This is a genomic window from Flavivirga sp. 57AJ16 (genome assembly GCF_028736925.1).
Taxonomy (GTDB): Bacteria; Bacteroidota; Bacteroidia; order Flavobacteriales; family Flavobacteriaceae; genus Flavivirga.
On record NZ_JAQZAT010000017.1, the window covers coordinates 1 to 100,707 of the forward strand.

Annotated in this window: 77 protein-coding genes; 35 read left to right on the forward strand and 42 right to left on the reverse strand. The window is 34.4% G+C overall.

The annotated features are described in order from the left end of the window. Nucleotides 1-139: 139 nt before the first annotated feature. The 3 genes from PQO00_RS16520 to PQO00_RS16530 all read right to left on the reverse strand — a co-directional run bounded on the left by PQO00_RS16520 (nucleotide 140) and on the right by PQO00_RS16530 (nucleotide 5,207). The gene (locus PQO00_RS16520; protein WP_274185964.1) at nucleotides 140-1,399 is read right to left on the reverse strand and encodes an aminotransferase class I/II-fold pyridoxal phosphate-dependent enzyme; all 1,260 of its coding nucleotides are present in this window, start codon (nucleotides 1,397-1,399) and stop codon (nucleotides 140-142) included. 619 nt (nucleotides 1,400-2,018) lie between these two features. Continuing rightward, complete coding sequence (locus tag PQO00_RS16525; protein ID WP_274185965.1) at nucleotides 2,019-3,059, reverse strand: PLP-dependent cysteine synthase family protein; 1,041 nt, start codon at nucleotides 3,057-3,059, stop codon at nucleotides 2,019-2,021. An 81-nt stretch (nucleotides 3,060-3,140) separates the two neighbouring features. Further along, the gene (locus PQO00_RS16530; RefSeq protein WP_274185966.1) at nucleotides 3,141-5,207 is read right to left on the reverse strand and encodes a S9 family peptidase; all 2,067 of its coding nucleotides are present in this window, start codon (nucleotides 5,205-5,207) and stop codon (nucleotides 3,141-3,143) included. A gap of 87 nt (nucleotides 5,208-5,294) precedes the next feature. On the opposite strand from PQO00_RS16530, the gene PQO00_RS16535 reads away from it, so the two are divergent. Next, a complete protein-coding gene (locus tag PQO00_RS16535; protein WP_274185967.1) occupies nucleotides 5,295-5,618 on the forward strand; it encodes a YbaB/EbfC family nucleoid-associated protein in 324 nt (107 codons plus the stop codon). Here the strand turns inward: PQO00_RS16535 and PQO00_RS16540 are convergent. From PQO00_RS16540 to PQO00_RS16560, 5 genes are all read right to left on the reverse strand, one after another. Beyond that, on the reverse strand, nucleotides 5,611-6,630 hold the full coding sequence (locus PQO00_RS16540; RefSeq protein WP_274185968.1) for a low specificity L-threonine aldolase: 1,020 nt from the start codon (nucleotides 6,628-6,630) through the stop codon (nucleotides 5,611-5,613). The genes PQO00_RS16535 and PQO00_RS16540 overlap by 8 nt on opposite strands. Nucleotides 6,631-6,633: 3 nt before the next feature. Continuing rightward, a complete protein-coding gene (locus tag PQO00_RS16545; protein ID WP_274185969.1) occupies nucleotides 6,634-7,305 on the reverse strand; it encodes an HAD family hydrolase in 672 nt (223 codons plus the stop codon). Next, nucleotides 7,289-8,257, reverse strand: coding sequence for an ATP-grasp domain-containing protein (locus PQO00_RS16550; RefSeq protein WP_274185970.1), 969 nt, complete (start codon nucleotides 8,255-8,257; stop codon nucleotides 7,289-7,291). The genes PQO00_RS16545 and PQO00_RS16550 overlap by 17 nt, the downstream gene beginning before the upstream one ends. A gap of 27 nt (nucleotides 8,258-8,284) precedes the next feature. Next, the gene (locus PQO00_RS16555; protein WP_274185971.1) at nucleotides 8,285-9,304 is read right to left on the reverse strand and encodes a glycosyltransferase; all 1,020 of its coding nucleotides are present in this window, start codon (nucleotides 9,302-9,304) and stop codon (nucleotides 8,285-8,287) included. 448 nt (nucleotides 9,305-9,752) lie between these two features. Further along, on the reverse strand, nucleotides 9,753-10,622 hold the full coding sequence (locus PQO00_RS16560; protein WP_274185972.1) for a trans-aconitate 2-methyltransferase: 870 nt from the start codon (nucleotides 10,620-10,622) through the stop codon (nucleotides 9,753-9,755). A gap of 537 nt (nucleotides 10,623-11,159) precedes the next feature. On the opposite strand from PQO00_RS16560, the gene PQO00_RS16565 reads away from it, so the two are divergent. The 8 genes from PQO00_RS16565 to PQO00_RS16600 all read left to right on the forward strand — a co-directional run bounded on the left by PQO00_RS16565 (nucleotide 11,160) and on the right by PQO00_RS16600 (nucleotide 21,119). Continuing rightward, nucleotides 11,160-12,974, forward strand: a complete 1,815-nt coding sequence (locus tag PQO00_RS16565; RefSeq protein ID WP_274185973.1) for an ABC transporter ATP-binding protein — start codon at nucleotides 11,160-11,162, stop codon at nucleotides 12,972-12,974. Then, entirely contained in the window at nucleotides 12,964-14,127 is a 1,164-nt protein-coding gene (locus tag PQO00_RS16570; protein ID WP_274185974.1) for a glycosyltransferase family 4 protein, read from the forward strand. The genes PQO00_RS16565 and PQO00_RS16570 overlap by 11 nt, the downstream gene beginning before the upstream one ends. 14 nt (nucleotides 14,128-14,141) lie before the next feature. Further along, on the forward strand, nucleotides 14,142-15,137 hold the full coding sequence (locus PQO00_RS16575; protein ID WP_274185975.1) for a UbiA family prenyltransferase: 996 nt from the start codon (nucleotides 14,142-14,144) through the stop codon (nucleotides 15,135-15,137). Between the two features lie 167 nt (nucleotides 15,138-15,304). Next, nucleotides 15,305-16,342: a glycosyltransferase gene (locus PQO00_RS16580; RefSeq protein ID WP_274185976.1), complete on the forward strand. Its 1,038-nt coding sequence runs from the start codon at nucleotides 15,305-15,307 to the stop codon at nucleotides 16,340-16,342. Nucleotides 16,343-16,428: 86 nt separating this feature from the next. Then, a protein-coding gene (prfB, locus tag PQO00_RS16585) for a peptide chain release factor 2 (RefSeq protein WP_274185977.1) occupies nucleotides 16,429-17,539 on the forward strand; the annotation gives its coding sequence in 2 pieces (ribosomal slippage) (nucleotides 16,429-16,491 and nucleotides 16,493-17,539; 1,110 coding nt in all). Further along, nucleotides 17,536-18,153: an HAD family hydrolase gene (locus PQO00_RS16590; RefSeq protein ID WP_274185978.1), complete on the forward strand. Its 618-nt coding sequence runs from the start codon at nucleotides 17,536-17,538 to the stop codon at nucleotides 18,151-18,153. The genes prfB and PQO00_RS16590 overlap by 4 nt, the downstream gene beginning before the upstream one ends. Continuing rightward, entirely contained in the window at nucleotides 18,153-18,494 is a 342-nt protein-coding gene (gene arsC, locus PQO00_RS16595; protein ID WP_274185979.1) for an arsenate reductase (glutaredoxin), read from the forward strand. The genes PQO00_RS16590 and arsC overlap by 1 nt, the downstream gene beginning before the upstream one ends. A gap of 84 nt (nucleotides 18,495-18,578) precedes the next feature. Then, the gene (locus tag PQO00_RS16600) at nucleotides 18,579-21,119 is read left to right on the forward strand and encodes an outer membrane beta-barrel protein (RefSeq protein WP_274185980.1); all 2,541 of its coding nucleotides are present in this window, start codon (nucleotides 18,579-18,581) and stop codon (nucleotides 21,117-21,119) included. Between the two features lie 85 nt (nucleotides 21,120-21,204). Here the strand turns inward: PQO00_RS16600 and PQO00_RS16605 are convergent, their stop codons facing one another. Then, nucleotides 21,205-21,381: a hypothetical protein gene (locus PQO00_RS16605; RefSeq protein WP_274185981.1), complete on the reverse strand. Its 177-nt coding sequence runs from the start codon at nucleotides 21,379-21,381 to the stop codon at nucleotides 21,205-21,207. A 91-nt stretch (nucleotides 21,382-21,472) separates the two neighbouring features. Next, nucleotides 21,473-22,114 (reverse strand): peroxiredoxin, encoded by a 642-nt coding sequence (locus PQO00_RS16610; protein ID WP_274185982.1) that lies wholly within the window; start codon nucleotides 22,112-22,114, stop codon nucleotides 21,473-21,475. Nucleotides 22,115-22,712: 598 nt separating this feature from the next. Here PQO00_RS16610 and fumC point away from each other — a divergent pair. Further along, the gene (gene fumC, locus PQO00_RS16615) at nucleotides 22,713-24,110 is read left to right on the forward strand and encodes a class II fumarate hydratase (RefSeq protein WP_274185983.1); all 1,398 of its coding nucleotides are present in this window, start codon (nucleotides 22,713-22,715) and stop codon (nucleotides 24,108-24,110) included. 349 nt (nucleotides 24,111-24,459) lie between these two features. On the opposite strand, the gene PQO00_RS16620 is transcribed toward fumC, so the two are convergent. Together PQO00_RS16620 and PQO00_RS16625 are read right to left on the reverse strand one after the other, a co-directional pair. Further along, nucleotides 24,460-25,035, reverse strand: a complete 576-nt coding sequence (locus PQO00_RS16620; RefSeq protein ID WP_274185984.1) for a Crp/Fnr family transcriptional regulator — start codon at nucleotides 25,033-25,035, stop codon at nucleotides 24,460-24,462. A 784-nt stretch (nucleotides 25,036-25,819) separates the two neighbouring features. Next, a complete protein-coding gene (locus tag PQO00_RS16625; RefSeq protein ID WP_274185985.1) occupies nucleotides 25,820-26,704 on the reverse strand; it encodes a chromosome partitioning protein ParA in 885 nt (294 codons plus the stop codon). A gap of 106 nt (nucleotides 26,705-26,810) precedes the next feature. On the opposite strand from PQO00_RS16625, the gene PQO00_RS16630 reads away from it, so the two are divergent. Next, nucleotides 26,811-27,821, forward strand: coding sequence for a formimidoylglutamase (locus PQO00_RS16630; RefSeq protein ID WP_274185986.1), 1,011 nt, complete (start codon nucleotides 26,811-26,813; stop codon nucleotides 27,819-27,821). Nucleotides 27,822-27,956: 135 nt separating this feature from the next. Here PQO00_RS16630 and PQO00_RS16635 read toward each other — a convergent pair whose 3' ends face one another. The 9 genes from PQO00_RS16635 to PQO00_RS16675 all read right to left on the reverse strand — a co-directional run bounded on the left by PQO00_RS16635 (nucleotide 27,957) and on the right by PQO00_RS16675 (nucleotide 38,557). Beyond that, the gene (locus tag PQO00_RS16635; RefSeq protein WP_274185987.1) at nucleotides 27,957-29,666 is read right to left on the reverse strand and encodes a hypothetical protein; all 1,710 of its coding nucleotides are present in this window, start codon (nucleotides 29,664-29,666) and stop codon (nucleotides 27,957-27,959) included. A 147-nt stretch (nucleotides 29,667-29,813) separates the two neighbouring features. Next, entirely contained in the window at nucleotides 29,814-30,335 is a 522-nt protein-coding gene (locus tag PQO00_RS16640) for a hypothetical protein (protein ID WP_274185988.1), read from the reverse strand. Between the two features lie 259 nt (nucleotides 30,336-30,594). Further along, the gene (locus PQO00_RS16645; protein ID WP_274185989.1) at nucleotides 30,595-30,897 is read right to left on the reverse strand and encodes a GIY-YIG nuclease family protein; all 303 of its coding nucleotides are present in this window, start codon (nucleotides 30,895-30,897) and stop codon (nucleotides 30,595-30,597) included. A 63-nt stretch (nucleotides 30,898-30,960) separates the two neighbouring features. Next, entirely contained in the window at nucleotides 30,961-32,196 is a 1,236-nt protein-coding gene (locus PQO00_RS16650) for a DUF6638 family protein (RefSeq protein WP_274185990.1), read from the reverse strand. Nucleotides 32,197-32,943: 747 nt separating this feature from the next. After that, the gene (gene nudK, locus PQO00_RS16655) at nucleotides 32,944-33,534 is read right to left on the reverse strand and encodes a GDP-mannose pyrophosphatase NudK (RefSeq protein WP_274185991.1); all 591 of its coding nucleotides are present in this window, start codon (nucleotides 33,532-33,534) and stop codon (nucleotides 32,944-32,946) included. Next, nucleotides 33,524-35,488 (reverse strand): AAA family ATPase, encoded by a 1,965-nt coding sequence (locus PQO00_RS16660; protein ID WP_274185992.1) that lies wholly within the window; start codon nucleotides 35,486-35,488, stop codon nucleotides 33,524-33,526. Before PQO00_RS16660 ends, nudK begins: the two co-directional genes overlap by 11 nt. A gap of 165 nt (nucleotides 35,489-35,653) precedes the next feature. Beyond that, nucleotides 35,654-35,776: a four helix bundle protein gene (locus PQO00_RS16665; RefSeq protein ID WP_274185993.1), complete on the reverse strand. Its 123-nt coding sequence runs from the start codon at nucleotides 35,774-35,776 to the stop codon at nucleotides 35,654-35,656. Nucleotides 35,777-35,913: 137 nt separating this feature from the next. Continuing rightward, nucleotides 35,914-36,963: a hypothetical protein gene (locus tag PQO00_RS16670; RefSeq protein ID WP_274185994.1), complete on the reverse strand. Its 1,050-nt coding sequence runs from the start codon at nucleotides 36,961-36,963 to the stop codon at nucleotides 35,914-35,916. A gap of 247 nt (nucleotides 36,964-37,210) precedes the next feature. Beyond that, nucleotides 37,211-38,557, reverse strand: coding sequence for a microtubule-binding protein (locus tag PQO00_RS16675; RefSeq protein WP_274185995.1), 1,347 nt, complete (start codon nucleotides 38,555-38,557; stop codon nucleotides 37,211-37,213). Between the two features lie 233 nt (nucleotides 38,558-38,790). On the opposite strand from PQO00_RS16675, the gene PQO00_RS16680 reads away from it, so the two are divergent. Next, complete coding sequence (locus tag PQO00_RS16680) at nucleotides 38,791-39,003, forward strand: hypothetical protein (protein WP_274185996.1); 213 nt, start codon at nucleotides 38,791-38,793, stop codon at nucleotides 39,001-39,003. Between the two features lie 741 nt (nucleotides 39,004-39,744). On the opposite strand, the gene ettA is transcribed toward PQO00_RS16680, so the two are convergent. The 6 genes from ettA to PQO00_RS16710 all read right to left on the reverse strand — a co-directional run bounded on the left by ettA (nucleotide 39,745) and on the right by PQO00_RS16710 (nucleotide 44,995). After that, a complete protein-coding gene (ettA, locus tag PQO00_RS16685; protein WP_274185997.1) occupies nucleotides 39,745-41,436 on the reverse strand; it encodes an energy-dependent translational throttle protein EttA in 1,692 nt (563 codons plus the stop codon). 92 nt (nucleotides 41,437-41,528) lie between these two features. After that, nucleotides 41,529-41,711, reverse strand: coding sequence for a CAL67264 family membrane protein (locus PQO00_RS16690; protein ID WP_274185998.1), 183 nt, complete (start codon nucleotides 41,709-41,711; stop codon nucleotides 41,529-41,531). 219 nt (nucleotides 41,712-41,930) lie between these two features. Then, nucleotides 41,931-42,647 (reverse strand): pirin family protein, encoded by a 717-nt coding sequence (locus PQO00_RS16695; protein WP_274185999.1) that lies wholly within the window; start codon nucleotides 42,645-42,647, stop codon nucleotides 41,931-41,933. 293 nt (nucleotides 42,648-42,940) lie between these two features. Continuing rightward, entirely contained in the window at nucleotides 42,941-43,813 is an 873-nt protein-coding gene (locus PQO00_RS16700; protein WP_274186000.1) for a pirin family protein, read from the reverse strand. Nucleotides 43,814-43,934: 121 nt separating this feature from the next. Continuing rightward, nucleotides 43,935-44,372, reverse strand: coding sequence for a MarR family winged helix-turn-helix transcriptional regulator (locus PQO00_RS16705; RefSeq protein WP_274186001.1), 438 nt, complete (start codon nucleotides 44,370-44,372; stop codon nucleotides 43,935-43,937). A 92-nt stretch (nucleotides 44,373-44,464) separates the two neighbouring features. Continuing rightward, a complete protein-coding gene (locus PQO00_RS16710) occupies nucleotides 44,465-44,995 on the reverse strand; it encodes an NADPH-dependent FMN reductase (protein ID WP_274186002.1) in 531 nt (176 codons plus the stop codon). Nucleotides 44,996-45,093: 98 nt separating this feature from the next. Here PQO00_RS16710 and PQO00_RS16715 point away from each other — a divergent pair, with 98 nt between their 5' ends. The 4 genes from PQO00_RS16715 (at nucleotide 45,094) to PQO00_RS16730 (ending at nucleotide 49,635) form a co-directional block, all read left to right on the forward strand. Then, the gene (locus PQO00_RS16715; RefSeq protein WP_274186003.1) at nucleotides 45,094-45,429 is read left to right on the forward strand and encodes a hypothetical protein; all 336 of its coding nucleotides are present in this window, start codon (nucleotides 45,094-45,096) and stop codon (nucleotides 45,427-45,429) included. Beyond that, nucleotides 45,419-47,047, forward strand: a complete 1,629-nt coding sequence (locus PQO00_RS16720) for an acyl-CoA carboxylase subunit beta (protein WP_274186004.1) — start codon at nucleotides 45,419-45,421, stop codon at nucleotides 47,045-47,047. The genes PQO00_RS16715 and PQO00_RS16720 overlap by 11 nt, the downstream gene beginning before the upstream one ends. Nucleotides 47,048-47,080: 33 nt before the next feature. Further along, nucleotides 47,081-49,075, forward strand: coding sequence for a DUF3352 domain-containing protein (locus PQO00_RS16725; protein WP_274186005.1), 1,995 nt, complete (start codon nucleotides 47,081-47,083; stop codon nucleotides 49,073-49,075). 137 nt (nucleotides 49,076-49,212) lie between these two features. Then, entirely contained in the window at nucleotides 49,213-49,635 is a 423-nt protein-coding gene (locus tag PQO00_RS16730) for a DoxX family protein (RefSeq protein WP_274186006.1), read from the forward strand. Nucleotides 49,636-50,010: 375 nt separating this feature from the next. Here the strand turns inward: PQO00_RS16730 and PQO00_RS16735 are convergent, their stop codons facing one another. From PQO00_RS16735 to PQO00_RS16770, 8 genes are all read right to left on the reverse strand, one after another. Further along, the gene (locus PQO00_RS16735) at nucleotides 50,011-52,332 is read right to left on the reverse strand and encodes a von Willebrand factor type A domain-containing protein (RefSeq protein ID WP_274186007.1); all 2,322 of its coding nucleotides are present in this window, start codon (nucleotides 52,330-52,332) and stop codon (nucleotides 50,011-50,013) included. Nucleotides 52,333-52,481: 149 nt separating this feature from the next. Then, nucleotides 52,482-54,245 carry a signal peptide peptidase SppA gene (gene sppA / locus PQO00_RS16740; RefSeq protein WP_274186008.1) on the reverse strand — a complete coding sequence of 588 codons (1,764 nt, stop codon included), beginning with the start codon at nucleotides 54,243-54,245 and terminating at the stop codon, nucleotides 52,482-52,484. A gap of 99 nt (nucleotides 54,246-54,344) precedes the next feature. Then, nucleotides 54,345-55,436: an AMP-binding protein gene (locus tag PQO00_RS16745; protein ID WP_274186009.1), complete on the reverse strand. Its 1,092-nt coding sequence runs from the start codon at nucleotides 55,434-55,436 to the stop codon at nucleotides 54,345-54,347. Then, on the reverse strand, nucleotides 55,417-56,403 hold the full coding sequence (locus tag PQO00_RS16750) for a CPBP family intramembrane glutamic endopeptidase (protein WP_274186010.1): 987 nt from the start codon (nucleotides 56,401-56,403) through the stop codon (nucleotides 55,417-55,419). The genes PQO00_RS16745 and PQO00_RS16750 overlap by 20 nt, the downstream gene beginning before the upstream one ends. 3 nt (nucleotides 56,404-56,406) lie before the next feature. Next, on the reverse strand, nucleotides 56,407-57,444 hold the full coding sequence (locus PQO00_RS16755) for an o-succinylbenzoate synthase (protein ID WP_274186011.1): 1,038 nt from the start codon (nucleotides 57,442-57,444) through the stop codon (nucleotides 56,407-56,409). After that, nucleotides 57,445-58,122 carry a metal-dependent hydrolase gene (locus tag PQO00_RS16760; RefSeq protein WP_274186012.1) on the reverse strand — a complete coding sequence of 226 codons (678 nt, stop codon included), beginning with the start codon at nucleotides 58,120-58,122 and terminating at the stop codon, nucleotides 57,445-57,447. A 43-nt stretch (nucleotides 58,123-58,165) separates the two neighbouring features. Continuing rightward, entirely contained in the window at nucleotides 58,166-59,068 is a 903-nt protein-coding gene (gene menA, locus PQO00_RS16765) for a 1,4-dihydroxy-2-naphthoate octaprenyltransferase (RefSeq protein WP_274186013.1), read from the reverse strand. After that, a complete protein-coding gene (locus PQO00_RS16770; RefSeq protein WP_274186014.1) occupies nucleotides 59,069-59,908 on the reverse strand; it encodes a 1,4-dihydroxy-2-naphthoyl-CoA synthase in 840 nt (279 codons plus the stop codon). It abuts the gene before it with no gap. Nucleotides 59,909-59,963: 55 nt separating this feature from the next. On the opposite strand from PQO00_RS16770, the gene PQO00_RS16775 reads away from it, so the two are divergent. Then, a complete protein-coding gene (locus PQO00_RS16775) occupies nucleotides 59,964-61,076 on the forward strand; it encodes a C1 family peptidase (protein WP_274186015.1) in 1,113 nt (370 codons plus the stop codon). A gap of 299 nt (nucleotides 61,077-61,375) precedes the next feature. On the opposite strand, the gene ung is transcribed toward PQO00_RS16775, so the two are convergent. Both ung and holA read right to left on the reverse strand, forming a co-directional pair. Beyond that, complete coding sequence (gene ung, locus PQO00_RS16780; protein ID WP_274186016.1) at nucleotides 61,376-62,041, reverse strand: uracil-DNA glycosylase; 666 nt, start codon at nucleotides 62,039-62,041, stop codon at nucleotides 61,376-61,378. A 1-nt stretch (nucleotide 62,042) separates the two neighbouring features. Continuing rightward, entirely contained in the window at nucleotides 62,043-63,050 is a 1,008-nt protein-coding gene (gene holA, locus PQO00_RS16785; RefSeq protein ID WP_274186017.1) for a DNA polymerase III subunit delta, read from the reverse strand. 128 nt (nucleotides 63,051-63,178) lie between these two features. Here holA and PQO00_RS16790 point away from each other — a divergent pair, with 128 nt between their 5' ends. From PQO00_RS16790 to PQO00_RS16810, 5 genes are all read left to right on the forward strand, one after another. Beyond that, nucleotides 63,179-63,628 (forward strand): type I restriction enzyme HsdR N-terminal domain-containing protein, encoded by a 450-nt coding sequence (locus PQO00_RS16790; protein ID WP_274186018.1) that lies wholly within the window; start codon nucleotides 63,179-63,181, stop codon nucleotides 63,626-63,628. A 209-nt stretch (nucleotides 63,629-63,837) separates the two neighbouring features. Then, on the forward strand, nucleotides 63,838-64,827 hold the full coding sequence (locus tag PQO00_RS16795; RefSeq protein WP_274186019.1) for a glycosyltransferase family 2 protein: 990 nt from the start codon (nucleotides 63,838-63,840) through the stop codon (nucleotides 64,825-64,827). Nucleotides 64,828-64,927: 100 nt separating this feature from the next. Further along, a complete protein-coding gene (locus PQO00_RS16800; RefSeq protein ID WP_274186020.1) occupies nucleotides 64,928-65,767 on the forward strand; it encodes an OmpA family protein in 840 nt (279 codons plus the stop codon). Between the two features lie 421 nt (nucleotides 65,768-66,188). After that, the gene (locus tag PQO00_RS16805) at nucleotides 66,189-66,629 is read left to right on the forward strand and encodes a hypothetical protein (RefSeq protein WP_274186021.1); all 441 of its coding nucleotides are present in this window, start codon (nucleotides 66,189-66,191) and stop codon (nucleotides 66,627-66,629) included. A gap of 320 nt (nucleotides 66,630-66,949) precedes the next feature. Then, the gene (locus PQO00_RS16810) at nucleotides 66,950-68,500 is read left to right on the forward strand and encodes a phospholipase D family protein (protein ID WP_274186022.1); all 1,551 of its coding nucleotides are present in this window, start codon (nucleotides 66,950-66,952) and stop codon (nucleotides 68,498-68,500) included. Nucleotides 68,501-68,848: 348 nt separating this feature from the next. Here the strand turns inward: PQO00_RS16810 and PQO00_RS16815 are convergent, their stop codons facing one another. Continuing rightward, nucleotides 68,849-69,469 (reverse strand): L-threonylcarbamoyladenylate synthase, encoded by a 621-nt coding sequence (locus PQO00_RS16815; RefSeq protein WP_274186023.1) that lies wholly within the window; start codon nucleotides 69,467-69,469, stop codon nucleotides 68,849-68,851. 47 nt (nucleotides 69,470-69,516) lie between these two features. Here PQO00_RS16815 and PQO00_RS16820 point away from each other — a divergent pair, with 47 nt between their 5' ends. Genes PQO00_RS16820 through PQO00_RS16830 form a run of 3 tightly spaced genes read left to right on the forward strand, consistent with a single transcriptional unit; the run spans nucleotide 69,517 to nucleotide 72,354 of the window. Then, complete coding sequence (locus PQO00_RS16820) at nucleotides 69,517-70,380, forward strand: alpha/beta hydrolase (RefSeq protein ID WP_274186024.1); 864 nt, start codon at nucleotides 69,517-69,519, stop codon at nucleotides 70,378-70,380. Between the two features lie 43 nt (nucleotides 70,381-70,423). Further along, nucleotides 70,424-71,389, forward strand: coding sequence for a hypothetical protein (locus tag PQO00_RS16825; RefSeq protein WP_274186025.1), 966 nt, complete (start codon nucleotides 70,424-70,426; stop codon nucleotides 71,387-71,389). After that, complete coding sequence (locus tag PQO00_RS16830) at nucleotides 71,386-72,354, forward strand: glycogen-binding domain-containing protein (protein ID WP_274186026.1); 969 nt, start codon at nucleotides 71,386-71,388, stop codon at nucleotides 72,352-72,354. Before PQO00_RS16825 ends, PQO00_RS16830 begins: the two co-directional genes overlap by 4 nt. Before the next feature lie 731 nt (nucleotides 72,355-73,085). Here the strand turns inward: PQO00_RS16830 and PQO00_RS16835 are convergent. Further along, the gene (locus PQO00_RS16835; protein WP_274186027.1) at nucleotides 73,086-75,425 is read right to left on the reverse strand and encodes an ATP-dependent helicase; all 2,340 of its coding nucleotides are present in this window, start codon (nucleotides 75,423-75,425) and stop codon (nucleotides 73,086-73,088) included. A 379-nt stretch (nucleotides 75,426-75,804) separates the two neighbouring features. Between PQO00_RS16835 and PQO00_RS16840 the strand changes: the two genes are divergently transcribed. Genes PQO00_RS16840 through PQO00_RS16850 form a run of 3 tightly spaced genes read left to right on the forward strand, consistent with a single transcriptional unit; the run spans nucleotide 75,805 to nucleotide 79,102 of the window. Continuing rightward, entirely contained in the window at nucleotides 75,805-76,998 is a 1,194-nt protein-coding gene (locus tag PQO00_RS16840; protein WP_274186040.1) for an amidohydrolase, read from the forward strand. A gap of 1 nt (nucleotide 76,999) precedes the next feature. Next, nucleotides 77,000-78,574: an FMN-binding glutamate synthase family protein gene (locus PQO00_RS16845; protein ID WP_274186028.1), complete on the forward strand. Its 1,575-nt coding sequence runs from the start codon at nucleotides 77,000-77,002 to the stop codon at nucleotides 78,572-78,574. A 6-nt stretch (nucleotides 78,575-78,580) separates the two neighbouring features. Beyond that, nucleotides 78,581-79,102, forward strand: a complete 522-nt coding sequence (locus PQO00_RS16850) for a hypothetical protein (protein WP_274186029.1) — start codon at nucleotides 78,581-78,583, stop codon at nucleotides 79,100-79,102. A gap of 107 nt (nucleotides 79,103-79,209) precedes the next feature. Here the strand turns inward: PQO00_RS16850 and PQO00_RS16855 are convergent, their stop codons facing one another. Beyond that, nucleotides 79,210-80,121, reverse strand: a complete 912-nt coding sequence (locus PQO00_RS16855; RefSeq protein ID WP_274186030.1) for a patatin family protein — start codon at nucleotides 80,119-80,121, stop codon at nucleotides 79,210-79,212. A gap of 278 nt (nucleotides 80,122-80,399) precedes the next feature. Between PQO00_RS16855 and PQO00_RS16860 the strand changes: the two genes are divergently transcribed. Both PQO00_RS16860 and PQO00_RS16865 read left to right on the forward strand, forming a co-directional pair. Further along, complete coding sequence (locus tag PQO00_RS16860; RefSeq protein WP_274186031.1) at nucleotides 80,400-86,486, forward strand: PKD domain-containing protein; 6,087 nt, start codon at nucleotides 80,400-80,402, stop codon at nucleotides 86,484-86,486. Nucleotides 86,487-86,504: 18 nt separating this feature from the next. Continuing rightward, a complete protein-coding gene (locus PQO00_RS16865; RefSeq protein WP_274186032.1) occupies nucleotides 86,505-87,500 on the forward strand; it encodes a PorP/SprF family type IX secretion system membrane protein in 996 nt (331 codons plus the stop codon). Nucleotides 87,501-88,266: 766 nt separating this feature from the next. Here PQO00_RS16865 and PQO00_RS16870 read toward each other — a convergent pair. Further along, complete coding sequence (locus PQO00_RS16870) at nucleotides 88,267-90,225, reverse strand: M1 family metallopeptidase (protein WP_274186033.1); 1,959 nt, start codon at nucleotides 90,223-90,225, stop codon at nucleotides 88,267-88,269. A 1,464-nt stretch (nucleotides 90,226-91,689) separates the two neighbouring features. Between PQO00_RS16870 and PQO00_RS16875 the strand changes: the two genes are divergently transcribed. Then, nucleotides 91,690-94,230, forward strand: coding sequence for a DUF559 domain-containing protein (locus PQO00_RS16875; protein WP_274186034.1), 2,541 nt, complete (start codon nucleotides 91,690-91,692; stop codon nucleotides 94,228-94,230). Between the two features lie 47 nt (nucleotides 94,231-94,277). Beyond that, nucleotides 94,278-94,859 (forward strand): tRNA-(ms[2]io[6]A)-hydroxylase, encoded by a 582-nt coding sequence (locus tag PQO00_RS16880; protein ID WP_274186035.1) that lies wholly within the window; start codon nucleotides 94,278-94,280, stop codon nucleotides 94,857-94,859. A gap of 71 nt (nucleotides 94,860-94,930) precedes the next feature. Here the strand turns inward: PQO00_RS16880 and PQO00_RS16885 are convergent, their stop codons facing one another. Continuing rightward, a complete protein-coding gene (locus PQO00_RS16885; protein ID WP_274186036.1) occupies nucleotides 94,931-96,022 on the reverse strand; it encodes a DUF2911 domain-containing protein in 1,092 nt (363 codons plus the stop codon). Nucleotides 96,023-96,224: 202 nt separating this feature from the next. Here PQO00_RS16885 and PQO00_RS16890 point away from each other — a divergent pair, with 202 nt between their 5' ends. The 3 genes from PQO00_RS16890 (at nucleotide 96,225) to PQO00_RS16900 (ending at nucleotide 100,191) form a co-directional block, all read left to right on the forward strand. Further along, nucleotides 96,225-98,390 (forward strand): DNA mismatch repair protein MutS, encoded by a 2,166-nt coding sequence (locus PQO00_RS16890; RefSeq protein WP_274186037.1) that lies wholly within the window; start codon nucleotides 96,225-96,227, stop codon nucleotides 98,388-98,390. A 107-nt stretch (nucleotides 98,391-98,497) separates the two neighbouring features. Continuing rightward, complete coding sequence (locus tag PQO00_RS16895; RefSeq protein ID WP_274186038.1) at nucleotides 98,498-98,914, forward strand: thiol-disulfide oxidoreductase DCC family protein; 417 nt, start codon at nucleotides 98,498-98,500, stop codon at nucleotides 98,912-98,914. Between the two features lie 164 nt (nucleotides 98,915-99,078). Continuing rightward, nucleotides 99,079-100,191, forward strand: a complete 1,113-nt coding sequence (locus PQO00_RS16900) for a TIGR02391 family protein (protein WP_274186039.1) — start codon at nucleotides 99,079-99,081, stop codon at nucleotides 100,189-100,191. Nucleotides 100,192-100,707 lie beyond the last annotated feature (516 nt).

Consider the following 100,707-nt stretch of genomic DNA (forward strand, 5'->3'; position numbering starts at 1 on the left):
ACGCATGTCTTTTGTGTTTTTAATTCTCTTTTTCCTCGCTAATCAAATGAAAATTATCAAATGGAAGAATTAAAAACAAAAAATAGCATCAAAATTTAATTAAGGATGCTATTTTCTGAATGCGCCTTTCGGAACTACACTACTCTCCCATTGCTGCCATTACAGAAGCAGATAAGCGTTTGTAGGTGCCGTTTTCCAATCGTGATCTAATAGCCTCAAAAGCGGCCAAAGTTTCAGAAACGTCTTCTAAAGTATGTGTTGCCGTTGGTATTAATCTTAACAGAATTAACCCTTTAGGTATCACGGGGTAAACAACTATAGAGCAGAAGATTCCGTAATTTTCGCGTAAATCCCTAACTAAGGCCATAGCTTCTGGAATACTTCCTTTTAAATATACAGGCGTGACACAGCTTTGAGTCGTTCCTATATCAAACCCGCGATCTTTTAATCCAGATTGCAGAGCATTTACATTTTCCCAAAGCTTATTTTTAAGTTCTGGCATGGTTTTAAGCATTTCCAAACGCTTTAAAGCACCAGCAACCAATTGCATTTGCAATGATTTTGCAAACATTTGAGAGCGCAAGTTGTATTTTAAGTAATCTATTATTTCTTGATCTCCTGCAATAAAGGCTCCTGTACTCGCTAATGATTTAGCAAATGTTGCAAAATAGACATCAATATCGTCTTGCACCCCTTGCTCTTCTCCTGTTCCTGCTCCTGTAGCGCCTAATGTACCAAAACCATGGGCATCATCAACAAATAATCTAAAATTATATTTCTGTTTTAGAGCCACAATCTCTTTTAATCGTCCTTGCTCTCCTCGCATTCCAAACACCCCTTCAGAAATAACCAAAATGCCTCCTCCGGTTTGCTCGGCCATTTTTGTAGCTCTGTCTAAGTTTTTTTCTAAACTTTCAACATCATTATGCTTATAAGTAAATCGTTTGCCCATGTGCAAACGAACCCCGTCAATAATACAGGCATGCGCATCTACATCATAAACAATAATATCGTCCTTAGATACTAAAGCATCTATAGTGGATACCATACCTTGATACCCGAAATTTAATAGATATGCTGCTTCTTTACTTACAAAGGATGCTAACTCATCTTGTAATTTTTCATGCAAATCCGTATGTCCAGACATCATTCTAGCTCCCATAGGGTAAGCAGAACCATATTGAGCAGCAGCTTCTGCATCTACTTTTCTTACCTCTGGATGATTAGCCAACCCTAAATAATCATTAATACTCCAAGTAATAACATCTTTTCCTCGAAATTTCATCCGGTTGGAAATTTCTCCTTCTAATTTAGGAAATACAAAGTAGCCTTCGGCTTGGGATGCCCATTTACCTAATGGCCCTTTGTCCTTATAAATCTTTTCAAATAAATCCTTCATTTATTATAATCTTATAGCTATTAAAATTAAGACATAACTACCTAGAAGTAGTTGCTTTTGAGGGAAAACAAAAACAAATTGTAATGTTTAAGCATATTTCATGAAAGCTTTCTGTCCTTAAAGTTAGTTATTGCAAAATTAAATATTTATATGGTTTGAGCATAATTTTTACAGCTCAATTATTAATAAAATAAAAGCCAGTAAACCCTTGGGTAAGCTCAATGTTATTAAGTTAAGGCCGTAATGTCAGTCTGAGCGCAGTCGAAGACCAATTGGAGTTCTAGTTTTTATTAGCATTTCGACTGCGCTCAATGTGACAAAAAAAGAACAAATTACCTTAACTTAATAACATTGGGGTAAGCCCTACCCCAAAAAATCGCCCCATAGGTCAAGGTATCAAACCTAGGATTCCGCTCTAGATATTGAAATACTAAAAACTTGTTCAGCACATGGAGCGGGGTTAACCTGCCATACCAAAGGCACGGGACGACTAATCTGTTTTAAACATATTGCTTCGCCGCTTTTACCACGCAATAGGCGTGGGACTAATAAAAAAAGAGATAATTCTTTGCCTTTATAACAAAACACCATCTCTTTTTTTTAAAAACAATATTTTAGACTATTTTATATATTCTATTTTCTGTACTGCAACTTCATTTTTACTATCAAAAAAGCCTTGCTCGTTCATCCATTTATCGCTGTACACCTTACTCATATATCGAGACCCATGATCTGGGAAAATAACCACAACGTTATCTCCTTTTTTAAATGTATCTAGCTCTCCTAATTGTAGAATAGCTTGTATAGCTGCTCCAGAGGTATAACCAACAAACAGCCCTTCGCTTTTGGCTATTAGCCTAGCTGTATGGGCACTTTCTTCATCTGTTACTTTCACGAACTCATCAATAACATCAAAATCTGTAGCCGTTGGAATTAAATTCTTTCCTAGTCCTTCAATTCTGTATGGATAAATCTCCTTTTCATCAAACTCCCTGGTTTCATGATATTTTTTAATAACAGAACCAAAAGCATCGACCCCTATAACTTTAATGTTAGGATTTTGCTCTTTTAAATACCTTGCTGTACCCGAAATTGTACCGCCAGTTCCACTACAAGCAACAAGATGTGTTATTTGGCCTTCTGTTTGATTCCAAATTTCCGGACCCGTAGATTTGTAATGCGCATCGATATTTAACTCATTGAAATATTGATTGATGTAAACGGAGCCTTTTATCTCTTCATGTAGGCGTTTTGCTACTTGATAGTATGATCTGGGATCGTCTGCACTTACATGTGCTGGGCACACATAAACTTTAGCTCCCATAGTCTTTAACATATCAATTTTATCTGCTGAAGATTTAGAACTTACAGCCAAAACACAATCGTATCCCTTTATAATACTAACCATAGCGATACTAAATCCCGTATTGCCCGATGTTGTTTCTATAATAGTATCTCCTGGTGACAAGATGCCTTTTCGCTCTGCTTGCTCTATAATGTAAAGTGCTATTCTATCTTTTGAAGATTGTCCTGGATTAAAAGATTCTACTTTTGCGTAAAAGTTCCCTTTAAACTTAGAGGCTATTTTATTAAGTTTAATAAGTGGGGTCTGACCTATTAAATCTAATACATTATCAAAAACCTGATTTTTGTGTTTCATAAATGCTTTTTATAAGCTTAGGTAATATTACTAAAAATATTTGTAACCTAAAACCTGACAAAAATAAAACATTTTTTTAGATTACCTATTAATTCCTTCTAAATCTAATAAAAAGGCATATTCCAACGCCACTTCTTTTAAGCTTTCAAAACGGCCGGAAGCACCTCCATGCCCAGAATCCATGTCTATATGAAACAATAACTTATTTGCATCTGTTTTCAGCTCTCTTAGCTTCGCAACCCATTTTGCCGGCTCCCAATATTGTACTTGCGAGTCGTGCAAACCTGTAGTAACCAATAGGTTTGGATATGATTTAGCCTCTACATTATCATATGGGGAATATGATTTCATGTAGTTGTAATAATTTACATCATTGGGATTCCCCCATTCATCGTACTCCCCCGTTGTTAGCGGAATACTATCATCGAGCATCGTCGTCACTACATCTACAAAAGGAACAGCTGCTAAAACCCCATTATAAAGTTCAGGATTCATATTAATGATAGCTCCCATTAATAAACCTCCGGCAGAGCCTCCATAGGCATATAAATGTTTGTTTGATGTATATTTTTGTTCTATTAAATATTTTGAACAATCAATAAAATCATGAAATGTATTTAATTTAGTGAGTAATTTTCCATTTTCGTACCAGGTCCTCCCTAAATACTCGCCACCACGAATATGGGCAATAGCATAAATAAACCCTCTATCCAATAAACTTAAACGAATACTGGAAAAGGAAGGATCTATAGTTGAACCATAAGAGCCGTAAGCATATTGTAATAACGGGTTTGTGCCATCTAACTTTATACCTTTTCTATAGACTAAAGAAATGGGCACTTTTGCACCATCCCTTACTGTTGCCCAAACGCGCTTGGATTCATAATTGTTTTCATCAAATTTGCCTCCTAAAACAGCTTGCACTTTCCTTACTTCTTTTTGCTTGGTTGTAAAATTATAATCGATCACAGAATTAGGAGAGGTCAATGAACTAAAACTATAACGCAAAACGTCACTATCAAAATCGGGGTTGTTGCCAATATTTACAGTGTAAGTTTCCGAATTAAAAGGCAGGTTATAATCTTCTGTTCCATCCCAATTTATTATTCGCAAATTGTTAAGCCCGTTTTCCCGTTCATTGACCACCAAATAATCTTTAAAAATCTCAATATCTTCCAATAAAACGGTTTCTCTATGCGGTATAACTTCTTGCCAGTATTGCTTATGGGTAGCTGTTTCCTCTGTTTTAAGCAACTTAAAGTTTGTTGCACCATCACTATTAGTCATGATATAAAAATGATCCTTAAAATGGGATATATTATACTCTAGTTCGTGAATCCGTTCTTGAAAAACCTTAAAATCACCATCTGGGTTATCCGTATTTAAAAATCTATATTCAGTAGTCAGCGTACTCGAAGACCCAATAATAATATATTTTTTTGATTTTGTTTTATATACAAATGTGTTAAAGGTTTCATCTGCTTCATAAAAAACTTCAATATCTTCTTTTACATCTGTATGTAATTTGTGCTTAAAAATTTTATGGGAACGCAACGTCACTTCATCCCTATTGGTATAAAACAAGGTTTTATTGTCATTTGCCCAAGTCGCACTCCCCGTTGTATTCAAAATTTTATCTGAATAAATCTCACCTGTGACCAAATTTTTTATCTGTATAGTGTATTGTCTTCTACTAACAATATCGGTAGAAAATGCCGCTAATGTATTATCTGGACTTATAGCGATCCCTCCCAGCATAAAATAGGCATGTTCTTTGGCCATTTCGTTACAATCAAACAAAATTTCTTCGGGGGCATCTAAACGTTCCTTTTTACGTACATAAATTGGATACCCTTTATCTTTTTCAAAACGTGTTATGTACCAGTAACCGTTTAATTTATATGGCACAGAAGCATTATCCTCCTTTATTCTACCCTTCATTTCTGCAAAAAGTTCTTTTTGAAAGGTTTCTGTATGCTGCATCATACTCTTGGTATAATCATTTTCAGCATTTAAGTGATCTATAACTTCGGGGTTTTCTTTATTATTCAACCAATAATAATTATCAATGCGTAAATCGCCGTGAATTGAGAGTTCTTTCTCTTTTTTGGTAGCTACTGGCGCCTGGATTTGAATGGTTTTTTCCAATGTAGGTGAATTTATTCTTAAAATTTAAGCTGTCAAAAATAGAAAAATTAAATAGCTTTGCAGTACAATAATCAATTTATAAAAATTATGCTTGGAGATATGATGAACATGATGGGCAAACTTAAAGAAGCCCAGAAAAAAGTGGAAGAAACCAAAAAACGTTTGGATACAGTTTTAGTCGATGAAAGCAGTAGTGACCATAAACTTAAAGTAACACTTACAGCAAACAGAACCATTAAGTCCATTGAAATTGATGACGAATTACTTGATGATAAAGAGCAACTGGAAGATTATCTCATCCTCACCTTGAACAAAGCTATTGAAAAGGCTACAAAAATTAACGAAACAGAGTTAGCTGCTACTGCTAAAGAAGGCATGCCCAATATTCCAGGAATGGACATGTTTAAATAATAGCCTGCAAAGTACTTAGCAAGGTATCGTGCATGGTATCGGTATAGTCTAAATGTGTGACCATTCGTAGTTTATTGCTTCCCATACTAATTATGTGAATGTCCTTATCTACCAGTTTTTGCACGAAAGCATTTTCATCTACACCTCTATCCAATTCAAAAATAACAATATTGGTCTCAATAGGCTCAACGGTTTTAATAATGGATAACCCAGAAAGAACCGCCCCTACCTCCTTAGCTTTTTTATGATCCCCAGCCAGTCTTTCAACATGATTATCTAAAGCATACAGCCCAGCTGCAGCTAAATAACCGGCTTGACGCATATTACCCCCAAAAATCTTTCTAATACGTATGGCATGCTTCATAATTTCAGGGCCGCCCACCAAAATAGATCCTATGGGACATCCCAGACCTTTACTTAAGCATACCGAAATAGTATCAAAAACACCCCCATATTGCTCGGTGGTTTCGTTTTTGGCTACGAGTGCATTCCATATACGTGCACCATCCAAATGTAGCCCAAGATTATTGTCGTTACAAATAGCTCTTATTTTTTTTATCTCATTAAAATCCCAACAGGCCCCTCCTCCTTTATTCGTGGTGTTTTCAATGGCCACCAAACTTGTTTGACTGTAATAATAGGCATCCGGATTGATAGCGTCTATCACTTGTTCTGCGTTAAACATGCCCCTGCCCCCATCTATTAGTTTACAAGAAATACCACTATTAAACGATGCACCTCCAGACTCATAATTATAAATATGGGCATACTTATCACAAATGACCTGGTCTCCTGGGTTTGTGTGTAATTTTAATGCTGTTTGGTTCGCCATGGTCCCACTGGGGAAAAACAAGGCATTACTTTTCCCAAACATATTTGCCACACGCTGTTCCAATGCATTAACTGTGGGATCTTCCCTAAACACATCGTCTCCAACTTTTGCCTGCATCATGGCATCTAGCATGTCTTTTGTTGGTTTTGTTACGGTATCGCTTCTTAAGTCTATAGTCATCAATTATACATCTACTAGTTTTAAAATTTGCGTTAAATCTTTAATTTTATACTTAGGCAGATACTCTCCAGGCAAGTCAAAATTTTGTTCATGGATATTTAAGCCTTTATTCAATAAGCAGATAGTTGTCCACCCTAACATATTTGGACTAATAAAATCCTTTTTTAAATTGTCTCCAATATAGTAATATTCCCCCTCACCAAAGGTTTTTTCAAAATACTCATAATTTTTGATGTTTGGTTTTTCACTACCAAATTCTTCAGACACCATAATTTCTGAAATAAAAGCATCAAGGTTTAGGGCTTTTATCTTATTTCTTTGCTGAATACTTCTCCCATCCGTTATAATACCCATATTCACACCTTTCAACTTTAAATATTTTAGAACATCCAGATTTTCTTGTTTTAGCACGATATTGGGTTGGTGGCTCCTATAGATATCCAATAATTCATGAAGCTGAAACGAACAATGGTATTTTTCAAGGATCACCTCAAAAACATTAAGCTTAGCATGATATAGTTGTAACATGTCATGATATACAACTGTTTTTTCTACATCAGAATTTGAGACTATTTGTGATGCAATTTCATTGAATGCGGATTTTAAAAAATCAATTTCATTATATAAAGTATCATCTAAGTCAAAAACTATAACTTTATTAGTCTTTATGGTCATGCACTAAAATTTCATTATCATGCCTAAGCATCAAGAGGTTTTTTTCCCAATCCTCAAAATAAGGTATTTCTTCGTTAAGAAAATATTCTTGAATTATCCATTTAGGGAAATTTCCTCCTGCCATATATGAAAGCGGAAATCCTCCTCCAAATCTTGGATTGATCTCAATACCCGTTACCTGCTCTGTTTCTTTGTGAAGAAAAAATTGGGTTGTTATACAACCTCTTACCCCTTCAATATTTGACATATTTTCAACTACACAATCTACAAGTTTATTTTTTTTTGTAACACTTTTACTTACCTCACCGCCTCTAATTTCAATACGTTTTCTTGGAATGACACATTTTAATACACCATTTTTGTTATAGTACAAATCACAAGTATATTCATCGTAAATATCAGGATCAAAAAACTCAAAAAACAAAAGTTCCTCATTATTAAAATGATACTTTGATAATTGATCCTGATCTTTTATTATATAATTTTCTTTGCTATTACTCCCGCTTTTAGGCTTGATAAATAATGGTAATTGAAAATTCTCTTTTGAATAGAGAGTTATAACATTAATTTCTAATTTTTCGAACAGTTTTTGAGATTTAGCCTTATCATTACAGATCTCAATAAATTTTTCATCGGATATTAGTATTTCGATTTGATGTGCTTTAAATTTATCTATATGCTTTGATAAGACTGTTAATTCTGTATCTAAAGTTGGAATAACAAGTTTAACACCCCTTTCTATACAGATTTCTAGTAAATTATCTATATATGATTTATGAGCTACCTTTACAATTTTAAAGGCTTCGTCTGCTACTTGTGCTGCTCCGCTTAACTCTATATCCGAATCTATAACAATTACTTTTGCTGATGGTATTATTTTTTTTAACTCACTTTTAAATGCTTTTACCAATGATACTCTTCTACCTACCGAGGTAATTAAAATATTATTCATTCAACTCTAATTATTTATAGTTAGCGGTTATTTTTTTAAACTTAAAATAGGATTAAATAATTTAAAACAAGTATAGTACATATATTTGTTATTAAACACTTTTGTTAAAACTTTATAACTAGTCATACTATAATCTTCTCCTACAAACGAAACTAATGGATAGGCACCAGCTTTCTCTACTCTTTCTATAATCTTCTTGATTTCAGTGATTTTTATAGTCGATTTTAGCATGCGTACCATCATAAAAAAAACAAAGGACTGCTGTCTGGTTTTTAATCGTTTTATGCAATTTTCTTTTTCTTTTTCATCACTTTTAACACTACGTATCAACGACTCATAAACAATAGCTGCATTTGCATTATCATAAATCACATTTAAATAATGTTTAGGCTTTTTACTGGTCATAGCAGAATTTGGAACTTCCACATGTCTATGTGCATCTACTGGAATATGCGACATTGAATTTGCTTTCAAGAATAATGATGCTGTAAAGATAGCATCTTCCATCCACCGTCCTTCTATAAATCTTATCTTTGATTTCAATAAAAATTCTCTATTTATTACATACCACCAGATTTCATTTTTAAAGGCATTATTTGCTATGTATGATATACCATCTACTTTTTTAATATTATAAAACTGTTTAATAACTGAACTTGGATTGTTATTTTTTGATGATGTTGTTGCCTTGGATTGAAATGTTAAAATATCCTGATTATACGTTTTAGTAACATTCAAAATAGTTTTTAATACATTATTAGCTAAATAGTCGTCTGGGTCTATAAAATAAATATAATCGCCTTTAGCTAAATCTATGCCTTTATTTCTTGCAGCTCCGACTCCTTGGTTTTCTTGATTGAAAATAATTATGTTTCTATACTTAGATTGATATTTTTTTGCTATTGCAATGCTAGAATCCGTAGAGCCATCATCTACAATTATGATCTCATAATCATCAGTATTTAAATTTTGATTTAAGAGACTATCAATACATCTGGATATGTAGTCTTCTACATTATATACGGGAATTACAATACTTAATTTCAAACAATTAGAGGTTTAATAAGAATTAAATAGGTTAATTATTGATATACAATAAATCAACACTCATTACTTCTATGTTTTGAGTAAATATACATTTTTGTAGATATCATTTCTCAAAAATACTGTGTCGTGCTAAAAAACTAGTTAAACATCATATGGAGATAAACAAAAAAATATCAGACACAAAAATTACAGAAAAAAAGCTAAATAATGTCATCCATCAAGGTATTGACTGTCTTATAAATCATCAGACTTCTCTAATAGTCTTTTTCTTTATCTGCCCGGAGAATATAATATACAAGGATTGAATTTTTCTATAAGAGTTATATTTAGAAGCTGCCATAATAATAATTTCGCAATCTAAAATACTATTATCTCGAACAAACTGCTTTGAAAAGTTTTATAGCAGTTGGCTTTCGTTTACTCATGCTCTACTTCAATATTTGGTTACTTACCATTGACTCACTTTATACTTAACAAAGTACTTTACCTTGGACAGAAATTTACGAAAAGAGAGACTTTTGTCAACTGATTCTGGCTTTGCCTCAGTCGTTTCTTTATTTAACTTTTTCATATCAGCAATTATTTGCTCGATCACTGCTGGGTCTTGTTTTTGCTTAAATCCAATTATTCCAAGAAAATCAGGAGGGTATTGCACAAGGTGCACTTCATCAAAATAACGGTCAAATAATTCTTTAAACTCTTTAGGATTTGGAACTCGCATCCGATGAAAGTATCCTCCGCCTTCTTTCCAAGTCCACTCAAATCCACTGATTCGAATTTGCCCTCCCCCAAAGTCTTGACCAACAAAATAAGGAAGTTTAGGCGCCTTCTTCCCTGCCCATCTATATACATTGTTCAAGGTAGCTAAAGTTATGAAACAAGAACCATTTTCATTTAACCAACCGTGAAAATTCTTTACCATTACATCCCATTGCTCAAATGAATCCACATATGTATGCCCCCAACCTGTCTCACTAATCACGTCGAACGAGCCTTTTTCAAATGCATTGGTATTAAGATAGTTACCTTCAATAATTGTAACTGTCGGGTTTTGTTTTCGTGCTTGCACAATCATACCTGGAGATAAATCAAGCCCCACACGTTCGGAATCTGGAAAACGAGAAAGCAGATATCCAGTTCCACAAGCGACATCCAACCAGCGTACAGGAGTGTCTTTAACAACATTTGCATGCAAGTTTTCTATGATTTTAGTGTGAGCATCAGTTCTAATTATCCACTCATCATAATCATGAAAACGGTTATTGTATTCTATCCCGTATTGGGCATCATATATAAGATGGATGTCTTTTGTATTCATTTATCTGATTTTGGTATTTTGAGACTAATACATTTTTATTTTATAAGAGATAAATATATAACATCTAGTCAATATTTATAACAAAAAAAAGATATATTGTAAGATACGTCGGTTATATGTCGTTCTACCTGCCCGTATAGAAATGAAAGAAGTGGTTGTTGTTTTTAAATTTAATTTAAAGAATTATAGAAGCCTAATATAGACTAACTTCTTTTTTAGTTCTAATTACACAACCTAAACATCTATCAATTTAATTTTTAAACAATAAGTTTAAAACCCCTTATCTAAATTACCATACCATTAGTCTAAATTTTTAATTGACTGGATTAAGATACTTTATATTCGATAATTCTTTAATAGAATCTATAAGTTAAAGAAATTGTATATTGTAAATCCTAAAAGTTTACTAAATCTTATTCAAATTTAATTTTATATGACCCTTTTAAATCTTTTAATAATCCTACTTCCTTTCCATTTCTAAAGCTTTATCAAATATTAACCGTCCTCTAGATTTTAATCTCAACCTATCATAATTTAATGCAAAACATAAAAAAGAAAATAGATAAGCTAAAAAAGAATCTTAACCTAAAAAGGACTTTAACACTTATTTGGACCATTACAAAAGGAAAGGTAATATATATCATACTCATTATGATAATGGAAAGCCTCGTTTATATGGGGTCATTATATGTTTTTAAGATGCTAATTGATATTGTTTCCCTGCCCAACAGAAGTGAGAAATACGATTTAGCTATAATGTATTTGATAGCTGCAGGCTTAGCTACAGTTATACTGGTTCTATTAAGTTCTGCTGCAAGTTATATAACCCAAAAACATGCCTTTTTAATAAATGAATATATTGATGATAAAATACACTCTATAGCTATTTCATTGGATTTATCTTTTTATGAAAGTCCTGCCTATTTTAATACTTTAAATAGAGCAAAAAATGCCGGTCCTAGTAAACCATCTGCAATACTTTCAAATATCATAAGTATTGCAAAAAATTTCATGACTCTTACGGTCATAGGTATGGCATTAATATCCATAAACTGGGTTTTGATGCCACTTTTGGCTCTTTTTGTATTACCTACACTTTATGTGCGTTTAAAATTTGCAGACAAACTTTATGAATGGCAAATCCAAAAGACACCAATGGAACGTAAATCCAAATATTTAAGCACTCTTATTACAGGTGAAGTGGCTGTAAAAGAAATTAAATCTTTTGGTCTAGGTCACTATCTCAGGTCTATGTATAAAAACATAAGAGTTTACCTTTTATTAGAAGACCTCCGAATAAACAAAAAAGGAATCATTAATGAAGCCGTTACACAAATTTTGGCGGCTGTAGGTGTATATAGTTGCATCGCTTACATTTGTTTAAGTGCGTTAAAAGGAGAATCTACAATAGGCGATATTGCTTTGTTCTTAATTGTGTTTCCACAACTTTTCGGCATTATGCAGGGGTTATCAGGGGAGATTTCGTCTTTATATAAGAACAATATTTTTTTAAGTTATTTGTATGAGCTTTTCGATCTGAAAAATGAAATGGAAGAGCCTGAAAAACCTTTATCAATACCTCAATATAATCAAGACTTAACTTTGGAAAACTTAAGTTTTACTTACCCGCATGGCACAAAAACAGTTTTAAAAAACATAAATTTAAAAATACCAGAGGGCAAAGTTGTAGCATTAGTAGGGCTTAATGGTTCTGGAAAAACAACTTTAATAAAGCTGCTGTGCAGATTTTATGATCCCAATACAGGAAGTATTAAGCTAGGTGGAGAAAATATCAGAAACTTTAAAGCAGATGATTTCAGAAAGCAAATAAGTGTTGTTTTTCAAGATTTCATGAAATATAATATGAGTGCTTCTGAAAATATTCGATTTGGAGACATCGATTCAGACATCGACAATGAGGCAGTTATGTCTGCAGCAAAAAAATCTGGAGCACACGAGTACATAAATGAGTTTCCAGATAAATATGATACAACAATGGGTCGCATATTCGATGATGGAAAAGAAGTAAGCATAGGACAATGGCAAAAATTAGCCATTGCCCGTGCCTTCTATAGTAAATCCCAATTTTTAATATTAGATGAAGCTACAAGTGCTTTAGATACTAAAGCAGAACAAGCACTTTTTAGTGATTTGAGACAGCATATTGGAAACAAGGGAATCTTAATAATAAGCCATAGAGTATCCGCGGTAAAACATGCCGATTATGTTTATGTTATGTCGGAAGGTAAAATTACGCAAGAAGGAACACACAAAACTTTAATTGATGAAAAAGGCCCCTACTCCAAATTATTCAAAGCTTCAAAAAAACATGGATTAAAAAATGAAAAATAAATTCGTAAAAACACCTAAGCATATTGCCATACTATCAGCCGTACTAGATGATTGGGGAGGCAGTGAGGAACTTTGGGCATTAAGTATTCCATACCTTCAGAATAAAGGGATTTCGATAACGGTTTTAAAACGAAACGTCAATCTATCTCACAAAAAAATTAAAGGGCTAACAGATAAAGGAGTCCTTTTTAAAGACTTAAATGGAAAATATAACCCTAAATTAAGACGAGTAGTTAAAGCATATCATAAAATTAAAGACCCACTTCGAGAAATACACTATAGTATTTTTGAGAATTTTCTGAAGACACAAAAACCTTCTTTTGTTATTATAGCACAAGGTATAAATTTTGATGGGATACATTATGCGAATCTGTGTTTAAAATATGAAATTGAATATGTTATCATTTCTCAAAAAGCGGTTGAACATTATTGGCCGCCAAAACATGAACGGTCTTTAATACATCAAGTTTTCACAAATGCGAAAAGGTGTTATTTTGTTTCAAACCACAATAAAAATTTAACCGAAGAGCAATTTGGATTTCGATTTAAAAATGCCGAAATTGTGTATAATCCTTGTAAAATATCGAGAGGCCCATTACCCTATCCTTCTACTAACAATGGGCATAAGCTAGCACTTATTGGTAGATTGTTTATTTTAGATAAAGGACAAGATATTTTGTTTAGAATACTTGCAAAAGAAAAATGGAAAAAACGCAAATTATCTATTTCCTTAATTGGCACAGGTCCAGATAAAAAAGGGCTTGAGGCTATGGCCAATTTATTAAATATTGAAAATATTGAATTTTTGGGGTTTCAAAGTAATATGGAACAAATTTGGTTAGATCACCATGCTTTAGTGCTGCCTTCAAGAGGAGAAGGCTTACCCTTAGTAATTATAGAAGCTATGGCTATAGGCAGACCGGTAATTGCTACTCGGGCGGGAGGAACCACTGAGCTTGTAGAAGATGGTGTTACAGGGTTTATTGGAGATGCTGCCGAAGTAAGCTTTGAAGAAACATTAGAAAGAGCCTGGAACGACCGCGAAAACTGGAGAAAAAAAGGAGAACTGGCATCTAAACAAATAAATGAGAAAATAACCATAGAACCTGAAGTCGATTTTGCTAATCGAATTATTTCCTTAATTCACGAATAATCATAATTCTAAAAATGATTAAAATTCCTAAAGTATTTAGATTAGTAGATTGGTGGGAGCCTAAAATAGTCCCCTTACTCTTTCTATATTACCTTACGGCTATTCAATACAATGAGGATTTAATAGCTCATTTTGGGTGGATGATAATTTTAATCGTTGCTATAGCTATAGGAGCTATTTATGTTAGTATATTAAACGACTATACTGATCTAAAATTTGACCTTGCCAGTAAAAAGGCTAATAGGTTAGAAAAATTTTCCCCAACAACAAGAAAATTAATATTGTTAAGTTCAATTTTGCTAAGTGTATCTTTTTGTTTTCTTTTTATCAATGATACACTTTCATTAACATTATACCTATCTGCATACCTAGTATTTAGTTTATACTCTATTCCTCCTTTTCGATTTAAAAACAGAGGTATTTTGGGAGTTATTGCCGATGCTAGTGGTTCTCATCTTTTTCCCAGTTTGCTAGTTGTTTCATACATTTCTAATAAATTCGATACAGAAATAGAGCCATACTGGTTCATCCTTATAGGGGTTTGGGCTTTTACATATGGCTTGCGTGGTATATTATGGCATCAGTTTTGGGATAGAGAAAATGATCTTTCCATAAACCATAAAACCTTTGCCACTTGTACAAACGTATCTGTAATGAAGCCAGTAGAACGGCTGATTACATTAATTGAATTAAGCTCTTTATTTTTAATTCTATTTCATATAGAAAGTCATCTCCCTATTATAGCATTGATACTATATTTTTTAATCCTCATTGGCTATAATAAAAAATTAAAGATAAAGTCAGTGATGGTACTTTCTCCAAACGGACCATATCATATTTTTATGACTGAATTCTATTTAGTGCTTCTGCCTCTTTCTTTAATTGTTACTTATAGCATCCAAAATCCAATTTGTTGGATCTTGGTCTTCTTTCATTTATTGTTTTTTCCAGCAAGTACTAAATTATTAATAAGACGCGTCTTATTAATTCTAGGCTTAAAAAAGAGCTGATTTTGGAAAAAAAATTATTCTTGTCCCAAAAATATCTTTGGTTTAAAAGCATAAAAACAAGATCATTAACAAGACTCATTTTCTTGACATGCATAATCTGGTTTTAATCTAAATTTTTTAACATTAAGAGGTAATATTTTTACTTTTAAGGCTTAAGAAATAATCAAATGAAGTTAAGTATTATTATTCCATGTTATAATGCAGAAAGCCATATAATAAAATGTCTTAAAAGCATTGTTAATCAAGGTTTTGCAACCAACGATTATGAAATAATAGTAATTGATGACGGTTCTACAGATTATACTGTTAAAGTTATCGAAGACTTCAACAAGGCTTATAAAAATGTATTGTTATTTAAGCAACCTAACCAAGGTCAGGGAGTCGCACGAAACAAAGGGATAGACCTAGCTAAAGGTGATTATATATACTTTATAGATGCTGATGATTATCTTGCTTATAATTCTTTAAATACTATTTTTCAACACGCAGTCCCAAATAAATTAGATGTGATTGGATTTAAAACCTTAATTACTCATGACGTAGATTTATTTGATCTGCCTGAAAGTGAATGCATAAACGAAATTACGATAACTACAGGAATTGATTTTCTTTTAAAGAATAAAAGCCACAGACTAGAAGCTTGGTGGTATATTACAAGAAGGGAGTATTTAATTAAATCTGGATTTAAATTTGAAGAAGGCACCTTTTTAGAAGATGTCATTTTTACTTTTAAAGTGCTTCACGGGGCTAAACGATTTGCTTTTCTTCCCATAACGATACATCGTTATTTTCAAAACCCAAATTCAACCATGCAAAATGAAACATACCCCCATTTAAGCAAGTTAATTGATGGGTATTTAAGCTTAATTCTTAGGTTGGACAATTTGAAAAAAGATATTAGTAATAACAAAACTCAAAAGGAGAACAATGCTATAGAAAATATTCAATACCTCTCTAATTCAAATACATTTTACCTATTCTTCAAATTTACCAAATCTAATTTTTCAATTAAAAAAATTGACAATATTCTTGCTCAATTAATAAAAATAGGAGCTTATCCTTTTAACAGGGAATTAATCACAAAAGAATACACGCACTATAAAATCAAAACAGCAGCTTACATCTTCAACAATAGAATTCTGTTTTACTTTTTACTATATCCCATTAGACTTTTATATAAAATGGGATTAATTAAAGTTTATTGAAAAAAGGATTTTATGAGTATTTTAAATCTTTTTTTACTGCTACAATAATATAATAATACTATTTTTGTTCAAAATAAAAATAACATATGATTACTTCAGATCAAATTAAAGATCTTAACACCCGCCTTGACAAACTAAGGCACTATCTTTGACGTAGACACCAAACTTATAGAAATACAAAACGAGGAAGAACAAACCTTCGATCCTAATTTCTGGAATGATCCAAAAGCTGCAGAAACGATTATGAAATCGATTCGAGTTAAGAAAAAATGGGTTGAAGATTACAATAAAATCAAAACACTTGTTGAAGATTTAGAGGTTCATTATGAGTTTTATAAAGAAGGGGAATCTACTGTAGAAGATGTAGAAAGGCTATACAATGAAGCTTCCGCTTTCCTTGAGAACATTGAGTTTAAAAACATGTTATCGGAAGAAGGAGATAGTTTAAGTGCCGTTTTACAAATTACTGCCGGAGCTGGGGGCACCGAAAGCTGTGACTGGGCCAGTATGTTGATGCGTATGTACTTAATGTATGCCGAAAGAAGTGGATTTAAGGTAAAAGAATTAAACTTCCAAGAAGGAGACGTCGCTGGTATAAAAACGGTTACCTTAGAGATTGAAGGCGATTTTTCTTTCGGTTGGCTAAAAGGTGAAAATGGCGTACATCGCTTGGTGAGGATTTCTCCTTTCGATAGTAATGCCAAACGACACACCAGTTTTGCATCGGTTTATGTATATCCGCTAGTCGATGATACTATTGAAATTGACATCAATCCAGCAGATATAGAAATTACTACCGCTAGGTCTAGCGGCGCTGGAGGTCAAAATGTAAATAAGGTAGAGACCAAAGTACAACTTACCCATAAACCAACCGGGATTCAGATTTCATGTTCCGAAACAAGATCGCAACATGATAATAGAGCCCGGGCTATGCAAATGTTGAAATCGCAGTTATATGAAATCGAACTTCAAAAACAATTAGCGAAGCGCGAAGATATTGAAGCAGGCAAAATGAAAATAGAATGGGGAAGTCAGATTCGTAATTACGTGATGCACCCTTATAAATTGGTAAAAGATGTAAGAACGGCGCATGAAACAGGTAATGTTGATGCCGTTATGGATGGACATATAGACGCGTTCTTAAAATCTTATTTAATGATGATGGGACAAAAAGTAGAAGATGATAATCAATTATGAATAAAATAGACACAATAATTTTCGACCTTGGCGGGGTTTTAATAGACTGGAATCCCGAATATGTTTATTTAGATGAATTTAATGGAGACCGTGAAAAGATGCAATGGTTCTTTGATAACATTTGCACCAATGATTGGAACGAAAACCAGGATGCCGGATATCCTATGGCCAAAGCAACTGAAGAACGCGTCGCTCTTTTTCCAGAATACGAAACCTTAATCAGAATGTTTTATGGTAGATGGGTAGAGATGCTAGGGGAAGCGATAACAGGTACTGTAAACATTCTTGAATCACTTATAAAATCAAATAAATACAAAGTGGTTGCTTTGACCAATTGGAGTAGCGAAACCTTCCCTATCGCGCTGGATAAATTTGAATTTCTACATTGGTTTGAAGGCATTATTGTTTCTGGAGAAGAAAAAACCAGAAAACCTTTTGATGCTATTTATAATTTGACTCTGGACCGTTTTAATATCACGGCCGAAAATGCCATCTTTATTGATGATAACTTGAGAAACATTGAAGCCGCTAACAATTTAGGTATTAATGGCATCCCATTTAAATCTCCAGAACAGCTCATTCAACAATTAAAAAATTATAACATCCATTTGTAATGATAAAAATATACCATAACAATCGCTGTAGTAAATCACGTTGTGGATTGGAAATACTTGAAAAATCCGGTAAAGAATTTGAAATAGTTAAATACCTGGAAGACGTTCCCACTCATAAGGAATTAAAAGGCCTCATAGCACTGTTGGGCATAAACCCCTTGGAATTGGTCAGAAAAAATGAATCCATTTGGAAAGAGACGTTAAAAAGCAAAGACTTAAATGATGAAGAGATCATTACGGCTATGGTAGAAAACCCTAAACTTATAGAACGTCCCATTATTATTAATGGAAATAAAGCTGTTATAGGCAGGCCTCCCGAAAAAATACTGGATATTATCTAATATTCGATGTTCGTATTAACACAATTTTAACCTTTGTTCATTAAACCTTAAGTTACTTTTGTGGTTTAAATAGAAAACGAATTAATGAATAAATTTATTTTGACCAGTCTGGTGCTTTTTCTGGGCATGTTCTCGGCTTATGCCCAACCAAAAAACGAATTGGTTCCAAACACAGAATCGACAACACTAAAAGATGTTACAATAACGGGTAAAATTTTTGATAAAGAGACCAAAGACCCTCTTGAGTACGCAACAATTTCATTTTTTAGCAAACAAAAAAACAAAATTGTAGCTGGCGGTATTACCGATGCTAACGGAGCATTTAGTATCCCTGTTCCCAAAGGGACTTACGATATCTCGATTGAATATATTTCGTTTAAAACACAAACTATTCCAAACAAAAAGATTGTATCCGATACAAACCTGGGGACCTTTTTTCTTGATATTGATCTAGAATCGCTTGGGGAAGTTGAAATAATAGCCGAGCGCACTACTGTTGAAATAAAACTCGACAAGAAAATATATAATATTGGAAAAGATCTAACTACAGCAGGCGGAACAGTAAGTGATGCTTTAAATAATGTACCGTCGGTTTCAGTAGACATAGAAGGAGGCATAAGTTTAAGAGGTAATGAAAATGTTAGAATATTAATAAATGGTAAACCTTCGGCCATGGCTGGATTTGGTGATACCAATGTATTGAGTCAACTACCTGCCGAAGCTATTGAGCGTGTTGAAGTCATTACATCTCCATCAGCAAGATATGATGCAGAAGGAACTGCAGGGATTTTAAACATTATTCTTAGACAAAAAGAAACATTAGGATTTAATGGTTCATTAAACTTAACTTTAGGAAATCCAGATAATGCAGGTCTATCGGCTAATTTAAATTACAGAACTGAAAAATTCAATCTATTTTCTAATTTCGGATTTAGATATTTTAACGCTCCAAGAAATAACTTTAACGATACAGAATACTTTGATAATACTGTACAATTCGAGAGAATAATAGAAAAAACAGAAGTAGAACGCCTTAACAAAAATTACAATGCTAGTTTTGGTATGGAATACCTTTTGTCTAAAAAAACTTCAATTACTGGTAGTGTATTTTATAGATATGGTGAAGATAGAGATACTTCTCTAAACAATAGCGATCGCTTTAATAGTGGTAATATTGTTGAACAAACTTTAAGAACTGAAAAGCAAAATGAAGATGGAGATAACTACCAATTTGCTTTAAACTACATTACAAAGTTTGACGATGCAGGACATCAGTTAACAGCTGATATACAATTTGAAAAAGGTTACGAAGAACAATTTACTTATATCAATGAAGATTTTATTGTTACAAATCAAGTAAACCCAGAACCTTTTCAAAGAGAAAATATTTTTGAAGCTGAAGATGAGAAAGAATCTTTATTCCAAATAGACTATGTTTTACCTATTGGTGAAGATAGCAGGTTTGAAGCTGGTTACAGAGGGAATTTTAAAAATAGTGTAAAAGATTATACTTTAGAGCAAGAAGATATTACTAATAATTCCTTTTTTGTAAACGATACCATATCTAACATATTTGATTATACCGAAAATGTAAACGCATTTTATACACAATACGGAACAAAATTTGGAGAATTCTCTTTTCTATTGGGATTACGTTTAGAAAACACTCAATTAAAAGGTAAAATAGACTCTCAACTAAACGACACTGAACTTGAAGAATCATTCGGATTTCCAATAGATACTAATTTCGATAATAATTACTTAGGGCTCTTCCCTACTGTTAACCTTATTTATAATTTATCTGGAGAAGACGACTCTGAAGAAAGTATCACTCTAGGATATAACAGACGAATAAACAGACCTAGAGGTTGGTTTATTAATCCTTTCCCGTCACGTTCTAGTCGTACCAATGTATTTCAAGGAAATCCTAATATAAGCCCAGCATTTGCAAGTGCTTTCGATTTAGGGTACTTAAAACGATGGGATAAATTAACTTTAACAACGTCGGTTTATTACCAACATGAAACTAGATCTTTTGAGCACGTGCAAGAAAACACAGGACAGCAAACATCAGACGGTATAGATATAATTAGAACTATTCCTGTAAACCTTTCTACAAATAAAAGAACAGGAACAGAATTTGGAATTCTATATAATCCAGAAAAATGGTTAAGACTAAACTCAAGCTTCAACTTTTTTCAATTTGAAACGGAAGGCGAGTTTAATGGAATTGATTATGGAGCAAAAAACACTAGTTGGTTTGCGCGTTTGAGCAGTAAAGTATCATTACCATCAAAAATAGATTGGCAAACAAATGCTTTTTACAGAGGTGCGAGACAAAATGCCCAAAATGAAACAGAAGGTATTTTTTCTTTAGACTTAGCGTTTAGCAAAGAAATTTTTAATAATAATGCTACCATCTCTCTCAATGTTAGAGATTTATTAAACTCAAGAAAGAGAAAATCATTAACAACAACAGAATTCTTTTCAAGATATAACGAATCGCAATGGAGACAACGTCAAATAAATGTATCATTTATGTATCGTTTTAACCAACAAAAAGCACGTAACGAACGTAGAAATAATCAAGGTGGTGGAGATAATGATATGGATTTTGAAGGCTAGAAAAAACATATTGGCGCACAAAAAAAGGAAGCTATATTTAGCTTCCTTTTTTTATGGGTAATAATATAAATTTAATCAAATAATGTTATAAATTTTGACGTTTTGCTTTTTTCTCTTCCCTAATTTCTTTTAGCCTTTCAATTAAAGAACCGCCTATCCAATAAGGAATAACAAAAGTTAATAAGAATATCATTAACCAAAATCCTATTGTTAAAATGGTTAAAAAAGCTAAAAATCCTAAATATTGATCAAAATCAAACATAATTGTAAGTGTCTTTTAAAAATCTTCTGCAAAGATAATGCAAAGCTATTTGTTACACAATATCAAATTAAAATTTATTAAAGGGTACTCCTTAATTTAAATTGGGTTGTGGTGTCATTCTTAAATAAGGCTTTACTTCTTTAAAACCCTTAGGAAAAATGCCTGGAATGTCTTCTGTGGCAACAGAAGGAACGACCACACAGTCATCTCCGTTGTTCCAATTGGCTGGAGTTGCTACTTTATGATATGCCGTTAATTGTAGAGAATCGATAACACGTAATAATTCATCAAAATTTCTACCAGTTGACGCAGGATAAGTTATGGTCAACTTCACTTTTTTATCAGCACCTATCACAAAAACAGATCGTACCGTTAAATTGCTATCTGCATTTGGATGGATCATATCATACAATTCCGATACTTTTCTATCTTCATCTGCTATAATAGGAAAATTAACCGTTGTTCCTTGTGTTTCGTTAATATCATTGATCCATCCACGGTGTGAATCAATACCATCCACACTAAGCGCTACAACTTTTACATTGCGTTTATCAAATTCGGCCTTGTATTTTGCTACCGTTCCCAATTCGGTGGTACAAACTGGTGTATAATCTGCTGGGTGCGAAAATAAAATGCCCCAACTATCTCCTAACCAATCATGAAAATCTATGGTCCCTTCTGTCGACTCTGCTGTAAAATTTGGGGCTAAGTCCCCTAACCTAATTGCTGCCATAATTATGAATTTTTAATGTTTATAAAAAATTTTATTAGAGAACTCGTCTCGACTGTTTCTATTTCCTAAAACCTGTCTGCCGGAACGCAGGAATGGCTAATATTCGCCCATATTTCGTTACTTTTATGATCCGTAGCCGTACTCAATACCATTAAGTTAAGGAAATTTGCCTCTTTTTGTCACCTTGAGTACTTCGGCTACAGTTTATCTTGAGCGGAGACGAAAGGCTCAGCATAAACTTGGAGCCGAAAGGCTCAGACTAACATACAGCCTTAACTTAATGACATTGAGCGATGCCATGCCTTTCAAAAAGGGCCTTATCTGAACAAATTTTAGCTCATTTTAGTCCACTTAACTCTTATTATTATAAATCGGAGTTCATGAATCTTCGATTTCGGTTAAATACAAAAAGTCAAGATGAGTCCATTGATCTTTTCAATATTTTCTAATCTCTTACAAGATAGCATTTTTAAAATATTTATTCTAAAAAAACGGTGTTAGATAAGTGTTAAAAAAGTCTTTAAAAAACTAACATATATCATATTAAAAAGCACCTTAAAACAATTAACTTTGTAACTTAAATTTAATCATTAAAGAGATGAGTTACAGAATAGAGAAAGATACTATGGGTGAGGTTAAAGTTCCTGCTGATAAGCTTTGGGGAGCTCAAACTGAACGATCAAGAAACAATTTTAAAATTGGGGCGCCTGCTTCTATGCCATTAGAAATAATTTACGGATTTGCTTATCTAAAAAAAGCAGCAGCGTTTACTAATTGCGAACTTGGTGTTTTATCTGCTGAAAAACGTGATTTAATTGCTCATGTTTGCGAAGAAATACTGGAAGGCAAACATGATGATCAATTTCCTTTAGTGATCTGGCAAACTGGTTCGGGAACCCAAAGTAATATGAATGTTAATGAGGTGATTGCCAATAGAGCACATCAAATAGCAGGAAAGGTTATTGGAGAAGGAGAAAAAACAATTCAACCTAATGATGATGTTAACAAATCACAATCCTCTAACGACACCTTCCCCACCGGCATGCACATAGCTGCCTATAAAAAAGTGGTTGAAACTACCATGCCTGGTGTAAAACAATTACGGGATACCTTAAAAAAGAAATCCGAGGATTTTAAAACCGTTGTAAAAATTGGACGTACCCATTTAATGGATGCAACACCCCTGACACTTGGACAAGAACTTTCGGGTTATGTGGCCCAATTGGATCATGGTATCAAGGCCTTAGAAAACACGCTACCGCACTTAAGTGAATTAGCATTAGGTGGTACTGCCGTGGGAACAGGGTTAAACACCCCTAAGGGATACAGCAAACGTGTTGCAGAATATATTGCAGAATTTACAAATTTACCATTTGTAACAGCTCCAAATAAGTTTGAAGCCTTAGCAGCTCATGATGCCCTGGTAGAAACTCATGGTGCATTAAAACAATTAGCCGTTTCTTTAAATAAAATTGCAAATGATGTTAGAATGATGGCTTCAGGGCCTCGTTCAGGAATTGGAGAAATTATTATTCCGGCCAACGAGCCTGGAAGTTCTATTATGCCCGGTAAAGTCAACCCAACTCAATGTGAGGCATTAACTATGGTTTGTGCGCAAGTTATGGGTAATGATGTGGCTATATCTGTTGGTGGCTTGCAAGGACATTACGAATTAAATGTATTTAAACCCGTCATGGCTGCAAACGTTTTACATTCTGCACAATTAATTGGAGATGCCTGTGTAAGCTTTGATTTAAATTGTGCCATTGGTATAGAGCCTAATAAAGAAGTCATTACTAAATTATTAAACAATTCTTTAATGCTTGTAACAGCTTTGAATACAAAAATTGGTTATTATAAAGCTGCCGAGATTGCGAATACAGCACATAAAAATGGTACCACTTTAAAAGAAGAAGCTGTTAACTTAGGGTATGTTACTGCTGAAGATTACGATGCTTGGGTTAAACCAGAAAACATGGTTGGAGGTTTAAAATAAACCACTATGGATTGGAAATCCATAGTTTTTAAACAAGAACGAAATTCTATTTTTGGTATAGTGTCATTCAGACAGAGCAAAGCGACGAGGAATCTCATAATTTTAATTTTATGATGTGATTTCTCTCTGTGTTCGAAATGACAAAATACTCTTAAAATTTTATAGAAACTAAAGTAACTGCAATGAAATTGCAAGGGTTTAAATCAGGTAAGGACATGCAATAAAAAAACAGGTAATTTAAAATTACCTGTTTTTTTTGGTTGGTTAGCTATCAATCCTTTTTAATTTACAATTAAAAGGAAATCTTTCCAAAGATATAGTTTAACATGACAATGTTAATTAACAAATGTTAATTGTTGTCAATTTTTTTTCTAATTCTACTTAATTGTACAGGCGTTATGCTTAAATATGAAGCTATATGATATTGTGGAATTAAATCATCTATTCCAGATATCCTCTTTCTCAATTTTAAATATCGCTCTGTGGCATCCATAGAAATAAACTCCAATTGTCGCTCTTCATACTTTATAAAAATACGCTCTAAAACCTTGCTATACAAGTTGCTAATATGAATATCCTTACTACAAAGTTTTGTGATTTCCTCAAAATTTACTTCGTATACTTTACAGGCTGTAAGTGTTTCGTAAGTTAACTTAGAAGGTTCTTTTTTAATTAAGGCCGTAAGTGATCCAACAAAACTAAAAGGCATAAAAAAGTTTTTATTGAATTCTTTTCCTGTTTCAGAACTAAGATAAGCTCGCATAATTCCAGATACAAGCATATAAATTTTACTAGGAATCTCACCAGGCCGATCTATTTGAACCCCTTTTTCTATTTTTTTAAATGTTGATATTCTTTCAAGCTTCTCAAATGTTTCTTCCGAAACATCCAAAAATGAATTTATAAAAATAACATTAGGATCCATTGTTTATAGTTTAAAAATTGCTTCAAACATATTTGGAACGCACATTGTAGTTGTGTCGTTTTAAGAACAGATACTGAAAAGTTGGTTAGTTTATTATCATGGTATTTCAGTATATAAACTCATTTAAATTTTTTTGATTGTTCGTAATTTGTCATAAACCTAAAAACATATTGTTTTTGTCATCCCGAGGCAACGAGGGATCTCATTGATTATCAACAGATTCTTCACTATAGCCTGTATTGAGCGTAGTCGAAGTATTCTGAATGACAAAAATATCATTATGCATGATTACAGACATTCAGAGACTTTTTCAATGGGCTAAAAAATGCCCCCTTTTACTCCCATTTTTTATCTTTTTTGAGTTACATAGCTCTGTTGTGCAACTCAAAAAGCCTTCTAACGGAAAATACCTGTCGGCTGGCTGGAAGTTGCTAATTTTCACTACCATCCAAAAACATGTGCCCAGCTTGACCGGGTAGTTTAAATGAGTTTTATTCTAAAATAATACCTTCTGTAACATTATCAATTAATTTCTCCATAATTTGCAAATAAACTTGTTTAGATGCACCATTCTGTGTTCTTTTTAACGACTCAGAACAAATACATGAACGGTGTTTCTCTTACAACAAACCTCTATAGCTCTTTATTAAATTGGTATAACTTTAGCATAATATTACCTTAAAAAATAGAGTTTAAGGGGCTGGAGAGGGATTTATTTACGCAAAAAAAATCGCCTAAAAATTACTTTTAGGCGACCCTCTTTGCTCTTAAGTGTTATATATATTTACTTTAAAGTAAATTCAGAGCTTGATACCAAGTCTTTTTCGTTAAAAACATTTACAATGTAACGCCCTTTTTCAAAATTATTTTTTCCTTTTGATGCTACAAACTCACATATATTAAGGCTAGTATTCTCATAGTTGAATTTACTAATAATACTATAATTTAATGTTTTATCCTTAAACTGAACTTGCTCATTTAAACCTAAAGTATTGTTTTTAGGATCAATAACCTGTACGTATAATTCTTGATCTCCAGCTTGAACTAAACCGTTTTTAGCAACAGTAAAACATACTCTAATTTTATCCGTACGACTGGCTCTCTCTGTTGGTATTAATTTACCTGAGGTTCTTTCAATAACTCCAAACCCTTTTAGGCCAACTGTATTTAAAACGGCTGCATTTTCAACAACTTCTGCTAAAGCATTATTTTGAACCAATAAAGAATCAGTAAACATAGTACGCTCTTCTAAACGCACACGAGTACTATCCAAAGACGTTGCCAAATATGAGTTTTCAACTCTTAAAGAATCGTTTTGCGCTAACAATACATCCATTTCTTTTTGTAAAGACTGATATTTCTTTTTATATCTCCATAAACTTTTTACGTTTGTTTCAGAAATTTTTAAAGAGTCTATTAAACCTTGAATACGCCCTCTAGCTTCTGTTAAGCTTTTATTTGCTACATCATTTTCGCCAATAGCTACATCATATTGCTTTGCCATAGCGTTTAAATCGTTCATGACCAGTTGCTTTTCTTCTGATAAATCTTTTTGTATCTGCCTACTGCTCTTATACAAATTCATTGTGTAAAATCCAGTTGCTAAAAATAAAACTAGTGCAATTCCTAATCCTATCTTAAGCCCCATATTGCTCTTGCTGTTTTCCATAATTACTTCTTTTTAAAATTTAGTGTTGTTCTAATTTAATAGTTTATTTTTTAATGCATAAATAAATAATGATGTATTTTTAGTCCTCAAAAATTTATTTACTAAAATGGATAAACTAGTTGTATTTAAAAATTCTTTACGAAATAAATTATTAAACAAACGCCTTGGTGAATCCAAATTTGGTGAATATACTAAAATATTAACCAGCATTTCCAATATATACGAACAACTTAAAAATTTGGATGTTGTGTATGTAATAATCGGTTTGCCAGAAGATATTGGAGTGCTTGCAAATCATGGAAATACGGGAACTTCAAAAGCATGGAACGCCACCCTTAAAGTTTTGTTAAACATTCAAAGTAACCAGTATACTCAAGCTGACAAAGTTTTGATTTTAGGCCATCTTGATTTTTCTTTGGAAATGTCCGAAGCTTCAGGGTTAGATCTTTCTAAGGAAAAAGACCTTTTAAAGGCCAGGGAAATTGTTTCAAAAATTGACGCCCATGTTACCTCTATTATAAATCAAATTATTCTTGCAGGAAAGAAACCAATCATTATTGGTGGTGGACATAATAATGCTTATGGAAATATTAAAGGCACATCTTTGGCGCTAAACAAACCGATTAATGTTATTAATTTTGATGCCCATTCCGATTTTAGACCAGAGGAAGGGAGACATAGTGGAAATGGATTTAGTTATGCATATGCAGAAGGTTTTTTAAAAAACTATTTTATTTTCGGTTTACACGAAAATTACACGTCGGGTAAATTATTCAAATCCCTGAATAAATTAAAATCTATCGAATACAATACATTCGAATCTTTAGAGATTAGAAAAGAATTGAAGTTTAAAAATGAGTTAAATCGTGCTTTAAAACATGTGTCCGATGCACCATTTGGTATAGAAATTGACTGTGATGCTATAGAAAATATTCCTAGTAGTGCCATCACCCCTAGTGGTTTTAGCGTTAACAAAACCAGACGGTTTTTAAACTTTTTTGCCAAACAAAATAATGCCTGTTATTTACATATTTGTGAAGCTGCTCCTAATAAAAAGACAGACGTTAAGGTTGGAAAACTTATCTCCTATTTAATCACAGATTTTATAAAAGCTTAATACTGAAATCGAAGTTGAAGCTGAAATTGAACACTGAATACTGAACACTGAATAGAGCTCACGTTTTAAACCACTCTTTAATGCCCTCAAGCCGTTTAAATTTTGATTTAGACGGTTCTTTATTTTTTTGACCAGTTAGCTCCCTTTTAAAGAATCAATTCGTTTCTGTAGCCTTTCGATCTCTTCGGCTTTCTCCTTGTCTTGTTCTTGTTTCAGGAAGGCATCATTTGGAATGGCCATAATCGAGTCTTTAGCAGTTTCAGATATATCAATCTCTTTAGTGTCTTCAGTAAAATAATACCCAATCCCTTCGCTAGCTCTCCAGGCTTCATTTAATTGATCGTAAACTGTTTTATTCCATTGACTTGGGTGTTTTACATCAATCCAAACAACATCTCTGTACTCGCTGTCAATTAATGCCAGATCTGGAGTCGCCGAACCATCAAAATTATCAGAACCGTCTCTTACGGCAGATATGGTTCCTAAGAAAAACATGCGTTTTCTTCCTGCTATATCTTTTATATAGGGTCTAAACTCAACAGGTTTGTTTACCGACCAATCAAACTCCTTGCGGGATTCGATCACTTTTAAAGGCATGGCAGAAACCCCGGCATAGCCTTGTTTTTTTGACGCATGGTCGTAATAATAAATGGCATCGGTCCCATCTGCGGGAATAAAAACGCTAAAGGTTAAACTGGTACGCTCATCTCCTACTGGTTCTAGACCAAACCAATGGTACAAACCGCTATAAGCGTCTGCATCGGTATTGGAAAAATCGAAATCGGTTACAAATGGTTGTTGATTTTGGTCATCTGGTAAATCCGGGATCTTAACAGCTGTTTCCATATTCCATGGTAGCGGATCACTAAAGCCACCTAAAAATTTTAAAGACTCCGCTTGCAAGCGCGATACTTTTTCGGCCAATGTATTTTGTCTTGTAAGGTAGGGATGGTTCTTCATTTCTTCTGGTCTTATATAAGTGCCCTTTCCTATTAAAATACGCTCTATATAATCGTTAAAATCGTGTTCACCGTTCTCAATAACCATCACGCCCCCAAAAGTTGGATAGGGAAATAAAAAACCTTTCCATTTAATCAAGCTTACGACCTCTACCCATTGACCTGTATCGTTTTTCATATAATAGGTATCACTGGGTTCCATAGTGAACAATTGAAAAAAGTTGAAACGCTGTACTACGGCATTATAGGTGTTTCTGCTAAATTTTAACGATTCCCCTATTGAGAAGGTTACAGGGATTCTATTCTCGTTAGAAAACCTTGGAAATGGTGTGGTACTGGATACTGCAAAAACTTCTTCGGTATTATCTGTGATACCTTGCCACATATACTTTTCGGTAGGTTGAATGGCCATCGTCCATTTATTCTCGTGGTCAACCCTTACCAAATGTGGCAACGAAACATCCTTTGTTTCCCCAACACTTTCATTTGCCATAGAAAATACATTTCTTAAAGGTTGGATTCTTTCATTTTGTGTTAAAGGCAGTTCATTGATTTCAACTTTATTTAGATGATTAAAAACATGGTATGTTTTCATATAATCATACATTTTAAAATGCCACCCTATTACATATAAAACCCCAAAGAAAACCATCAACAGGCCTAAAATCCCCAAGCGTCTTCCTGTACTCGCCGAGCTTCTAAAGTTTCTTAAACCAAAAAATAAAACAATGGCACTCAATAGAATGATAAAAATAAATTTCCTGACAAATAATAAGGCCGGCTGATAATCGTCCCGTAAAACAAATAATAAGATAAGTAAGATTAATGTAACAATTATTGTTGTAATCTTTTGGCGCTTGCCTCTGTTCCAGTAGTTTTTAATCATTTTTTATATTTTGTCATTCCTGCGAAGGCAGGAATCTTATTATATTATAACGCTTTCTTTCAAAGTGGGGTCCTATTCAGTGTTCAGTATTCAGTTTCGATTTCAATTTCGATTTCGATTTCAACTTCAACTTCAATTTCCCCGTGATCACAACAGCCCCTTATCCTTCAATCGCTCCCTGGCACTCTTCTTCCCTTCTTTAGGTTTTTCATGGGCTTCTTTTTCAGCTTCAATTTCTTCAGTGTCTTTAGTTTTTAAATCTTCAATAAAGTCTTTTCCTTTTTCGATAGTATCATGCACCATATCTTCTAAAGAATCACTTTTTTTATCTATGACTTCACCAGACTTAAACACAAAATTTGCTAAATAGGTTCCTGCCAATGTGCCAACGATCATAGACGCAAATATTGAAATGGTTACAATATCTATTGGAATAAAAAAGCGGGTAATAACGATCCCAATTAAAAACAGAAACCCAATAAAAATGAGTCGAACTAAAAATGTTTGCTGATATACAAAACCTTTTTTGTCTGTAGGTTTCATTTGTAATGCTTTCGCGTTAAAGATTTTATTAAAAAATCGATATAGACCATTATTACGAGATTCCCTCCAATACAGAAAGGCTCCAAAGAATATGGCTGCAATAAAAATTATTAAATCTAGTCCCATGTTTTTTAAGTTTGAAGTTGGAAGCTCGAAGCTCGAAGTTTCTTACTCTTGCTTGTTAGGTTTTTATTTATTATTAATTCTAGTTCTGTGTTGTTATAGGAGTTAGAAGTTGGAAGCTCGAAGTTTCTTACTCTTGCTTGTTAAACGTTTATTTATAAATGTAATGATCATATTTATGTGGTTTGAAGCTTGGAGTTAGAAGTTTCTTACTCTTGCTTGTTAATTGTTCCTTGTCATCCTGAACTTGATTCAGGATCCATTAGTGTTTCCAATCGGAAGATAAATCATTCCAATTTTTATTATCTTTTTCAATTAAATCTATTTTCCATTGCCTATGCCAATTCTTTAATTGCTTTTCTCTTTTAATGGCATCATTTACATATTGAAATTGTTCAAAATAAACTAATCTATTTAACCCATATTTCTTTGTAAATCCTTCAACTAATTTACGCTTATGTTCAAATATTCTTCTTTCCAAATCATTTGTCATTCCAATATATAATGTTCCATTTTTCTTATTTGCAAGTATATACATGTAATATTGATGGTGATTTCCTTTCATTTTTTATGGATCCTGAATCAAGTTCAGGATGACAAGCGTTTCTAAATTATCAGTCTACAACCATCAAATTTTGTTACTAATAGTTTCTATAACCCATTCTTTAAACGAATCGTCCCATGACTCAAAATTAGCATAAAAATCTTCTTTATCATACCAATACCAGTACAATACATCCTTAGGCGATATATTTACCAGTAATTTCCAGATTAAATCCTGGTGTTTACCTTCTAAAGAGGAATGTGGTTTATGTAAGGCTTCAAATAATTTTAAATCAACAATATCGGCGATTTTATATTGATTACTTGTTTCTAGTTTTTCTAAATAACGTTCTACCCCCATTATCTTTTTACGCGATTCCAAATCTAACTTATTAAGATAACTTTTGTACAAAATAGGATTGTTTAAAATATCTTTAATGGGATGCTGCGTTTCTTTTAGATATTGAGTCATTTCGAACTTTTTAACACGCTCGTAACGGGCCGTTTTCACTGTATATTCTAAATCGTATTCTATAATGACATGATCCCGTAATTTATCCATTAACTCGGGCTGACGGATATGATATATCAGCACCTCATGACTCGTGTCTTTAATAGCTTCTTTGTGCCAAGCCTCATCTTCAAAAACAACTATGGGCGTGATAAAATCCCGTAGCACATAAACCCCTTTAAATGCCTTGGTGTAAAAAGAATCTGTAGTAAACTGTAAAGCTGGTAATTCTAAGTCCCTATGACGCAAATCACCGTAAGTTTTAGCAGATGTTAATAGTTGTTCGTGAATTTTCTCATCAATAAAATTATAATCTTTATTGAAAGTTTCTATAAGTTTTAATTGTTTTTTTTGAACGTTTATCAAATCATTTATTAAATGAAAACTTATGGAAACCGTTTCGTACTTTAAAAGATCCAAGGGTTCGTAAAAAGCATCAATCCCTTGATCGAAATCCAGACAAATAGCACAATCGCGCGTAATATCATTTATTTTTTCGCCATATGTTTTAAAAACCTGTTGCATCATATCCCTATCGAACGTATGAAAGGGCACATATACGGGTTTTCCTTTTTGAAGTGGAGAAATTATGATCCCATGTGCATTGGCATCGCCATTATTTAAATAATGCGTTTCTTTCTTTTCTTCTGCAACCTCCGGGCTCCACCCTATACCGTCTATATGAAACGTTTTTAATGTCGTTTTTGTAAACCCTAATTTTGCTAGGCATTTATTATAACGTTCCACTAGTTTTCCGCTAACGGGAATAAGTTCGCTTCTATATAAATTGGCTTCTTTTAGTTTGTCCATTTTTCTATTCCTGCGAAGGCAGGAATCTTATTATTTGTTGTTATTAATTATTATTTACCACGAATTCACAAATAATTGTTCATCTCTACTATTACGGTGAATATAGTCTTAGCTTCTTAACCTGATATTTTATTGTGACACCGAATTTCACAGAGAAGCACAGAGGTTCTCTGAGTTTTACTTTTATTGCCTGTTGTTTGGCACTTCACTAACAATACCCTTTTATTATCCACCTTGTAGTTATGAGATTCCTGCCTACGCAGGAATTAGTAACTTATTAATGATTGCATACTGCAACAACACAATGGTTCTCGTATCTACTATTCTTTTATTCCCACGAAAGTGGGATTCTCATTATTATTTGTTACACTTTATTATTTGTGACACCGAATTTCACAGAGAAGCACAGAGGTTCTCTGAGTTTTACTTTTATTGCCTGTTGTTTGGCACTTCACTAACAATACCCTTTTATTATCCACCTTGTAGTTATGAGATTCCTGCCTACGCAGGAATTAGTAACTTATTAATGATTGCATACTGCAACAACACAATGGTTCTCGTATCTACTATTCTTTTATTCCCACGAAAGTGGGATTCTCATTATTATTTGTTACACTTTATTATTTGTTACACTGAGTTTCACAGAGAAGCACAGAGGTTCTCTGAGTTTTACTTTTATTGCCTGTTGTTTGGCACTTCACTAACAATACCCTTTTATTATCCACCTTGTAGTTATGAGATTCCTGCCTACGCAGGAATTAGTAACTTATTAATGATTGCATACTGCAACAACACAATGGTTCTAGTATCTACTATTTTTCCTGTGCTTAACATATTTAATGCTTCTGTAAAAGGTATTTCAAGCACTTCAATATCCTCATGTTCACTATCTAATCCTCCACCATTATTAACTTTCATATCGTCCGTGTATTCACCAATAAAGAAATGCATTTTTTCGGTCATTACGCCAGGCGAGGAATAAGCCTCATACACTTTTTTCACTTCTTTTATCCTATATCCCACTTCTTCTTCGGCTTCTCTTATAATACATGCTTCCGGATTATCTTTATCGAGCAAACCAGCACAAATCTCTACTAAAAAACCATCTTCATTGTCGTTCATGTAAGTAGGCATTCTAAACTGTTTTATTAGGATAACCGTTTGTTTTTCTTTATTATAAAGTAGAATCCCTGCACCATCTCCTCTATTGTAAACTTCGCGCATTTGGGTAACCCACTTTCCGTTTTTCATTAAATAATCAAACGTTAGCTTTTTGAGTATATAATGGTTATCTGAAAGCAGTTTGCTTACTATATTCTTAATCCGATTAGTTGCCATTTTCAAAAGTACTTCTTGCTTCTTTTTCTATATTTAATTGATTTATTCTGGCATCTACTTTTCGTTTAAAATCGGTATCTGCAATGGTTGCCACATTATCTAAATAGCGTACCACTTCCTGACGGCGAATTTCTGAAAAATCCAAGCCTTTCATATTGGCACGCATTAATTCCTGAAGCATATTAAACTTCGTTTCATAATCCTTTTTGAAATAGATTTCTGGGTTTTCGAACCAATCTTCTTCTAAATCAAAATCTGTTAAACGCAAGGATACAGCACTTTGAATGTTCCTTACATCACGTGATGAAAAGAACGGAAATGCTTTTTGCATGTCTTTATAGAGGTTGGCATAGAACACATGTTGATTGGATCTATACTGTTTTTCCACCTTATCATAAATAGCGTGCACGCGCTCTTCGGTAGGCTTATCGCTAACATTTAATATTTCACCCATATTTTTGGCCAAACCTTGATCTTGCAAATAACTATAGTTTTCCGGGCCTTGCATGTTTACAAAATCCGGCATGGTTTCATCCAGTTTACGCCACCACAAATGATCTTGGTCTAAAAAATCGTGTGTTGTCCGGGCACCATCAATCTTAAAACGTCCTTGTACACGCGAAATTACTGCTTTATCCAACATTTCGGGTAGATTGGTAAACAGCCCAATCGAACTGTTTCCATAATTTACGGCATAAGCCCCTTCTGTATAGCGCAAAAAGACACCGATCACTTCTTTTACACCGGCCGAAACGCCTTGAGCCGTTCGTTCCTGCAAATTGTTTTCGGCATCATCAATGGGTGCAAAAATTAGTTTTGAAGGGTCTTGCATGGGTTTCATCCATTCCACCATTTTTTCTGCCGAGCCCCCTTGAAACGTACTTATTAGCGTATCTGGCATGGGATGAAATAAAAATGGGATGTCCAAGGTATCGCAATGTTCCTTAAGTCGGGTGGCTATAGCAGCAATAAGCATACTCTTTCCCGTACCCGGAATACCATACCCCATGAAAACCGGCATAAACCCGCCCAATTCCTGGAACGGATTTTTCTTTGCTGTAAAATCGTAACTCAACATACGCTCCGTTAAGCGGCGTGCAAAGTGTTTGGCGTCCCGGTTACCTACAATCTGCTCAAACTTAATTTTATTGAACTCAATACTTTTTGCCGTTCCTTGAAATACATTGTTCCAGCCCGAAATGGCAAATTCCGATTTTTCCAACTTATAGGTTCTATCTTCAATCGTTTCGGTATATTCCAAACTACTTTTACGCAATTGAATTTCATCTATCAAGGCTTCAAAATATACTACGGTGAAGTCAATAACATCTTTATCCGACTTTATAATTTCTGGGTGCCCCAAATACTTGTCGTAATAGAACAAGCTACATGAAATCCCCTTTAAAGGCGTCATAAGTGACACTTCTGGAATGCCTGCAAACTTTTGCTTCATCACGCTTAAATCGTCTGATGCATATGGCTTTAAGTCGTTTAATATCTTATAGGCTGTGCTGAAAAGCATAAATGCTGTAGCCGTATGCATTTTGCTTTCAAATTCTCGTTTACCATTCGTATCTAAGGCAGATTTGTTTTCGTTTAAACTTGATAAGCCCGATGCGTCATAGTAGCTATCTTTAATCCAAATGCCCAACGTTATTCCTTCCTGTACAGCATATAAGGTCTGATTCAAATAAATCGGAATTGCTATGGAATCTGGCAACAAGCGCTTTTTTAAAGCCAGAATAGTTTTTGATACCGAAGTTATTTCAACGGCATTGCTACCATTATTGGCACGCGATAAATACAATAAGATAGACTCATCTTTAGCCTCTTTATCTTTATTTTTGGCACGCTGTCCTTGCTCCCATTGTATACTTTTTAAATAGGAAGACGCTTCATCACGAAGCATATCAAGTTCGGTTAGTTTTATTGGGAATGTTGAATTGTGTTCCATTTTTTCAGTCTTCAGTTTTCAGTCCGCAGTCTTCAGTTCTTACTCTTGCGGCTTACTCTGCTATTTTTTGTTTTATTTATTTTATTGTTATTGAGTATTACCCCATACCTTATGTCTTCTCTTCAATATCTTATTTTTAAATCTTATCATTTACAAATTTATCTTCTACATTAAAATCAAATCTATATTATTGAATACTTCCGACCTTGGAAATTCTTTTGTTAAATGAAATACTTCCATTACCAACTCAAAACCTTTTTTATAAGCTAATAATGTTTTAAAACTCATCCTTTTAGTTCCCTATTCTTTAATCTTTTTGGTTTTGTCATATACATTTATAATTTCCTCCAAATTTATCTTCTATTTTAAAATCGAATCTCTTACTTACTGCATACTGCCAACTGTACACTGTTTACTTATTTTTATTATTTCAAACGACTCATTTCGATAGGTGGTTTCGCCAAACCGTTCATAAGTTCCGGAGTTTTATTATGCAACAACTGGATGATGCGGTGTGGTGCAAAAACATATTTCAGTTTAAATACATCGTTCCATTTTTGCAAAATCTGTTTTGAGAAAAAACCACCATCCTTGAACTCACTTCCAGAGGCTACTTCATCTATTTTTAATGAAATTGCATACGATTCTAAAGGAATCTCTTTCTTTCCAATACCTTTTAAAATAGCATGTGTAATATCATTTTCATCTTTTGCAAATACATTGTGCATAGGTCCCAAATCGATTCTTTTTATAAGTTTCGGCAAGACTTTTGGTAACTTCCTATCTATAGTGTAAGCCATCGTATCCAAAGACATATCTCTATCTGCTGTTGTTTTTAAGACTTCGTAAATGTCATCCTTATAATCTTCTACATCAGTTCCGCTGTAGTTAAAATACATAAAGCAAATAAAGGGACGGTTGTGGGATACGTCGAAAAAACTCCAGCTCGTCATATATTTGGTACCTATTTCTTCTGGTGCGTTTAAAATTTTACCCTGCACAAAACGGTTAAAGATATATTGTTTTTGAACCGATGAATAATATACAATGGAGGCTGCCTGGAACAGTCTACTTTTTTTTATCGGTTCCTTTTTACGCATGAGCGTATCTAAAAATTCTTCTTTTAAAGTAACTATGGGTGTTAATTTGCCCAAATAATCATCACGCAGTTCCAAATCGTTAAACAGGTATCTAAATTCCAGATAATTTGGAAATCCAGAATGGGTTAAATCGACTTTCATATGATCCTCTTCATCATACATATACTTGATACGCATGGCTTCGATGGAATATAATAACAAATCACAATACTGTTTAAATAATAGGACTTCTTGATGGTTACAAAGTGCTTGTTGCTGTATAGCAACTATAAGTTCCTTAAATGCAAAATCGACCATTCTATGATAGAAAACATAATGTTCTTTTGAGTCTAGGACTGCTGAATCTAATGGTGTTACAATGTGATTTACGGACATTTGTTTAATTAAAAGTGAACAATTAAAAGTTAAAAGTTCTTACTTGATAGCAATCGGGTTAATCGAATAGAGCGTTAAGAGCCAAGGACATGCTCAAGTTTTTTGCTGATTTTCCCAAAAAACGACTGTTAGTGTTTTTTTACTCATAAGTATAAAAAAAATATACTTATGAGTAAAAATAAACATTCAAACTTATTTTAAATTTTATAGTTTGTTTGATGAGATTCCTGCCTTCGCAGGAATGCAATTAGCTTAACAAATCGTCATTGTTTGCTTCTGGTTTTGGCTTTCCTTCTGGTTCTCCATCATTACCTCCTGAAGCTTTATTCGGATCTACATTATAATAATCTTCAAAAATCTCTTTCATATCGATGCCATAACGCTCTGCAAAATTCTTTTGAATATCGCTGTCTTTGGCACGAATTTCCTGTAAGGCCTCTGCATAACTACTATAAACACCTTGCATGACTTTTTCGTGCACTGGAATATTGTCCATCATATCTTGACGGGCCTTTGCACTTGCAGTATGCATAGATGCCAACGTTTCTCCAATATGCTCATCTGTTTTTACACCCAAATGCTCTAAAATAGCAGCAAACTCCTGATCGGTTCTAGCTTTTAAAGCCACTACATAACCATCATAATACTTTAAACGCTCTTCGGTATCACTTTTTAATTTAGCGCGATGCGTTTGTAAATTACTTCGTAATGAGGTTAATACTTTAATGGTTAAATTATGTTTGTGTACAAAACTGTCTTTACTTGCCGCCAGCGTGGTATAGGCATTTTTTAAGCCTTCCAGCTCTTCCACTTTTTGCTCTAAAGTCGTTACTTTACCAACAGCTTGTGCATAATCTGCAGATTGCTTGTCTGCAATATCTTCAAGTTCTTGACGTGCTTGTTTCAGTAAGGCATATTGTTCTTCTAATTTGGCCTCTACTTCTTTTTTCTTTTCTAAAGCTTTTGTATGGTTTTTAGTAGCTTCTACGATAGCATCTTGCAACTTATCTTCTACTTCCTTAATCTCCACTTCACGATTTTTCAATCTACTTACCGCTGCCTGGGATTTATAGGATAGTTCACTTAATAATGTTTGAACATCGGCACTTTCTATACGCTCTTGAAACATGGCTTTTGCTTTATTATCGGCAGCAGCACGCGTTTTTTCGGCAACCTTAAGTTCGTCTTGAGCTTTTTTAATTTTGCTTTTACGCCCCCAAAGATTATTCCACCAGGTATTTGGCTTTGCCTCGGCATCTTCTAATTCTATTTTGGCACGTTCTAAAGCTTTTTGCGCATCATCTATAACCTTTTGTTCTGTAGCATTAAGTGCAGAGAATTTCTCAAAAATAATACCAACTTCATCTTGGTAGTCGGTCAGATCTTTAATAGCATCCAAAAGCGTTGTTCTATCCTTTTCGGCCATGTGTACCACATCATCTAAAGTGGCATTTAATATTTTTTGCCGAACTTCTGGATCATCTTCTTGAGATAGTTTAGATTTCATAGTGTCAATGGCTTTACCCCAATTGACATCTACTTTCTCTGTTTTCTCGTTAGAATTGGTTTCCAATAAATCAAAATCGTCAGACATAAGGAATGATGTGTTTTTAGTTGTACATTATTTAGCTAAGCAATTTCGTTAAAAAAAATCAATTTTAAAACTTATACTTCTTTAATTATTGGTATTATATGTTATTAAAATGTTACACCTTTTTTAATTTTATTGTGCCTTTATGTCTTTCTTTTAGATTGTATAATTAATAATTTATGCTATATTTGAGAAGCTAATAAACTAAATCATACTAACTTAACTATCTGACTAAATTGTTACTAGTATCCCTCTTAATAGACCAATCTGATATTGTAACCATATTAATTATTGTTGTTATTGTTTTCTCTATTCTATTAATTTTAGGTGTAAGAAAGTCTTATAAACTAAAAAAAGAGAACGAGAAATTAAATAGCATGGATACTAAAATGCCTGAAGAAGAAACCTACAAGGACTTTACCGATGGGCATATGTACGATAATAAATAAAGAGTTTCTTGAAACCAACCCATCTTCGAGCTACGGTGTACCCACATCTTTTTTCAATATAAAGAACAAAAGCTTATTTCTCTTTTTACTTACTTTTCTTTGCTCGTCCAAAGAAAAGTAACAAAAGAAAAGACGCCCTTTCGAGAGGTATTTCTTCTCACGCTGCGCTAGAGAAGAACCGGGCCCAAAACTTCGCGTCGCCCCACCGCCATGTCCAACGCCAATGCTCCTGTTCCTCGAAGCTTTTGTGCCCTATCCTTCCGAAAGGTCGGGGACAGCCCTATGGTATTTTTCCAACAGCTAGCAGAGAGAACTGAGCGCTCTATAAAAGCGATCTGCGAGGCTGGTACGGCAAACCTATACAGAAAACAAGGGACATAGAGCGAGTTTTTTTTATCTGTGGCTGCGACAGAAGATCATGATTTGTGGGTACACCGTAGTTGGTCGGCAGACAGGTTTTAAATCGAACTCACGTTAATTATTCAGACTATTGACAGATTTCAAGCCTATATAGTCTAGGGATTCGTATTCATGCAGAGTCCAATCTATACCGTAAAGAATTGGATTCGTGTGAATTTGTGCCATTCGTGTCTTTTTTAAAGATGTGTACACACGGTAGCATCTTCGAGGCAGGATTGTATAATTTAAAAGGAACCCCTGAGGCAGAGCCTCAAGGAATTCTTTTCGAATAAAAACGCCCACTTTTCAGCAGGCATTTTATAAATTGAATTTATTTATCTTTTATCTCACAAGTTTTTTATACTTTATACGTTTAGGCATTAAATCCCCTCCAAGACGTTTCTTTTTATTTTCTTCATAATCACTAAAACTACCTTCAAAGAAATATACTTGAGAATCTCCTTCAAAAGCTAGAATATGCGTACATATTCTATCTAAGAACCACCTGTCGTGAGAGATAACCACGGCACAACCAGCAAAGTTTTCCAGGCCTTCTTCCAAAGCTCGTAATGTATTCACATCCAAATCGTTTGTTGGCTCGTCCAAAAGTAGCACATTGCCTTCTTCCTTAAGTGTCATAGCCAAATGCAAACGGTTTCTTTCTCCTCCGGAAAGTAATTTTACTTTCTTGTTCTGTTCACTTCCCGAAAAATTAAAACGACTTAAATAAGCACGTGAATTTACCTGTTTTCCCCCCATCATAATCAACTCTTGCTCATCACTAAAGTTTTGCCAAATTGATTTTTCCGGGTCTATATTTGAGTGGCTTTGATCTACATAAGCAATTTGAGCAGTCTCTCCTACTTTAAACGCTCCTTTATCCGGGGTTTCTTCCCCCATTATCATTCTAAAAATAGTTGTTTTACCTGCTCCATTTGGACCAATAACCCCAACGATACCAGCTTGTGGTAGGTTAAAGTTCAAATCATCATATAGCAATTTATCATCATAGCCTTTACTAACCCCACTGGCTTCTATAACATTAGTTCCCAATCTTGGTCCGTTAGGAATGTATATTTCCAGTTTTTCGTCAAGTTGTTTTTGATCTTGACTCATTAACTTATCATAGTTCTTTAAACGCGCTTTTTGTTTGGTTTGGCGCCCTTTAGCACCTTGCCTTACCCACTCCAACTCGCGTTCTAGTGTTTTTTGACGTTTAGAAGCCGTTTTACTTTCTTGTGCCAAACGTTTTGATTTCTGATCCAACCAAGAGGAATAATTCCCTTTCCACGGAATGCCTTCTCCTCTATCCAGTTCCAATATCCAACCTGCTACATTATCTAAAAAATACCTATCGTGCGTTACTGCAATCACAGTGCCTTTGTATTGTGCTAAATGATGCTCTAACCAATGTACGGATTCTGCATCTAAATGGTTGGTGGGCTCATCTAACAATAATACATCTGGTTCTTGTAAAAGCAAGCGGCATAATGCCACACGGCGTTTTTCTCCTCCAGAAAGCACACTTATTTTCTTATCACCATCTGGAGTGCGCAAGGCATCCATAGCAATTTCTAGTTTGGTATCTAGTTCCCAGGCATTGGCAGCATCAATTTGATCTTGAAGTTCTGCCTGACGCCCCATCAACTTTTCCATTTTGTCTGGATCAGAATAGACTTCTTCCAGACCAAACATATCGTTAATTTTGTTATACTCGTCAAGAATGGCAACCGTTTCGGCTGCTCCTTCACGTACCACCTCCATAACCGTTTTATTAGCATCGAGCTTAGGTTCCTGTTCTAAAAAACCAACCGAGTAATCTTGTAAAAAGGTCACATCGCCTTGGTAATTTTTATCGACACCAGCTATAATTTTTAATAATGTAGATTTACCAGAACCATTAAGACCTAAAATCCCAATCTTAGCCCCATAAAAAAAGCTTAAATAAATATTTTTTAATACAGGTGTATTGGCACCTTGAAATGTCTTGGTTAAACCAGACATCGAGAAAATTACTTTCTTATCGTCACTCATTATTAGTTATTTATTAATAAGATTCCCGCCTTTAAGGGAATGCACAAAATGTTATTTATGTAAAAAATGTCAATCAAAAAAAACAGGAAATACTATACTCTTCCTTTTAAAGCATTAAATACCCATGCATTAGCAAAAAAGCCAATTCCTACTGCGGCGAAACCCCAGCCTGCTACATCATCGTACCTAAATGCTCCTAGTCCTATTAATGCCAGTCCTACAAAAATCATTACCCATGTGGCCCACGCCAACACAGTATTTTTATTCATTGCCATAATAAATTATTTCTTTTTGGGCGTATCCCTGTTAGTTAACCAAGGTTGATGTTTACCGCATTTTTAAAACCTGTAAGCAGTACATGATATGTTTAAAAAATGCTGTTAACTATCCTTTACGCAATTAGAGAAGCAAATATCGTATTTTTAAATAAAAAAAACACCTTTTTATGGATGCTTTCTTTCTTTTAATGCTTTTAAACAAGGCACTCTTTTCGATTAATTCATTGGTACTTCAATAATTAAAATTTTAGAATTTGCCTTAGATTTTATTAAAACCGTATCTGTTTCATACAGACCGATAGCATCTCTATTTTCAAGAATTTGATCGTCAATTTCTATTTCTCCTTCAACTAAAAAGATATAAAAACCATGGTTTTCATTTTTCAAGCGTAGTGTTATCTCATGTTCCTGATCTAAATCAGAGCGACATATATAGGCTTGCTGGTTAATGGGCAATGCGTCGCCTTTTAACTTATCTTTTGGCGCGACAAGGGCTTGCAACTTATTTTTCTGGGCCAAATCATCAAATCTTCTTTGTTCATAATTTGGTGCTACGTTCATTTTTTCTGGAATGATCCATAGTTGCAAAAAGTTGACATCATCTGTTCTGTTATCGTTAAATTCTGAGTGCGTTAAACCTGTACCTGCGCTCATTACCTGTACTTCACCTACTTCAATAGCCCGTTTATTTCCCATACTGTCTTTGTGGGACAACGCGCCCTTTAAAGGTATAGAAATAATTTCCATATTTTGATGCGGATGCGTGCCAAAACCCATTTTTGGTTGCACGACATCGTCGTTAAGCACTCGAAGCGCGCCAAAATTCATACGCTCTGCATCTTGATAGCTAGCAAAACTAAATGTATGGTATGATTTTAGCCAACCATGATCGGCATATCCCCTGGTATTTGCTTTATGGATTATTGTTTTCATAATGTATTATGCTTTTGTATTCCCTCGAAGGAGGGAATCTTATTAATGATTGTTGTTAAACCTATAAGGTTTTAGAAACATGAGTGTTTGGAAGTTAAAAATCCTTCCGATGTTTACGTTTTTTACCCCCCCTAATTTCGATCTTATCGAAATTGTCCTCACTTTAAAACGAAAGGGAGGAGGTCGTTTCAATTTATATTTTTTGCGAAAATGGGCTGTTTATTAATTTATTTCATGCTTACCTTACCTCTTTTTCTTATAAACACTTGTTATTTTTAGAAACCTTGAGGGTTTTAACTCGCAGGAAGAAACCCCATTTTACCCATTTGATAATCTCGCATAGCCTCCATAATTTCCGTTTGTGTATTCATGACATAGGGGCCATAGGTCGTCACCTTTTCATTAAAAGGTTCGCCAGAAAGAAATAGCAATTTACTTGTTTTATTACCTTTAACAGAAAACCCCTTTCCATCTTGGTTAAACTGAATTAACTGATTTTCATCTAATTTTAAGGCTTCCGAACCATTAACAGTGACATCTCCATTTAATAAATACAACATCGACTGGTGGGTTTTAGGGACTTCAATAAAGTACGTTCCGTCTTCTTCAATGTCAATTACATAAGCATTTACGGGCGTTTGTGTACTTATTTTTCCATAGTTACCTTCTAATTCGCCTGCAACGACTTGAATCTTTACTTTACCATCTTCTGAATTAATGATATTAAAATCCTCGTTTTTTGCATGTTGATAGTTGGCAGGGATCATTTTCTTTTCTGCTGGTAAATTCAACCATAATTGAATGCCCTCAAGCATTCCTCCTTTTTGCACAAAGGCTTTTGTTGGTGCTTCGGCATGAATGATACCACGTCCAGCCGTTGTCCATTGGACATCACCTGCTTTAACAACACTCTCATTCCCTAAAGAATCCCTGTGCAATTGTTCTCCTTGAACTAAAAAAGTAACAGGCTCAAATCCACGATGCGGGTGTGGCCCTAAATCGAAAGGATTGTTCTCTTCTGAGATTTCATAAGGACCATAGTGATGTAATAATACAAATGGATCTACCATGTCTATATTCCGACTTGGTAATGGCTGTCTCAATTGTATAGGCCCCATATTCACAAAACCGCTCCGTCCTACTGTTTTTATTGTATTTGATTTCATAAGTTCTTATTTTTTATTCCCTTGAAGAAGAGAATCTTTTTATCGCAACCCCAAAAATATAATTGAGGCTACCTCCTTCCTGTCCGTTTAGCAGGCAGGTAAAAGAATCACAAATTAATTGTCATCGCATTTTATCTAGCAGATTACTTAATTGTTCTGCTTCATCTTCATTTAAATTTTTTAGTAAATCTTTATTAATATTATGTGGGATAGATGCTATAAGCTTTTTTCCTTTATCTGTAATGACAATTTTAACAACACGCCTATCATGTTCTGAAGGAATACGCTCAATATAACCCTTTGCACACAATTTATCCATTAACCTGGTCGCATTGGGTGAACGCTCCAGCATCCTGTCCTTAATCACCTGTACATTTAAAGGCTCATTGGCACCGTTTAAAATCCTTAAGATATTATACTGTTGGGGCGATATGCCGTACGGCTTAAAAAAATCATTCTGATAACTCGTTATCCAACTTGCCGTATAGATTATGTTCAACAAAGCCTTAACTCTGTTGTTTGGAAATTTTGAATTGATGTCTTTGGAAAAATCCCCCATTTATTTAGTGTTCAATGTTCAATGTTCAGTGCTCAGTATTCAGTTTCGATTTCAACTTCAATTTCAGTGTTCAGTTTCGATTTCAACTTCGATTATAACTCTTTTTGGAATACATCCACTTTGTTTTTTAGATCGGAATCCTGTGCTTCATCGATGATCTTTCCTTCTGAAAAATTATCATTGAATAATGGCAAAGAAAAGTCTGCAACTATATTGCCCCCCATATAAACAAAACGTCCTTTGGCAATCTCCAGAACAGTTGCGCCACCTCTACCTCCTGGTGAGGCCGCCATGAGCAACATAGGTTTCCCATTCCATAATTTACCATCAATTCTAGACATCCAATCAAATAAATTTTTAAATGCCGTAGAATAAGCCCCATTATGCTCTGCTAATGATAAAATAATACCATCTGATGCTTTAATAATATCTAAAAACTTATGCGCATTGTCCGGAATACCATGAGCATTTTCATAATCAATGCCATATAAAGGTAATTCAAAATCGTTTAAATCTAAAATATCAACTTTTACATTTTCAACCAAAGTCGAGGCGTATATTGCTAATTGTTTATTTATTGAGTTTTTACTATTGCTTCCTGCAAATGCTATAATGTTTTTCATAAGTATTAACTATTTTTATGGTACAAATATAAAATAAAAACAATTAGTTTCCAAGGAAAATAATACCATGTAATATATTTTATGATTATATTAACAAAATGTCCCCTATTAATCAAACTGAAATTGAAGTTGAAATTGAAGTTGAAAACGATCCATGGACACCAATAGAAACATTTCGACTTCAATTTCAACTTCGACTTCAACTTCAAACTGAAAATGAAACTGAAAATGAAACTGAAAATGAACTTGAAATTGAACTTGAATTTGAAAAACGATTAATAAACATGAATAGAAACATTTCGACTTCGACTTCGATTTCGATTTCAACTTCAATACAAACTCGCTTTAGTAAGAAAATATTTTACTTTGACTCATTTCACAAGAATGTCAACTTTTGTACATTAGCAACAAACTTAATGATACATGGATATTAACTTCAACAAAAACGAAGATCATAATAAACTTTTACTCTCTGAATTAAATAAACGCTTGGCCAAAGTAAGTCTTGGTGGCGGAAAAAAACGTATTGAAAAGCACCACGCTAAAGGAAAAATGACAGCCAGAGAACGTATCAATTACCTTTTGGATGCCAAGTCCAAATCTATTGAAATTGGTGCTTTTGCAGGAGAAGACATGTATGCTGAACACGGTGGCTGTCCTTCTGGTGGCGTTGTTATAAAGATCGGTTATATTAAAGGCAAACAATGCATTGTAGTTGCCAATGACGCTACCGTGAAAGCAGGTGCCTGGTTTCCTATAACCGGAAAAAAGAATTTGCGTGCACAGGAAATAGCCATTGAAAATAGGCTTCCTATTATTTACTTAGTGGATTCAGCTGGCGTGTATTTACCGCTTCAGGATGATATATTCCCGGATAAAGAACACTTTGGACGTATTTTTAGAAACAATGCTGTTATGAGCAGTATGGGGATTACCCAAATTGCCGCTGTTATGGGAAGTTGTGTTGCAGGGGGCGCCTATTTGCCCATTATGAGCGATGAGGCTTTAATTGTCGACAAAACAGGGAGCATCTTCCTTGCTGGCAGTTATTTGGTAAAGGCAGCCATTGGAGAAACTATTGATAATGAAACTCTGGGCGGCGCGACAACGCACTGTGAAATTTCTGGAGTAACCGATTATAAAGCTAAAGACGATAAAGATGCCTTGGATACCATTAAAAATATTATCGATAAGATCGGGGATTATGATAAAGCTGGCTTTAATAGAAGTGATTCAAAAAAACCAAAGGAAAATACCAAGGATATATACGGAATATTACCAAAATCCAGAGCTGATCAATATGATATGTACGAGATCATTAAGCGATTGGTGGATGATTCTAAATTTGATGAGTATAAAGCAGGTTATGGTCAAACCATTATTACCTGTTATGCCAGAATTGATGGTTGGGCCGTAGGGATTGTTGCCAACCAACGTAAATTGGTGAAAACAAAAAAGGGTGAAATGCAATTTGGAGGCGTTATTTATAATGATAGTGCAGACAAGGCCACACGTTTTATTGCTAATTGTAACCAGAAAAAAATCCCATTAGTTTTTTTACAAGATGTCACAGGCTTTATGGTAGGTAGCAAAAGTGAACATGGCGGTATTATTAAAGATGGTGCTAAAATGGTAAATGCGGTCAGTAATTCTATAGTTCCAAAGTTTACGATAGTTATAGGGAACAGTTATGGAGCTGGTAATTATGCCATGTGCGGCAAGGCTTACGACCCTAGATTGATCGTTGCATGGCCAAGCGCAGAACTCGCCGTTATGAGTGGGAATTCGGCTGCCAAAGTATTGTTACAAATTGAAAAAGCATCGTTAGAAAAACAAGGTGAAAAAATTACTCCGGAAAAAGAAGCGGAACTTTTTAATAAAATAAAGGACAGATACGATAACCAAGTGTCTCCATATTATGCGGCGGCTCGTATCTGGACGGATGCCATTATTGATCCCCTGGATACAAGACATTGGATTAGCATGGGCATTGAAGCCGCTAACCATGCCCCTATTGAAAAACCATTTAATTTAGGAGTTTTACAAGTATAATGAAACATTTTCATCCCCAAATTTGTTTAAATTATGAAAAAAAGGAATATTTTATCCCTCCTGGGCCTACTTATTACTAGTTATGCGATATACCTAATTTACACATTCTATATTGATAATAATGATAATATAAAATCCATCTATTTAGTTCCAAAAGATGCCGTTTATATTATTGAAAGCCAAAAGCCCATTGATAATTGGAATACCATAAGTAAAAGTGAGATTTGGAAACACTTAAATACCAATGCTTATTTTAACGATCTTACCGAAAGTCTTAATAAACTGGACACCATCTTTAAACAAGATGAAGGTCTTTTTAAACGATTTGGGGATAGGGAAATACTCATTTCCGCCCATATTTACGCGCCTAAAAAATATGATTTTTTCTATGTGATCGATTTACAGAAAATAGCAAAACTCAATATCTTAAAAAGTCATTTAAACACTATTACTAGCGACAATTTTAGAGTGAGCAAGCGTAAATACCATGAACATCAAATAACCGAGGTTTATGATATAAAAACCCATGAAACGCTATACATGAGCTTTATCCAAAATCAAATGATCCTGTCTTATGTACACACGCTTGTCGAGGCTTCAATAGACCAATATTTAGAACCTGAGATTGGAAGGAACCTTAAATTTATAGAAGTAAATAAAGAAGTTGGTTATAATGATATGTTCCGTTTATATTTTCAGTATGACTATTTGGATGATTTTATTAAAATCTTTTCGAATGATTCTGGTAGCCTAGGAAACACATTAAGCAACAGTCTGGAATTTAGTGGCTTTAGCTTTGATCTAGATCATAATACAATGACCGCAAACGGCATAACAAACTCTAACGATAAAGCAAGTGCCTACTTAAGGGCGCTAAAAAAATCTGGGAAAGGCACACGCAGTATCAGCAAAATTGCTCCCAAGCAAACAGCCCTTTATTTAAGCTTTTCTTTTAGTAGCTTTAACGAGTTCCATAATAATTTTGAGTCTATTCAGAAAGAGGACCCCGAACAATTTAAAAGTTATTTAGATGGTGTTGAAAAGGTAGAGAACTTTTTGAAAATTGACATGAAAACCCACTTTATTAGCTGGATAGATGACGAAATAGCCTTACTCCAACTACATTCCACAGTGTCCCAATCTAAAAAAGATGTTGCCGTTATCCTAAAAACCAATGATAGTAAAAAAGCCAAACAGAATTTGGATTTTATTTTAGAACAAATACGAAAGCGCAGCCCCGTAAAGTTTAAAGAAGTTAACTATAAAGGCTACCCTATTAACTTTATGTCCATTAAAGGTTTTTTTAAAATACTAATTGGTAATTTATTTAAAGAGATCGATAAGCCTTATTTTACTATTATAGAGGATTATGTCGTATTTAGCAATCATCCCAATACCTTAAAAAGTATTATAAATAGCTATACAAATAAAGAAACTTTAGACCATTTTGAAGCCTATAAGAACTTTAACGATGCGTTTGATAGTAGATGTAGTGTTTTCACTTATATCAATGCGCCTAATTTATATAATAGTGTGTACAATTTTGTAGATGCCAGTGCAAAAAAGCAACTAAAAACGAATAAGGATTATTTTATTTGCTTCCCGCAAATTGGGATTCAATTAACACCGGAAAAAGATTTTTTTGAAAGCAAAATAGTCATCGATTATGAAAATCCGAATATTGTAAAAACCAAATATACATTTACAGATACAGCTATTGCAACAAAAACAATCAATACACCCCAATTAGTAGAGATTACCGAAGAAAATTTTAATAAAGAAACTGTTTTCAATATTTCCGAAATTTTCCCTACAGATCTAACTGCCAAAGAATTTGTAAAAAAACATTCCAACGGAAAAGTTAATTTTTTTGTAGAATTAAAGGACGGTTTAAAACATGGCGACTATAAAGAATATTATAGAAATGGCAAACTGAAAATCTCTGGTAAATATTATAAAGATGCCCAAAATGGTGCTTGGCGCGCTTATAATTTTAATGGCGATTTGGTATTTAAAAAACGGTTTTAATATAGCATGATAGACTTATAAAATTAAGAAAAGCCAAAGAAACCTCAATAAACAGATCGTATAGTTGAGTTTAATATTTTTTATTTTCTCGTAAAAATTCTGTATCTTAATGATTAGAAATCAATAACTTTTCAATCATGGGAACAATAAAAACGCTCAACAAGTGGGCAAATGCGCATACGTATTTACCTCTTGATATACTACGTGTCGCTCTAGGTGTCTTTTTATTTATTAAAGGCATTAGCTTTATGTCTGATAGTACCATGCTCATGGAGTTATTTAAACCTATACAGAATTTAGCGGGCGGCATGGTCGTTATTCATTATGTAGCACCTGCCCATTTTATTGGAGGTCTTTTAATCGCTTTTGGTTTACTTACCAGATGGGTCATTATTGCTCAGCTTCCTATTTTAATTGGCGCTATTGTTATAAATTTTGCAGGAGAAATGAGTACTTCGAACTTAATATTGGCATTAATTACTTTTCTTGTTTGTTTATTTTTCTTGTTTTATGGCTCGGGCAAACACTCACTGGATTATTATTTTAAAATGCAGAAATAAAAAGTGTCATTTTAAACGAAGTGAACCTACTTACCAGTAACCACAGTGTATCCACATCTTTTTCGATATATGAGCTAAAAGTTTTTTTACTTACTTTTAGCTCTCAGATCTTATTTGATAATTTGTTATACCATTTTCACTTTAAAGTTACTCAAAAAAAATACAGTTATTTTTTGTTTAGGCAAAAAAGAAAAGCAAGTGCTCAGCTTGACTGGGTAGCAAGCATAGCTTAGCTACGTTTAAGTTTTATTTTGATGCATAAACGGAAAAGAACAAATTTTAGTGGGTAACTTTAAAATGAAAATGGTATTATCGGTATTTTTAGGTTTTTCCACTGCGCTCAAAATGACAACTTATAAATTTTAAACGCCCCTTTTAATAGTTTTGATAAGAAGAAACCAATCGTATAAATTCTGATCTATAGCCATCTTTATCATCTCCTCTACCCTGTTTAGCCAATTCAATAACATCTTCTGTTTTTGAATTATTGTGATACTTAGACTGTCTTAATTGCATCCCAAATAGAGCGACCGCTGAAGCAAATTTTAAATCTTCGGAAGCTTCTGTAATAATATCTTTCTGAACATGGACCATTTCTATACTTTTATTTCCATCTGGTTTTTTATATCTAAATTTTACCGTAAATAATTCATTGGAGTCATTGTAAGTACCCTTAGTTTTAGTGTACTTTAAATCAGGTACGTCTTTAAGATAATCACTTTTTACACCATTGGGAATCACCTCATACAAAGCAGTAACGGTGTGTCCGCTGCCTAATTCACCTGCATCTTTTGTATCATCAATAAAATCTTCATCTTCAAGCATCCTGTTTTCATATCCAATGAGCCTGTATGCCTGTACTTTATTCGGATTAAATTCTATCTGAATTTTTACATCTTTTGCTATGGTAAATAAGGTACCTCCAAACTCTTTTCCAAAAACTTTTTGTGCTTCTTGCATATTATCAATATAGGCATGATTCCCATTACCTTTATCCGCTAATGTTTCAAGTTTGGAATCCTTATAGTTTCCATAGCCAAATCCTAAAACTGATAAAAATACACCAGATTTACGCTTTTCTTCAATTAATGCTTCCATGGCTTTATCACTTGAGGCTCCTACATTAAAATCGCCATCGGTAGCTAAGATCACTCTATTATTTCCATTCTTTTTATAATGTTTTTCTGCTAATTTATAAGCTAATTTTATACCCGCTCCACCAGCAGTAGATCCTCCTGAGCTTAAGTTATCCAAAGCGTTTAATATTTTTTCTTTATGCTTTCCTGAGGTTGGCTCTAAAACAACACCGGCCGCACCCGCATATACCACAATAGATACTTTATCCTGTTCGCGCAATTGATTTACCAAAAGCCTGAAAGCCGATTTCAAAAGCGGTAGTTTGTTCTGCGAGCTCATAGAGCCTGAAACATCCAACAGAAAAGTAAGATTTGATGCAGGTAACGCTTTATGATCATATGTTTTTCCTTGTAAGCCTATTTTAACAATTTTTGTATCGTGGTGCCACGGTGTTTTCGATACTTCTGTATTTATAGAAAAAGGGTGTTGTTCTGTTGGTTGTGGATAATTATAATCAAAATAATTGACCATTTCCTCAATTTTAACGGCATCTGGCTCAATAGTTTCTCCATAATTAATCATGCGCCTTATATTACTATATGAAGCCTTATCTACATCAATAGAAAAAGTGGATAATGGTGAAAGTGATGTGCTTTCAAAACGATTCTCTTCAATAACCGCATAACTTTCATTATTGTGTATTCTAAAATTCCCTTGGCGTGTCGTTATAACAATACAACCATTTTTAGCAATTTTCCCAAACTTTGTTTTAGCATCGGACTTACCATATTCCTTTTTGCTGTCAATATCCGATTCTTTTAAATTCTCAATGATATGGTTGTTCTCTTTTTTAATAGGTACGCCATCAACAATATACAGAAGTTCCTTTCCCTTATCGGTTTTATTGTTTTTGGTGCTAATCAGAATAACACCATTGGCGCCTCTGTTTCCGTAAATGGTTTTTGATGCATCGTCTTTTAAAACATCTATAGCTTTAATGTTTTTTGCATTCATTTGCTCTAAGTTTTTATAAGGAGACACAACACCATCTATAACAACTAAAGGTTCTTTATTTCCAGAAAGTGAAGATATTCCCCTTATACTAATTTGGGAATTTGTACTCGGTACAGCAGAATTGTTAGCGACATGAACGCCTGCTACTTGTCCTTGTAATGTTTTTGACACTGATTTGGATTGTATCTGACTTGCCAATTTATTATGATATGCTTTTTGTTTTTGGCGTTTTATTTGGGATGCTGAAGCGGTATGAGATAGTTTACTACCCGTTTTATAATAACCTGCTGCAACTACAACTTCTTCTAAACGAGAAACATCTTCTTGTAAAGCTACAGAAATAGTGTTAAGGGTTCCAACCTTCTTTTCTTGCGTTACAAAGCCTATATAATTAAAAACAAGAATATCTGTTGGTTTTGCCTTAATTTGATAAAGTCCATCAAAATTTGTAACGACACCTTTTTTCGTTCCTTTAATTATAATATTCGCTCCTGCTAACGGTAAATTATCACTTGCAGAGGTTACTTTTCCCGATATTAAACGTTCCTGAGCTTGCACTTGCACAGAAACAGTTAATACAATAATGATTTTTAATAACGTTTTCATAATAGTTGATTTTAAAGTTTAGCATAAAACTAACCTCAAACCCTTTCTTATAAAACCGATAATGAGTGAAGTATCCTTTTGAATGAGTCAGACACAAAAAAAGGGTAAACTTTCGCCTATCCTTCTTATTAAATATAATGTTTTTTAAATTATTTAATCTCCAAGCTATAAGGAAACAATAATTGAATGCCCTTTTTCTTGGACATAGATTTTATTTCTTTATAAATTCTATAACTCTCCTCTCCCAATTCCTCTTTTAAAAGTGTTTCTTTAGCTTTTATCAAACCTAAATCGCTTAGTATTTCATCAAAATCTTTTTCATAAACAGGGAACTCTTCTATTTTATAATCTACAATTTCAGCGGCCTCAGAGGCTCTTTGCAGTGCCAGGTCCAACCCGCCCAATTCATCTACCAATCCATTGTTTAAAGCATCTACACCAGTCCAAACACGTCCTTGTGCAATGGCTTTAACATCGTCTTGATCCATATGACGCCCTATAGACACCCTATATGTAAACAATTCATAGATATCAACAATTTCTTCTTTAATAAACGCTCGTTGTTCTTCATTTAAAGGCTCAAAAAAGCTATACGAAATTGCATTTTTGTTAGTTATAACTTGTTCTGCATTAATGCCCATGTTATCTGCTAATTGTTTTCCATTGGGCAATATTCCAAACACGCCTATACTTCCTGTAATGGTCGTTGGTTCTGCAATAATCCTATCGGCATGGCAAGCAATGTAGTAGCCACCAGATGCAGCAACATCTCCCATGGAAACGATGACAGGTTTCACTTTTTTGGTCAACGCTATTTCCCTCCAAATCAATTCGCTCGCCAAGGCACTTCCCCCAGGGGAATTTATACGTAAAACAATCGCTTTTATTCTGCTGTCTTCTCTAGCTTCTTTTAAAGAGACACTCATAACACCTTGCCCAACCGTTTCTTCATCGCCCTCTCCATAAATAATATCGCCTTCGGCATAAATAACGGCTATTTTGTTTTTACTACTATTGGATTTTAATTTATTGGCTGTATAAACCGCATAATCTGCAATTGTAACAGCTTCTAAATCATCATTAAGATCCATACCAATAGAAAACTTGATATCATCAATATATTCATCGTGATAGGCTATTTTATCAATAAGAGAAGCCTTTTTTGCTAAATCTGAAGTTCTGCCCAATAAGCTATCTGCAATAACGTTTAATCTATCTGTGCTTATATTTCTACTTTTCGAAATATCTTGTTTTATTTCACTCCAGAGTCCGTTTAAATAAACCGAAATCTGTTCTCTATTTTCATCACTCATTTCATTGGCTAAAAACGGCTCTACGGCACTTTTATATTTTCCGAATCGCACCACTTCCATCTTGAAACCTGTTTTCTCCTGAAAATCCTTAAAGTACAAACGCTCTGAATATAACCCTTTAAAGGCCATCACTCCAGCTGGATTCATATAAATGGTATCGGCAACCGAGCTTAAATAATAATCCTTCTGTGTATAGATATCTGCGTATGCTACAATGAATTTTCCCGATTCTTTAAATTTCAATAAAGCATTTCTCAACGCTTTTGTTTGTGAGATTCCAGCGCTAATAAAATTATTGTCAATGGAAATCCCTTTAATCCTATCATCAGTTGCAGCATAATTAATAGCATCAATAATATTGAACAGGCCATTCTTTTTATCTTCATTTAAAAATGGATACTCTGCAAATTCAATTCTATCTGCATAATCTTTTATAGGAAAGTCCAATCTTAATTCTAAGACAGAATTAGGCTTTACCCGAACCAATTCATCAGACGACGATCCCAATAAAAGTCCGATTAAGAACAAACCAAAAAAGCAGATAACAAAGAATACAATAATTCCTGTTACTGTTGATAAAACACGCTTAATAAAATCCATAATTTATATATTCTATTTGTAGAGGTAATTTAAACTTTTTCGATTCGATCAAAAAAAGTTTAGACCACTTTGCATTGAAAAAGTTGGCAAAGTTACAACTTATAAATCTAATAACTCCATTGTTTTTTTGCGTTGAATTTTTCCCGAAGGCGTTTCTACAAATCGTTCGACCGCATAAACATTTTTAGGTTTTTCAAATTTATCCAAGCCTACAAAAACGGACTCGTTAAGCGTATTAGAGTCGCTTTCTATAATTAAAATAAGTTGTTCCCCCAGAGCTTCGTGAACACTTGAAGCCACAAAAAAACGTCCGTTGATTTTGTCTTGAAGTTTTGCCTCTATCTTTTCAGGAAATAATTTAAGCCCTCCAGAATTTATAACATTATCGTAACGTCCTAGCCATTCAAATGCGCTTTTGGAAAAGCATTTAACCATATCGTTTGTTATAATCTTACCTTTTGAAAGCTTTGGTGCGTCTATAATCAAACAACCCCTTTCGTCTTGCGAAATGAATACATTGGGGAGGGTCCTAAAATGGGATTCAACAGATGGCATGGACGTATCGCCTGATAATGATGGCAAATTATTTATTTTTTTAACCGCAATATGGGTCACTGTCTCAGTCATACCATAGGTTTCATAAATATTTGTGTTCAGGTTTTTAACCTTATGCTTTAATACATTTGAAACTGGGGCTCCACCAACAATAATAGTTTTGATATGATGACAGTTAGCTAATGAGTTTTGGAGCTGTGATGGGATCATAGCACAAAAATCATACGGCGTTTTTGGGTTCAAATTTGGTTGCAAGGTAGGTGCTGTTAAATCCAATTCAAGTCCAAGAACCACAGCCCTAACCAACATCATTCTACCTGCTATAAAATTTGAAGGCAAGCAATGTAATGCCCTATTACCTGGTTTTAAATTAAAAAAATCACCTGTTGCTATGGCGGAGTTCACCATCGCTTGCTTTTTAATAGAAATGGGTTTTGGTTTTCCTGTCGACCCGGAGGTGTTAATGACCATATAATTGTTATGGTCTAACCAATCGAGTAAAAATTCACCGATAAGAACTTCATAGGGCGCTCCCTCTTTTACAAAACTATAAGCCACTTCCATGAGATCTTCATACGTATAATGAATCCCATTTAGTTTAAACCTTATATGTACTTTATTGTATTTGGGTATCACTTCCTATATCTTCTATAATTTTATAGTCTTCTTTTGGCGGTTCTATAACATTTCCAAAAAGCTTATCTTTCCAGTTGGTCCAGCCATATTTTTTAGAAAGAATGAAAAGCAAAATAGGAAACACAACAAATACTGGAACAAATATTTCCATTAGGCCCATGGTCTCTGGGTCTGACATATCCTTAAAAATAGAATGTGTTTGGAAGGCCGTCCAATCTGCAGTTACAAGAAGTGCCGTAAACAAGTTGTTGGCTGCATGAAACCCTAAAGCTAACTCTAGCCCCTCGTCCATAAGCGTTATAATCCCAAGTAACAGTCCTGTGCCTATATAATAAATCATGATAATATACCCAAGCTTTTCAACTTCGGGATTGGCTATATGGAGTAGACCAAAAACCAAAGATGTTATTATTAATGGCGCCCATTTATTTTTCACAATAATCCCAATCCCCTGCATTAAATAGCCCCTAAACAAATACTCTTCAAAACTTGTTTGCAAAGGCACCAATATGATGGCAATAACACAAAGTATTAAAAATGGTACCAGTTTAAAATTAAACACATAATCCTCTGGGGCAAAATAATAATCCACTAAAACAAAACTACTCGAGACTATGCCCCAAAGAAAGAAAATAAACCAAAATCGTCTCCAATCAATTTTCTTTCGAGTGGTCGTTAAATGCTTAAACGATTGTTTGTGCAAATACTTAACGGCTAGTAATAAAAACAATAAGCCTCCTGCAAAAGGCAATAAAACAAATATTAAATTTAAATTTGGCTCGAACAAGGTCATAATATAGTTGGTGTCACTCATTTGTGATTGGTCTATATTACCTTTAAAGGTTTCTATCATTATAGCTATTAAATGAGGCGCAGAAAAAACAAAAACGCCCACAATGGCAATGACAGTACCTACTATATATCGCCACCATTCATGTAAGCCTCTAAAAGCTTGATTTATATACATATATTATAAATTTATATTCCAATTAATACTATTATTATATTGCAATGTACCATTTTTAACCTGTAATGGTGAATTAAAATTATTGGTAAATAACCCTCCCGTTCCCAGTCCTTGATGCATATTGCTTTGCTTGCTATAAGTATATTGAGCTATCGCATTAAGCCCTATATTACTTTCTAAAGCACTGGTAATCCACCATCCTATTTGCTGCTTATCTGCGATATCGATCCATGCATTACTGCCTTTAAATCCTCCAACTAAACTGGGTTTTAAAATGATATATTGCGGATTTATAATGTGTAGCAATTCTTGCTTATTTGTTACAGAAAACACCCCTATAAGTTCTTCGTCCAAGGCTATTGGTAATGGCGTATCCTTACATAGTTGCGACATCACTTCAATTTGCCCCTGTTTTATTGGCTGTTCAATAGAATGCAAATCGAAATCTGATAATATTTTTAACTTTTCTAAAGCCTCCAAGGGTGAAAATGCACCATTGGCATCTACTCGCAATTCAATATCATTTGAGGTAAATTCTTTTCTAATGGATTTTATAAGGCTTATTTCTGTTTCAAAATCAATCGCCCCAATTTTCATTTTAATACAGGTAAAACCTGCATCTAATTTATCCTTTATCTGCTGTTTCATAAAGGTTTCTGTCCCCATCCAAATCAAACCATTTATTGGGATGGCATCCTTGTTCTGAGTGAACCTTGATGGAAATAGCTCAAATTTGTTGGGGCTCTCTAAAGATTTGAAAGCTGTTTCTAAACCAAATTGAATACTTGGAAATGCCGTTAATTCGGACAATAGTTCATCTAAATCGTTACGGATATTTTTACAGAGCCATTTTAGTTTTTCTTCGTAATCCGGCCTATCATCGGCAGAAAGGCCTCTAAACAAACCACATTCCCCTATGCCCTGCTTATTTTCAGAATTTAAAATAAGGAACCATGTTTCTTTGGTTTTTAAGATACCCCGTGAAGTGCCACTGGCCTGCTTGAAATTTAAAATGTATTTTTTATAGGATGCAACAATCATTTACAATTCAATAAAATCGCCAATTTCAAGAAGCATTAAATCTTTCTCTTTTTCAAAAAACTTTCGTTTTGCTACCTCATGGTCAATTTCAATATAGCCAAATGTATCAAAATGGTATCCCAATACTTTATCGCATGCAACAAAATCGCTTGCCAAAATAGCATCATCGACCCCCATGGTAAAGTTATCACCAATGGGTAAAATAGCTAAATCCAATTTTGTTTGGAGTGGAATAAGTTTCATATCAAAAGTCAAGGCAGTATCTCCAGCTATATAAATATTTTTATGTTCGCCTTCAATCACAAAGCCTCCAGGTTGCCCACCGTAACTGCCATCTGGAAAGGAAGAGGTATGAATTGCATTGACATATCTAACAATACCAAAATCAAAATCCCACTTTCCGCCATGATTCATGGGATGACATTCTATCCCCAATTTTTCAAAATATGAAACAATTTCAAAATTAGAAACAACAACAGCATGGGTTCGCTTGGCTATGGCTTCAACATCTAAAATATGATCTTGATGTGCATGTGTTACTAAAATGTAATCAGCCTTTAATTCATCAATATTTATATGAGATGCTTTGGGATTTCCAGAAATAAAGGGGTCTACAAGGATATCAACATCATTTACCTGTATCCCTAAACTAGCGTGGCCGTAAAATGTAATCTTCATTATTTTGTAGTATTAAATTTAGTAAAAGTAAAATACAAAAAAACTATAACAAATGCCCTATCCCCATAAGAATAGCTAATAAAACAGTCGTTAATGCCAATTTTTTTAGCTCAGGATCTAATAATTTAGGATCTTCATTTCTACATACCTTCTTAATATGAATCCATAAAGGTATGTAAGCCACCATAAAAATCAGGTTATACGGCGAGGTGTAATATAATATCCCGAATAGAGCAGACAATAAAATAGCCAATCCTATTAATATATAGTGATATATTCGGGCATTCTTAATTCCAAGCTTAACTGCTAAGGTTATTTTATTTGATTTTTCGTCCGATACAATATCTCGCATATTATTAAGATTAAGCACACCTACACTTAACAATCCTATAGTGCAAGCCGGAAGAAAAACAACATGGTCCATAGTTTTTGCATACAGCACATAGCAGCCAATAACGCTCACTAAGCCAAAAAAAACAAATACAAAAAGATCGCCTAAACCTCTATAACCATAAGCATTGTTCCCAACAGTATATTTTATAGCTCCAATAACGGATGCTATACCAAGTATAAAGAATAAAATTGTGAGTAAAAAATGCTTTACTCCAAATGCGCAGAAAATGAGCATAGAAGCCAAACCAATGGAGATTAGAACATTAATCCTAATGGCATTAAACATCTCTTCTGGAGAAATTTTTCCAGATTGTATAGCGCGCTCGGGTCCAATCCTATTATTATTATCGGTCCCCTTAACACCGTCGCCATAATCATTGGCCAGATTCGATAATATCTGAAAGCTTAAAGTAGTGAAAACAGCAAGGATACCTACCTCCCAACTAAAATGGCCATTATATTCTGCTAAGCATGATGCTAAAATAATCCCCGATATTGATAAAGGTAAGGTCCGCAGACGCATTGTGGAAATCCAAAGAGGGAGTTTATTCATTTATGGAATCCATTTTTTAATAAAATTAGGTTTTCGTTTTTCAAGAAATGCATTTCTACCCTCAACAGCTTCTTCTGTCATATAAGCCAAACGTGTCGCTTCTCCTGCAAATACTTGCTGGCCGACCATACCGTCATCTGTTAAATTCATAGCAAATTTAAGCATTTTTATGGATGTTGGCGATTTAGCCAATATTTCTTGTGCCCACTCATAAGCAGTTGCCTCTAATTCGTCATGAGGTATTACCGCATTGACCATCCCCATTTCGTAGGCTTCTTGTGCTGAATAATTTCTTCCTAAGAAAAATATTTCACGCGCTTTTTTCTGTCCAACCATTTTTGCCAAATAAGCAGAGCCATATCCTCCGTCAAAACTGGTTACATCTGCATCTGTTTGCTTAAAAATGGCATGTTCTTTACTAGCCAATGTTAAATCACAAACAACATGTAGGCTATGGCCACCCCCTACGGCCCAACCAGGTACCACGGCAATGACCGCTTTTGGCATAAACCTAATTAAGCGCTGAACTTCTAAAATATTTAAGCGATGGTAACCATCTTCTCCCACATATCCTTGGTGCCCTCTAGCTTTTTGGTCGCCTCCACTACAAAAGGAATAGACGCCATCTTTGGTCGATGGTCCTTCTGCAGATAACAATACAACACCAATGTCCACATCTTCGTTGGCATCATAAAAAGCGTCATATAATTCGCTGGTTGTTTTCGGTCTAAAAGCATTACGGACATCCGGTCTATTAAAAGCAATACGTGCAACACCATTATATTTTTTATAAGTAATGTCTTCGTATTCTTTAGCAGTGACCCATTTTTTTTGATCCATTTTCTTTATTTTAGCCAAAAATAAATTTTATTTCATTAAATCGCTTACTTCCCACATGAAAAATAAGTTTTCAGCTTCTATTTTAATCTTTTTTACACTTTTTACTTATTCTCAGTCTTATAATTTTAAAACCATTATAGACCTTGATGCTACAGATGTTATCAGTCAGGATAAAACAGGGACTTGCTGGAGCTTTTCTACATCATCGTTTCTTGAAAGTGAAATAATCCGACTCACGGGACAGAAAATCGATTTGTCTGAAATGTATAATGTCCGCCATACATATATTGACAAATCATGGAACTATGTCATGAGACAAGGAAAAACACAATTTAGCCAAGGCGGATTGGCACATGATGTTATAAATAGTATTTCAGAACATGGGTTTGTTCCTCATTCTATATATACTGGCCTAACAAATGGTAATGAAAAACACGATCATTCCAAATTGGTCGATACCTTAAAAAAGACTTTGGATAGATATATAAATGAGCCTAAAATTTATAATTGGAAAAAAGAAACCAATGAAATTTTGGACACTTATCTCGGCCAAGAGATTGATAATTTTGACTATAATGGGACTGAATATACGCCGCTTTCCTTTATGAAAAAGACAAAGATCGATCCTAAAAATTATGTGACAATCACCTCTTTTTCCCATAAACCCTACCATACAAGTTTTATACTGAATATTCCTGACAACTTTTCTAATGGTTGTTTTTTCAATGTAAAATTAGATGAACTTGTACATATTGTAAACCATGCACTAAAAGAAGGCTTTACCATTGAATTAGATTGCGATGTTAGTGAGAAAACATTCTCGGCAAAACACGGATTGGCAATTATCCCAAAAGATGGTATAAATATAGAAACAGCTTTGGTAAACGCATCAAAGGAAAAAGAAATAACCCAAGAATTGAGACAGGAAGAATTTGAGAACTACAATACTACAGACGATCATTTAATGCATATAACTGGGTTATTAAAAGACCCGCATGGAACCACCTACTACAAGGTAAAAAATTCATGGGGAACAAATCCCGAAAGAGTTAGTAATGGGGGCTATATTTACATGAGTGAAGCCTATTTTAAATTAAAAACTATTTCTATCATGTTACATAAAGATGCACTCGCTAAAAAAACTCTTAAAATATTGAGAAAAGCATAAAAATGCTAAGCAAAATTTAGCATAGTAATAAAAATACGACATACTCGAAAATAGCATTTCATTGTAGCTTTTTTTTTGTTAATTTTGCAGGGTATTTTATTTTTATCGATAAAATTCGTTTTTTAACGATAAATGTTGTATTTTGCCGATTTTTAACACCCAAATTATTATGTTACTTACAATTACTATTTCCCTCACAGTACTCGTAACTATCAATTTATTACTACTAAAATTTAGTTCTAATAAGATTGATAAAACGGCTAAACCAAACAAAAAACCTGTGGTACTTACACCGCAAATCACCATTGAACAGGAATCTGAGAGGCTTGCTCCAACAGGAAGTTAGTCTTACTAAAGTGCTTATTTCCAAACCAATATCCCCTATTAGCGCTTAAAGGAGAAGGATGTCCAGAAGTTAATATTTTATGTTTATTAGTATTTATTAGCTTTATCTTTTGCTTGGCATAACCACCCCAAAGTAAAAACACCATATTCTCTTTATTTTCACTTATTATTTTTATAACAGCATCGGTAAAGGTTTCCCAGCCTCTTTTTTGATGGCTCCCTGCTTGATGTGCTCTAACTGTTAGTGTCGCATTTAATAATAGCACCCCTTGGTCTGCCCAACGTAAAAGATCACCACTTTCTGGATATGGAATTCCTAAATCTGTTTCTATTTCTTTAAAAATATTAATTAATGACGGCGGATGGCCAATACCTTCATTAACAGAAAAACATAACCCATTTGCTTGTCTAGGGCCATGGTATGGATCTTGGCCAATAATAACAACTTTTACATCATTAAAGTGACAATGATTAAATGCATTAAAAATTTGTTTTCCAGGCGGGAAACAGGTTTGGGATTTATATTCAGATCTAACAAAATTCACTAAATCCTTAAAATAAGGCTTAGCAAATTCTTCTTCCAAATAAGGTTTCCAACTTTCGTGAATATCTACATTCATATTAATTAGATAATATTCTTACCAATAATTCTTTTAATAAATCTCCTTGCGTAACCATATTAGCACCTACACCTTTACTTTTCACATCAAATTCCCTCAATGTAGAAACGACCGTACTTACTTTACGCATGGGGTAATGTCGCGCAGCTGCTATATATTCGTTAACAAAATAAGGGTTTATTTTTAAAGCGGAAGCAACATTTCTAGGTGACTTATCATTTAATCCATGGAAATGAAGCAACTGTGAAAAGAAATTAAACAGTAGGGACACCGTTACTACCATTGGATTATCTTTGGGGTTTTCGGCAAAATAATTAATAATTCGAAAAGCCTTGATAGTATTCCTTTCTCCAATGGCTTTACGCAATTCAAAATTATTATAATCTTTACTAATACCTATATTTTCTTCAATATGCTCTGGTGAAATTTGAGTTCCTTTTGGTAAAATAATTTGAAGTTTTTCCAACTCATTATTTATTTTACTTAAATCTGTTCCTAGAAATTCAACAAGCATTTGTGCTGCTTTAGGTGAAATGGTATAGTTTTTAGAAGATAACACACGACGAATCCAATCTGCCACCTGGTTTTCGTAAAGCTTTTTACTTTCGTAAACGATACCTGTTTTTTTTAACGTTTTATACAGTAACTTACGCTTATCAATCTTTTTATACTTATAATTAACCACCAAAACAGTGGTGGGCTGAGGATTTTCAGCATAAGACGCTAATTTTTCGATAGTACGCGATAAATCCTGTGCTTCTTTAACAATAACTACCTGATGTTCTGCCATCATTGGATAGCGTTTTGCATGACCAACAATATCCTCTATCGTTACATCCCGACCATATAAAACCATTTGATTAAAACCACGTTCTTCCTCTGTTAAAACGGTGCTTTCAATAAAATCGGAGATCTTATCGATATAGTAAGGCTCCTCTCCCATTAAGAAGTAAATGGGTTTTAGCTTTTTATTCTTTATATCGGTAACTAATTGTTTGACTTCGTCCAAACTATCTTAAATTTTCAAATTACAAACGCCAGGTTCCAAATAAGAGCTACATTTTATCAGGATTTGATGTTTGATTATTGCGATTTCTGGTTTTGTAGCTTAACTTTGAAAAAAATCAGTGCGCATTCATGCAAGAACTTAATTTTCCAAAGTTTTCGTTTCGATTCAAAAATAGCGAAAATAAAATTTCTATATTCGATAGTATTCGTAAAAAATTTGTGATTTTACAACCCGAAGAATGGGTACGTCAACACTGTGTTCAATATTTAATAAATAATAAGGGATACCCTAAATCTTTAATTAACGTCGAAAAAGAATTGATTGTTAACTCTTTAAGAAAGCGATACGATATAGTAGTATATAATCCTAATGGGAGTATTTATTTAATAGTGGAATGTAAAGCGCCCAAAATTGTTATAAACCAAGATACATTCGATCAAATAGCACGTTATAATTTAGAGTTAAATGCTACCTATTTAATGGTTACCAATGGATTAAATCATTATTATTGCCAAATGGACTTTGAAAATGAATGTTATCATTTTTTAAAGGACATTCCTGGTTTTAGTGAACGGTAATCAGTATTCAGTGATCAGTGTTCAGTAAGCAGTCCACAGTGAGCAGTCTTCAGTCTTCAACTTCAACTTCGATTTCAGTATTCAGTATTTCCTTGACGACTTTGCGTCTTAGCGCGATTAAAAATATTAACTTTGAAAAGTAGTAAGCAGTGTTTAGTAAATCTATAATAAAAACAGAAAAGAAATTTTTTAAACAATACCCTTAAAACTTGAAAATAGCAATCGTTATATTAAATTGGAATGGTAAAAAGCTTTTAGAGCAGTTTTTACCATCGGTCATTGAATTTTCGAAGGAAGCAGATATATATTTAGCAGATAATGCCTCTACAGATGGTTCTGTTCCTTTCGTAAAAGCCACTTATCCAGCTATAAAAATAATTCAAAATAAAGAAAACGGTGGTTATGCAAAAGGCTATAATGAAGCTTTAAAACATATAAATGCAGATGTTTTTTGTTTGTTAAATAGCGATGTGGAAGTTACTAAAAACTGGTTGCCCCCAATTATTGAAACCTTTAAAAAAGAAGTAAACACGGCCATTATTCAACCTAAACTATTGGATTATAAAAAGAAAGATCATTTTGAATATGCCGGAGCAGCTGGCGGATTTATAGACAAGTATGGGTATCCGTATTGCAGAGGGCGTATTTTTAATACTATTGAAAAAGATTCTGGGCAGTATGATGACCATGCTGAAATATTTTGGGCATCAGGAGCCTGCTTCTTTATTAGGAGCGCCGCATTTAAACAGTTAAACGGGTTAGACGAATACTTTTTCGCCCATATGGAAGAAATAGACTTATGCTGGAGAGCTAAAAATATGGGACACGCCATAAAATATGTAAGTCAATCTGAGGTTTATCATGTAGGCGGTGCCACACTTAGCGGTAGCAACCCTAAAAAGACCTATCTAAATTTTAGAAATAGTTTGTTTGCCCTGGTCAAAAACGCAAAAGGGTTTTTATTTCCCTTAATATTCATTAGGTTAATTTTAGATGGTATGGCAGGAATAAAGTTTTTGCTCGAACTTAAACCAAAACATACTATCGCTATAGTAAAAGCGCATGTTGGTTTCTATAATAATTTAAAAAGATTGTTAAAACAACGAAAATCCATAACGAATAAAATAAAATATTACCAAAGAACATCCATAGTGGTTGATTATTTCGTAAATAACAAGACCAATTATAAAAGTTTATAAATAGTTCGCAAAAGTTTTGTTAACATTGTTAAAATTTAGCGTTTTTTATATACTTTTGTTTAATCAATTTTTAAAGGAAAATTAATCCGCATAACCTATTATGAAAAAACTCTTATTATTTAGTTTATTTACAACACTACTATTAAGTTCTTGTGTTTCTAAAAAACAATTTACAGATCTTGAAGCAAAACAAAAAGAAACCCAAGATTTGCTTAACTCTGCAACTGTGAAATTGAATTCTTGTATAGCAGACAAAGCATCTGCAATGGCAAGAGCTACTGCCTTAGAAGAGCAAATAGCAGATTTACGAAAAAGTAATGACAATTTACAGGTTCTATCTGCAAAGGGAGCTAGTAATATTGAGAAAACTTTAGAAAGCATTAAAGAAAAAGATTTAAAAATTACACGTTTACAAGATGCCATTACTAAAAAAGACAGTGTTACTTTAGCATTAGTAACAAGCTTTAAACGTGAGGTTGGTATTAACGACCCGGATATTGAAGTCAATGTAGAAAAGGGTGTTGTATTTATTTCTATTGCTGATAAATTATTATTTAAAAGTGGTAGTTATAACGTAACATCTAAAGCTAAGGATGTTCTTGCAAAAGTTGCTAAAGTAGTAAACAGCAAGCCTGATTTTGAATGTATGGTAGAAGGTCACACAGATAGCGTACCTTACAATAAAGAGCCTTTAATAGATAACTGGGATTTAAGTGTTAAACGTTCTACATCTATCATTAGAGTACTTGAAACTTTAGATGTAAACCCAGGTCGATTAATTGCTGCCGGCCGTAGTTCTTATGTACCATTAGTAGATAATGATACTGCAGAAAACAGAGCAAAAAACAGACGGACACGTATTGTAGTACTTCCTAAAATCGATCAGTTCTATGATATGATTGAAAAAGAAATGAAAAATCTTGAAGCTGGTGGAAACTAATCAGTTTTAAAAAATATAAATGAAAGCTCAACTTTTTAGTTGGGCTTTTTTTATGGACATTGTCTAAAAAGTGTCGCTCTGAACATCATCAAGAAACACAATATATTTGTTCTGAAGGTAGATTCCCTTAAAATAGAGTGCATTGGTTTACATAGAATAACTCTACCCTACCTGTATTTGCCTCTTTTTTACGGGGCATCTCATTAAAATACCACTTAATGAATAATAACGGTGAATCTATTATTAAATCTATTAAATTTGTAAATATATTTAATATGGGATATATACACTGATAAACATACCCATATGTTAGTGACAATTAAGAAAAATGATTAAACAAGTTATAATATTTACATTTTCAATAATAGTATTTAATTGTAGCTCGACAAAAAATACCTCTAACAAAAATATAAATAAGCAAATGAATTTTAAAAATGTTACAAGTCAAATTGACACGAATGAATTTGAGGAAATAAAAAATTTCATACTCAATAATGGTGATAAAATGACTTATAGAAACATTGATAGTAATAACCCTCATTATAAATTTGAGAATTGTGATGCCTTTTTAAATTCTGACATAGGACAAAAAAACATAAATAATGACCAAAAAATTTCTGATTTCAATGAATTAACAATAAGAGACTGGAATTCTGATATTAAATATTATCACCTAATTATAATCAGAAAGGGAAGTTTAAAAGAGCATAAATCTTGGGTTAAAAAAGGAATGGAAGAGGATCAAATTTACCTTGTAGATGTTTATGACGAAGGATTACAATTAATGAAAAATAATTTGACAGATTATCTAAAACAAATTAAAAAAGAAATAACTGCCATTAATACGCTATCTAAAAAATAGCGGCTTAAGTACCTAAACAAAATTATTTGATTGATTGTCCGTAATTTATCATAAATCAAAAGTATATTGATTTTGTCATCCCGAGGCAACGAGGGATCTCATTGATTATCAACAGATTCTTCACTATAGCCTGTACTGAGCGTAGTCGAAGTATTCTGAATGACAAAAATATCTTTATGTATGATTACGGACATTCAGTTATTTGATAAATTTAAAGTCGGTTAGATAGTGAAGCCCATTTTTATTGACTTCTCGAAAATTTATTACTTTTATAAAAACCATCCCTCGTATTCTATACCATACGATCTTGAATAATCCCCATGACAACAAAACCAAACCCTACATTAAAATTCAAAAACTACTGTCTTATTCTTTTAATCATTCTCTCTGCTTGTGTTAAGAAGAAAACCAATATACAAGAAACAGACTTTTGCTCACAAATTCATAGAAATGATAATATAACACTTTCAAATGAGCTTGAAACTGTGACCGAATTGATGAAAACCAAAACAGGTGTGTATGTTCTTGAAGATGGTAGCGGCTCCATGGTGGCCAGAGCCTGGTTAAGTGAATATGCAGAAAAGACGATAGATATTCAATACTTCATTTTTTCAACAGACAATGTGGGACTCATAGCTTGTGACTATTTAATAAGAGCGGCAGATCGTGGCGTTAAAATAAGAATTATTGTTGACGATATTATGGTGGATGCAGACATCGAAGATTTACTCACATTTAGTTCACATGAAAATATCACCCTAAAAATTTATAACCCAGGTGTGAATTTAGGAAAGAACCTTTTTAGTAAAATCAAAAAATTCGCAACAGATTTTAGGGGTGCAAATCAACGCATGCACAACAAAGCGTTTATAGTAGATGGCAAAATAGTTATTACTGGTGGTCGAAATATCGCTGATGAGTACTTTGATTACGATCATGAGTATAATTTTAGAGATAGGGACATTCTACTTTTGGGCAAAGCATCAAAAGCCGTTAACAAGTCCTTTGACGATTTTTGGAATAGCCCTTTAAGTAAAGATGTTACAAGTGTCATTGAAGAAGGCTCCAAAAGAGTTTATTCAGAAAACAGGTTTAATAACCTGCATGAATATGCATGTAATCCAGATAATTTTTGGCCACAAGTAAGGAAAAGAATAGAGAATTTTCCTGCTATATTTAAAGAGATTAAAAATTCTGGAGATTTAGTTTGGTTGGATGATGTGGCATTTATTTCAGATATTCCTGGTAAAAATGATGGTAAAAATGGTTTAGGAGGTGGTGGCATTTCAACGAGCGCATTAATTGATTTAGTTAAAAATGCCAAATCTTCCATCGAGATCCAAACACCTTACCTAATTACCTCACAGCTAAGTCAAAACCTATTTAAGGAAGCTGTTGATCGTGGCGTAAAAATTAGAATACTTACCAACAGTCTGGCTTCGACAGATAATGTAGAGGCCTTTAGTAGTTATCAAACAAACAGAACCAAATTGTTACATACTGGCGTGAAAATATATGAATTTCGTCCTGATGCAGCAGAGCGCATGAAAATAATGACCGGAGAACTCCAGGAGACCTTGGACCACAAACCTATATTTGGATTGCATGCAAAAACCATGGTTATTGATAATAAAGTAACCGTGATAGGTACTTTTAATCTTGATCCCAGAAGCGCCAATTTAAATACCGAATGTATTGTTATTGTTCATTCTGATAAAGTTTCCAATGGTGTTTTAAAAGGCATGGAAGAAGCATTTAAACCTGAAAACTCATGGGAAACAACCCTGGAATTTAATCCCGATTCTGAGGTGAATAAATATAAGCGTATAAAAACCTGGACACGGAAAATAATTCCAAAGGAAATTTTGTAATAAACAATGATCGTTGCCTGATTAAAATTATCGAATTAAATTAAAGTCTAGATAAAACTATATACGAATATAGTTAAGGTTGTTAATTAACGTGAGTTCGATGTAAGCATAATATTATTAATCTGATTATCAATAATTTAACCTTGGTTGTCAGGTTGAGCGCAGTCGAAACCCATTTAAATAGCGGTTTTAATGTCCTTTCGGACTGCGCTCAAGGCGACAAATAGCATTATTAGTGAATTTATTGTTAAAAACTCCCTTGTTTTAAATCGAACTCACGTTAATTAGTTTCGATTAAGTCTTTGTTCTTGGTTCTAAAAGCGAAACGGTCTTATATCTTTTAAATAATCAAAAAATCTCCAAACTCCCCTTGCCTTCCCTAATAACAATAGGTTCTCCCTCAGAAAGGTCTATAACCGTAGAAGCTTCATTATCGCCATAACCACCGTCAATGACCAAGTCTACCAAATGATCCCATTTTTCTAAAATAAGCTCTGGGTCTGTGGTGTATTCAATAACTTCGTCATCATCATGTATAGAAGTCGATATAATAGGGTTTCCAAGCTGTTTTACAATTTCCAAAGCAATATTATTATTTGGCACACGAATACCAACCGTCTTTCTTTTTTTAAACGGATTCGGTAATGATTTAGATCCGGGAAGAATAAATGTATAAGGCCCGGGAAGTGCTCTTTTTAATATTTTAAAAACCGAGGTATCTATTTGCTTTATATAATCGCTCAAATTACTTAAATCATGACATACAAACGAAAAATTGGACTTTTCCAGTTTTACGCCTTTAATTCTCGCAATACGGTCTAAAGCTTTCATATTGGTAATATCACAGCCTAAACCATAAACGGTATCCGTTGGATAAATAATGATCCCGCCACGTTTTAGAATAGCAACAACCTTTTCAACCTCTTTAGGGTTAGGGTTTTCTTCATATATTCTAAAAAAATCAGCCATAATAACTATCTTGTATTTTCGTTTACAAAGTAAATATTATTTTCGTTATGAAAAGTCTAAAATATCATTTCTTAAACTTATTTTTTATAACACTATACTTTAATTGTTCTAATGAAGCAGTTGAAAAAAAAGACACTAACAGTTTAGATCCAAAAACCTACTATCAAGAACTAAACATTTCATATGGAAATGATACCGATCAAAAATTCGATTTATACCTACCTGCCCATCGAAGTTTAAACACCAAAACAATCGTTTTGGTACATGGCGGAGGTTGGACCTCGGGAGATAAAGAAGATATGAATCCTATTAAGGATCTATTACGGACAGATTTTCCAAACTTGGCTATTGCCAATATTAATTACAGATTGGCTGATGCCAATAACAAGGCATACCCCATGCAAATTGAAGACATTTCTTCTATTATTAACTATTTAAAAAGTAATAAGGAAAAATATACCATTTCCGAAAATATCGGTTTTATTGGTACCAGTGCTGGTGCTCACTTATCGCTATTATGGAGTTATGCCTTTGATAATGACCATAACACAAATATGGTCTGTAGTATCGTTGGCCCTACTAATTTAACGGATCCTGCCTATTTAAATAGCACAAACACAGCATTACAGGAGTTGTTAAACGCACTGGGGGCCAATCAAACCATGTCATTTTTAGAAGAAGTCAGCCCCTATCACCGTGTTACTCCCTCTGCACCACCCACTATCTTATTTTATGGAGGTAATGACCCTTTGATCCCTACGACACAAGGAACCGATTTACGGGATAAACTTGAAGATCTTGGTGTTACAAATCAGTTCACTTTATACCCAAATGCCGGTCATGGATGGGTTGGTTTGGAATTGCTGGATACTTGGACAAAACTTAAAGTTTTTATAAATAATCATTTGTGATTTAAATGATGTAACATTTCATTATTATCTTAGTCTTATTAGTATGCTAAGACTCGTTTCTTTTATATTGTTTCTAGCTTTTGGTATCAATTTAGCAAATGCAAATGATGATACCTATACCCCTATTTTTTTTACCCAAGCAGAAGTTTTAGATAATTATACTACTAGAATTCCATTTAAATTAATTGACCATTTAATTGTTGTGGAAGCAGAGCTTTTAAATAAAAAAGGAAACTTTATTATTGATACTGGTTCTGAAACCATGATACTTAATAAGATCCATTTCCCTGATTTTTATGAATATCAAAGAAAAAGTCAAGAAACATCAGGGGTCATACAGTCTATTGATAATTCACATCAAAGAAGAATTAAAGAATTTGCTTTAGAAAGCTTAAAACTCCATAATAAAGACTCGGATGTTATTGACATATCGCATATTGAAAAAAGTAAAAAAATAAAACTCTTAGGAATCATCGGCTATAGTATTTTAAAAGATTATGAGGTTTTTATAGATTTACACTTAAATCAAATAACACTGACAAAAGTGGATCGTTTCGGAAATAAATTAAATGATAATATATACTTAGAAAAAATTGTAGACAGTTTACCTTTTAACTTAAAAAACCATACTATTATAGTCTGTGGAACGGTTAATAATCAAAAAGTCAAATTTGGAATAGACTCTGCAGCAGAATTTAATCAAATAAATAGAAAAGTTAATAGAAAAGTCTTGAAATATTTTATTCCCAAAAGACGCTTATCCTTATCTGGTGCCGGTAACAAAAAAATAGAAGTTCTGGCAGGAAAACTACATCGTGTTAAACTAAGTAAAACTATTTATTTTGGTCCCATGCTAACCGTTCTTACCAACTTAAATAAAATGAATGAGGCCTTTGGAACGCAATTAGATGGTATTTTGGGTTATGAATTTTTTGCTCAAAAAAGAACCATTATTAATTATCAAAAAGAAAAATTATATTTTATAAATTACCCGTTAAACACACAGTGAAGCAAATAAAATCACATATCTGTTATTTAGTCTTTGCTTTTATAAGCTTTTGCTCGTATGGCCAAAACAATACGTTTAAAGGCTATGAAATAAAAGGAGATACGGTCGTATTTGCTTTCGATGTAAGGGATTATTCGAAATTCACTCAAGAATACACAGGTCAAATTCATGATTTTGAAGATTTTGATATTGAAAATGTAGCAGTCTCCGGAGATTTTAATCTTTGGTCCAGGGATCATTGGCAGATGAAAAAAATAGATGAATTCAACTATGAACTTAGAAAAAGCTTAGATGATTTCACGGATGAATTTTCATGGGAGTTTAAATTTGTTATAAACAATGCCTATTGGGCAGAACCTTCAAAAAAAGATCCGAACGTTTCCAAAGCGCTTAAAAATGGACGAAAACTTCGTGGCGTATACAACCTAAAAATGTATACCGCTTACCCACATAAAGATGGTAACGCCAGCTTTAAATTAAAAGGTTATAACCATGCTAAAAAAGTCATTTTAGCGGGTTCTTTTAATAAATGGAACGAATCGCTTTTTAAAATGAACAAAACTAAAAGTGGATGGGAATTGACATTACAAATGAAACCAGACATATACCAATACCGCTTTATTGTTGACGGACACTGGATGGAAGACCCCAATAATCCCCATAAAACAGAAAATGAGTTTGGTGAATATAATTCAGTCATAGATATAAAAAAATATACAGCGTTTAAACTTAAAGGCTATACTAAAGCCAATAAAGTAGTTTTAGCTGGCTCTTTTAATAATTGGAATGAACATGATTTAGTTATGCGCAAAATGGATTATGGTTGGAAATATGTTGTACCACTATCCGGAGGGAAACATCATTATAAGTTTATTGTAGACGGCGTATGGATCGTGGATCCCAATAACAGTATAAAAGAATATGATGGAAACGGGCATGTGAATTCTGTTTGTATGGTGAAGTGATATTTATTGAAGTGGTTTAAACTGCCCAGTCGTTAATTTAACCTTCCTAAATTTCGATAAAATCGAAATTATCCTCCCTTTTTAAAGAAACAAGCCTAATTCACATTCTTCGAATACTATTTTAAATTTTATACCAATTATTATTTAAAATGAGCTATAAACAATTTGATTTATATTTTGTCCTGATATGATAGAAAATTCAATCATAGCCTTTGTTATGGTTTTATACCCTGTCAAGCTGAGCTCATGTTTTATATTGAAATATGAGCAAAATAGAAATCGAAGATTCATGAACTCCTATTTATCAAATTAGATCTGTGAGCTAAACAAATTATAGGGGTTGTTTTGAGTCATAATTGGTATTAGTCATAATTTAATTTAACATTTTACATACAACTTTTGTTCCTGATCCCACACAATAGAGATAAATAAATTCTACTAAATTAAATACTCTGCTTTTTATAATAGAATTCAGGTTTACGGAAAATGATATTTGTTTGTATTTCTGCTTGTCAGTTAGTTACAATCAAGTCTTTATTCTTGGTTCTAATAGCAAAGCGGTCTTATGTCAGATATCAATAGAATAGGTTCTACTATTAATTGTACAGGCAAATTGATTAACAATTAACGAATTACGATTTTTGAATGGCATATCTTGACGATTTTTCCCCTGTGCAACTCAGTAAAACCTCAGTGAAGCTCTGTGAAATAACAAACAAATTTAAAAACCATCACCCAACAACCTCCAACTTAGCAAAACGCAATAGCAATTTTTTAACACCACCATGCTGAAAATTAATTTCGGCTTTAACATCTGCTCCAGTGCCTTCTATTTTTAAAACTTCTCCAGTTCCAAAACGAATATGTTTAACAATATTACCCACCACCAGTTTACTGTCAAATAAATTAGTATTCCCGTTAGTGTTAGCAACAGGTTTTAGGTTTTTAGGGGTCGTTACTTGAAACTTTTCAGGCGCCTTCTTTGCTGCACTCCCCTTTTTAAATACAGGCTGTTTAGCTGGTTTATATCTAATTTTATTAGGCTCAGGACTGACATCTCCAAAAATATCAGCATCCAACATCGGATTAAAACGACGTTCCTCAATAGGCGTCATAATTTCTAAATACTGCTCGTCTATTTCCTCAATAAAACGACTGGGTTCAGAATCGACTAATTTACCCCAACGGTATCTTGACAGTGCATACGTTAAATAGGCTTGCTTTTCGGCACGTGTTAATGCCACATAAAACAAACGCCTCTCCTCCTCCAATTCACTACGTGTATTCATACTCATGGCACTGGGAAACAGATCTTCTTCCAGGCCAACGATGTATACATACGGAAATTCCAATCCTTTTGCTAAATGTATGGTCATAAGGGCCACATGATCTGTATCACCTTTATCAGCATCTAAATCGGTAGCTAGCGCCACATCTTCCAAAAACTCTGCCAAAGACCCTGTGGTATCTGCAATCTCTTTTTGCCCTTCCACAAAATCCTTCATACCATTTAAGAGCTCTTCTATATTCTCCATTCGGGTAACCCCTTCTGGCGTTCCGTCTTTATTGAACTCTTTTATAAGGCCGCTCGTTCTCGTTACATGCTCTGCGAGCTCAAAGACATCAGCCGTTTGGTTTAATACCTGATAGCTTTCTATCAAGGTTACAAAATCCTGAAGTTTGGTCTTGATCCCTGAGTTAATTTTAACATCTGCTTTATCAATGTTCTTCATCACTTCGAACATGGTACGATTGTAACCATTTGCAGAAACGATTAATTTATCGACTGTGGTCTGGCCAATGCCTCGAGGTGGAAAATTAATAACACGTTTTAAAGCCTCTTCGTCGGCAGGGTTAATAATCAACCGCAAATAAGATAAAACATCCTTTATCTCTTTACGTTGATAAAACGATAAACCGCCATAAATTCTATAAGGGATATCACGCTTACGTAACGCATCTTCTATAGAGCGCGATTGTGCATTCGTTCTATATAAAATCGCAAAATCACTGTTTTTTAACTGATTTTGCATCTTGTTTTCAAAGATGGTACTCGCTACATAACGACCTTCGTCACCATCTGTTAACGAACGGTTTACTTTTATTTTAGCGCCTTCGTCATTCGCTGTCCAAACTATTTTATCGAGCTTTGTTTGGTTTTTATCAATGATGGAATTCGCAGCATTCACAATATTTTTTGTAGACCGATAATTTTGCTCTAACCTAAATACCTTGACATCATCATAGTCCTTTTGGAAATTCAGGATATTATTAATATTAGCACCACGAAAAGCATAAATACTCTGTGCATCATCACCTACGACACAAATATTCTGGAATTTATCGGACAATGCTCTCACAATTAAATACTGGGAATGATTAGTATCTTGATACTCATCAACCAAAATGTATTTAAAACGGTTTTGATATTTTGCTAAAACTTCTGGAAACCGTGTTAGCAACTCATTGGTCTTAAGCAATAGGTCGTCAAAATCCATAGCCCCAGCCTTAAAGCAACGATCTACATATTCTTTATAGATATCACCCATTCTAGGCCGTCTTGCCATAGCATCGGCTTCTTTTAGCTCTGGATTTTGAAAATAAGCACGCACAGTAACCAAACTGTTCTTATAGGATGAAATTCTGGAACGCACCTGCTTGTATTTATAAATATCCTTATCAAGGTTCATTTCCTTAATAATAGATGCAATTAGCCTATCGGAATCTTGAGTATCATAAATAGTAAAATTACTCGGGTATCCCAATCTATCCGCCTCTATCCTCAATATCTTAGCGAATACCGAGTGGAAAGTACCCATCCATAAATTCTTAGCCTCACTAGCCCCAACAATAGTAGCAATACGCTCTTTCATTTCGCGAGCAGCTTTATTGGTAAAGGTCAACGACAAAATATTAAAAGCATCGATACCTTTGCTCATCATATAAGCGATACGATACGTAAGCACACGTGTTTTTCCTGATCCGGCACCCGCAATAACAATCATAGGGCCGTCAATTTGAATGGTAGGTTCTAATTGAGCTTCGTTTAACTGACTTAAATACTTTTCCAATTCATTTTCATTTTAAGGTGTGAAAATAACCATTGTTGCGCTTTTAATTAAGGGGAATTATTAATAATTATAAACAATTATAACTTGCTTATTCTTTTTGAATATCTTTAAACCCAGATTCAACATATAGAATATCTATGGCATCTTAAAACAACTGTAAACTATAAAGCTCCTCTACTTTTTTAAGTTTAACCATAACGATGTTATGCTGAAACTTAAAAAAAGCCATAGTTTTTTGTAGTTTTAACCTTCATAACGAAATTCTAAATCTGGATTAAGCTTCAAAATTTAAATAAACTTTATGAGACTCTTCTTTTTAGCATTTTTTTTCTTTGGAATATCCATCTCTCACGGGCAAAATAGTTTAGAGCAACAATTTATGGATATTGAAAGCAAGGTGATTGCATGGCGTCGTCATTTTCATAAAAACCCTGAGCTTTCAAACAGGGAATTTAAAACAGCAGAAACCATTGCCAAGCATTTAAGATCATTAGGACTAAAAGTACAAACGGGAGTGGCCCATACTGGTGTTGTAGCCATTTTAAAAGGAAATATGCCCGGCAAAGTGGTTGCTTTAAGAGCAGATATTGATGGCCTACCGGTAACAGAGAGAAATGATCTTCCTTTTAAATCTGAAGTAAAAACTACTTTTCTTAATACCGAAACAGGCGTGATGCATGCCTGCGGACACGATACGCACACGGCCATTTTAATGGGGGTTGCAGAAATTCTAGCAAAAAATAGGGATAAAATTAAAGGCACTGTTAAATTCATATTTCAACCTGCCGAGGAAGGACCGCCCCCAGGGGAAGAAGGAGGCGCAAAACTTATGATCAAAGAAGGGGTTTTGGAAAACCCAAAAGTAGATGCTATATTCGGATTACATATTCGTTCTAACTACGAAGTTGGAACTATCCACTATAAAAAAGGGGGCATCATGGCTTCGGTAGAGCGCTTTGTTATTAATGTTCAGGGCAAACAGACACATGGAGGAAGACCCTGGCAAGGTGTAGATCCTATTTTAATTTCTGCCAAAATTATTGATGGCTTACAGACCATAATTAGTAGAGAGTCAAAATTAGTAGATGAAGCAGCAGTTATTACCGTTGGAAAAATAACTGCCGGCACACGTTTTAATATCATCCCAGAAAGTGCAGAACTTATAGGCACCGTAAGGACCTTAGACCCTAAAATGAAGGCTCATATTGAAAAACGAATGACCGAAATGGTAACAACGTTAGCTAAGGCCTACGGTGGTGAAGCCACCATAAGTTTTCAAAATAATACAGCTATCACTTATAATGATTCCGATCTGGTAGACCAGATGTTACCTGCCTTACAAAAGGTTGCCGGTGTTAAAAATGTACGCTTAAGAAAGGCAACTACCGGTGGCGAGGATTTTTCATATTTCCAGGAAGTCATTCCTGGGTTTTATTTCTTTTTAGGGGGCATGACCCCAGGAAACGAAGAAGCATTTCCGCATCATACACCCGATTTTAAAATTGATGAAAGCGGGTTGCTTTTAGGTGTCAAGACATTAACCCAAATAGCTTTTGATTTTTTAAATAAATAAAATGGATAACGTATTAAATTTTTTATCGAACATATCCTGGTGGGGATGGATTATAATAGGTTTAGCTCTGGTGGCTATACGCGATATCTTTCTGCAAAAAAAACACACCATTAGCCATAACTTCCCTGTTGTTGGACATTTGCGGTATTGGTTAGAAAGTATAGGACCGGAAATGCGTCAATATTTTGTAGCGAATAATAGAGAGGAGTTACCTTTTAATCGTATTGAGCGTGGTTGGATCTATGCCTCGGCAAAAAAAGAAAATAATTACGAAGGTTTTGGTACCGACAGGGATATTTATGAACATCAGCACGTGTTTATTAATAATGCCATGATGCCTTTTCAAATTGATAAAGATCATCCAAATAGCATCGATAAAACGTTCTTGCCCTGTGCTAAAGTTATAGGTAAGTTTAATAAGCGTAAAAAACCATTTCGCCCTGCCTCTGTTATTAATGTGTCTGCCATGAGTTTTGGCTCACTTTCTGCCAAAGCCATAGAGTCATTAAATAAAGGGGTTAAAATAGCTGGAGCATACCATAATACCGGCGAAGGCGGTTTATCTCCCTATCACAGTCATGGTGGCGATGTCATATTCCATTTTGGTACGGGCTATTTTGGTGTTCGAGCAAAGGATGGTGGGTTTTCTATGGACAAGATGAAGGAACTAGTTAAGGGAAATCCTTTTATAAAAGCTATTGAAATAAAACTATCCCAGGGCGCAAAACCAGGAAAAGGGGGTGTATTACCCGGAGCAAAAATCACTAAGGAAATTGCAACTATTCGTGGGGTTGAAGTTGGGAAAGATGTCCTATCACCGCCTAATCACAAGGCGTTTTCCAATGTTCAGGAAATGGTGGATTTTATCGAAGACATCGCTGAAGCCACAGGTTTACCTGTTGGTATTAAAGCCGCTATTGGCAAACTGGAACAATGGGAAGAACTTGCCGATATCATGTTAAAAACAGGAAAGGGACCGGATTTTATTACTGTTGACGGTGGCGAAGGCGGTACCGGTGCTGCCCCTCCAAGTTTTGCAGATCATGTATCGCTCCCCTGGGTTTACGGATTTAGTGACCTATATAAACTCTTTAAACACAAAGGACTATCTGAACGTATTGTATTTATTGGCAGTGGAAAATTAGGATTTCCTGCCAAAGCTGCTATGGCATTTGCCATGGGGGTGGATTGTATTAATGTAGCACGTGAAGCCATGATGAGCATTGGTTGTATCCAGGCACAAATTTGTCATACAAATAGATGCCCAAGCGGGGTAGCCACACAAAGTAAATGGTTGCAAAATGGTATAGACCCTACTTTAAAATCGGAGCGACTAGCTCAATATTTTAAAACCTTTAAAAAAGAATTAATAGAGATTACACATGCTGCTGGGTACGAACATCCCTGTCAATTTAAAATGGATGATGTAGAAATTAATGTAGATGATCATAACCTTTCAAAAGAATTAAGCAAAACATATATGTACAAAAAAACATCTGTACCATTTACTAGCATGCAGGATTTAAAAGATTGTCTATATTTGGGAGGAAATTATAACAAAACCCAAATCGATTAACATTTTATGGATGCACAAAGAATTCTAGATTTATTTTTATTCGCAATTCCTTCATTAATAACAGGTCTTATTGCATATTATTTTTTTAGGGAACACACTAAAAATGAAGATGGTCGAAGACGGTTTTTATTAAAAAAAGACCTACAAGTAACAGCGATGCCTTTACGCTTACAAGCTTATGAAAGGATGGCTTTGTTTTTGGAACGTATTACGCCTTCTAAATTATTAATTAGAACCACTCCCTTATCCTCAAACAAAGAGGATTACGAAGCCCTACTTATACAAAGCATTGAACAAGAGTTTGAGCATAATTTATCACAACAAATATACATTAGTGACGAATGTTGGAATATCATTACCACCGCAAAAAATGCTACCATTCAACTTATTAGAAAAGCTAATTTACTTGAAAAAACGGATACAGCAAACAAGTTAAGAGAAGTTGTTTTAACTGAAATGATGGAACGTCGTTCGCCTAGCGATGCAGCCCTTTCTTTTATTAAAGAAGAAGTGTCGAGTTTGTGGTAAATTTAGAATCAAGACCGCTTCACTGTTAAAACCAAAAACAAAGGATTTTTGTAGCTTCATTGTATCTTTATATTAAATTCTATCTATGACATTGGAAATGGTGTCAATCAATCCATACGCAAATCGTTTGAACGTGCTTGATGACACTTCTCCTGGGCATATTCATAACCTTGTTGCCACCAGGAGGTCATTAGTTTTTTATTAAAAATCAACGAATTTTCAATGAGTTTGGAAGGCGTATAATACAAGTTAAGCTCGACATCCTTATTTCTTGCTGCCAACTTTCCAATAATAATATCGCTACGTTCCACTTGATCCAATAAATGACCAAACAAATTAATTAGTAAGGAAAACGGATTTTTACCCAATACCTTGTCATATTCCATGTTTTCAGATTCCAAAACGATGGCATCAATTTCTGTAGCACCCCGCAATATAGCTTCTCGAATAGGAACCACGCAGCCCAAACCACCATCCGCGTATTCAAAATTATTTTTTTTCACAAGTGACATAAATGGAATATAATTACAGGAAATCCATACCCAATCACAAAATTCCTCATAAGAAAAATCTTTTATAGACTTATATTCTACCCTGTTTTTAGATAAATTGGATACAGTGACAATAACATCATCCTTGGTCTTTCTAATGAAGTCATATTCTGCTTCTATAAAATGCTTTTTTATATAACGCCTTAATGCCCTACTCTCTCCAAAAGTCCGTTTCATTTTAATGAATTGCCAAAGGGTATTAATAAAATCGATAGAAACGAATTCCCGATCTCCTTTTTTACGCTGCACAAAAGGATTGACACTAAAAATATTGCTTTGATTAACATTCGTAAAAACTTCCTTGATTTTTTTAATTTTGCCCGCAGCTATGTGTGGCACCAACAAACTCCCTGTAGATGTCCCTAAAAACAGATCGTAATCCCGACCTTCTTCTTCTATTAAATACTGGGCTACACCCCCAGCATATGCCCCTTTACTACCACCACCCGAAATTACTAATGCTTTCATATTTATTCTTCCAATGGTAAATATAATAAGAATCGGTATCTATTTAAAAACTAAAAATCCTTTATTTAATTATTCTATGTTTTGCATACCCATTATCGTATATTTTATAGAATGCTCCCTCTTTCATTTTAAAATACTAGTATCAATGTAACCATAAAGTGTTTTATATGCCATAAATTGTGCATTTTGTAGAATAATTTAACATATGTTATTTTTAAATAGTGCTTCATTAAAAAGAATATATATTTTAGTATCAGCTATTAACACAATTATTCTACATGAGGAAGGTTTATTTTCTTACAACTATTTGTTTTTTTATAATTAGTCTTTCTTTCTTTGCCTTAAACTATTCTGATTTAAAAAAATTAGCTAAAACAACTCCTTTAAATGATCTTAAAAAAGCCAGCATTTCGCTTCCACCGTCCGCCACTATTTCTGGCACAACCCAGGTTTGTAGAAATGATGCCCAACCACAAATAACTTTTACAGGATCTGGAGGCCATGCACCTTACACATTTACCTACTCCATTAATGCAGGCACTAACTTAAATGTAACATCCACTGGAAATACAGCCACTGTTGATGTTAGTACGGTTAATGTTGGTGCTTTTGCCTATCAATTAATATCTGTTCGAGATGCTTCCAACGATACTGCATCCGCAAATGGCACAGCAACGGTAACAATTAGCGAACCTACAGTAGATTTTACTTTTAATAATGATGGCGCATGCTCGGGAACTTCAGTAAATTTCACATCGAGTGCCACAGGCAATGGCCCTTTCACTTATAGTTGGAATTTTGGAGATGGAAGTACCAGCACCAATACAAATCCTTCTCATATATTTACTGCTTTAGGGTGTGGATTTCAGAACTCCAATGTAACACTTACAGTTACCGATGCCAATGGCTGCAGCAATTCCATAACCAAGACCGTTTCAGTGCAACAAAAACCTCTATTGGAATTTGAAGATATAGACAACCGGTTTGATCCATTTAATAATTGTGGGAACAACACCACTGACCCTTCCTATACTATTAATGTTGGAATAAGTAATGTTTCCGCATCCTGTATAAATTCGTATGACGTAGACTGGGGTGATGGAAGTCCCATTGAAACCAATGTAACATTTCCGGCTACGCACACTTACACCCAGTTAGGCTCCTTTAATATGGACATCACCGGAAGGGGAAGTAACTGCGACAACACGGTCACCTATTTAATCAAAAACTCAAGCAACCCCACGGGTGCTATTGTAAATCCTGGCAATACAGTAAATTTATGTATCCCTGTTGCTCCAATTGGTTTTGCCATTGGTTCCTGGGGAACCAACCCTCCGGATACAAACTATCTAGTCGATTTCGGAGATGGAACTTCCGAAAATTATACCCAAGCACAATTGGAAAGCTCTACATATTATAATGCAGCAGATCCTGCAAACTCTCAAAACTTTCCAATACCCCATACTTATACACAATCCAGTTGTCCCAATAGTTATACTGTTTTTTTGAATATTTCCACATCATGTGGGCAAACGAACTTAACTGCCGGCCCTATTATTATTTTAAGAAAACCCGAAGTTAATTTTGAAGACCCTCCTATTAGTTGTGTAAACGCTACAGTTCAGTTTAACAATACCTCCACAGGTGGTTATAGTAATAACTGCAGTGTTAACGATGGTTATTACTGGGATTTTGGAGACGGTACCACATCAACGCTAAGAGACCCAAGTCATGCATACACGAGCCCTGGGACTTACACAGTCTCTTTATACGGTGAAAACTCTTGTGGTACGACAAACACCATTACTAAAACTATATGCATAGAACCTCAATTAACTGCTGCGTTTACATTAAACACCAATAATGGCTGTTCGCCACTTGCAGTACAAACCACAAACACAACAAACTTATCTTCTGGCTGTGGTAACGAAACTTATCTTTGGGAGGTTTCCTATGTCTCTGATTTTTGCGGTACTGCTCCCGCAAGCTGGAATTTCACCAATGGAACCGATGAAAACTCAGCAGCACCAAGGATAAATTTTATAACTGCGGGAACTTATACACTGATACTCACCACTACAAACGCCTGCGGTAATAGTACTACTTCTGAAACCATTGAAGTAAAACAACCTCCTACGGCTACCATTAATGCCATTTCGGATTTTTGCGGTTCAGCAAGCATAAACCCCATAGCAAATGTCGTTAGCTGTGCTCCGGCATCAGAAACCTTAACATACAGTTGGAGCTTTCCTGGAGGCTCACCAGCTAGCTCGAACAGCCTAAACCCCGGCACTATAAATTACCCTGTTCCTGGCAACTATCAAGTGACCTTTAGTGTTACAAGTAGTTGTGGCACCACGACAGACACCGAAAACTTCGTTATTGATCCTATTCCTACGATAACCAATACGGACCTAACGCAAACCATTTGCTCTGGAACCGAGACAAATCAAGTGATCTTAACATCAGATACAGCTGGCACAACATATAATTGGACAGCCACTGCTCCTACTGGTGTTACAGGATTCATAACTTCGGGCAATACAAATACAATTCCTGTCCAAACTATTTTTAATTCCAATAACACATCACAAGATGTTACTTTTGTAATAATACCATCTCTTGGTAGCTGTTCCGGAACACCTGTAAATCTCGTTATAACAGTCGACCCCGCCCCTTCTTTCACTAGTCAGCCACTATCAGAAACCATATGTTTAAACGGACCAATAAACCCGTTGTCCGTTGCCGTAAATGGTCCTGGTACTCCAACATATCAATGGTATAGCAATACCGTTAACAATAATACAACAGGAACCATTATAACAGGTGAAACCTCTGCAACATATACACCTCCCAACAATACAGTTGGTGTCACTTTTTACTACTGTATCGTATCCTTTACCTCTGGCTCAGGTTGTAATGAAATAACCTCCGATACAGCTCGTGTAGAAATTGTAAATGGCATTCAAATTGACTCAAACCCTATAACCAGCCAAAATATTTGTATTGGTGGCGATATAAATACCGTATTATCTGTCGTTCATTCGGGAAGCACGGGAGCTATTACATACCAATGGTATTCCAATACGACCAATTCCAATACAGGAGGGACTATTATTACCGGAGCGACCAACTCCAGTTACACACCTCCAACTTTTACGGCTTCAGGAAATTATTATTATTACGCGATCATAACCCCAAACGGAAGTGGTTGTAGCCCAATAACCAGTAATGCCTCTGAAGTTATTGTAGTAGACGATCCTATTATTGCAACCCAACCCATAATATCCCAGACATTATGTGAAGGTACAGTACCACAAAACTTACAAATAAATGCTACAGGAGGATCTGGAACCACATATAATTATCAATGGTACAGCAATACTACCAACAGCAACTCTGGAGGCACCTTAATAACCGGAGCTACAAACAATACCTTCACCCCGTCAACCAACACTGTAGGCACCTTGTATTATTACTGTATAATTACACAACCAGATCCGGGCTGTAGTGTTGTTAGTGATACTTCAACCGTTATCGTTAACCAAGCACCTTCATTCTCGTCCCACCCCTTGTCTGAAACTATTTGCTTTGGTGGGACCTTCAACACCCTATCGGTTGCTTATGTTAATGGTGTTGGAACGCCTGCCTATCAATGGTATTCGAATACGGTTGACAATAACACAACAGGAAGTATTTTAACCGGGGAAACAGGGGCTACCTATAATCCGCCTTCTGGTACCATTGGCACAGTTTATTATTATGCAATCATCACGTTTTCTTTGGGCGGATGCAGTGAAATCACATCCCAAACAGCCCAACTCACAGTGAATCAAACTCCGAATATTTCAAATAAATCATTAACTATTTGTAGTGGCATCGATTTTAATATTATTCCAGATTCCAGTGGTGGGGATGTCGTTCCAGTTGGAACACTGTATACTTGGACGACTCCTACAATAAACCCAATAAATACTATAAGCGGAGCTACCAATCAAACGACCCCTCAAGGCAATATTAGTCAGACACTGGTAAACAACACTTCAAACCCTGCCACGGTAACCTATACAGTGACTCCTGTATCCGGTAATTGTACAGGAACAGATTTTACTATTACCGTGACGGTTAACCCTTCCATCAGTATTACCAGAAACCTGACCAATAGTAGGTGCTATCTATCAAATACGGGTGCTATTGAAATAACTATTAGTGGCGGGATCCCTTTTCCAACAGGTTCTCCATATCAAATTTCATGGGCAGGTCCTAATGGATATACCAACTCAAATGAAGATCTTTCTAATTTAGGGCCTGGTGATTATACTGTCATTATAAATGATCAAGGTGGCTGCCCTTTTACAGAGACATTTACTATTTTAGAACCCGAAGAGCTTATTTTCAGTTCCGTTAACTTTGATCCAGAAACTATTTCCTGTTTTGGTGCCGATGATGGCACAATAGATATTAATATTTATGGTGGCACGACACCTTATACATACGATTGGACTCGAAACGGCACCCCTTTCTCTAACACTGAAGATCTATCAAACCTAGGACCTGGAGATTATGGGATTACCGTTACCGATGCAAACAATTGTACCCCTATAGTTCAAAACTTTCAGATTATTGAGCCCCCTGAGCTGAGTGCAAGCCTAGTGAGCCAAGTTGACATTATTTGCTTTGGAGAAGCTACCGGCGTTATCAATATTAACACTACCGGAGGAAGACAGATTGAGGTATCACCGGGTGTTTTTGACTATTCTTATTCATGGACCGGGCCGAATGGGTACACAAGTAACCTTGAGGATCTGTCGGGATTATTTGCAGGAACATACCAGCTAACTGTTACCGATAAATCTGGCTGTACAGATACGTTACAGGTTATTTTAGATCAATCTGATGAAATTATTATAGATTATTCCACAACCGAAATTGAATGTTATGGAGATAATAATGCTTCTATAACTATTGATAATATTTCGGGAGGCAACCCTCCTTACTCTATACAATGGAGCAATCTTGGTTCAGGACCTGAACAAAACAACTTATCTGCCGATACTTATATTATTACGATTACAGATAGCACCAATTGTGAAAAACAAGCCACTGTTGTTATAGAGGAAGCTCCAGAGTTTTCAATTAATCCAACCGTAGCAAATGTGTCTTGTTACGGAGAGAATGATGCCAGTATTTCCTTGAACCTGGTTGGAGGCATGCCCCCTGTAACTCTTACTTGGGATGATAATGCTTCTGCTGGTGTGGAACGAAACAATTTGCCCCCAGGAGTTTATTCCGTAACCATTACAGATGCTACCCCTTGCGTTATAACAGAAACCTTTATTATTACAGAACCAGAGGCTTTAGAATTATCTGCAGTTACAACAGATGCTTTAGATTGCGATAATGCCAATAGCGGAGCTGTTAATTTAACAGTAACCGGCGGCACACTTCCATTAAACTACGTATGGTCCAATGGAGAAACTACAGAGGATTTAGACAATATGCCTCCTGGCACTTATTCTGTAGCTATTACCGATGCCAATGGCTGTGAGATCTCTGAAAGTTGGACAGTCAACAGATTCGATCCGCTTACCATAACAGTAGAAACTATTACCGATTTTGATTGTACGACCCGACATGTAGAACAAACTTTTGTAGCCAGAGTTACTGGAGGTATCCCTCCTTATCAGATAAGCTGGTCTAGTGGTACGGTTAGTGGGGCCAATAATGAAATCATGAATACCGATCAGGATGGTTTAGTTATTGTGGATGTCATTGATAGCTATGGCTGTTCAACAAATTTCTCGCACCATGTAGATATCCCTATTTTAGGTGATGCAAATTTTGAAATAAGCTCTATAGGCTACACATCCTATGGAATATATTCAAAAAAAGACCCTATCCAATTTACAAATACCGCTATTGGCGATTACATTTCTATCCTTTGGGATTTTGGAGACGGGAATTTTTCCAGTGAAGAAAACCCGCTACATACTTACATTACCGAAGGAAACTATACCATTAAGCAAACTATAACCTATCCCTTTGGTTGCGTTTATGAAAAAATCATCACGCTATCTATTGAAAAAGGCTATAGCCTTATAATCCCCAATGCTTTTACGCCTAATAGCGATAATATAAATGATTTTTTTAATCCGGCATTTATCGGTTTAAACGATATGGTTTTAGATATTTACGATACTTGGGGAAGTTTAATTTATTCTGAAAAAGGAAACAATATAGGTGGCTGGAATGGTAAAATAAATGATGAAGATGCAGAAAATGGTAATTATTACTTTAAGTTTTCTGCCAAGACTTTTTATGGAGAAACCATTACAAAAGAAGGACCTGTAGTATTAATTAAGTAGATGTACCAAAACAAGCTAATGAAAGTTAAAATACCTGTCCTAATCATTATAAGTTGCTTTTGTTTAAAAGTAAACGCCCAAGACCCTGTATTTACGCAATACCAATTAGTACCAGAAACAATGAACCCTGGATTCTCAGGCTTTGAAGACGCTACATATTTAGGATTGATCCATAGAACCCAGTGGCCGCATTTAAATCTGAGAATAGATACCGAGTATGCTTTTTTCAATACCTGGCTGGAAAATATTGGTGGCATTGGTGTTAGTGTTTTAAACCAGCATGAAAATAATACCAACTACAATCATTTACAAGGAAACGTTAATTATTCTTACCATGTAAGATTGGCAAACGACTGGTTTTTCAGGCCTGCTATAGAGTTTGGCTTTGGAACCAAGTCCTTTAATTTTGGTAATTTGGTACTGGCAGATCAGATTAATATTCATTTAGAAACCATAAACCCTGTTTCATCGGATATATTTGCCATGAATGCAAATCGAAACATAACTTTTTTTGATTTTAATGCCGGGTTTGTTTTTGACAAAAAAAATACACGAAATGATACCGACTTGTGGTTAGGGGCCTCTATAAAACACTTGAACAGACCCAATATTTCATTTGTTGATAATGCTCATGTTCCCCTAGATATCTTTTATTCCATCCATGCCAACTATAAGTTTCCTTATTTTGATTATAACGATATACTTATTTCTGCAAATTATATGCAACAAGGACAATATAACAGGTTAGACATAGGTACTACCGTAAAACTAGAAAAGCTCATGTTAGGCGCCATGGCCGTCACCAATCCTGCTAAAAACAGTACAAACAGCCATTTATTGACCTCCATTAATGCTTTTATAGGATTGGAATTAGAGCAGTTACGCTTTGGTTTTTCTTATGACCTGAACACATCCAATATTGGTAGAACCGATGGTGTTTACGAACTCTCTATTACCTACTTGGCAGGTTGTCTAATCTGTAAAAACCCTTCAACCCTGGAAAGAAGGAAATGAAGTGATTTAAACTTTTTTTATTGAAGCGAAAAATAGTTAATTTTTATTCGTTTTGAAGCCTTTTTTGCACTTCATAGCAGCGTTATGAAGTAATAAAAAGACGAAAAAAGGATGAAAAGGAACATTCCTGCCTACCGGCAGCTACGGTGTACCCACATCTTTTAAGGAACTATTTTGTCCGCAGTTCACTTAAATGGATATGCCAATAGCTTTCGCGACAGACAGGCGTTATTATACAGTAATTCAGTATAATTAAACCACCTCCTCTCTTCAGCCGCTACCGTGTGTACACATCTTTAAAAAAGACACGAATGACACAAATTCACACGAATCCAATACTCTACGGTATAGATTGGACTCTGCATGATTATGAATCCCTAGCCTATATAGGCTTGAAATCTGTCGATAGACAGAATAATTAGTAAAAATTTGTGCCATTCGTGTCCAATCTTTTTATTGTGCTTTATTTGTGTACACACGGTAGCAGCTGAAGCGGGGATGAATTTTTCAACGCCAGGAGGAAAAGAAAGGGGCGTTTGACAAATTAAACATGTAAAGAACATTCTAAAAAACAAACCCTCCGTCTGTATGTTACCACATACAGCCACCTCCCTTTTTAGCTAAAAAGGGAGGAACACGTCTCGGACAAGCCTTTGGTACAAAGTAGAAGCTAATTAACTTGGAGTGATTATTTGTGGGTACTCCGTAGCTGCCAGCGAGGCAAGTTGCAACCAATTGAAGAAAGTTTAAATCACTTCAATAATATTCATTTTACTTTAAGCATCTCTTTAGCAAATTTTGAAAATTGCCAATTGTGATGTTTGGTGGCTTGTTGTAAATTTTCTTGACATGGCTCTCCACAAGCATGTATCCATTTTAGGTATCTAAATGCGCTCTGTCGAATTTCAAAACCATATTTTGGGCTTGTATAATCAAGCAGTTCTTTAAAATACATTGCGTTGTTTTCAGGTTCAAAACCATCAGAAACCAAAGTTAGTGTTAACCAAAGAATTCTAATATTTTTATCGTTAAACCCTTGAATACCTCTTGTTTTTTCCAAGTATTTATTCCGTTCTCCAGGAAAACTGTTCCACAACCCAAATAAAGCCGCTTCAATAGTTAAATAAGACTTATCATCAAGAAGTGTCTCGTATTCTTTTTTAAGTGCTTCTGGGACTTTAGATAAAGTTCCAGCAATGGCCTGGCGCACTTTTAAAGCGTTTTTGAAAGCTTCTTTTTCTAAATGGTTTGACATTTGTGAAATGATTTTTATTTTGGCCTCATCTGAAACTCCAGACGATAAATATTCCTGGCACTTAGAGGTATAAACTTCACAATCTACCATTAAATATTCCTGAATAAAAAGAGACTTCCTAAGGCTTTCCAGAGCATCGTCATAATAAAACCCTTTCGTTTTCAGCCAAGCCTCTACAAATGCCTCTAGATCCTGACCACTAACCCGTTCTACTTCATTAATAAAATGGGCCGTTTCTACATTTTTAAATCGATTTTTGTCCAGATAGTTTTTCACCGCTGTTTTAAAAGCCTTATCCCCTACCTTTTCTCGCAGTATATGTAAAACCCACGCTCCTTTTTTATAAAAGGTAATACTACTCGATTTAGGATCCAAAAGAGAGGTACTTAGTCCCGCCTTATCCTGTTCCAATAATTCCAGAGCATATTCGTAAAGCCGCCAATAGTAATAATCATCTCCAAATATGTCACGTTCTGCCAGTAAAGCATAATACGTAGCAAACCCCTCTTGCAACCAATGATGTGTTCCTGATGTTTCGGTGACCAGATCCCCAAACCATTGATGAGCCAATTCATGGGCATTCACATTGACATAATTTTTATCTACAAAGGCAATGGAATCAACTACAAAGGCATCAGAAAAAATAGTGGTACTCGTATTTTCCATACCGGCATACAAAAAGTCCTTTACCGGTACCTGTTTATAATTCTGCCAAGGATATGGCACACCGATCTCTGCTTCTAAAAAATCGAACATTTGTTTGGTGTAACGATATGTGGGCTCAAACTTTAAAGAATCTTCTGGATAATAATACATTTCCAAAGGAATGCCACTTTTAGAGTATTCCGTCCTTTTATTGTATTTACCAATCGCTAAAGCAACCAGATAGCTCGACATGGGCTTTTGCATATCGTAGTCCCATCTAACAATATCCCCTTTATTATTTTTTTTAACAAGTTTTCCATTGGCAATAACCTCATAATCTTTATGAAAGGTGACCGATAGATCAAATTCAATTTTATCGTTCATATCATCGATACCGGGCAACCAATTACTAGTGTACTTTCCCTGTCCTTGCGTCCATACCTGTCCTGAGCCTGCCGAAGGATCTTCCCAATCAACAAAATACATCGCTTTTTTAGGGCTCGTTTTCCATACGATATTTAACATATGCCTACTATTGGCCCTGAAAGGATGCTTTACAATAAGCTGTTTCCCATTATAGAGACTATCTATAAACTGCCCGTCCAATACATAGTATATCGCTTCAAAAGCTTTAGCATCAATGTAGATAGAGTCTATATCCTTTATAATTTCAAACTCATAAGAAACAGTTCCTAAAACTTCTTTCTCCAATAAATTACCAAAGGCAATGTCTGCCTTAGCAGTTTTAAAATCAACATAGTCCATTTGTTGCGAAGCCACAATAGAAACAATACATAAAAAGAAAGGGAGCAGTTTTAATTTCATATATCGAATATAACAAACTTTAGTCCAAAATTTAATATACCAACTATTTTTATAAAGACCCCATTTAACTAACCTATCAGACTGAGTACATAGTGAAAATTAACAATTTCCTGCCTGCTGGCAGCTATAATGTGCCCAAAAATAAAACAAATAATCACGCTATGTTAATTAGTTTCTACTTTGTACCAAAGGCTTGTCCGAGACAGGTTCCTCCCTTTTAAGCTTAAAAGGGAGGTGGCTGTATATTATCCTTAGGAAAAAAAGATAAAATGGGCATAAAAGCCACCTGTCCATTGACAGGCAATAAAATATTCACATGCATACCTTGTAAATAAAAAACCAAAAAGTAAGGCATAACCTACTTCTATAATCAAGTATTGTTTCTTTTTAAACAGCAGCTGTTTATCGTTTTTTATAATCATTTAGACGAATATACCTACAAAATCAAACAAAAATCCCCAAAAAAGCGTATATTAAGTAAGAAAAATAACATATTCTCTTTTAACAAGATGATGTCCATTAAATTTTTGCTTTGCTTTTATATACTAACCGTATTTTATTAAAAGCTCATATTTGATTAAATAAATCCTCATGTCTCTCACTAATAAACGAACCTGTTTATATCTGGTTCGTTTATTATCTAAGCCCATATGTTTTTTACAACAAGAACCACCAATAAAGAAAATAGTAAGGAAAATTATAGCAGAGTGATAGAGTAAGCTTGTAAATAGCTATAATTTAAGTCGCAACAACCAATATTAATGTTTGTTGCGATTTTTTTTATAAAAAGTTGGACCTTAGGCAAAAGTTTTGGCCTACCTGAAAAGAAAGCCCACCGTTGACCTATCTTGGTTTAACCCTCCTAAATTTTGGCCTTGTCGAAATTATCCTCCTTTTTCAAAAGCTACCGTATGCACATATCTTTAAAAAAGACACGAATGGCACAAATTTTCACTAACTACCCGAGTTCGATTAATTTCAAATCATTTGAAATATTTATTATCAACGTTTTAATGGAACAAGAACAAAAGTTATGTTTTGGTAAATCTGAAAAGAAGGCCTGCCATTAACCTATCCTGGTTTAACCCTCCTAAATTTCGACAAGGTCGAAATTATCCTCTCTTAATTTATCTTGAAGCGACTATTATACATTTGAACATGGTTCGTTATATATGATTTCATATCGCACACAACTTTTGGGATTGATCCTTATATGGCATGCTACCTGCTTATCTGATCTGCATTAAAACAATTAAAGTTTAACTTTATATTAGTGATTTTAATATAAATATAATTAGTTTATTATAAAATATAATAATACTCATAAAGCAAAACAAAGGATGCGTACCGTTTTTACATTAAACCATAACAAGCATGAGGCCAAGGCAAAACTTTAATAAGAATCTGAAAAGTTACAATATGATAAGATTCTCACTTTCGTGAGAATTAATTAAATTCGCTTTTATGTCTGTAAACCTTCAAACACCAATAGATTATTTAAAGGGCGTCGGTCCAAACCGGGCAGATTTATTGCGAAAGGAATTGGGCATTCATACTTACCAAGATTTAATCAACTTATTTCCAAATAGATATATAGATAGAACACAGTATTATAAAATTAACCAGCTACAGCGCAACAATGCAGATGTTCAAATAATTGGTAAAATTATCGCCTTTAAAGAAGTCGCCCAGAAACGCGGCAAACGCTTAGTTGGAACTTTTCAAGACGATACTGGCACTATGGAACTCGTTTGGTTTAGAGGACAAAAATGGATGCGTGAGAGCCTGAAGCTCAATAAACCTTATGTGATTTTTGGAAAAACCAATTGGTTTAACGGTAAGTTCAACATGCCACACCCAGATATAGAGGGGCTGGATGAGCACAAAGGAAATTTACGCTCTGTTATGCAGCCAGTATACCCTTCAACAGAGAAACTATCAAATAAAGGCATTACAAATCGTGTGATGGGCAAAATCATGCAACAACTATTTTTAGAAACCGGTAAAAGATTTACTGAAACGTTATCTGAAAATATACTTACCGAACTCAAACTAATCTCAAAAAGCGAGGCGCTTTTTAACGTCCATTTTCCGATGAGCCAAGCGCTGCTTTCCAAAGCTCAATTTCGATTAAAATTTGAAGAATTATTTTATATTCAGCTACAGCTTATCATCAAAAACCTAGCTCATAAATCAAAAATTAAAGGCTTCCCTTTTGAAAAAGTGGGCCGCTATTTTAACACCTTTTTTAAAGCCCATTTGCCCTTCGAATTAACCGGTGCGCAAAAACGCGTTTTAAAAGAAATTCGTGCAGATTTGGGCAGTCATGCACAAATGAACAGACTCTTGCAAGGGGATGTAGGTTCCGGCAAGACTATAGTCGCGTTCATGTCAATGTTAATAGCACTTGACAACGGTTTTCAAGCTTGTTTAATGGCTCCGACTGAAATTTTGTCAGTCCAGCATTATAATGGGTTACTAAATCTATGCAAACCACTGAATATCAGTATAAAAAAACTAACAGGTTCAACTAAAACTTCAGAAAGAAAAAAAATCCATGAAAGCTTAGAAAATGGCGATCTACAGATTCTTGTTGGTACCCATGCCCTACTTGAAGATAAGGTAAAATTTAAAAATTTAGGGCTTGCCGTTATAGATGAACAGCATCGATTTGGAGTGGCACAACGAAGTAAATTATGGAAGAAAGGAGGCCCTCCTCAATCCTCCCAAATGGAGGACACTAAATCCGTTTTCCAAAAGCATAAGACAGATCGACCCTCAACCTATAAATTATTAAAAGAACTTCAAGCTGAAAATAAAAAACAAAACACGCAAGCTGAATCTGTTTTATGGGAATGCTTAAGAAATAAAAAACAGAATCATAAATTTAGAAGGCAACATATTATTGATGAATTTATAGTTGACTTTATTTGTTTAGAAAAGAATTTAATAATTGAAATTGATGGCGAATACCATAATACCATTGAACAAAAAGAAGCTAATGCTTTACGTACCCAAATATTAAATGAAATTGGTTTTAAGGTTATTCGATTTAACAATGAACAAATTACTAGCGACATAGATAATGTTTTGCGCCATATTATGAAATGCTTAAAAAGTCTCCCCTCCGGGGAGATTAGCGGGGCTTCCGTCCCTCCGCACATTTTAGTGATGACTGCCACACCCATTCCCAGAACGTTGGCCATGTCTGTTTATGGTGATTTAGACATCTCGATTATTGACGAACTACCGCCAGGTAGACAGTCCATAAAAACGGTCCATCGCTATGATAAAAACCGATTGAATGTCTTCAGGTTTATTCGAGACGAAATAGCAAAAGGCAGGCAAATTTATATTGTATATCCGCTAATTCAGGAAAATGAAAAAATGGATTATAAAGATTTGATGGATGGCTACGAAAGTATTGTCAGGGATTTTCCCTTACCAGATTATCAAATATCCATAGTTCATGGAAAAATGAAACCTGCAGATAAAGATTATGAAATGCAACGCTTCATTAAGGGTGAGACCCAAATTATGGTAGCGACTACGGTTATTGAGGTTGGTGTAAACGTGCCCAATGCCTCGGTTATGATTATTGAAAGCGCAGAACGTTTTGGCCTATCACAATTGCATCAGCTACGTGGCCGTGTGGGACGTGGTGCGGAGCAGAGCTATTGTATTTTAATGACGGGCCATAAGCTTAGCAATGATAGTAAGACGCGTTTAGAAACTATGGTAAGAACCAGTGATGGTTTTGAAATTGCCGAAGTCGATCTACGCTTGAGGGGCCCTGGAGATATTATGGGAACACAACAAAGTGGCGTTTTAAACCTTAAGATTGCAGATATTATAAAAGATAATGACATTCTAAAACTAGCAAGACATCACGCAAAAAACGTACTTAAAATGGACACCACACTCTCTTCTCTAGATAACAAAGCTATTTTAGATACTTATAAATCATTAAGTAAATACAAGAATATATGGAATTATATCTCATGATTTTTGCTGATAACTATTTTCAATATACTTTTACATAAAAAACAAATATGCTTGGTTTAAAACTAGAAACAGATCCTCGTTGGGTAAATATTGTAGAATCGAATATTGAAGAGATCCTAACCGACCACGCTTGGTGCGAACAAAAGGCTGCCACTAACGCCATCTCTATAATTACTTTAAATTCCGAGTATACCGATTTAGTCACCGATTTATTAGTATTGGCTCAAGAAGAGCTGGAACATTTTCAAATGGTGCATAATATGATAAAAAAAAGAGGCTACAAACTGGGCAGGGAACGCAAAGACAGTTATGTTAACGAGCTTTATAAATTTATGAACAAAGGCGGAAGCAGATTGCAGTGTATGGTAGACAGGCTCTTGTTTTCTGCCATGATAGAAGCTAGGAGCTGTGAACGTTTTAAACTATTATCAAAAAAAATAAAGGATCCTGAACTCTCTAAATTCTACCATGATTTAATGATTAGCGAAGCAGGACATTACACAACATTCATAGGGTTTGCCCGTAAATACGGAAAAGGCATTGATGTTGACAAACGCTGGAAAGAACTCGTGGAGTTTGAAAGTATTGTTATAAAAAACTATGGGAAAAGCGAAACCATACATGGTTAAAAAGAGGCTGTCTAAAAATAGTGCTTTTTAGACAGCTTCAATCACAATGTTCGTGGTTTGATTGATGATTTTTATAAAGCGTCAAGCTCCTTTAAAAGCTTTTCCGAGTTTGCTTTTACATTAGCTGGTGGATTTAATGATAATGATTTTTTTAAATATTTAATAGCATTCTTCTTATCTCCCATCGTTTTGTAACATTCTCCCAAGCTATCATAAGAATTAGCATCCTTAGGGTTATTTGCTACATTTAACTTAAAGTATTTAAGCGCCCGATCGTAATCCTTTGCAGTTAGCATTTGATAACCTAGGGTATTCAACTGGTTTTTATTCGCCATGGATGACGCTTCGTCCATGAGTGCCGCATAGGCTTCTTTCTTCCCCAATTTATTTAATATTTGCCCTTTAAGGGCTAAATTATTGAACGTTTTTTGGCTATAAAAATTACCCGCAATAGCACCATCGATCCAACCTAATGCCTCATTTAGATCACCACCGTTATTTAATGAAAAACGAGCCATGTTTTCCCAATTTTGTCTATTAAAACCTAAATTGCCAATAGATTTATCCCTGAATTCATTTAAAACAATATCAGTGACATCAAATGCCACTTTAAAAGGTATTTCTTTTTTCTCCCATACAAGGGAAACTATTGCAAACGTTGGCTGTACATTATTAACCTCATAAGTCAATAATTCTTTATGTGGCACAGATTTGGTTTTAACATCGGCTCGCAATGCATCGTTAGAAGCATCATAGAAATAGCTGCCCCAAGCATGGGTATCATGAGACAGGATTATGGTGGCATTGTCTGCATCTTTCAATTCTATATGAAACCCATAAGTACCGGCCTTAATAGGTTTTCCTTCTAATGTAGCATCATGGGTAAAAGTGATGGTCGTGTTTTCGTTCGCTCCTGCCCTCCAAGGTGCTGCAGTCGCTGTTCCAAAGCCTAAATTATTCATTCCGTAAGGCACTAATTTCCCCCAAATCTCCCTACCATTAACACGGGGCCTGGAGTATGTTATTGAAATATCCGAAATACCTACTCGTTGGGACATGGTAGCTTGTTGGCTAGCTCGAGGCATATTTACTTGAGCAAATGTGTTAAAACTTAAAGCCAGCAATACACACACAAATAATCTTGCAAGGTGGTTAGTTTCCATTTTAGTTATGTTTTTTTGATTGCTTTCTCAAGTTAGATACAAATCCCATCCATAGATGTTAGCGTTTTGTTAAAGAATTAAGGCGGACTGTTAATTAACATATTTTAAGAGTTTTACACTGCTTATTTACTTCTCGTAAAACGGCCTCTTAATTAAATAGAATTTTTAACTTTGTTCACTTATCCCCTGACGAAAAAAACGAATGATAAACATTCATGATAAAACATTAAAAGATCTGGAGTTTTCAACTGTTCTACAACAAGTAAGCGAACATTGTATAACACCATTAGGACATGAAAAAGCATTATCAATATGTCCTTATAAAACCAAGGAAACCCTTACAGGTGCTTTACAATTAACCAACGAGTACCTATCGTCTTTTTATAATGATAACCGCATTCCAAACCATGGCTTTGATTCTATCTCAAAGGAAATGAAGCTTTTGCGTATTGAAAACACTTATTTAGAAGTGCATGCATTAAAAAAAATAGTCTCTATTTCATTAACAACAAATGATATTGTGACGTATCTAAAAAAGTTCGAGGAGTATTATCCGGGACTTAACGCATATGCATCACATATTGAAGTCACCAAAGTCATTATCGAAAAAGTAGATGCCATTGTAGATCGCTTTGGAGACATAAAAGACAATGCCTCTAGCCTGCTTTTTGAATTACGTCAATCCATTAATAGAATAAAAGGCAAAATAAATGCTAGTTTCACATCTGCTCTTAACACCTATCATAATCTTGAATACTTGGATGATATCCGTGAATCTGTAGTCGATAACAAACGTGTACTCGCTGTAAAAGCTATGTATCGCCGTAAAGTAAAAGGTGCCATTATGGGCGGAAGTAAAACAGGCAGTATTGTTTATATAGAGCCCGAAACGACTTTACAGCACTCACGGGAGCTCAATAATTTAGAATATGAAGAACAGGAAGAAATCATTCGTATTTTAAAAGACCTCACCGATTATATACGTCCATATTTGTCCTTATTGGAAAACTATCAAACCTTCTTAATAGATATAGATGTTATTTCGGCAAAAGCGAAGTATGCACGATCCATGAACGGGATCCTTCCTGAAATATCCGAAGACCAAAGCATGTTTTTAAGGGATGCCTATCACCCGCTTTTATATTTAAATAATTTAGAAAAAAAGGAAACCACCTTTCCACAAACCATAGAACTAAAAAAAGACAGTAGAATTATAGTCATATCCGGTCCTAACGCCGGCGGAAAAAGTATTACCCTAAAAACGGTTGGTCTATTACAAGTAATGTTACAAAGTGGCTTGCTAATTCCTGTCCACGAACGCAGTAAAGTTTGTTTGTTCGATAGGATCTTGAGTGATATTGGAGATAACCAATCTATTGAAAATCATTTAAGCACATACAGCTATCGCCTCAAACAAATGAACTATTTTTTAAAGAAATGTAACAAGAATACACTCTTTTTAATCGATGAGTTTGGTACGGGGAGCGACCCAGAACTCGGTGGTGCTTTAGCTGAAACCTTTTTAGAGGAGTTTTATCATAGAGAGGCATTTGGTATTATAACAACACATTATTCCAATTTAAAGATTTTGGCAAACGAATTGCCACATATGCTTAATGCGAATATGCTTTTTGATGAACGTACGCTGGAACCTCTTTTTAAACTTGTAACAGGACAGGCAGGAAGTTCGTTTACTTTTGAAGTGGCTCAAAAAAATGGGATTCCTTATAGTTTAATAAATCGTGCCAAAAAGAAAATTGAACGTAGTAAGGTACGTTTTGATGCTACGATTGCCAAGCTTCAAAAAGAGCGTTCCCGTTTGGAAAAAACGGGGCAATCGTTAAGGCAAAACGAGAAGAAAAAAATAGAAGAAGCGGACAAACTTGAAGAAATCAATGCCAAAATTCAAAAGAAACTGGAAAGCTACCAAGAACTTTACGATAGCAACCAACGCCTTATTTATTTGGGGCAAAAAGTGAACGATATTGCCGAAAAATACTTTGAAAACAAACAAAAACGTGAGCTGATGGCAGAGCTTTTTAAAGTGGTTCAAATTGAAAACTCCAAACGTAAAAAAGTAACCGCCAAACAGAAAAAAGCCATAAAAACAAAAGAAGAGCAAGTAAAAAAAGAAGCCGAAAAAGTGGTGACCGTTATACGGAAAAAGAAAAAAGAGGCCAAGAAAAAAGCTATTGAAACGCCTAAACCCAGACCCGTTTTTAAAATTGGAGATCGCGTACGGATGGAAGACGGTCGTGCCATTGGTAGCATCGATAAAATAGAAAAAAACAAAGCTGTTGTAAATTATGGTATCTTTACGACTAATGTCAGTATTGAACAGTTAGAGCTTGTTGAAGCGGCAAAGTAGTGATCGGTGTTCAGTATTCAGTAAGCAGTAAGTAGTTGGTAGTTGGCAATAATAATTAACAGAGGGATTTTGCAATTTAGGATCTCAACTTTCTTGGAAATATAAAAATGATAGATTTACCAAAACATAAAAAACTCATCTTATTTGATGGTGTTTGCAATCTTTGTAACAGCAGTGTACAGTACGTTATTAAAAATGACAAAAAGAATATATTCATGTTTACAGCTCTACAAAGTGATGTTGGCAAGGATTTAATTAAACAATTTAATATAGATACTCAAAAAACCGACTCTATATTATTATACACTCCAGAGAACAGCCTGGTTTCAAAATCTACTGCAGCTTTAAAAATTGCAAGGCATTTAGGGTTTCCGCAAAACCTAATGAGTGTATTTTTTATAATCCCACCGTTTATTCGAAATTGGGTGTATGATTATATTGCGAAAAACCGTTATAAATGGTACGGTAAAAAAGATGCTTGTATGATTCCCACACCCGAATTAAAGAGTAAGTTTTTGGAGTGATAAACTCATGGCTTGTTAACAACTTTTCTTTCAAAATAAGTTACACATCTTGATTTTGCATTTTTTAAAAACTAACTTCGCTTATCATTGGATATAGAATGACCTGTACTGAACTTGTTTCAGTATTAAAACGGTTTTATATCATGTCGTTAGGCATAATTTGAATGGAACACATAAAACAACATATTGAGGAAAGATTATGGAACTTCATAAAAAGAAGTTACAATTCTGAGGACTACAAGAATGCCATTTTAGATTCTATCCAATTTGTAGGCGATATTATAAGAGATAAATCAGGTTTAGATAATGATGGAAATCAATTAGTAGGTAGTGCGTTTGGAGGCTCGAATCCAAAAATAAAATTGAATAAACTGAAAACTGAATCCGAAAAAAATGTTCAGAAAGGAATTGAAAGCATTTTAAGAGGAATTTATTCAGCTTATAGAAATCCTAGAAGTCATTCTAATATCAATGATACGGAACAAGATGCCTTTGAGATAATTATTTTCATAAATCATCTTCTAAAACTAATTGATAAATCAAAAGGTAAATTCAGTACCGAACTTTTCTTAAAACGTGTTTTTGACAAAGATTTTGTTCAAAATAAAAAGTACGCTGAACTTTTAGTAAAAGAAGTTCCAAAAAACAAAACTTTTGAAACTTCTATTGAAATTTTTAGAAACAAAGAAACAGGCAAAATTCATAACCTAAGACTTGTTTGGGAATCTCTACAAAGTGAATTAACAGAGGAAGAAGTAAACGAAATTCTCAAACTTGTATCTGAAGAATTACGTTTTACAGATTCATTAAATCAAGTTATTAGATGCATAGCATTATTTTCTTCTAAATGGGAATTAATAGATGAAGATGCAAGGTTTAGAGCAGAAAATAAACTGATACAAATTATACCCGAAGCCGAAAAAAATTATCACGGACAAACTAACGAATCAGGAGTTTTTGCTTCTTGGCTAAAGTCAATAGTAAAAGTATCATTATTGAGGGGAGAAATTGCATTTAAACTATACGAATCTTTGGAATCTCGTGATGAGGATAGACAAAGATTTGTAATTGACTTTTTTGGTTACCAATTAGATGAGCTTGAAGAAGATTTATTATTTGAGTCTTACAAAGATGTTTTCAAAAAAGAATTATCGAATGGAAATCGATTAATTTTTGATTGGGTATCCAATTATTACAGTAAGGATAAACGAAAGGAATTAGAAACTGAAATTGAAAATTTTGTAGAAGCAAGACCAGAAGATGATTTACCTTTTTAAATAAAAAAAACTATGCCTAACAATGGTAGCCGTTGCACAACTCATAATTTTAAATAAAGTAATAAATTTTGATAACAACGAAAAACCATAACTAATTTAAAATCAACGTATTGTTGTTTTGAAGGCAAAAATAATTAAGCAGGAATTAGAGTGTTTTATAGTTGTGCAACAGCCACAACGTATATAGCTCATAGCTGGTCAGTTGCTTAACCAATGTTTTCGGCATATTTGGAAAGTCGCCAAATTTTTAAATTTGACGATTTTCAATAAAAAAATAAATAGTAAAATTTAAAAATCTGGCTTGTGCTCAATCCTAAAATAATTTTCTAATTTGCACGCTACGAGCCATATACAAGACCGATAAGCGTAACCTAAAAAATATCTATAATGGCGTATTCAGAAAATAGGATCATTAATCATATTTTGATGCTATTTTTTGTTTTTAATACTTTCATTTGACCATTTTCAGTTGTTTGAGATAATAAAAAGAACAAAAGGCATTTATTTTTTAACAAC

What these genes read in the sequence shown, in the direction of transcription:
- PQO00_RS16560 (WP_274185972.1), bottom strand. Translation starts at nt 10,622, where the DNA reads ATGAATACAAAAGACATCCATCTTATATATGATGCCCAATACGGGATA.
- PQO00_RS16820 (WP_274186024.1), top strand. Translation starts at nt 69,517, where the DNA reads ATGAAAAGTCTAAAATATCATTTCTTAAACTTATTTTTTATAACACTA.
- PQO00_RS16870 (WP_274186033.1), bottom strand. Translation starts at nt 90,225, where the DNA reads ATGAAATTAAAACTGCTCCCTTTCTTTTTATGTATTGTTTCTATTGTG.
- PQO00_RS16775 (WP_274186015.1), top strand. Translation starts at nt 59,964, where the DNA reads ATGAAAAATAAGTTTTCAGCTTCTATTTTAATCTTTTTTACACTTTTT.
- PQO00_RS16670 (WP_274185994.1), bottom strand. Translation starts at nt 36,963, where the DNA reads ATGTCCGTAAATCACATTGTAACACCATTAGATTCAGCAGTCCTAGAC.
- PQO00_RS16770 (WP_274186014.1), bottom strand. Translation starts at nt 59,908, where the DNA reads ATGGATCAAAAAAAATGGGTCACTGCTAAAGAATACGAAGACATTACT.
- PQO00_RS16660 (WP_274185992.1), bottom strand. Translation starts at nt 35,488, where the DNA reads ATGGAACACAATTCAACATTCCCAATAAAACTAACCGAACTTGATATG.
- ettA (WP_274185997.1), bottom strand. Translation starts at nt 41,436, where the DNA reads ATGAGTGACGATAAGAAAGTAATTTTCTCGATGTCTGGTTTAACCAAG.
- PQO00_RS16855 (WP_274186030.1), bottom strand. Translation starts at nt 80,121, where the DNA reads ATGAAAGCATTAGTAATTTCGGGTGGTGGTAGTAAAGGGGCATATGCT.
- PQO00_RS16825 (WP_274186025.1), top strand. Translation starts at nt 70,424, where the DNA reads ATGCTAAGACTCGTTTCTTTTATATTGTTTCTAGCTTTTGGTATCAAT.
- PQO00_RS16755 (WP_274186011.1), bottom strand. Translation starts at nt 57,444, where the DNA reads ATGATTGTTGCATCCTATAAAAAATACATTTTAAATTTCAAGCAGGCC.
- PQO00_RS16810 (WP_274186022.1), top strand. Translation starts at nt 66,950, where the DNA reads ATGACAACAAAACCAAACCCTACATTAAAATTCAAAAACTACTGTCTT.
- PQO00_RS16860 (WP_274186031.1), top strand. Translation starts at nt 80,400, where the DNA reads ATGAGGAAGGTTTATTTTCTTACAACTATTTGTTTTTTTATAATTAGT.
- PQO00_RS16635 (WP_274185987.1), bottom strand. Translation starts at nt 29,666, where the DNA reads ATGATTAAAAACTACTGGAACAGAGGCAAGCGCCAAAAGATTACAACA.
- PQO00_RS16885 (WP_274186036.1), bottom strand. Translation starts at nt 96,022, where the DNA reads ATGGAAACTAACCACCTTGCAAGATTATTTGTGTGTGTATTGCTGGCT.
- PQO00_RS16570 (WP_274185974.1), top strand. Translation starts at nt 12,964, where the DNA reads ATGAAAAATAAATTCGTAAAAACACCTAAGCATATTGCCATACTATCA.
- PQO00_RS16590 (WP_274185978.1), top strand. Translation starts at nt 17,536, where the DNA reads ATGAATAAAATAGACACAATAATTTTCGACCTTGGCGGGGTTTTAATA.
- PQO00_RS16895 (WP_274186038.1), top strand. Translation starts at nt 98,498, where the DNA reads ATGATAGATTTACCAAAACATAAAAAACTCATCTTATTTGATGGTGTT.
- PQO00_RS16540 (WP_274185968.1), bottom strand. Translation starts at nt 6,630, where the DNA reads ATGACTATAGACTTAAGAAGCGATACCGTAACAAAACCAACAAAAGAC.
- PQO00_RS16675 (WP_274185995.1), bottom strand. Translation starts at nt 38,557, where the DNA reads ATGTCTGACGATTTTGATTTATTGGAAACCAATTCTAACGAGAAAACA.
- fumC (WP_274185983.1), top strand. Translation starts at nt 22,713, where the DNA reads ATGAGTTACAGAATAGAGAAAGATACTATGGGTGAGGTTAAAGTTCCT.
- PQO00_RS16890 (WP_274186037.1), top strand. Translation starts at nt 96,225, where the DNA reads ATGATAAACATTCATGATAAAACATTAAAAGATCTGGAGTTTTCAACT.
- PQO00_RS16865 (WP_274186032.1), top strand. Translation starts at nt 86,505, where the DNA reads ATGAAAGTTAAAATACCTGTCCTAATCATTATAAGTTGCTTTTGTTTA.
- PQO00_RS16565 (WP_274185973.1), top strand. Translation starts at nt 11,160, where the DNA reads ATGCAAAACATAAAAAAGAAAATAGATAAGCTAAAAAAGAATCTTAAC.
- PQO00_RS16665 (WP_274185993.1), bottom strand. Translation starts at nt 35,776, where the DNA reads ATGAGTTTTAAAACATTATTAGCTTATAAAAAAGGTTTTGAGTTGGTA.
- nudK (WP_274185991.1), bottom strand. Translation starts at nt 33,534, where the DNA reads ATGGCAACTAATCGGATTAAGAATATAGTAAGCAAACTGCTTTCAGAT.
- PQO00_RS16730 (WP_274186006.1), top strand. Translation starts at nt 49,213, where the DNA reads ATGGGAACAATAAAAACGCTCAACAAGTGGGCAAATGCGCATACGTAT.
- PQO00_RS16840 (WP_274186040.1), top strand. Translation starts at nt 75,805, where the DNA reads ATGGATATTGAAAGCAAGGTGATTGCATGGCGTCGTCATTTTCATAAA.
- PQO00_RS16700 (WP_274186000.1), bottom strand. Translation starts at nt 43,813, where the DNA reads ATGAAATCAAATACAATAAAAACAGTAGGACGGAGCGGTTTTGTGAAT.
- PQO00_RS16630 (WP_274185986.1), top strand. Translation starts at nt 26,811, where the DNA reads ATGGATAAACTAGTTGTATTTAAAAATTCTTTACGAAATAAATTATTA.
- PQO00_RS16805 (WP_274186021.1), top strand. Translation starts at nt 66,189, where the DNA reads ATGAATTTTAAAAATGTTACAAGTCAAATTGACACGAATGAATTTGAG.
- PQO00_RS16720 (WP_274186004.1), top strand. Translation starts at nt 45,419, where the DNA reads ATGGATATTAACTTCAACAAAAACGAAGATCATAATAAACTTTTACTC.
- PQO00_RS16735 (WP_274186007.1), bottom strand. Translation starts at nt 52,332, where the DNA reads ATGAAAACGTTATTAAAAATCATTATTGTATTAACTGTTTCTGTGCAA.
- PQO00_RS16815 (WP_274186023.1), bottom strand. Translation starts at nt 69,469, where the DNA reads ATGGCTGATTTTTTTAGAATATATGAAGAAAACCCTAACCCTAAAGAG.
- PQO00_RS16695 (WP_274185999.1), bottom strand. Translation starts at nt 42,647, where the DNA reads ATGAAAACAATAATCCATAAAGCAAATACCAGGGGATATGCCGATCAT.
- PQO00_RS16535 (WP_274185967.1), top strand. Translation starts at nt 5,295, where the DNA reads ATGCTTGGAGATATGATGAACATGATGGGCAAACTTAAAGAAGCCCAG.
- PQO00_RS16690 (WP_274185998.1), bottom strand. Translation starts at nt 41,711, where the DNA reads ATGGCAATGAATAAAAATACTGTGTTGGCGTGGGCCACATGGGTAATG.
- PQO00_RS16600 (WP_274185980.1), top strand. Translation starts at nt 18,579, where the DNA reads ATGAATAAATTTATTTTGACCAGTCTGGTGCTTTTTCTGGGCATGTTC.
- arsC (WP_274185979.1), top strand. Translation starts at nt 18,153, where the DNA reads ATGATAAAAATATACCATAACAATCGCTGTAGTAAATCACGTTGTGGA.
- PQO00_RS16760 (WP_274186012.1), bottom strand. Translation starts at nt 58,122, where the DNA reads ATGAAGATTACATTTTACGGCCACGCTAGTTTAGGGATACAGGTAAAT.
- PQO00_RS16645 (WP_274185989.1), bottom strand. Translation starts at nt 30,897, where the DNA reads ATGAAAGGAAATCACCATCAATATTACATGTATATACTTGCAAATAAG.
- PQO00_RS16750 (WP_274186010.1), bottom strand. Translation starts at nt 56,403, where the DNA reads ATGTATATAAATCAAGCTTTTAGAGGCTTACATGAATGGTGGCGATAT.
- PQO00_RS16520 (WP_274185964.1), bottom strand. Translation starts at nt 1,399, where the DNA reads ATGAAGGATTTATTTGAAAAGATTTATAAGGACAAAGGGCCATTAGGT.
- PQO00_RS16620 (WP_274185984.1), bottom strand. Translation starts at nt 25,035, where the DNA reads ATGGATCCTAATGTTATTTTTATAAATTCATTTTTGGATGTTTCGGAA.
- PQO00_RS16725 (WP_274186005.1), top strand. Translation starts at nt 47,081, where the DNA reads ATGAAAAAAAGGAATATTTTATCCCTCCTGGGCCTACTTATTACTAGT.
- PQO00_RS16875 (WP_274186034.1), top strand. Translation starts at nt 91,690, where the DNA reads ATGTCTGTAAACCTTCAAACACCAATAGATTATTTAAAGGGCGTCGGT.
- PQO00_RS16625 (WP_274185985.1), bottom strand. Translation starts at nt 26,704, where the DNA reads ATGGAAAACAGCAAGAGCAATATGGGGCTTAAGATAGGATTAGGAATT.
- PQO00_RS16850 (WP_274186029.1), top strand. Translation starts at nt 78,581, where the DNA reads ATGGATGCACAAAGAATTCTAGATTTATTTTTATTCGCAATTCCTTCA.
- PQO00_RS16640 (WP_274185988.1), bottom strand. Translation starts at nt 30,335, where the DNA reads ATGGGACTAGATTTAATAATTTTTATTGCAGCCATATTCTTTGGAGCC.
- PQO00_RS16800 (WP_274186020.1), top strand. Translation starts at nt 64,928, where the DNA reads ATGAAAAAACTCTTATTATTTAGTTTATTTACAACACTACTATTAAGT.
- PQO00_RS16880 (WP_274186035.1), top strand. Translation starts at nt 94,278, where the DNA reads ATGCTTGGTTTAAAACTAGAAACAGATCCTCGTTGGGTAAATATTGTA.
- PQO00_RS16650 (WP_274185990.1), bottom strand. Translation starts at nt 32,196, where the DNA reads ATGGACAAACTAAAAGAAGCCAATTTATATAGAAGCGAACTTATTCCC.
- PQO00_RS16545 (WP_274185969.1), bottom strand. Translation starts at nt 7,305, where the DNA reads ATGACCATAAAGACTAATAAAGTTATAGTTTTTGACTTAGATGATACT.
- PQO00_RS16705 (WP_274186001.1), bottom strand. Translation starts at nt 44,372, where the DNA reads ATGGGGGATTTTTCCAAAGACATCAATTCAAAATTTCCAAACAACAGA.
- PQO00_RS16610 (WP_274185982.1), bottom strand. Translation starts at nt 22,114, where the DNA reads ATGGCAGCAATTAGGTTAGGGGACTTAGCCCCAAATTTTACAGCAGAG.
- menA (WP_274186013.1), bottom strand. Translation starts at nt 59,068, where the DNA reads ATGAATAAACTCCCTCTTTGGATTTCCACAATGCGTCTGCGGACCTTA.
- PQO00_RS16710 (WP_274186002.1), bottom strand. Translation starts at nt 44,995, where the DNA reads ATGAAAAACATTATAGCATTTGCAGGAAGCAATAGTAAAAACTCAATA.
- ung (WP_274186016.1), bottom strand. Translation starts at nt 62,041, where the DNA reads ATGAATGTAGATATTCACGAAAGTTGGAAACCTTATTTGGAAGAAGAA.
- PQO00_RS16845 (WP_274186028.1), top strand. Translation starts at nt 77,000, where the DNA reads ATGGATAACGTATTAAATTTTTTATCGAACATATCCTGGTGGGGATGG.
- PQO00_RS16580 (WP_274185976.1), top strand. Translation starts at nt 15,305, where the DNA reads ATGAAGTTAAGTATTATTATTCCATGTTATAATGCAGAAAGCCATATA.
- PQO00_RS16525 (WP_274185965.1), bottom strand. Translation starts at nt 3,059, where the DNA reads ATGAAACACAAAAATCAGGTTTTTGATAATGTATTAGATTTAATAGGT.
- PQO00_RS16605 (WP_274185981.1), bottom strand. Translation starts at nt 21,381, where the DNA reads ATGTTTGATTTTGATCAATATTTAGGATTTTTAGCTTTTTTAACCATT.
- PQO00_RS16900 (WP_274186039.1), top strand. Translation starts at nt 99,079, where the DNA reads ATGGAACACATAAAACAACATATTGAGGAAAGATTATGGAACTTCATA.
- PQO00_RS16790 (WP_274186018.1), top strand. Translation starts at nt 63,179, where the DNA reads ATGCAAGAACTTAATTTTCCAAAGTTTTCGTTTCGATTCAAAAATAGC.
- PQO00_RS16550 (WP_274185970.1), bottom strand. Translation starts at nt 8,257, where the DNA reads ATGAATAATATTTTAATTACCTCGGTAGGTAGAAGAGTATCATTGGTA.
- sppA (WP_274186008.1), bottom strand. Translation starts at nt 54,245, where the DNA reads ATGGATTTTATTAAGCGTGTTTTATCAACAGTAACAGGAATTATTGTA.
- PQO00_RS16575 (WP_274185975.1), top strand. Translation starts at nt 14,142, where the DNA reads ATGATTAAAATTCCTAAAGTATTTAGATTAGTAGATTGGTGGGAGCCT.
- PQO00_RS16715 (WP_274186003.1), top strand. Translation starts at nt 45,094, where the DNA reads ATGTCCCCTATTAATCAAACTGAAATTGAAGTTGAAATTGAAGTTGAA.